Source organism: Sphingobacterium sp. UBA6320 (assembly GCF_002440335.1).
In the GTDB taxonomy this organism is placed as follows: Bacteria; Bacteroidota; Bacteroidia; order Sphingobacteriales; family Sphingobacteriaceae; genus Sphingobacterium.
The window spans coordinates 1-100,659 of the sequence record NZ_DJTA01000029.1; the positions used below are offsets into that span (position 1 = coordinate 1).

Consider the following 100,659-nt stretch of genomic DNA (forward strand, 5'->3'; position numbering starts at 1 on the left):
AACTTTTTGGGGGCACTGCATCAATGAAACAGCCTTTTTTTATTAGTCTTTTAATTTATGTTCTTCGGCATACTCTTTTCGGATTTTCGAATGTTTCTTGCTATATACAAAATAGATAATGACACCAATTAGCATCCAAATACCTAAGCGTTCCCAAGACTCAATCGGTAAAGAAGCCATCATCAGCACACAGACCAATATTCCCAATACTGGAATAAGTGGTACAAATGGAGTTTTAAATGGTCTTTCCAAATTAGGTTCTGTCTTACGCAATACTAAGATTCCTATACAAACTAAAGTAAAGGCAAATAAAGTACCTATACTAACCATATGACCTAGATCGGATACTGGAACAAATCCTGCAAATATACTGACGAAAACCATGAAGATTAAGTTTGTTTTCCATGGGGTTTGTCTTTTGGATAAATCTGAAAATATTTTAGGTAATAAACCATCTTTACTCATGGAGTAAAATACACGGCTTTGTCCTAGCAACATAACTAAGATTACCGAAGTGTAACCTGCAATAATCGTTACGATCAGTGCTGTGTTTAGAAAGGTATATCCTGTTTTAGCAAAAGCTGTAGCAACTGGTTTTGCATCACCTTTAAATTCCGTATAAGGTGCTAAACCTGTCAATACATAAGAAAATAATACATAAAGTAAAGTACAGATAATTAATGATCCGATGATGCCTATCGGCATGCCTTTTTTAGGGTTTTTTGCTTCTTGTGCAGCAGTACTTACGGCATCAAAACCAATAAAAGCAAAAAAGACAACGCCTGCCGCTCTTAGAATTCCACTGAAACCAAAATGCCCAAAGTCATCGCTTCCGAGAAAACTCCAAAAGCCCAATTGACCACTTTTTACCAGTTCTTCACCATGGTTGACAGGAATGAATGGCGTGTGATTTGCTGGGTCTATGAATCCCCATCCTAATACGATGAAAATTAAAACTACAGCTACTTTTAATACAACTAAGATATTGTTTACAAATGAAGATTCTTCTGTACCGCGCATGAGCAGTAACGACAGCAAACAAACAATAATGATAGCAGGAACATTCACAATACCACCTTCCCAAGGTCCATGTAAAAATTGTGTTGGAATTTCAACCCCTAATGTGAGTAAGAGCTGATTGAAGTACTGCGACCAGCTTACTGAGACTGTCGCTGCGGCAAGTGCATATTCCAATACAAGATCCCATCCGATGATCCAAGCCATAAATTCGCCCATTGTTGCATATGAATAGGTATATGCCGATCCAGCAACCGGGATCATAGAGGCAAATTCGGCGTAGCATAATCCTGCAAAACCACAGCCCACAGCTGCGATAATAAAGGAAAGCACGACAGCAGGACCAGCATGATCTGCCGCTGCTATACCTGTTAGTGAGAATAATCCGGCACCAATGATTGCACCTACACCCAAAGCAATAAGACCAGAACTGGATAGTGTACGTTTTAATGTTCCCTGACCGTTAAGTTCTGCTTCTGCAATTAACTTGCTAATCGATTTTTTAAAAAGCATATATTTATTTTATAATTGAGTTGTTTTTTAAACTAATATTGATTGTCTTTTCAAAGTCAAATATAGTTTAATAAATGAAAAAAAGGGAAGTTTTTTTTATTCTCTATATTGATATTGTGATAATTAATGTTTAATACGCTTTCGTAAATTATTTTGCAAACTTGGACTTTTTAGATGTACAAATGGTAAAATTTTTATATTGGACCAAGAGATGTATATTTTAACGTTTACATATGGTGGATAAATTCCTCCACTATGCGGAATGATGGGCTGGTCAATGAACAAAATGTATTTGTTGAGATTGAAACTTATTTATTTGAGTTGGACATAAAAAGTTCATAAATAACAAAAAGCTTTTAACTGGATATGGATATTCCAGTTAAAAGCTTTTGCATTAAGGGTAAAACCAAAGAATTAATTTGGTTTGTTGGTATTGAATTTCTTGTAGGAATCCATCACATAAATTTTGATATCCTCTGCTGAGGCTTGCTCAATGAATTTATAGCTAGGTCTGTATTGCTCTTTAAAAAGAGCTAATTCAGGATCTCTAAGCGGAGTTAGAGACTGGATTAAATCTGTTGTGAATTTGCGATCAATAACTCTTTTATGCTGTTCTTCAACTAAGAGTTTATAGTTTTGACGTGCCTTCTTTGCATCTTTGCCAAATATGCGGGAAGGGGAAAGACGGATTCCTCCACGTTCTTGCCCTACATCCGAATATTTACCAGCGAGTTTTGTTGTCGCTATTTCTGCTTTAAGACGACTATCGGTCATACGTTCAATATATACTTCATTCAGTTCGATCGCATTGTTTAGTCGATTGAGATAAATTCTTTTAACACCATAATCATATACAAAGACTGTATCTTTTTCATAACCAGTTGCTTCAATCGCTAAGTAGTCATTCAATTGAACATCAATCGCAAAATTACCTTCTTGATCTGTCTCTACCGTTGTATTGGTACGTAGATTTTTAATTGAAACTCCACCTATTCTTTGACTGCTTGTGAGTTCCAGCGTAATCCCTTTTACCTTTTCTTGTGCTCGCACTTCAGTAAAAAGACTACTAACACCTAGCATGGTAAATAGGCTTAAACTATGTATAATTGTTATATTCATTTTCAGTGTTTTATTATCAAAAATACATAATTATAAGGAGTAATGTGCTTAAAACGATTTTTTTTAAATAAAAATCTCCTAATTAAATGTATAGAAGATTTTTATTCTTTTATTTAGCTGTCCAGATATTGTTTTCGGGAACATGATCTGGAAAAACATGATCTGGATCCAGTTGGACAGATGTTAAAGGCTCTCGCGAATCAAGCTTGAAATCGAAAGATTTATTTCTTTCCCAAATTTCTACAGGTAATTTTTTGCGGATTTTCTTCCCAGATGCTGTTGTCGCTTCTACTACGACAGGCATTGGTAGTTTTTCTAGATTTTGAATAGTGATGACAGCACCTAGCTTAGGGTCATTTTTAATATACGATACCTGGGTAATGGCTTGATCGACACGCCAATTGTTTAGAAACCATCCGCGCCAAAACCAGTTTAAATTTTCACCTGTACCATTTTCTATGGAGCGGAAAAAATCTTCTGGAGTTGGATGTTTATATGCCCAATCTGAAATGTATTTTTTAAAAGCGAAATCAAAACGCTCTTTGCCGATGATCTCGTTGCGCAGTAATTTTAATCCATAAGCTGGTTTGTAATAAAGTAAAACACCAATATTACGTTCGTCCATGCTTTGTGGTGTATTCATAATCGCTTCCAATCGCGGATCGGTAAATCGAACTGCTTGGCTGTTTGGATCACCCACTTGTTTGAAATATTCGCCATTATTAAAACTTTCTGTTGCGATTTCATTTATGAATGAATTGAAGCCTTCATCCATCCATCCAAACTCTCTTTCATTGCTGGACACAATCATCGGGAACCAATTATGCCCAAATTCATGATTTGTGACGCCCCATAGAGATCCAGCTTTGGCTCTATTACCACAAAAGGATAACGCTGGATATTCCATTCCTCCGACGTTTGATGCTACATTGACCGCTACAGGGTAGGGGTATTCAAACCATTTATTGGAATAATGTTCAATTGCTGCTTTTGTATATTCGGACGATCTTTCCCAGGCATTGTTGCCGTTACTTTCTTCTGGATATGCGGATATAGCAAGTGATTTTTTTCCACTAGCTAAATTAATTTTTACAGCATCTAGTATAAATGATGTAGAAGATGCCCATGCAATATCTTGGGCATTATATAGACTGTACTTCCACGTTAAACTTTTTTTGTTTGGTCTTGAGTTTGCTTGAGCGACTTCTTGTGCAGAACGGATCACGATTGTTTGGTCACTATTTTTCGCGTTTTCGTATCGTTTTAACTGTTCTGACGTAAATACTTCTTGAGGATTGAGTAATTCGCCTCCGAGTACAACGATGTGATTTGCTGGCGCTGTGATTTCGACTTGGTAATTACCAAATTCGCGATAAAATTCTCCTGGTCCGGTATACGGTAGGGTATTCCAACCTCTGATATTGTCATATACACACAATCGTGGAAACCATTGTGCAATAGCAAAAATATTGCCTTTTGCTGTTTTTAATATCCCCGTACGATCGGCACCATATTCTGGAATGGTGTAGGAATACAGTATTTTAAAACCTGCTTTTCCGCCTTTAGCAGCTATTGCTTTTGGAAGTCGAATTTGCATGCGGGTATCTGTAATGATATAATCCACGGGATTACCTGCTTGATCAGTAACTGATGCTACAGTATATCCTCCATCAAAGTTGGTGTTGGCATCGCCGTACCTGCTTTTTGTCAATGGTGTAATAGCAGTCCCTCGACCTTCTTTGGAGAACATATTTTGGTCCAATTGCAGCCAGACATAGTCTAATTGATCGGGACTATTGTTGGTGTAGTTTATTTCGACTTTTCCTGCAATTGTATTTTTTTGATCATCTAATGTTGCCGAGATTTTATAGTCGGCATTATTCTGCCAATAGGCCGGACCTGGTTTTCCACTTGCAGAGCGAAATTCATCACCATTATTCTTGAAAAATAATGGGGCAAATGTTTCCGTATAATTGTAATTATTCTTTTGCTGAGCAACACTTAGACTTGATAAGGATAAGGACAGAATACTTATGGACAATAGGGATAATCTTTTCATACTAAATTGTAGGACTTGTTCTGCCTAAATATAGTATGAAAAGATGTATTGTTAAATTTTTTCGGTCAAATACTGTAATTGTAACGATTATTTTAGAAAGGAACTGTACTCCTTTTCATCGAATCCAACGACAAGTTGTTTACCACCTTCTATTAATGGACGTTTGATCATACTTGTATTTTTTACTAATATCTGATTTGCTGATTTCGCATCTGTAACAGCTGCTTGATCCTCAGTAGTTAATTTTCTCCAAGTTGTTCCTTTTTTATTGACTAAGATTTCCCAACTGATTTCCTTCTCCCATTCCCTTAATTTCTCTTCCGAAATTCCTTCCTTTTTATAATCGTGAAAAGTGTAATTAAGTTTGTTTTCTTCTAACCAATTAAGTGCTTTCTTTACTGTGCTGCAGTTCTTGATGCCGTATACGTGTAACATATTTTACTCTATTTTAACCAAACTTATTGAATTGGATTATATATACAAAATAATTGGGGGCAATAGTGCAATAATAATTACTTCTGATGATACTATGTGAAATGTCTAATAACTGATATAAACAGTATTTAATATTCATTATACCTATATGTTGCTGAAATGAAGATCAATCATAAGTGTTAGTGTAATATGTACACTTTATAAATTATGTAGAACAATATTTTTTTTTTAACTTAGTCCATAAATAACAAAAGCAAATTATAATATGAGCCTAAAAGATTTTAAAGGTGTATTGACGGGAGATCAAGTACAAGAATTGTTCGAATTAGCAAAAACGCATAAATTCGCATTACCTGCAGTTAATGTAACAGGCACTAACTCGATCAATGCTGTAATGGAAACTGCTAAGGCGGTTAACTCACCTGTAATTATTCAGTTGTCGAATGGTGGAGCACAATTTTACGCTGGTAAAACATTAAATAATGATGGTTTAAAAGCATGTATTCTAGGTGCTGTAGCTGCTGCGCAACACGTTCATCTATTGGCAGAGCACTATGGTGTTGCAGTAATTTTGCATACTGACCACGCTGCTAAAAAATTATTACCTTGGATCGACGGTCTATTAGATGCTGGAGAGAAATTTTTTGCGCAACATGGCAAACCATTATTCTCTTCCCATATGTTAGATTTATCTGAAGAGCCTATCGAAGAAAACATCGAAATCTCTGCAAAATACTTAGCACGCATGAAACCACTTGGTATGACTGTAGAAATTGAACTGGGCGTTACAGGTGGTGAAGAAGATGGTGTTGACAACTCAGATGTTGATAGCTCAAAATTATATACGCAACCTGAAGAGGTGGCTTATGCTTACGAAGAATTATCTAAAGTTTCTGATAAATTTACTGTAGCAGCTGCCTTTGGCAATGTACACGGTGTGTATAAACCAGGAAATGTAAAATTACAACCTGTTATTTTACATAATTCACAAGAATATATTCGTGAGAAATTCAATTTAACAGCTGAAAAACCTGTTAATTTTGTTTTCCATGGTGGATCGGGCTCTTCTCCTGAAGAGATTGAAGAAGCAATTTCTTACGGTGCTATCAAAATGAATATCGATACAGATATGCAATGGGCTATGTGGGATGGTGTTCGTGAATACGAAGCTAAAAACCATGATTACTTGCAAGGTCAAATCGGCAATCCTGAAGGTGCTGATTCACCAAATAAGAAATACTATGATCCTCGCGTATGGTTACGTAAAGGTGAAGAGGCTTTCGTAACTCGTTTGAAACAAGCTTTTCAAGAGTTAAATGCGATCGATATCAATAACAAATTGTAATATCGTATACGACTGCTAAAAGCAGTTATTAAAGCGTATGAAGTGTATGTCACTTCATACGCTTTTTTTGTTAACGCTTTGTTTTTATTATTTTTGTTAAAATGTGCTAAATAGTAAGTTAAATTCACAAATGGTGCATATTTTGTATAATGATTATACAAATAGAATATATGGTTATGAAAAAATTAGGATTAGGTGCTATTTTATGTTTTATTGCCCAATTGGGTATTGCTCAGATAAAGCAAAATGTGGGAACGTTTAACTCCGTTGATGTTACGGATAAAATTCAGGTCGAATTAATAAAGGGTACTTCCAATGAGGTCGTGACCGAAGGAACTAATTCTGAAAATATTCAAGTGATCAACAAGAACGGTGCATTGCGTATCAAGATGAATACGCTAAACGCATTACAGGGAAATAATATCAATGTCAAGGTCTATTTTCAATCGTTGAAAAGCTTATCTGCAAAAAAAGGCGCTAAGATTATCAATAGACAGAACAGTCAGATTTCTGCTGATCAATTAAGCGTATCTGCTGCCGAAGGAGGTCTGATCGTTGTCTATGTGGAGACTAAAAAGGTTGATGTCAAGTCAACTTCAGGTTCTACCGTATCTCTAATGGGAAAAAGTATCACACAGGATGTTATTTCTAATTTCGGAGGCAAGTATGAGGGAAAAGATTTAATTACTGATGTGACCAATGTGACTGTTAATGGGGGAGGAAACGCGGTAGTGTATGTTAAAGATTCGATAATCGCTAAAACTCGTGCTGGTGGTATCATCGATGTTTATGGTAAACCTCCACACACATCGGAAAAAAAATTAGCTGGTGGTACTATAAATTACAAATAGGCTGCCGGACAGACCTAAAAAAAGCACTTCGTCTCAGAAGTGCTTTTTTTAGGTCTGTAATATTAGTCTTTTTGATAGTTGATTATTTTATTTTTTGAAATTCCTAATCCTTCTATTCCATACTCGATTTCGTCTCCTTCTACTAAAAATCGTTGTGGTACATGACCTATACCTGTGCCTGATGGTGAACCGGTTGAAATAATATCTCCTGGAAATAAGCCAAAGAAGTCGGATATATAGGAAATCAATTCTTTGACAGGAGTGATGAAATCTTTTGTATTTCCTTCTTGCATGAGTGTACCGTTAAGTTTTAACCAAATGCGTAAATTTCCATCATCTTTGATTTCATCTTTAGTTACAAAATAAGGCCCTAGAGGTGCAAAGGTATTGTATCCTTTTCCTTTGTCCCAAGTGCCACCTCGATGTTTCATAAAATGACGCTCGGTTACATCATTCATCATCACATATCCAGCGATATAATCGGTTGATTCTGTTACTGGTACATGGGTGCCTTTTTTGCCAATTACTACAGCGAGTTCAGTTTCCCAGTCGGTATGGAAAGAATTTTTAGGGATCATAATGTCATCAAACGGCCCGTTTAATGCCGAGATAGCTTTTAAAAATAAAATAGGCTCTTGCTCTTGTACCAGTCCTGTTTCTGCTGCATGATCAGAGTAGTTGAGACCTACACATACGATTTTATTTGGATTGGCAATTGGAGTTCCGATGCGACTATCGGATGGTATTGCTTTAAGATTTGTTTGATTTTTTGAAATAAACGCTTCTAATCGTTCAATTCCTCCTGTGGCAAGAAAATTATTGTCATAATCTTCACCAAAATCAGAGGTATCATAGTGGATATTGTTGATTAAAATTCCTGTTTTTTCTTCATTTAATTTTCCGTATCGAAATAGCTTCATAGCATCTAAATAGTTATTCGGCAAATGTACCCGTATATTCCTATTTTTTCGTTTTGCTATTGTCAAAATGTCGTGATCGTATAAAGCTTGATTGTATCATTGCTTTTACTTCCTGGTATTTTCTTTCGTTTTTAAATTTATTTATAAAAAAAGGTTCCTTTTTTTTAGGAACCTCCATTTTATAAATTACTTTCTTTCTTTTTCTTTTTACGAATTTCGGGCTTAGCCGCTTTTTTCAATTCATATTGCTTTTCAAGATATATGATTATTTCACCTGCTATATCTTTTTTTGTTGCTTTTTCTATGCCCTCTAATCCTGGAGATGAATTTACTTCCAGCACTAATGGGCCTCTGTCTGAAGGCATCATATCAACACCACATACTGTTAAACCCATAGAGGCCGCAGCAGCAATAGCCGTCTCCCGCTCGCTCTTCGTCAGCCTGATAATCTCAGCGGTTCCTCCGCGGTGGATGTTTGATCTGAATTCGCCTTCTTTGGCTGTTCTTTTCATTGCACCGACTACTTTTCCTCCGACTACAAAAGCACGAATATCTGTTCCCTTTGCTTCCTTGATATACTCTTGGATTAATATATTATTTCCCAAGCCGTAAAAAGCTTCGATAACAGAGGATGCAGCTTTTTTAGTCTCTGCTAATACGACTCCAATTCCCTGTGTTCCTTCTAAGAGTTTGATCACCAATGGTGCACCACCAACCATACTGATAAGATCGTCCACATCGGAAGTTGTGCGAGCAAATCCAGTAATGGGAAGTCCTATTCCTGCTCCGGAGAGGATCTGCATACAGCGAAGCTTGTCTCTTGAGCGGGTAATGGCTTGACTTGGATTGGCAGATATAACACCCATAACTTCAAATTGTCTTACAATGGCCGAACCATAGAAAGTTACTGAAGCCCCAATACGGGGGATGATCGCATCAATATCTGAAATATCTTGACCTTTATAATGGATGCTGGGTTTGCCTTGTTGAATTCCTACATAGCATTTGCTATGATCGATGACAACGCATTCATGTCCACGTTTTTCTGCGGCTTCTACTAATCGACGTGTCGAGTATAAGCTTTTAACTGTTGATAATACAGCGATTTTCACTTTGCTATGATTAGAATTATTTAATTGTAATGTTGGTAAATTAACAAATATGTATGAACATTAGTTTTATCCAACGGCTTTTTGAGATAAGTTAGACCTTGAGACGTCCACGATAAATTTTTTAGACAGGAAACTTTTTCCTAATAACATGGGATATCGCATGGACGAGCGGTTTCTAAAAGATAACTTGATTTCGAATGATTGATTGTACAATCTTGCTTTCGTAAGAATATAATAACGTTTTTCTTTTTGACCGAATGAACTTTTGACGATTTTTTCTCTATAAACAGGAAACTTAAATATGCGAAGTTCTCCTGTTTTAAAATTAACGATTATTTGGCAAATAATCCACTTATGATTATCAATTATTTTAACCTCATATGATTCACAATGTAAAACAGAGGAGCCTGCTCCAGTATCCACTTTAGCCTCAATGTTAAAAATACCAAGTTCTGGTAAATCTAATGATTCTTTCCATCCCACAATTAGTTTATCTTTCATGGCTATAGGGTACGATGAGGCTTGTGATTAATCAAGCCTCATGCTATTTTATTATTCGTAAACAAATTCGCCGTAAGGAGATTTTACTGTTACCTGTTTTGTAGCAGATGCTTCTACGCGACCAATAATTTGAGCTGGAATACCAAAAGATTCAGATATTGAAATAATTGCAGATGCGATTTCTTCAGGTACATATAGTTCCATACGATGTCCCATATTGAATACTTTATACATTTCTTTCCAATCGGTGTTTGATTCTTTTTGAATTAGTTCAAAAAGGGGAGGAATCGGGAATAAGTTGTCTTTGATGACATGAACTTCATCAACAAAATGCAAAACTTTTGTTTGTGCACCACCTGAACAATGTACCATACCATCAATCTGTGAGCGATACTGATCTAAAATCTGTTTGATGACTGGAGCGTAGGTGCGAGTTGGTGAAAGTACCAATTTACCTGCAGTAATTTTTTCTCCTGTCTCCACAGTGATGGTGTCAGTTAAATTTTGACTACCTGCAAATACTAGTTCATAAGGAACAGCGGGATCAAAGCTTTCGGCATATTTTTCTGCAATACTTTTATTAAAAACATCATGGCGCGCTGAGGTCAATCCGTTTGAACCCATACCACCATTATATTCTTTTTCGTAAGTAGCCGTACCTGATGATGACAAGCCAACGATTACATTACCTGCTTTTATCTTATGATTTGAAATAATGTCCTCACGTTTCATGCGGCATGTCACGGTACTATCTACGATAATGGTACGTACCAGATCACCTACATCTGCAGTTTCGCCACCGGTTGAATAGATTCCGATGCCCATTTCACGCAATTCAGCTAGAATTTCTTCAGTACCATTGATAATTTCAGCAAGTACTTCTCCCGGAATGACATTTTTATTACGACCAATGGTTGATGATAGTAGGATATTATCAGTAGCACCTACACAAAGTAAATCATCTAAATTCATGATAATCGCATCTTGAGCTATTCCTCGCCATACCGATAGATCACCTGTTTCTTTCCAGTAAACATAGGCCAAGGAAGATTTTGTGCCTGCGCCATCAGCGTGCATAATATTACACCACTGCTCATCACCTCCTAGAATATCAGGGATGATTTTACAAAAAGCTTTTGGATACAATCCTTTATCGATGTTCTTAATAGCATTGTGTACATCCTCTTTACCTGCGGATACACCTCTTTGGTTATATTTTAAATCTGACATGTTGCTGCAAAAATAAGGATTCAATATGAATTTTAAGATTTTATTGTAGGAAATATTTGTTAATCTTTTTTTAATAAAAGTGACCATTCCTGAAGTAATTTTTCCAAAGAGTATCGCGCATTTGCGGGACTGGTACTAGGTAGTGTATAATATTGATAGTGTTCGCTCTTTGTAAAATGCTTTTCATATACATGATGGGCTTTTTGTCCATTGAAAATGATCGTCTCTAATCGCGGGTGCTGTGAAATGAAATGCGGAAGATCATTCGGTATCTCTTCTACAATATCAAGATCCATACTTCCCTTTCTTTTGGCTCGGGCACATACATCCCACAGTCCAATCTGATTTTCTAATAGCAAGTCGAGCTTTTGAGGATAAGAAAGCGGAGCAGTCTTGTTGAAAATGTGCTGCATTAATTTCCAAAACCGATTTTGAGGATGGGCATAATATTGTTGCTCATGAATCGATTTATCTCCAGGCAATGAACCTAATATTAAGATCTGAATTTCTTTATGCTCAATGGGTAAAAAAGATTGTTTAAACATGGGGTATATATGCAATAATAACGAAGATAAAAATTACTTTTTGATATTAAATATTTTTTTTGGAAATGACATCTTTATGGTATATATTTGATATCAAAATAATATCAAATATTAAATTATGGAAAAATTAATTAAACCCTTGTCTGGCTATTTAGCGCTATTAATGGCTATTATTCTTTTTGTATTGGGTATTGTCTGCTTCTTTCAAGCGAATGATTCTGGATGGTATGTAGTGGTGGGGATTTTATGTATTTTAACTGCTTTATTCTTATTAAAGGGTTTAATGATTATTAATCCAAACCATTCCCGTGTTTTGAATTTTTTTGGACGTTACGTGGGTACAGTAAAAGAAAATGGATTATTTTTTGTCAATCCTTTATATTCGACCTTAAATGTTAGTTTACGATCGGATAACTTGCAAGGTCAGACGTTAAAGGTCAATGATAAGATGGGAAATCCTATTGAGATCGGTGCAGTTATTGTTTGGCAGGTAGGGGATACCTACAAAGCAACTTATGATGTCACGAATTACACTTCTTATGTCCGTACGCAAAGTGAGGCAGCGGTGAGGCATCTGGCAGGGAGTTTTCCGTATGATAATTTAGAAATCTATCCCAACAATCAAGCTACAATCACGTTGCGTGAGGGTGGTGATACCGTAAATCATATATTGGAAAAAGAGCTGTTAGACCGATTGGCTCCTGCTGGTATTATCATCAAAGAGGCGCGTATCAGTCATTTGGCTTATGCATCGGAGATTGCTGGGGCGATGTTACAGCGACAACAAGCTACGGCAATTGTTGCTGCACGTGCCAAAATTGTTGAAGGTGCAGTAGGAATGGTGGAGATGGCTTTACAAAGGTTGTCCGAAAAGGATATTGTAGAATTGGATAATGACAAAAAAGCAGCTATGGTGAGCAATCTTATGGTCGTACTGTGTGGTGAAAAGGCAGCCTCTCCAGTATTGAACACAGGGACTTTGTATCAATAGTATAAGTAAGTTAAAAAGTATGGCGGAAAAAAAGAATTTCATGCTCCGGATAGAGAGTGATGTATATAAAGCATTGGAAAAATGGTCTGCCGACGAATTTAGGAGCGTGAATGGGCAAATTGAATATTTATTGCACAAGGCTTTGAAACAGGAGAAGCGCTTGGAGGATAAAAAAAAGAAGACCGATGTCAATAAGTCGATAGAATGAAGATTTTTTAGAATAATTTTTAATCCGGAGTAAGAGTAGTAAATTGATTCTGTTGCAGAGATACAATTGGGCTAGCGTGAAAATAAAGATTTTATTAAATCTTTTTCACGCTAGCTTTTTTTGTATTGGAATAACATAATAAATTCTAAATTTGAAGGATTTTTAGGTAGTAAGATAATGGATATGAATAGTAATATTAGATTGCTTGTTATCAGTACGAGCACCATTCACGGAAGTTCTTTTTTGACTTATATAAAAGACGATTTGGTTGATTTTATTCAAACTGATGAATTGATTTTTGTACCCTACGCAAGACCTTCTGGTATTTCTTATGATGAATACACGGCAAATGTGCAGACAGCTCTGGCAGATAAAGGTATTCGTGTGAGCGGTTTACACACTTATTCGGATCAAAAAGAGGCGATTGGGCAGGCAAAGGCGATTTTTATCGGTGGGGGAAATACTTTTCTTTTGTTGAAGACCTTGTATGAATTAGACCTTGTCAATGATTTGAAGGCAGCAGTCGCCGCAGGATTGCGATATGTTGGTACCTCTGCAGGATCTAATTTAACTGGATTGACAATCGGAACAACTAACGATATGCCCATTGTATATCCGCCTAGTTTTGATGCCTTGCAATTTTTACCTTTCAATCTTAATCCTCATTATCTTGATCCGGATCCCAATTCTACCCATAAAGGTGAAACAAGAGAAACCCGAATACGCGAGTTTCATCAATTTAATACTCAAGCTGTTTTAGGCTTGAGAGAGGGGAGCTGGCTCCATGTTGAAAATGCTCAAATTGAACTTAAGGGTACTTTATCCGCCAGATTGTTTCAACAAGGGAAGGAACCGATTGAGCTCCAGCCTGGCAACCTTCAATTTTGAATATTTCTATCATGATATTTTTCGTTTAGTTTTCAACATCTCGCGGAGACAAAAAAGTAACTATGTATGGGTAAAAAAATAAAAATACATCCCGCAGATCTTGCCGAGGCTCTAAGTACATTGGATCAAGAGGCCCTGTATCAACAATTCAATCAATATGATTTTGAATTAAGACTCGAAATTTTTTCTTTTTTAGAGAAGGATGTTCAATATAGATTGGCGCGATCTCTATCGGAGTCGCAATTATCGGAATTGCTTAATAATCTGAAACCGGATATTAGGAATCAGTTGTTTTCTGAATTACCCGATGATCTGATTAAGTATTTAATCAATCTATTGAATGAACGTGAGAAGCAGTTGGCGCTAAAGTTGATTGGTTATGCCGAAAACAGTATTGCCCGTTTGATGACGCCCATGTACGTACAAGTACGACCTTATTTTACAGTTGAACATGTATTTAAACATATTAAGTTATTTGGTAAGAAAGCTGAAACCTTAAATTTTATTTATGTGGTCGATGAAAATAATGTATTGATTGATGATTTGAAAATTGGCGAACTGCTATTAGCTGATGCGGATACTAAGATTTCAGAATTGATCGATTATAATTTCGTCTCCATAAAAGCGGTGACTCCCATGGAGGAAGCCTTTGAGATTTTTAAAAAATATGATCGCAGTGCACTGCCTATAACGACAGAAAATGGTGTTTTGGTTGGAATTGTCACCTTTGATGATGTGCTGGATCAGATTGAAGATCGAGACACGGAGGATATCCATCGTTTTGGTGGTATGGATGAACTTGACGTTGCCTATACAAAAACCCCTTTGTTAAAGTTAATTCAAAAACGAGCAGGTTGGTTGATTATTCTATTTTTAAGTGAAATGCTTACTGCTTCGGCGATGGCTTATTTTGACGGAGAAATTGAAAAAGCGGTCGTGCTTGCTTTGTTTGTGCCACTGATTATTTCGAGTGGTGGTAATTCAGGGTCGCAGGCGGCTTCCTTAATTATTCGTGCTATGGCCTTGGGAGAGATCAAATTGAAGGATTGGTGGTATGTGATGAAAAGAGAGATTTCCTCTGGACTGATTTTAGGGGGTATACTTGGTCTTATTGGATTTTTGAGAATCTTATTATGGCAAGAATTAGGGATTTATGACTATGGTATCTATTGGGTATATATTGCTTTAAGTGTTTCCTTATCTTTGCTATTTGTTGTTCTTTGGGGTACTTTATCGGGATCTGTTATTCCATTTGTCTTACGAAGATTTGGCTTGGATCCAGCGACTGCTTCTGCACCATTTGTCGCGACTTTGGTTGATGTATCTGGATTGATTATTTACTTTACTGTTGCGGGATTATTTTTAGCTGGTAAATTATTATAACCTTTCTTAACAGAAAATTTTAAAACTGATTGTAATTTTTATTGTTATTTAAGTTGGAGAGCTATTGATTGCTCTTTGACTTAAATGATTTATTATGGCAAAGATTGTTGCAGATCAGTTAGTTGAAATGCTAGTTGAAGCAGGCGTAAAACGTGTATATGCGGTTACAGGAGATAGTCTAAATTTTTTTAATGAAGCAATCCGTAAAGATGGTCGGATCAAATGGATTCATGTCCGTCATGAGGAGGTTGGGGCTTATGCCGCTGCTGCCGAAGCGGAATTAGATGGAATTGCTTGTTGTGCGGGTAGTTGCGGTCCAGGACATGTGCATCTGATCAATGGTATGTACGATGCTCATCGTTCTCATGTTCCCCTCATTGTGATCGCATCGACGATAAACACGCCTGAAATGGGAATGGGCTATTTTCAGGAAACAAATACCATCAAGCTCTTTGATGACTGCAGTTGTTATAATCAATTAATCACTACTGCAGAGCAAGCACCAAGAATCATTCAAACAGCAATACAACATGCTATCGGACAAAAGGGTGTTGCTGTTATTGGTTTACCTGGCGATGTCTCGGAGATGAAAGCTGAAGAATCTATTGTTTCGACTCAATTGTTCCATGTAAACCCCGTCATTAGACCTTCGGATGATGAGCTGGATGTACTAGCAAAAGTTATTAATTCGAGTAAATGTGTAACTGTTTTTTGTGGTATAGGTGCTTCTGGTGCGCATGCTGAGGTGGTCCAATTGTCTCAAAAGATTTTGGCTCCCGTAGGATATTCTTTTAGGGGTAAAATGGGGATTCAACATGATAATCCCTATGAAATAGGAATGACTGGTCTGCTTGGGCAAGCTGCGGCATACCAAAGTATGCATGAGTCAGATTTGATTTTATTGCTAGGAACAGATTTTCCTTATGATAAGTTTATGCCTACTGATAATAAGATTATTCAGATTGATACAGCTGTCGAACGGTTAGGTCGACGCGCAAAATTGGAGATGGGCTTATGTGGTGATATCAAACATACTTTACAAGCCCTTCTACCTTTACTGGAACAAAAAGAAGATGCTAGTTTCCTGGAAGCTCAGCTTAAGATCTACGAAAAAGTAAAGGATAATATGCGCAGTTTTATGGAAGAGAAAGGGGGAGAAGATACCATTCAACCGGAGTATTTGGCTCATTGTATCAATGAATTAGCGACGGATAGTGCCATATTTACCGTAGATACCGGAATGACTTGTGTATGGGGAGCGCGTTTTATCACAGGGACTGGTAAGAGGCAGATGCTCGGTTCTTTTAATCATGGATCTATGGCCAATGCTATGCCAATGGCAATAGGGGCAGCTTTGTCTCATCCAGAGCGACAAGTAATTGCTTTATGTGGCGATGGTGGATTGTCGATGCTGCTTGGAGATTTGGCTACAATCAATCAGTATCAATTGCCGATAAAAATAATCGTCTTTAATAATAGGGCTTTGGGTATGGTAAAATTGGAGATGGAAGTTGCCGGTTTACCTGATAATGAAACTGATATGGTAAATCCAGATTTTGCAGCCATTGCACAGGCGATGGGCTTTAAAGGTATAAATGTTCGCAAGCCTGAAGAGGTTCGAAATGCAGTTGAATTTGCCCTGTCACATCCCGGACCTATTCTTCTTAATGTGTTTACCAATCCCAATGCATTGGCAATGCCCCCAAAAGTTGATTTTGATCAAATGGTAGGTATGGCCAAATCGATGTCTAAATTAATGCTGGGTGGAAAAATGCAGGAAGTAATTGATACCATAAAATCTAATTACAAACATCTTAAAGAGCTATAGCGCATATAATAGACAGTTCATGGCTTATTCATTTAATGATGATCCATGAGCTGTTTTTCTAGCTTTTAGAAGTTCTTTAACTTATCGTATAGACTTGCTCTTCGAGTTCGCAAATGGAGATAAAACCGATGCTTTGGTCCCTTTTGCATTTGAGTGGCGTATATGCCTGTTGAGCCTGAGCAAAAATACGCGATCAGGCACGCTACAGTGAAATAAATACCTGCTTCATATCCGAATAACTCAATACCCATTATTAAACACGCTAACGGTGTGTTGGTTGCTCCGGCAAAGACAGCGATAAAGCCCATTGCTGCCAATAGTCCCAAAGGTAATGGAATGATACTAAAAAGGGCATTGCCAAGGGTAGCACCAATGAAAAACAAGGGCGTTACCTCTCCTCCTTTAAATCCGGCAGCTAGTGTGAAAGTGGTTAATAAGAGCTTGATCAAAAAATCATAAGCATTTAAAGGACTATCAAAAGATGCTAATATCGTTGGGATACCTAAGCCAATATATCGTGTATTTCCTAATAACCAAATGGTGGCCACCAATATTAATCCTCCAATAAAAGGCCGCAGTGGGGGATAGTTTATCTGGTTGAAAATAGCCGTAAAGAGATCGCTGCATCGTGTAAATAGATATGCTGCTAGTCCAAAAACAACACCTGCTGCAATTGTATAGAGCATATACTGACTATTTATTGCAGGTATGCTCTCATGGATCTGATAATGCGTGTGAGCTACATTCCAAAATGAGCAGGCATAGTTGGCTACAAAGGCGACTATGATGCTGGGTATAAATGCTTTTAATCTTGATTTACCTCCAGTAATCACTTCCAATCCAAATATTGCTCCCGCCCAAGGTGTTCCAAAAACAGAAGCAAAACCAGCACTGATACCCATAATGATTAAAATCTTACGATCGTCCTGATTGAGTTTGAAAACTCGGGTACATTGATCAGCGATAGCTCCACCGATTTGTACAGCTGTGCCTTCTCGTCCTGCAGATCCTCCAAAAAGATGCGTTAGAAGTGTGCTAACTAAAACTAGGGGCGCCATCCTTAGCGGGATAGTCTGTTCGCTTTGATAGTATTCTTTAAGTAGGAGGTTGTTTCCTTTACTGGAGAGGCCTCCATAGTAATAATATAATATGCCAATTAGTAAACCGGCTATTGGTAATCCAACGATAATCGCTGGATGAAGTTCGCGATAGTTGGTGACCCAAGATAAACTGGACAGAAAAAATGCCGAAATAGAACCGACTATAATGCCGATGAGCACCGTAATCGACAACCACTTTAAAATGAAAATGATTGTACGCTGAAAGGCAAATTTTGAAAAGATATTTTTTTTTGTCAACATGTCTACTTGATCATAACATACACAATTATAGATCGTGCTTTTTGCACGATCGGAGTAGACGTCATCAGCTTTATCAAGCGGTTCAGGGCAGACATCATGGCCTTATTAAGCCTAAATTAGATAAAACGAATGATTAATGCAACCCAACCTGCTATCATCAGGAGCCCTCCTAGTGGTGTAATAGGGCCTAGGAATTTTAAGTTTTTATTCCAATACTGTGCAAATGATAAGAAGTAAATGCTGACTGAAAAGAGTAATGTCCCCAATGTGATCCCATAGAAGGCAAATCGTTCACTATATAGATCAAATGATAGGTTGAATCCAATGATCAAGAGGGTGATGGCGGCATACATCTGGTAGCGAACACCAACTTCAAATGAGGCTAGTTTTTCTTCGCTAATCAATTTTTTAAAGGCATGTGCCCCAAAAGCGCCAAGCATAATGGCTGTAGAACCTAAAATAGCTGCTGTAATAATGACGATATGATTCATATAATTAAATTTAAGGTTTTATCATGTCAATATGAGGAATTCCATAATCTAAATATTCATCCGATACTTGCTCAAATCCAAAACTACCATAAAATTTTCTAAGGTAAGTCTGTGCCCCAATTTGAATCGCTGTCCTGCCATGCTTTTCATAGCTGTACGCGATCGATCGAGCGATCAGTAATTTGCCATAATTGTTGCCCCTAAAGGTAGGGTTGGTGACAATTCGACCGATTGACGGCTCTGGGTAAGAGAGGCCTGGAGGAACGAGTCTGGAATATACAACAACTTCATCATTGATCTCTGCCCAAAGATGGCTACATTGATAATCTTTATCATCTAATTCGGGATAAAAACATTGTTGCTCGTTGACAAAAACTTCTACTCGTAATTTGATAATGCGATATAATTCTGCTGTAGTTAATTCAGAGAAGGTCTTATGTTTCCAAAATAATTCCATAAAAAAAGAAGAGCTATATTGCTATAGCCCTTTTAATAATTAAGTATATTTAATTAAGCGAGTAAACTTTTTACAAGCTCAGATATTGTGCGTCCATCGGCTTTTCCTGCTAACTGTTGATTAGCGGCACCCATTACTTTACCCATATCTTTTACAGAAGATGCTCCAGTAGTACTGATGATATCTTTGATGATTTTTTCGACTTCTTCTCTGCTCAATTGTTTTGGTAAATAAGCTTCGATTACTTCTTGTTCCTCCACTTCAATAGCGTACAGATCTTCTCTGTTTTGATTTTTATAAATTTCAGCAGATTCTTTTCGTTGTTTAACTAATTTTTGAAGTACTTTTATTTCAGTCTCTTCTGTCAATTCCTCTGTGTGACCTTTTTCTGTTTTAGCTAATAATATTGCTGCTTTTACTGCTCTAAGGCCGCGCAATTTATTCGCATCTTTTGCGATCATTGCCGCTTTAATATCTTGATTTATTTTTTCTTCTAAAGTCATATTTTAATTGATTTTATGATTTTCTATTTACAATCGTTCCAGTTGCTTGGGCAGTTGGCATAATGATCAGGTCATTAATGTTGACATGCTTGGGTCTACTGATAACAAATGCTATGGTTTCGGCAATATCTTTTCCTGTCAATGCCTCGACTCCTGTATACACATTTTTTGCTCGTTCTTTGTCACCTTTAAAACGTACTTCTGAAAATTCAGTTTCTACCATGCCAGGATTAATGCCTGTTACTTTTATATCTTTCGAAAGAAGATCGATACGCATGGCTTGATTAAGGGCATCTACGGCATGCTTACTTGCACAGTAGACATTGCCGTTGGGATAAACTTCTTTGGCAGCAATCGAGCCTATATTGATAATATGTGCTCCTTCTTGATCTTGCAATAATGGAATGACGGTTTTTGTTACATACAATAATCCCTTGACATTGGTATCGATCATCCTGTCCCAATCGCCAATATCACCATCTTGAATAGGATCTAATCCTTGGCTTAACCCTGCATTATTGATGAGTACATTCAAATTTTTCCATTCGGCAGGTAAGCCTTCAATTTTTGATTTCACTTCATCGTAGTTGCGTACATCAAGTTCAAAGATATGAATAGCAATTTGAGGATATTGTGCTGTTAATTTATCTTTGATTTCTTCCAGATTTTGGAAACGACGTGCGCATAGTAGTAAGTTGTAACCTTCTTGCGCTAAAACCTCAGCACATGCTTTTCCGATTCCTGAACTTGCTCCTGTGATGAATACTGTTTTTGACATAGTATTGGTGTTAAAAATAAAACTAAACTGAGATTTTTATTTTGTAGCAATATAAATTGTACATACGCCAAAAGTCTGAGGACGAATTACGGTGTCTGAAAAACCTACTGCTTTAGTGATTTGAGCAAATTTTTCGCCATCAGGAAAACGAGCGACAGATTCTGGGAGATAGGAATAAGCACTTGAGTCTTTCGAAAATATTTTTCCGATCGTGGGTGTTATTCTCTTGAAGTAGAAATTGTATAATTGCTTGATTGGAAATTTTTTAGGATTAGAAAATTCCAAGATTACAGCTTTACCTCCTGGTTTCAATACACGACATATATCGGCCAATCCCTGCTCTAAATTTTCGAAATTTCGAACTCCAAAAGCGACTGTTACCGCGTCAAATGTGTTGTCTTCAAATTGCAGATGCTCAGAATCTCCTAACTGTACTTCAAATTGATTGGAGAGTCCTTTTTGCGTAATCTTTTGTTGCGCAACATCCAACATACCCTGAGAGATATCTACACCAATTATTTTTTTAGGATTTAATATCTTAATGGACTCCAATGCAAAATCTCCCGTTCCCGTAGCAACGTCAAGCATATATTGTGGAGCGATGGTTTTTAAAGCATTAATCGCTTTTTTACGCCAAATTATATCGATACCTAGGGACAAAAAATGGTTTAAAAAATCATAAGTTTTGGAGATGTTGTTAAACATATCTGCAACTTGTTGCTTTTTACCATCTTTCGCGTCTTTGTATGGTTTTAATGATGATGCTTCATTTGTCATAGTAGCAAAGATACAATATTCTGATTGAGCTTTAATATGATCGAAAAGGAAAAAATAAAAATTCAGAATTTTTGAGCTTAGCTTCCAATTTAAACCAAAATCGGAATAATCTTTTTAAAATTTCTTCCAATAAGCTTGTACGAATAATGTGCGAAATAGCTTAACTTTGTTAACAGTGGTCAAAGTTGTTAACAACGTCTTAATGTATTGTAAATTAGATGTTATTTTTTGTTGTTAACATTTTTTTCCACATCAAATGTGGAAAAGTTAGGATGTAAAACGATGTTTATCAAAAGCTTTTAAGGTGATTGTTTTCACAACTATTTTAACTGTGTACAACTCTTAAAAAATCTCTACCTTATTTTTTATACATTTGCTATCCGCTATCAATTTTTTGGCGTACATGCACAAGTTTTTGGATATCACATAAAGATGAGTAACGATAATAATTTTGAAGATAATAATGCTGGAACTGGTAAGAAAACCAATTTCGGAGAGCGTAGGACTAAACTCAACAACTTAGTTAGCGGACTTGGCAAACTGCCGCCTCAAGCTTTGGATTTGGAGGAAGCTGTCCTAGGGGCTTTGATGTTGGAGAAAAATGCGCTAAGTGAGGTCATTGATATTCTTAAACCGGATTCTTTTTATAAAGATTCGCACCAGAAGATTTTCGAAGCTATTTTTAATCTCTTCCAAAAAACTTCGCCTATTGATTTGCTTACTGTGACCGCCGAACTTCGAAAGATGGGAGCTTTGGAAATGGTGGGTGGTGCATATTATATTACACAATTAACAGATCGCGTAGTTTCTGCTGCAAATATTGAATTTCATGCGCGTATTATCTCGCAAAAATATATTCAACGTGAACTGATTAAAGTTTCTACCGAAATTATCAATAGTTCGTATGATGAAACGTCAGATATATTTGATTTATTAGACCATGCAGAGAAGAGTTTATTTGATATTGCTCAAAACAATTTAAGAAGAGATTCTCGTAAAATGGATGATATCATGCGTGAAGCGATCTCTAATTTGGAGTTGTTGCGTGATCGTACAGATGGATTGACTGGTGTGCCTTCTGGATTGACCGCCTTAGATCGTATGACTTCAGGTTGGCAACCATCAGATTTGGTCATTATCGCTGCTCGTCCTGCAATGGGAAAGACGGCCTTTGTATTATCTGTAGCACGTAATGCTGCGGTTGATCATCAAAAACCTGTCGTGGTGTTCTCGCTGGAGATGTCATCTGTGCAATTGGTGAATCGTTTGATCGCTGGTGAAACTGAGATCGAACAAGAAAAATTAAAGAAAGGTAATTTAGCTGATCATGAATGGCAACAATTGCATTCAAGGATTGGACGTTTGACTGAGGCTCCTTTAATCATCGATGATACTCCCGCATTAAATGTGTTTGAATTTAGAGCAAAATGTAGACGTTTGAAAGCGCAACATGATATTCAAATGGTGATCGTCGATTACTTACAACTTATGCATGGTAAGGCTGAGGGTAAAGGTGGTGGTAACCGTGAGCAAGAGATTGGTAGTATTTCAAGGGCGTTGAAATCTGTGGCTAAAGAATTGAATGTTCCGGTATTAGCTTTATCCCAATTGAGCCGTGCTGTAGAGTCTCGTCCGGGAAATTCAAAACGACCGATGCTTTCCGATTTACGTGAATCTGGATCTATTGAGCAGGATGCGGATATGGTATTGTTTTTATATCGTCCAGAATATTATGGTATGACAGAGGATGAGGAAGGCCGATCTACTGCTGGTGTGGGAGAGGTTATTATTGCGAAGCACCGTAATGGTGAGACGGGTATTGTACCGCTCCGCTTTATTGGTAAATACGTGAAGTTTGTGGATTTAGAAGATGAATTTACAGGGATGGGTGCTGCTGATGGATTTAATAATCCGACATCATTCAGTTCGCCAGCAATGAATCCGTCCGCCATGTTTAGTGGTGGTGATACCGGCGGTATGACAGGTGGTATCACGATGCCTTCGCGTATGAACGACATGCCTGATGATGCTCCTTTTTAGTAGTAGCATAGAAAAATAATTTGTCCAAAAGGGCTGTTTTCAATTCAATCTCCGTGCCGTTATAAGCGTACGCTACGATACTCTGTACAATCATTTGATTTTTAATGCAACAAATGAGCTTATTGCCGCAGTCTTCGGTCTTACAACCTTTCGGTTACAAAGGGTTGTAACCGATTCCGAGATTTGCGAAATCTCACGATTACTTTTGTGAAAACAAATTCTAATAAATAATCATCTTGTTGCAGGATATCGGCGATGTTGCTAGACTGCCACAGTCACCATATCCGGGCTGTCAGTCTCATGCGGTGGCTGTACTCTTTTTTTGTGAGTATGCTGGTCCCTGCTCCTGAGCGAGCGGTGGGATATTTTAGAAATCAAAAACCTATATTTTTTCGTTTATAATTCTTACCCTAATTTATATTGTCAATGTATCCTTGGATATATCTTTGACCGAAGACTTGACTATTTTAATGGAATATAAATTGATAAGATAAAAAGTCTCCGTTTTTTAATATTACATCTTCAGTGTGTATTTAAGTTTTTGATTACTTGTGGACATGTTATTGTAAGAACGATGAGGATAAATTAACCTGATGGATATGATGATTCGGTTTTTTGACTCGGACTCTGTGTTTGAATATTACCCGTTCGTTCATGTGGCGAGTTTATGCTCATCTATCGCTTGAGCAGATGGAGCATTTCTTTTAAAATCTTTAAAAAACATTGTTCAAGCTAAATAAAGCCAGTTTTTATTCTTGTTAGCTTGTGAGCTAAGTATAGCTGGTGTCTATGGGTAATTTGAGTCTGATCCAGATGAAATGTAGGTTATAATCTGATCATATACACCGTAAATCCGTGTTGCGTCCGTGTTGAGTCCGTGTTCAGTCCGAGTTTATGGTGTTTTCACCATGATATCACTATTTTTGGTCCATACATATATATATAAGATATATTGAAGTTGCTCCCTACTCGTATCGCAGTATTCTGCAGTAGATGATAGAGAAAAGACCGGATATCTTTACCTTCGCGTAAACCAGATTTTTTATGAAAATTTTTCTGTGATATACTCAGGAGGATCAAAGTACCTTTGTTCAAAGTATATGTGATGATGCTGGGAGCGTGTTGAAGTATATAGGGGTATTACTAAAAAGCTGTCTCATGCGCTGGTCAGAAGCGTAGGAGGCAGCTTTTTCTTATTTCATGTTAATGACTTTATCGACAACATAGACCGTATTTCCTCTCCAAGGCAATACGCCATGATATTCCTTGTAGTGTAAATCGAAAAACTTACCACTATTTGTTTCGAGTTGCTTAAATATAGCTTCATCTTGAATGGAGAATTCAAATTGATTGCTGGCTACACCGCCTGCTTTCATCTGTCCGAAACCCTCTTGTATCAGCTTGCCTTCGTAGGTTTTAAACACATTTCCCTTTTTTACAGCGAAGTTTAAATAGCCTGATTTAACTCCTTCGCCAAAAACGAAAAAGTATTTATAGTATGTAATACTTGCTCCAAGGGTTAAAATGACTAGGATGGCGATCATTATGAATTTTTTGAAACCACCTTTCTTTTGTTGCGTATCTATTGAATTAGTCATATTTGAGTTTAATTTTAGTATAAACTTAGGTAAATTTGTTTGGATGGGCAATATCATGATGTGGATATCTATCCAAAATTAATCTTTTTTCTATTCTTTGTGGTTGCTATTAGAAATGTCTAAACGGCCATTTCTTATTATGCTGGTGGATCGATCTACTTTCCAATTTTTAATACGACTATTTCACCTGTTTTTTAGCTGTAGCGGAGCTTACTCAGAAAAAAATTACAATAACCATAAGTATAAATAGGATGTTTTTTGAGTTTGTTAATGGATTTTAAAATTTCAATAAAGGAGCATCTCTATATATTATTCTATAAATTTGTATAATTAGAAATTGATGATGGAGACAATAACAGATAAAAAGAGAAAAATTATTCATCTGGATATGGATGCTTTTTTTGCTTCTGTCGATCAACGTGATTTTGAAGATTTAAGGGATAAGCCAATCGCTGTCGGTGGATCTCCTGACGGTCGTGGGGTAGTTGCTGCAGCGAGTTATGAGGCTCGAAAATATGGGGTTAAATCTGCCATGTCTTCTATACAGGCGCTCAAATTATGTCCTCATATTATATTTACCAAACCTAGATTTGATGTTTATAAGCAGGTGTCAGATCACATTCGCACTATTTTTAATCGTTATACAGATTTGGTGGAGCCACTATCTTTGGACGAAGCATTTTTGGATGTTTCTGATGATAAACAGCAGATCGGATCAGCTTTGGAAATAGCGAGGCGAATCAAACGAGAAATAAAGTCTGAGCTTAACCTTACTGTATCGGCTGGTGTATCTGTTAATAAGTTTATTGCTAAAATAGCTTCCGATATGAACAAGCCCGATGGGCTGACTTTTATAGGTCCTTCAAAAATATTGTCATTTATGGAGGAGCTTCCTGTTGAAAAGTTTTTTGGTGTTGGAAAGGTGACTGCTAATAAAATGCGCTCGTTGGGAATTTTTAAAGGTATGGATCTTAAGAAGCAGTCCCATGCTGATTTGATTCGTTGGTTTGGAAAATCGGGGGATTTTTTCTATCAGATTGTGAGAGGAATTGACGATCGTGCTGTTGTTCCTAATCGTATTCGTAAATCTATTGGTATTGAAGATACTTTTTCGCATGATATTGAACAATTGGAGGAGCTTAAATCTATTTTACATGATCTGAGCACCCGTCTTTATGGTCGTCTTGAAAAAGGGGACAAACGGGGGAGGACCTTAACGTTGAAAGTGAAATATGCTGACTTCACGGTATTGACTCGAAGCATTTCAATCTTACCAATATTTTCTAATCAAGAAGATATGTATCAAGTTGCACTTGCTTTGCTCCTTAAGTTGGAGCTTGATAAAAAGGTTCGATTGATGGGGATTTCGATTTCAAATTTTCAAGATGAAAAAATCGAACGTTTTGAGGGCTATCAATTATCGCTGTTTGAGGATATGTAAATTTTACTTGTCTATTCAGCTTGTTACAACTTAAATTTCTTGTAAATAGGGTCAATTTCCTATCTTAGTGGTCAAACTTAGATAATCTTCATATTTAAATGAGTAAATTAATTACCGCGCTGAGTCTTACGGCTTTTATTCTGGTATCAGAATCTTCAGTTCAAGCGCAACAAAAACGATTGGATTTTGATCAATCTTGGGGAAATCGAAATTCATTAACACAAAGTATCAATGGCTATCCAGGTTGGGCAAATAATACGGCTTATTTGGAGCGGGATGCGCAGGATGGCAAAGTGTATCAAGTGGATTTAAAAAGCGGTAAACGTGAATTGCATGTTGTGCCGGCTAAATCTTCTGTGAAAGTGTACATTTCAAAAAATGATATTTTTATTCAGGACGGTAATCAAGCTGCAAAGCAATTGACAAGCTCTCCGGATATTGCTGAGCAAAATCCAACCCTTTCACCAGATGGTAAGCTGGTCGCATTTACACGAAAAAGCGATTTGTATGCTATTGATTTAGTGTCGGGGAAAGAAATTCGCTATACGAATGATGGGACTGATGTTATTTATAATGGTTGGTCATCTTGGGTATATTATGAGGAAATATTAGGTAGATCGACCAATTATAAAGCTTTTTGGTGGTCTCCAGACAGTAAAAAATTAGCCTTTATGCGCTTTGACGATACTAAAGTGCCGATGTTTCCAATTTATGTGTCCAAAGGTCAGCATGGGTATCTAGAAGAGACGCGCTATCCGAAAGCTGGTGATCCCAATCCTGAAGTGAAAGTCGGAATTGTGAATGCTACTGGTGGTGAAGTGCTATGGTCTGATTTTAATGAGAAAGATGATCAATATTTTGGTCAACCGTATTGGAGTTTTGATAGTAAAAATATTATGGTCCAATGGATGAATCGTGACCAGAATAATTTGAAATTTTATCAAGTAGATCCTAATTCTGGCGCCAAGAAAGAAATTTACGATGAAAAACAGTCTTCATGGATTAATTTGGATCATGATGAGCGGATTACTTATTTGGAAGATAATAAGCATTATATCTTAAAATCGGATAAAACGGGCTGGGCACATTATTACTTATATACTTTAGGTGGTAAACTATTAAACCCGATTACAGCAGGTGATTGGCAGGTGACTTCATTGGAATATATCGATGAAAAAGCAAAAGTGGTTTATTTTATGGCTCGTAAAGAAAACTCTGCTCGATATGATTTATACCGTGTTGATTTTTCGGGTAAAAACATGAAGCGTTTAACATTTGGTGACTATTCTCATGATGTGAAGATTTCTCCTGATGGACGCTATTTTATTACGAATTACTCGAATGTAAGTACTCCAAACAGGATTGCTTTGGTGGATAATAAAGGTCAGATCGTGAAAGAGCTTGCCGATAGTAAATCTTCTGATTTTAATTCTTATAAATTTGGTGCGACTAAGTACTTCACGATCAAGTCTGATGATGGTCAGTATGATTTACCGGTAGTGGTTACTTATCCGACTGATTTTGATGAGACAAAAGAGTATCCTGTTATTTTTAGTATCTATGGAGGTCCTGATGCAGGTACAGTGAAGGATACATGGAAAGGAACACGAAGCCAATATTGGGCTAATGAAGGTATTATTCAGGTTTCTGCAGATCACCGTGCTTCTGGACAGTTTGGAAAGAAGGGGGTGGCCTTGATGCACCGAAACTTAGGCCATTGGGAAATAATCGATTATTCTACCATTGCAAAGTGGTTTAAAGCAAAGCCTTATGTGGCTAAGCATAAATTTTTAATAACGGGACATAGTTATGGTGGTTATATGACCTGTTTGGCATTAACCAAGGCCGCGGACGTTTTTGATTTTGGTATTGCAGGAGCCCCAGTTACTTCATGGGAGCTGTATGATACGCACTATACTGAAAGATGGATGGATACCCCTCAAGATAATCCTGAAGGTTATAAAAAGGGATCGGTATTGACTTATACCGACAACTACAAAGGTGTTTTACGCATCATGCATGGAGACATGGATGACAATGTTCATTTGCAAAATACGACACAACTGGTAGATGCCTTAACGGATCGTTCGGTACCGTTTGAGTTGATGATCTACCCAGGTAGTCGCCATGGTTTTGAAAGATCAAAAAATGCTTATGATTTTAAAGAACGTGTTCGTTTTTACTATCAATATTTATTGGAAAAACCAGTTCCAAAAGACTTCAAATAGAGCGGTACTGATAAGAAAAGCCTTCTCAAATATTATTTTGAGAAGGCTTTTTTGATTTGGAGTTCTTTATCTTTAAAAAAAGATGAAATATTGATGTGTTAAATTGTTGATAACCAAAAATTATTTCATCTTTGTGTAATTTATTTTTATTTCGATGATTCAGTTTCTCAAGGAGAGCACTTTTGCTGTTAATGAAGTTTTAAGCAAGTCAATTCACATACTTAAGGGGCATTATTTCTCTATAGGAGGATTGCTGTTGTCTATTTTTTTATTGTTTGTCGTTGCGCATGAATTGACATTTTATTTAGAGATGTCAAGTATTCTTATCAAGATTCCTTTAATGTTATTATTTGCTGTTACTTTATTAGGTCTGCAGCTGTTTCTTTTTAAGTATATTTTGAATTTATTGGATCATAAGGAACATGTAGGGGTTGTCAAAACTTGGCCTTCTTGGTCAGAATTATTTATCTTTTTAGGTGGTATCGTGTTGTTTACGTTAGCTTCTTTATTGATTCTTGTCGTTGCCATGATTGTTTGTTTTCCACTTATCTATATGGGGATTGATACTGAGGTCGTTTCTTTTGAGATTGTACCTAATGTCGCTGCGATCTTATCATTCTTTATTTTGCTTCGAATTTCTTTTTTCCCCTTTTTTATCATTGATAAAGGAACTAATGTAACTAAGTCATTGCGTTGGAGCTTGGCGATTACAAAAGGAAATGTTGTTCGTCTATTTTTAATTTTGTTGAGTTTGACTTTTGTAAGTGTACTGAATATTTATTGGGTGTATATGGAGTATTCGATTATGGCGATCATATTTAGTTTGATAAATTCCTTTTTGATTATTCCACTAACATCGGTTGTGTATACTGTTGCGTACCGAGATATGGTTCAGGAATATAAAGGAAGTGAAGATCCTAGTATCTTAAGTAATATATTTTAATAAAAAAAATTGATTTTGAATAAAAAAGGAATAGCTGTTTTAGGTTCAACGGGTAGTATAGGTACACAAACCTTAGATGTGGTGCGGGCTTTTCCTGATCGTTTTGAAGTAGTTGTATTGACTTGTGGTTCTAATGCTCATTTATTAGTGGCGCAGGCGCTTGAATTTCTACCTCAGGCTGTAGTGATTATTGATGAAACACAGTTCGAATTTGTTAAAGCAAAATTAGGTCATACTGCTATCGCTGTTTACTCGGGTGTGCAAGCTTTGGAGGACGTTGTACAGATTGAACAGATCGATGTTGTTTTGAATGCTATTGTTGGTGCGGCAGGTCTAAGACCTACCATTAAAGCAATAGAAAATGGTAAAGATATAGCACTTGCAAATAAAGAGACTTTAGTGGTTGCCGGAGAGCTGGTGATGGGTTTAGCCTTAAAACATCAGGTGAAGATGCTGCCGGTTGATTCGGAGCATTCGGCGATCTTTCAATGCTTGGTGGGAGAGGACGCTAATCCGATTGAAAAGATCTATATCACGGCTTCTGGTGGTCCGTTTCGGGGGAAAGACCGGTCTTTGTTGGCCTCAGTAACTAAGGAGCATGCCTTAAAACATCCAAATTGGGTGATGGGCGCTAAGATCACTATTGATTCGGCTTCTTTAATGAATAAAGGCTTGGAGGTCATAGAAGCAAAATGGCTTTTTGATTTGGAAGTTGATCAGGTTGATGTCATTGTACATCCACAGTCTATTGTGCATTCTCTTGTTCAGTTTCAAGATGGGTCGATAAAAGCGCAGCTCGGGGTACCAGATATGAAATTGCCGATACAATATGCATTGTCTTATCCACTTCGTTTGGAAAATAATTTTGAACGTTTTAACTTTCTGGACTATCCGCAATTGACTTTTGAAAAACCTGATTTACATACCTTCCGAAATTTGGCATTGGCTTATGATTCATTGCGAAAGGGCGGTAATCGTTCTTGTGTGTTAAATGCAGCTAATGAAATCGTCGTGGATGCATTTTTAAAGGATAAGATCAGTTTCTTAGGCATGAGCGATGTGATCGAGACGGTATTGGAAAAAGTAAATTATCTTGCGAGACCAAGTCTAGATGACTATATTGAGTGCGATTATGCTGCGAGGAGAATCGCAGAAGAAATAATCAATTAAGTAAAATTATAGAAGGAGATACATGGGTGTTTTAATTATGGTGGCACAAGTCATTTTAGGCTTGTCAATTTTAATCGTATTGCATGAGTTAGGCCATTTTTTAGCGGCTCGAGCTTTTGGAATCAAAGTAGAGAAGTTTTATTTGTTTTTTGATGCATGGGGTGTCAAATTATTCAAATTCAAATATAAAGACTGTGAGTATGGTATAGGTTGGTTGCCTTTGGGAGGATATGTCAAGATCGCAGGTATGATCGATGAGTCCATGGATACTGAACAATTAAAAGGTGAACCTGAGGAATGGGAATTTCGTTCAAAACCAGCTTGGCAACGCTTGATCGTCATGTTGGGCGGTATTATAGTGAATGTAGTTGTGGGTGTTGTAGTTTTTTGGATGTTGACATTCAAAATGGGAACCACGGATATTAAAAACGATCAACTGGTGAATGGGATTGTTCCGGGGGAAATTGGTAAATCAATCGGCTTACAGGCGGGAGACCGTATCATGGCTATTGATGGTGTTAAAATTGTAAATTATTCGGATTTAATCAGTTCTAAGCTATTAATGGGTGGTGTTGATCTTACGGTTGAGCGTGCAGGTGTTCATACTAAAATTCACGTCCCTGCTGATATTTTAAATACTATTGCTGATAAAAAGGATGAGAAATTTATCGAACCTCGTACGAAAATGACAGCTGTTGCTGGTATTCAACCGGGTTCTGAAGCTGTAAAAATGGGCTTGATTAAAGGTGATAGTATCATCGCAGTTGATCAAACTCCAATTTTGTTTTTTGACCAGTTTAAAGATCAGCTGAATAGTAAAATTGGTAAACCAATTGAATTGAAAATCGTACGTAATGGTCAAGAACAAGCTTTAAAAGGCGTAGTTCCAAAGGATGCCATTTTAGGTTTTAATGTCAATCGTGATCAAACGATTAAAACGTTTACCATTCATTATAGTTTGATGGAATCTTTGCCAATGGGTGCAAAGAAAGCATTTACGGTGATTACCGATAATGCAAAAGGATTTGGTAAAATATTTAAAGGTGAGATTCGTGCTGATAAGGCGCTTTCAGGTCCTGTAGGAATCGCACAGTTATTTGGTACTGAAGTGGATTGGGTGCGTTTTTGGTCACTGGTAGGTATGCTGTCAATGGCTCTGGCATTTATGAATTTATTACCTATTCCAGCTTTAGATGGTGGTCATGTTGTTTTCTTATTAATAGAAATGATACAAGGAAAACCATTAAGTGAGAAATTCTTGGAAAAAGCACAAATGGTTGGATTTTTTATCCTACTCGCTTTGATGGTGTTTATTTTCGGTAATGATATTTTTAAATTATTTAAATAGCATATCATAAACTTAATGAAACAAGGTCTTACTTCATTTGTAAGACCTTGTTTATTTTTTGATATTTGTATTATGGATGGAAAAACAAGAGCAACGATTAAACCAGGTATGTTGGTTAATATTATCTTGAAAAAAGATCAACGTTCTGGAGAGCTTACAGAAGGTATCGTAAAAGATTTATTAACTTCAGCCCCGTATCATCATAGAGGAATTAAAGTCCGTTTGATGGACGGTCAGATCGGTCGTGTGGCTGAGATTATTGAAGATGACTTTTAACGGTATTGTTCTGGTATAAAAGAGGCTTCTATCCACTCAGATAGAAGCCTCTTTTATACCTAATCTCAGCGATTTATTGCTGTCTTCTTTTTATTCTATTCTGCAGCATATGTAAATCGTTGAATTAAATGATCGGGAATATCTTTTTCTGTAGATCAATCTTATAATTGCTTTTTAATGAACTGAAAAAGTCCTGATTGCTCGGATTATTTTGATATACCAGATAAGGAATTTCAATAATCTCTTCCTTGGTTTTGATTCTAAAATATCCAAACAATAATCCTTTTGTATTTTGAATTGACTCGATCTGTTGAACAGCTTGGACATCGCTAAGCAAATTAAAGCGATAGGTCTTCTCTGTAAGAGATTCAATCATAACATCTGCTGTTTGTTTATTGTACCAAATGACCTGACTTGTTGTCTTCTTTAAATGATTTTTAAATAGAAATAAGTAGCCCATCATATAGATTGAGATCGGCAGCAAGAACAGCAGTAGCTTGACTTTGATGATCAATGCAAGCATGATAATTAGTAAGATGGCGCCAATGCCTACATTTTTCATCACTTTTTGAGATGTGTCGGCAATGATGACTTTGGAAGTATCGATTTTTTGATAACCATTTTTGACAATAATAGCTGGACTATTACTTGCAGTAAATGATGCTGACAACTTTTTACTGATGTAGTATAATAAAAATAATATAAGTCCGGCTATTAAAATAATTTTGGTCATGACAGCTATCGGTTAATATTGTTCGTTTTGATTGGGATAATCGACTGATTTGACATCAGCAACATACTGTCCTACAGCTCCAGTTATTTCTTGATAAAGCTGTGCATACTGTCTTAAGAATTTAGGTTTAAACCCATCTGTCAGCCCAAGCATATCATTGACGACTAATACCTGTCCGTCACATTGATTTCCCGCGCCAATACCTATTGTTGGGATGTGCAGCGAAGCACTTACTTCTGCGGCTAATGCAGCAGGTATTTTTTCGAGTACAATTGCAAAGCAACCCGCTTCTTGTAGTGCTAGTGCATCTGCTTTTAGTTTTTCAGCTTCATGTTCTTCTTTAGCGCGAACACCAAAATTTCCAAATTTATTGATTGCTTGTGGAGTTAGTCCCAAATGACCACAGACAGGAATTCCTGCATTTATAATTTTTTTAATGTTGTCAATGATTTCTAGACCGCCTTCTAACTTCAGGGCATGTGCTCCAGATTCTTTCATTACACGTACTGCCGATAAATACGCTTGTTCAACACTACCTTGATATACACCAAATGGAAGATCGACTAAAACCATGGCTCTGTTTGTACCACGTACCACAGATGCTGCATGGTAGATCATGTGATCTAAAGTAATGGGAAGCGTTGTTTCGTAACCCGCAAAAACGTTTGCCGCTGAATCTCCTACTAAAATGATGTCGATTCCGCCTTGGTCTAGTGCCCTAGCCATAGTGAAATCATAACCGGTTAACATGGCAATTTTTTCATTGCGCTGCTTCATCTCCTGTACTTGTACTGTTGTAATACGTTTTACTTCTTTATTTACAGACATTACTGATTTATTTTAATTTAATCAAAATTAGAGAAATTCGTTGAATTAAGGTCATTAATTATTGATATTAAAATGATAGTTTAGTAATTAGGGGACTTAATTGCTTTGATTTTACTATTTTTGTGCCATGAGAGAAAACGAAACTCGCTTATTTAAATTTCCGAAATTTTCCGATCTTATTGTTTTTGAAGATGATAATTTAATTGTTATCAACAAACCACCGTTTATCGCTTCCTTGGACGAACGCGAAGGGGGGGAGATCAATATTTTACGCTTAGCAAAAAAATATTTTGCTGATGCTCAAATTTGTCACCGATTGGACAAGGAAACTTCGGGATTATTACTTATTGCTAAAAATCCAGAGACTTACCGTGCCGTCTCTATTGAATTTGAAAGACGTCGTGTCAATAAAGTATATCATGCCATTATCGCGGGAACACATACGTTTACAGATTTGAAGGTTGAATTACCAATTTTGAATCAAGGAAGTAAAAATGTATCTATAGATCGTGCTAAGGGAAAAGCTGCAACTACAATTTTTAATTCTATTCGTTATTTTAATCATTATACTTTAGTAGAGTGTAAGCCAATCACTGGTCGTATGCATCAAATTCGTATACACTTAGCGACCCAAAAAGCTGCTATTGTTGGTGATGATATGTACCATGGAAAGCCTGTTTATTTATCACAGGTTAAAAAACGAGGATTTTCATTGTCTAAAAATGAAGAGGAGCAACCGATTATGAAACGCTTTGCATTGCATTCGCGATATGTTGATTTTACGATTGATGGAAAGAGGTTTAAATTTGAGGCACCTTATCCAAAAGATTTCGCCACATTGCTTAAGCAATTAGAAAAATTTGATTCCTAAGTATATCATTCATGAATCCAAAAACTAAAAAAATAGTATTCAATTCGATCTTTGTTGTGGTCATTCTTTTATTGCTTTGGCCTACAAGTCGTGCATATTTTCAACAGGGATTGATGCGTATCGGTTTATTTAAGCCTTCTTTGGAAAAACCTAAGGAATCAGATTCGCAAGCTTTTATCGCTACGGATCACAATATTTCTTTTAAGAATGATCAGGAAGAAGTTGTTCAAATGGATGATCTTAGAGGTAAAGTGGTTTTTATCAACTTTTGGGCTACATGGTGCCCGCCTTGTATCGCTGAGATGCCATCTATTGCGACTTTATATGAGCGATTAAAAGATAATAAGGATGTTGTATTCCTTATCGTGGAGATTGAGGGGGAGTCTGAAAAGGCGAATACTTTTATGAAGGGTAAACAATTGAATTTGCCGGTTTACTATCCAAATTCTGCAATTCCAAAAGAATGGTTAGGGGGTTCTATTCCGACCACATTGATCATCAATAAGAACGGTGAAATTGAAACTAAACATGAAGGTTTAGCAGATTATTCTCGTAAAGAAGTATCTGATTTTATAATCGAATTAACAAAAAAATAAGTACAGAATAACAAGTATGACAAGAGCAGAACTTATTCAACAGATCAAAATAAAAAAATCATTTCTTTGCGTTGGTTTAGATACAGATATTACTAAAATACCTGAACATCTTTTAGCAGAAGAGGATCCAATCTACGCGTTTAATAAAGCTATCATTGATGCTACAGCAGATTTATGTGTTGCTTATAAGCCTAATATTGCATTTTACGAGAGCTATGGAATAAAAGGATGGCAATCTTTGCAGAAAACTTGGGCAGCACTTCCTAAAGATTGCCTAAGCATAGCGGATGCGAAGCGAGGTGATATTGGAAATACGTCGAAAATGTATGCGCAAGCGTTTTTTGATGAAAAACAATCGGGTTTGGGGTTTGACTCGATCACTATTGCACCCTACATGGGAAAAGATTCTGTTACTCCATTTTTAGATTTTGATGGAAAATGGGCGATTGTGCTTGCCTTAACATCTAATGAAGGAAGTTTGGATTTTCAGAATTTTCAAAATATTTCGGGATTGCAGTTGTTTGAACAGGTTATTGATAAGGTAAATACATGGGGAACGATTGAGAATCTGATGTATGTCGTTGGGGCAACGCGAGGAGAAGGATTTATTACAATTCGTGAGCATGCGCCTGATCATTTCTTATTGGTTCCTGGTGTTGGCGCGCAAGGGGGATCATTGCAAGATGTATGTCAATATGGAATGAATAAGGATTGTGGACTTTTGGTCAATAGTACCCGCGGTATTATCTATGCTTCAAAGGGTCTTGATTTTGCAGAAAAGGCAAGAGAAGAAGCGCTTAAATTGCAGCAAGAAATGGAATTGGAGTTGATTAAAGCTGGAATTATCAGCTAGTTTGATATAAACTATAAGATTAAAAAGCTTCATATCGAAAGATATGAAGCTTTTTTTGTTAAATATTTTATAATTTGAGAAATAGAGATACTAAAAAATGAGGAAACATTTTACTTTATTTGGGGTTTATATATGGATTAGGTCAAGATGAGAAAAGCATATTTGCTGGCTTATTTCTTTTTTGAAGAAAAATTAAAATATCGATCAGCAGGTCAACTTCATCTTACGACAACAGGAATCTAAGTGAACAAACTTAATTTTACTATTGTAAATTATCTTTAAAGAATATTATAACTGATGAAAGGAATTAATGTACTGCTTTTGATAGGTCTAATGAGCATATGGCATGTTAGTGTTGCGCAGGAGAAAGAAGGTGCTGCTGTGCAGGTAAAACAAGTTGAGGATGTGGCTTTGGAAACAACGGGTTCTTCTCGTGATGACTCGTATCAAGTTGCATGGGATCTTTATAAGGCTGGCAAATATGACGAAGCTTTAAAACGGATCAATAAGCTTATTGATCAAGATCAAACAATCAGTGCTTATTATGAAGTGAAATGCTACATCTTAATTGGATTGAAAAGGAATGCTGATATTATTGCTATAGCTACTACAGGAATAGCATTGGATCCTGAAAATCATACTTTTTATGATATTCGTGGTAATACGTATTATTTTGATTTGAAGCCAGAATTGGCGAGATCGGATTATCAGCGCGTGCTTCAGTTGGAGAAAAATAACGCGCGATATTACAATAACTATTTGAAGCTATTGAATGAGATGCGTAAAGATGATGAACTCATAAATGTATTTACACTTTTTGAAAATAATCTGAAAAATGGGGAAGAGATGGCTGAACCACAATTTGTAGCTGATGTTTATTTTTATGGTGCTTTAGTATTGCAACGGCAAAAAAATAATTTAAGAGCTATTGAACTTCTGGATAAAGCAATTGAAAACTCTCCTAAAGCAGCTATGTATTATAATAATAGAGGTTTGATTTTTCAAGATATGGATAAGCTATTACAAGCAAAGAAAGATTTGGATCGAGCTATTGAGTTGGACATCAATAATCCAGTCTATTATGAGAATAGATATTCTGTTTTATTTGATCTGAAGAAATATCAGGACGCTCAAAATGATTTATTAAAAGTGATTAGTTTGGGTAATTCTGATTTGGATATCTATGCTGGATTGGCATTGACTTACGATGTGCTAAATAATTATGCAAAAGCAGCTGAATATTATGACTTGGTGTTGCAAAAAAGTCCAAAACAAAGAATGATACTGGGTAACTATGCTTATGCTTTATTTGAGCTCAATCAAATTCCAAATTCAATTGAAATGTTTGAACGTGCGCATGCGCTGGACCCTTCTGAAATAGATGTATTAGTTGGATTAGTTGTGTTATATCATCTTGACGGTAAGGATGCTAAATCGGAGGAAGTGATAACAGCGATTAAAATGAAAACTACTTACTCAGCAACGAAAAATTTATTGGATATTCTTGAGAAAGGAGATTACAGATTTACATCGAAATTTAAATCTGTATGGGGGAAACTGTTTTAAATATGAAAGTATCTATCGGCGTATGGTTTTAAGTTGTAAAAGTGTTGAAATTAATTTGATAGAATTCATGAGCTAGTTGATTTTTATTGGAATAAAAGAAATGGATGCTTTTTATAGCAAATTGCGTATTTTGAGTTGATTTAAGTCAAATTTCCATTCTATAAATTCATATCTAATGTGTAACTTTGCGCCATGCCAGAAAAAATTATAATTCTTGACTTTGGTTCGCAATACACGCAATTAATCGCGCGTCGTGTAAGAGAACTTAACGTATATTGTGAAATTCATCCTTTCAACAACTTGCCTGAATTTGATGAGACTGTAAAAGGAGTAATCCTTTCGGGAAGTCCATATTCAGTAAGACAAGAGGATGCTCCTCAAATTGATTTTAATTCAATTCAAGAGCGTTTTCCTTTGCTAGGTGTATGTTATGGTGCACAATATATCGCTCAAAAATCAGGAGGTGAGGTCTTACCTTCGGAGATCCGTGAATACGGGCGTGCAAATTTGCAATTTGTGAATGCTGAGAATGAATTATTAGCAGGTGTACCCGTTCAGTCTCAAGTATGGATGTCACATGGTGATACGATCAAAGAGGTTCCTTCAAATTTTGAAATTATAGCTAGTACGGATAAAGTTCGTGTTGCCGCTTATCATGTTTTAGGAACACGAACTTATGGTATTCAATTTCACCCTGAAGTAACGCATAGCACTGATGGCGTAGTTTTATTAAAAAACTTTGTTGTCGGAATCTGTGGATGTGCTCAAGAGTGGACTCCAGATGCTTTTGCTGAAACTAGTGTTGCTTCTTTGAAAGCTGAATTAGGTGAAGACCATGTAATATTGGCACTGTCAGGTGGGGTTGATTCTACGGTGGCAGCTGTATTGTTACATCAAGCAATTGGAAAAAACCTACACTGTATATTTGTGGATCATGGTTTGTTACGTAAAGGTGAGTTTGAGCAGGTATTGGATTCATACAAAAATATGGGTCTTAATATTAAAGGTATCAACGCGAAAGAATTATTCTTTGGTCGCTTAGCTGGTATTTCTGATCCGGAACAAAAACGTAAAATCATTGGTAATTCTTTTATCGATGTATTTGATGAGGCTGCAAAAGAAATTCAAAAAGAATTACCTGAGGGTGTTGAGGCTAAATGGTTGGGCCAAGGTACTATATATCCAGATATTATTGAATCGGTATCGGTAAAAGGTCCTTCTGCAACTATTAAATCACATCATAATGTGGGTGGTTTGCCTGATTTCATGAAGCTGAAAGTGGTAGAGCCTTTAAAAACCTTATTTAAGGATGAGGTCAGACGTGTTGGTAAAACATTAGGTGTTGATCCTGCAATTTTGGGAAGACATCCATTTCCGGGTCCAGGATTAGCGATACGTATATTAGGTGATATCACAGAAGATCGCGTTCGTATTGTTCAGGAAGCAGATGATATTTTTATCCGTAACTTGAAAGAAGCGGGATGGTATGATAAAGTTTGGCAAGCTGGCACGATTTTTCTTCCTGTTCGTTCTGTAGGTGTTATGGGTGATGAACGTACTTATGAGCATGTGGTTAGTTTACGTGCTGTAGGTTCATTGGATGGCATGACTGCAGATTGGATTCACTTACCTTATGACTTGTTGGCTAAAATTTCAAATGAAATTATCAACCACGTTAAAGGAATTAATAGAGTTGTATATGATATCAGTTCAAAACCACCAGCGACGATTGAGTGGGAATAAAATAGTTCTTGCAGTAGCATTGGCATTAAGTCTTTCAAGCTGTACGACAAAAAAAATAGGCGTACTTCGCTCACCTTCTAGTAAAGGTGAGCAGAGTACTTCATCTAATAATGGTGCAATAACTGCTGCAAAACAGGCAGAAGAAGCCAAAAAACTCGAAGCTACTAAAGCGAGTGAAAGCCTTAAAAGACAAAAATCTATTGCTCTTCTTTTACCTTTTCAATTGAACCGTATCTCTGGTATGCGTCCTACAGCAGAGGATGTCAAAAGATCAGCATTAGCATTGGATTTTTATCAGGGTTTTCAACTTGGCTTAGAGGAATTAGGTGAGCAGGGAAATAAATTTAATTTGCAGGTGGTTGATTCTGAAGATGATAACTATAGAAACTCATCATTAGCAACATCGAATGTTGTTAAAAATGCAAGTTTAATTGTTGGACCTGTTTATCCAAAAGAGATTAAAGCTTTTTCACAATCTTTTAAAAATAAAAGCATCTTACAAATATCTCCTTTAGCGGCAACTTTAGCTTCTGAATTTGGTATCCCAAATTTAGTGTCGTTGACACCTTCTATTCGTGCGCATTCTGAAATCATGGCCAAGTATGTTTCAAAGGAATATGCTTATGGTGATATGGTATTGGTATATAATGTGCAAGATGCGGATAGTAAGCAGTTCTTGGATAATTTTGTTTCAGAGGCTCTTGGTTATAATAAAAGCCTACAGATAAAAGTTGTTACTTCTATAGCAGAGTTAAATGATAACTTAGTGATAGCTGGAACGAATCATATCGTATGTGGTACGACAAATAGAAACCAAATTAGAGCATTACTAGCCAATATGGATGTGCATAGTAGTGAATCGGGCTATGCTTTTAAATTGTACGGTCATCCAAATTGGGCTAAACTTTCTTTTGAAGACTATGCTAATATAGATCGTTATGAATTAACCGTGACGACCTCGACATTGGTTGATGAGGGGGCGGAAAAGACCCGGAAATTTGATCTTAAATATAAGACTAAATTTAAAGTGGCACCATCTGATTTTTCGTATAAAGGATATGATGCGGCTATTTATTTTGGTGGCCTGATTGCTAAATACGGTGACGATTATGTTCAACATGTGGTCAAAGAGACTTATTCTGGAATTAATAATGATTTTAGTTTTGATTATTTTCCGGAATGGGGGTATGTGAATAGAGGAATACGATTTATGGTATATCGTAATAATAATTTTGATAGGAAGTAATAGATGAGTGATTTTAGTGAAAAGAGAGTTCAGCAGCAAATTCGTAATTTTGAAAGAGCACTGGATGGTTATGAGGGGAATGAACCGTTTGCACGTTATCTTACTTCATTTTTCAAAATTAATAAACAAATGGGATCAAAGGACCGTAAGTGGACTTCCCGATTGTGTTACAACTATTTTCGATTAGGGAAAGGTGCGAAGCAGCTTTCTCAGCACAAGAGACTGATAATAGCAGAATATCTTTGTGAGACGGAAAGTCCATTTGTTGCTTTATTTGAACCGGATTGGAATATAGCGCTATCTCTAAATGATAAATTGACATTTTTAAAAGAGCTTCAATTATTACAAGTTGCTGATGTTTTTCCTTTTAAAGATGAGCTATCTAATGCCATAGATCAAGATGATTTTATTCAGAATCAATTTATCCAACCTGATTTATTTATTCGGGTGAAACGTGGTAAAGAAAAGTTTGTAAAAGCTGTTTTTGAATCAGAGGGGATAAGTTATCAATTTATTTCGGACCAGACTATTGCATTGTCAAATGGTACATCATTGCAGCGCTTTAAAGATCTCGATGGTGTAATTGAAGTACAAGATTTATCATCACAGCGTACTCTGAACTTTATGGATGCTTCTCCAAAAGAAAACTGGTGGGATGCTTGTGCTGCCTCGGGTGGTAAGGCTCTGTTGTTTCTTGATGCGCATCCAAAGACTAACTTACTTGTTTCAGATGTTCGTATGAGTATCTTGCGGAACTTGGATGAGCGTTTTGAACGTGCGGGAATACGAGATTATCGAAAGAAAATAGTGGATCTAACAAAAGATACTACTCCGATTTTGGGTGCAGAGCTTTTTGATGGAATTATTTTGGACGCTCCTTGTACGGGTTCTGGTACCTGGGGACGTAGTCCTGAGAATATCACTTATTTTAATGCAAGGAAAATTAATGAATTTGCTTCATTACAAAAGGAAATTGCAAGGAATGTATCTCAGCACCTTAAAGTAGGCAAACCACTTATATATATTACCTGTTCTGTTTTTGGAAAGGAGAATGAAGAGGTTATTGCATACATTCAAAAAGAATTAGGATACGCGCTTGAATCATATCAAGTCTTAAAGGGCTATTATGAAAAGGCGGATAGTATGTTTGTTGCTCGGTTAATCAAGATGTAATTTATTAAGCTATATTATTTAAGGAGCCATTTGTATCTATCAAATGGCTTTTGTTTTTTGAGACATTTTGATAGGTAATAAATGGATAGCTAGTGCTGCTTTTGCCAATCTCCACAACATTGTACTTCAATCGAAAGCGTTTTCAAACTTCTAAATTTGAGGATTAAAATGAGTGAGTTACTATTTTTATAATAGCTGAGATAATAGGTTATACCAGTAGACTGATTGCTGTTTATTGATGATCGCCCACTGGTATAGTTATCATCTTATTCGCATTTGCCAGGAACGACTAATACCGGACATGTTGCTTTTCTAATGACTGCCTCTGAAACGGAACCAGATATAAAATGGTCAAAACCAGTCCGGCCATTAGATCCCATGACGATCAGATCTGCTGACCATTCATGGGAAGTGGCCAGTATTTCTTCTTTTACAGATCCAATTCTATTGAATAGGAAAACCTCACTGGCACCTACAAATTCTTGTCCTAGTTCTTCGAGGTATTTTTGTGCATTTTGCTGTTCTATTTCTGATACCTCAGGTATAATAATAGGCTGTTGTCCTAATAGCGGATCAGCTCCATAGCTTGCTGGTGAAGTGGGAGAGGTGACGGTCACTAATGCAACTGAAGTTTCAAATTTCTTTACCATCTCTTTAGCATATGCAATGGCCTTGTGTGAACAGGGTTCATCGTCCACAGCGACTAATATTCTAGTTATTTTTACGACATTGGTATCCATGGTTGTGATATTAAAGTTTATTTTCGTATTATATATATTAATAACCTGAATATACGCATTTTTGTTTTTATAAATATGGAATTTGGAATATGTAATTTGACAATCGTTCCTCTTCGTGCAGAAGCTGCACATCGAAGCGAAATGGTTTCACAACTATTATTTGGTGAGACTTTTGAAATCATAACAAAATCAAAAGATTGGACCAAAATCAGTACTACAGCTGATGGTTATAACGGTTGGATACAAAATGGTCAGTTTTTGACGGTAGATGATCAAGGTTATCAGCAGTATCAATCTTTAGCAATCATGCGTGTCGGATTTGAGGGAGGCTTTCTTACTCATCGTGATTATGCTATTCAGCTTTTACATGGAACTCATGTGAGAGCATCTTTTGCTTATTTTGATGCGGAAAATATACAAGATTTTGTTGGTCAGGAATTGCGATATGGCGCAGTAGATTTTCAGGATCAGGTCGCACTGCTAGCGAAGCGCTATTGGGATGTGCCTTACCTGTGGGGCGGCCGTTCTAAATTTGGGATCGATTGTTCTGGTTTTTCACAGTTGATCTATCAGTCATTTGGAGTGTCTTTGCCTCGTGATGCATATCAGCAGGTTGAATTGGGGGAAACGGTTGACTTTTTGTCTGAGATTAAGGTTGGTGATTTGGCATTTTTTGATAATGAGGAAGGTCGGATCAATCATGTCGGTATCATGCTGGATTCTGAAACGATCATTCATGCCTCTGCCCGTGTACGTATTGACAGGATGGATCAGGAAGGTATATTTAATCAGGAATTAAATAGATATACCCATAGACTACGAATTGTCAAACGTTATATATAAATAATTAAGGGTCGGTGTAGCTACACCGACCCTTAATTATTGTATAATGAATACGATTAGAATTTGAAAGTCAAACCAAATTTAGCAGTATCAAAGAAGTTGTTGAAACTGTTGATGTTTGCATTGAATTCATTTGAAGATTTTGCGCCGTCAACATCAACTTTTTTGCTGTTGAATGACAATAAGTTTGTTAAACCAAAGTTGATTGCGATGTTTTCTGTTACAAAGTAGTTAACACCTAATCCAGCTCCAGCACCAAATCCTTTTGTTTTAGCGATATCTGTTGTCGTTGTACCATTGTTGATTTCACCACCGAATTGGTTGTAACCAGCTGACAATTGTGCATACGTTTTGAAACGTGGGCTTAAATCTAAGAAGTAGTAACGACCATAAGCTCCAATTCCAAAATTGTTATTTTTAACATAAGTATCCGCAGTTGCTGAATAATCTGTGTTTTTTGAATTACCAATATTGAAATCTAAACCAACTGCAACTTTATCTGATACAAAATAACCAACAGATGGATTGAAATTGAATGTACTTGTTTTTTTCTCTGTCTCTTTGTTATTCGTTGTATTTGCTGATAAATTACCTTCTACAATAAAATCAGTTTTTTTGAAACCAAATTCTTGAGCTTGAGATGCAAAAGTTAAACCAGCAACTGCTGTTAGTGTAAGTAATAATTTTTTCATTTTTTTAAAAGTTTGTTTTTTAAGCATAGCCAAACCTTTTGACTATTTGATTCATAATATCAATATAAATACCAATCGCATTTAAAAATGTCATGAAAATGTATTAAGAAATTATGTGAATCGTAATTTAAACACTATCAGAGTTTTAAAAATTGACATTATGAAAAAATAAATATTATAAAATTTTCACTTTGATACTGATTTAACTTTTTGTGAAATAATGTCAGTTTGTATGCTGACATAAAAAAAGACCATATGTCAGTGCTGACATATGGTCTTAAGTATAGGGTATACGATTTACTATTTAATCGAAATATTCTTTGATCCGCTCAAAGAAAGATTTTTCAGATTTGCCCGGTTGAGGCTTGAAATTTGGAGATTCTTTCAATTTTTCTAAGATTTCTTTCTCATCCGAAGAAACTGCTTTTGGAGTCCAAATATTTACATAAATAAGTTGATCACCTTTATGATAAGAATTGACTTCAGGAATACCTTTTCCTTTAAGTCTTAGGATTTTGCCTGCTTGTGTTCCTGGATCAATTTTAATTTTTGCTTTGCCATCGATAGTGGGAACTTCAACACTTGTTCCTAATGTAGCATCTACAAAATTGATGTAAAGATCATAAATAACATTCAGACCATCTCTTTTCAATGCTTCATGTGGAATTTCTTCAACTAGAATGATTAGATCTCCTGCAATTCCACCCCGAGGTGCAGCATTACCTTTACCACTCATCGACAATTGCATTCCTTCACTTACACCAGCAGGAATGTTTATGGCGATAGTTTCCTCACCTCTTTCTAATCCTTCGCCTCTACATGTTGTACATTTAGCAGTAATCTCTACACCTTCTCCGTTACAAGTAGGACAAGTACTAGTTGTCTGCATTTGACCTAAAATGGTATTGGTGACACGTCTCACTGATCCTGAACCGCCACAAGTATTACAAGTATGAAAAGATGATTTGTCTTTTGCCCCACTGCCGTCGCAAGTATGACAGTTTACCTGTTTATTTACTTTTACTTTTTTTTCTACGCCTTTGGCAATTTCTTCCAGTGTTAACTTTACTTTGATGCGAAGATTTGTACCTCTTGCCACACGGCGACCACCTCTAGCGCTTCCGCCACCGCCACCGAAGAAACTTTCGAAAGGATGACCACCTCCACCAAATATATCTCCAAATTGGCTAAATATGTCGTCCATATTCATGCCACCACCATAACCGCCACCTGAAGCAGAGTTACCAGCATGACCAAATTGGTCATAGCGTTGTTTTTTCTGAGGATTGCTTAAGACATCATATGCTTCAGCAGCCTCTTTAAATTTTTCTTCAGCTTCATGATCACCAGGGTTTTTATCCGGGTGATATTTCACGGCTAGTTTACGATAGGCAGATTTAATTTCTTTTTCATCTGCACCACGAGCTACACCTAATATATCGTAATAATCTCTTTTTGACATCTTTTTTATCTTATTGACCTATAATTACCTTTGCATGACGGATTACTTTATCATTTAAATAGTAACCTTTTTCAATAACATCAATAACTTTATTTTTTAAATCTGGGGTAGGAGCTGGAATTGCTGTAATTGCTTCTTGTAGGTCTGCATCGAATTCTTTACCTAATACATCCATTTCTTTTAAGCCCTGTTGCTCCAAAGTTTGTCTGAATTTATTATTGACGATATCTATACCTGTTTTTATTGATTCAACGTCTGTAGCTGTCTCCATTGCTTTTAAGGCTCTGTCAAAGTCATCTACTGTTGATAATAATTTTGTGATGACATCCTTTCCAGCAGATTGAATCAATTCAACCCGTTCTTTACTTGTACGTTTTCTGTAGTTGTCAAATTCAGCTGATAAACGAATATATTTATCTTTTGATTCTGCTAATTCAGCATTTAATTTCTCCTCAACAGAAAGTTCAATTGTTTCTTCTTGATTTTCTGTCGTATTATCCTCAATAGGATCTTGAATCGTCTCGTTATTATTCTCTTGTTCGCTCATTTCTTCTAAATTCTATGTTGGAAACTAATGTTCTTTCTTTAAAATCTAAATACAGTCAAAGTTGTTGCCAAAATAGAAAAATCCGACAGCTTGTCAGTAACCCAAGAATTGGACTAACAAAATGTCGGACGATAAGGTTTTCTGTCAGTTTTGACAGGCTATATTTCTACTTGATCTACCAGTACTCCATCGGCTGTTTTTATGATACGGGCTGGCATATTACGAATGATTTGGTAATCGTGAGTTGCCATTAAAATAGCCGTTCCTGATGAAGCAATATCACGTAAAAGCAAAACAATTTCTTCTGAAGTGGCAGGGTCTAGATTACCTGTTGGTTCATCGGCCAAAATAATTTCTGGATTGTTGAGTAATGCACGGGCGATAACGATACGTTGCTGCTCACCTCCTGAAAGCTCATGCGGCATTTTCTTTAATTTTGAGCGAAGACCTACTTTTTCTAACACATCAAGCATACGGTGCTCAATTTGTGTTTTATCTTTCCAGCCTGTTGCTCTCAGGGCGAATTCTAAATTTTTCTCTACCGAACGATCTGATAACAAATGAAAGTCTTGAAAAACGATTCCTAATTTACGTCTTAGATAAGGGACATCATTTTCATGCAGTTTTTTAAGATCAAATCCTGCAATTAATCCTTCACCATTTCCAATATATAGATCGCCATAAATAATTTTAAGTAAGCTACTTTTCCCACTCCCTGATTGACCAATGAGGTAAAGGAATTCGCCTTTATTAATATTCAAATTTACATTTGATAATACCAAATGTTTTTGTTGATAGATATCGACGTTTTTTAATGTGATTACTGTATTTCCAGACATTGAACTATAATTCTAATTTTTTTATTTGTCCAAATGGCAAGTCCTTTACCATTTGCATAATATACTCTGACTTATCTCCAAGACCGATTTTGTCTAATGATTTGTCAGGTCGATCTACCCTGAAATATGCTAAAAGAGTGAATGAATCATCTCTTAATTGAACATAATCCGGGATTTTGGCGACTCCTTTTACTTTGATTATATACATCTACTTACAAAGTTAGTACTTTTTATTTCAAATACTCTTCTACGAATATAAGGCTATGCTTATTGGTTTGCAAATAAAAAATCGAGCGTATTGACTCCATCGGCATAATCATCCAACGCCGGGTTTTGACTTGCTCCAAATTTAAAAGAAGGTGTTTTTATTGCTAACGGCATCTCTGATGTCACACATTGTAATCGATCTGCTATAATATCTAAGTATTGGGTTAAATCATTAACATTTTCATACTCATCGAAATAAATGACTGCTAGTGGTGATGCTATTTTATCATCTTTTTTTAATAATAAAAATCCATTATCATAATGTTTGTCTGCATTGATCAGGTAAATGGATTTATTATAATCGTAATTGTTATTGTATTTGAAATGTGTGTTTACTTTTTCAAATGATGCTATTCCTTCGTAAAAGTGACTGATGTCATAGTCTTTAGGAACAAATACTTTAGAAACGGAACGGCAGCCTAGACCAAAATAATCAAATATATCATGACCGAGTGCTTTTAGTTGATCTGGAGACTCGTTGCCCGTTAGTACAGCAACACTGTTTCTGTTTTTTCTTATAATATTTGGTTTTTTTCCAAAATAATGTTCGAAATAGCGTGAAGAATTATCTGAACCTGTGGCAATGACTAAATCAAAATTTGTTAATCGCTCTACTAATTCTACTTTATCTTTGAAGCGTGGCTCTAATTCAATCAATTTTTGTATCACATAGGTGGTCAAATGTGCATCGTCTGATGAAACTTTTATTTTGGCTTTAAATCCTGCTGCTAATACACACAAAATATCATGGAAACCCACTAATGGTATATTTCCAGCTAGCACAAGGCCTACAATTTGATCACTTTCAATATCAGGATAGGGTGCCATCCAGTTTTCAAGTTTTTGAATTTCTAAATTAGCTTTCCAAGAATCAAAGGCCTTAGTAACATGTTCTGCAGTGTACCAGGCATTTTTAAGCTGAGCAGCAGTTATTAATTCTTGTAGTTCTGTATTATCTGTATGGAATAAGTTTGCAAGTTTTGCAAAACCTTCTAATCGTTGTTTCTTTGTCAAAATGTGAAAATTAATAAACATGTATACACAAATTTGTTTTATATTTGTGTTGTCAATACACAATCAGCAAACCAAATTACTATATTTTAAACGTGTAAAATGATCTGATTGTATAAATGACAGTACAAAAATAGTTTTTTATCATAATTTTGAGGTTATAAATGGCGATTAAAATTACAGACGAGTGTATTAACTGTGGTGCTTGCGAACCGGAGTGCCCGAATAATGCAATATATGACGCTGGAGTGAGTTGGAAATTCTCAGATGGAACGGCATTAGATGGAGTTATAGATTTTGGAGATGGAGTTACGTTAGATGCTAACGATTCTCAAGCTGCAGTGTCAGATGAAGTATATTACATTGTTTCAGACAAATGTACAGAGTGTGTTGGTTTTCATGATGAACCACAATGTGCAGCAGTTTGTCCGGTTGACTGTTGTGTCGACGATGAAGAAGTTCGAGAATCACAAGAGGAGTTATTAGCGAAGAAAGCTTGGTTACATGCTGAATAAAAAGTATTGCTTTTAAAATATTATTTCGAAAAAGGTAGAATATTAAAATATTCTACCTTTTTTTATGACCACATGTTTGCATTTAGTTTGAAGTTATGGTAATACTGCCATATTTATATTTGTGAAAGACTAGTATTTTTTTATTTTTGTACTTTACCTTTATAATAGTGTGCCGATGTATAAATCAAAAATGGGGCTAATTACCCTTGTTTCGGTAACAATTGCAGCAATTATTGCGATATGTTACGAATTTAGTTGGGTCAATTTTTCTCCATCATTTTTAATGGCAGTAAGATGGATTGTTGCCACTGTGTTAATAGCGAATGCTTTGGTTCGAAAAAATCTAACGACCTGGATTTTGACTTGTATGATCTTAGGTATTTTCGTGGGTCTGGATTTTCCTAATATTGCTATTTCATTACAACCATTGAGTAAAGGCTTTATCAAGTTGGTCAAGACAATTGTCGGTCCAATTTTATTTGCGACCTTAGTCTATGGTATAGCTGGTCACTCTGATTTGAAACAAGTCGGTCGGATGGCATGGAAATCCATGTTGTATTTTTTCTGCGCAACGACTTGTGCTATTTTTATTGGACTTGGGGCCATCAATTTGACAAAAGCAGGTGTGGGTGTTGATGTCGCGCATATGCCACATGAAGAATTGCCGAAGACTCATATTAGTAATGATGCCGATATTTTAGCTTCATTGCCCGAACATGTACATCCTGTATACAAGTTTACCGCCTTTTTTAGAGATCTTTTCCCTGAGAATATCGTTAAAGCAGTGTATGATAATCAGGTGCTTCAAATCGTAGTCTTTTCTGTTTTATTTGGAATTGGCTTAGCTATGGTCGACGAAAAGAAAAGAAAACCTTTAGTCGATTTTACAGAAAGTTTGTCTGAAACCATGTTTAAATTTACGAATTTGATCATGTATTTTGCACCTATTGGGGTGGGGGCAGCTATGGCTTTTACAGTTGGACATCTTGGTGTGGATATTCTGAAAAACCTATTTATGCTCTTAGCAACGCTATATTTGGCATTAATTGGTTTTATGTGTTTCGTTTTGTTGCCTGTTGCATTATATTTAAAAATTCCAATACTGAAGTTTATCAATGCAATTAAAGAACCTGTCTCCATCGCTTTTGCAACGACAAGTTCTGATGCTGCTTTGCCAAAGGCTATGTCGGCCATGGAAAAATTTGGTGTGCCACGCAAGATTGTATCTTTTGTTATACCAACAGGGTATAGTTTCAATTTAGATGGTACTTCATTGTACCTGTCGTTGGCGGCTATATTTGTTGCGCAGGCGGCTGGAATACACTTGAGTTTTGGAGAACAATTAATGATTGCTTTTACATTGATGATCACGTCCAAAGGAGTTGCTGCTGTACCACGTGCTTCCCTTATTATTTTAATAGCGACGGCTGATCAGTTTGGTTTACCAACATTTGTGATTGCGGCTATTTTGGGAATAGATGAACTGATGGATATGGCTAGAACTTCGGTAAATGTAATTGGTAACTGTTTAGCGACAGTGGTAGTAGCCAAATGGGAAGGAGAGTTCGATGAAGAAGCACCATATCGTGATGATCACGAACAACCTGAATTAGAGCGCTAATAGGATATTTATCATCATAACAAAGGGTCTTACATCATCTTGTAAGACCCTTTGTTATGATAACAGGTCACCATCGACATAATACCATATTCCTTCAGTTTGTTTAAAACGGGATATCTCGTGATGAATTTGAAGATTTAGTTGGGCGTCTAAATAGTGGGCTTCGAACTCTACTGTATTTATATTTGTTCGTACTATTTGGAGCTGCAACCATTTCGATTCCTCTGCCCATTTTTGGATTTCTTTTTTATTTTGAAAACCACGTGTCGCAACATAAAAGCTTTCGTATAAAAAGTTAATATCTTGAACGGCAAAAGCGCTGTATCTTGCACGCATAAGCTGTTCGGCAGTTTGTGCTTGCTTTTGATCAAGATGAATTCTCATGCAGCAATCTTCATATGGCTGCCGATTGCCGCAGTAGCACGTGGTATTTTGTGTTGTCAATGGATGATGGATTTAAATGTCTAACAAAGATAAAAAATGATTCTTTCTATTCGTTTTGATGTGGATAAATTTTTAACCAAATAAAATGCTGAATTTTTTATTATTCTTTACACATTCATGTAAAATTTAATTTTAATTGATTGATGATGAGGCTGTTTTTATATTTTTAACAAATGTTAACATCTTGTCGTTAATCTTCTTTTCAGTACTTGAGTCCTACTTATAAATAAATTGAAAAATATTAAAATAATGGGAGGAGCAGCTATGAAAAAATTAGTTTACTTAACGATATTAGTTGGCGGTTTGTTTTTTGTAAAGCCTGCTGCAGCACAAGTTAATGTTAGTATTAACATTGGAAATCAACCTTCATGGGGACCGGTAGGTTATGATTATGTTCGTTATTACTACATTCCTGAAATTAATGTCTACTACGATGTGATCAACCGACGATATACACATTATCATGGCCGAAGATGGGTCACGAGCAGAAATTTACCTGCGAGATATCGTAACTTTAATTTTTATAATACTTATAAAGTAGTTGTTAATGATCGAGATCCTTGGAGACATCATGATCGTTATAGAAGAGATTATGGACATTATGCAAATCGTAGAAACCAAGTTAGCATAAGGGATTATAGAGGTGACCACGATCGTCCACGTCACAATGCCCGATATGATAATCATCGTGTGGAACGCCGCAATGATCATAGAGGAGATTGGCAAGATCATCGAAAATCCGAAAAAAGAAATGATAAAAAAAACCACGATCGCCGCTCAGATAGGGGCGAAGGGCATGGAAGAAGATAAAGGTTAATTTTTGATGTGTTTATTAGAAAGAGAGGAAATGAAAATTTCCTCTTTTTTGTTATTCAATGAACTAAATAGGATATGCGGTTTCACTTTTGGTTTCAGATAAGACGAAATAGGTTTGTACCGTATTGACATGTGGAAGAACCGCGAGTCTATATCTTAAGAATTCATGATAAGCTTGCATATCTTTAGTGGCTATGCGAAGCATAAAATCATATGACCCCGCCATTTGATAGCATTCCATGACTTCTGGAAATTTTGCTACTTCTTTTTCAAATTCATTCAAAACTTCCGCGGTATGTGCTTTTAAGAATACCTGAGAGAATGAAATCAAACCCATATTAATTTTTTGCCGGTCAAGAATTGCAACAGTCTTTTTGATATAGCCTTGCTGTTTTAATTTTTTAACACGTTCATAGATTGCAGCAATAGATTTGTGTAAACGGAATGCGAGTTCTTTATTACTTAGGGTTGCATCGTGCTGTAATATTCTTAATAATTTGATATCTGTATCATCGAGGTGCATATGTATTTTTTATTGATATTGATGAAATATGAACATCTGTTTTGTATTTTTTATTAAATATATCAATTTTTCAATAAAATTTATCGATGTTATTCATTTGTGTTGAATATTATTTTGTTTTAACTCAATTTTGGTGATAATATGGAGGGTGTGTATGCATGACCTCTTTATGATTAAAAAATAATTGATCATGGTTAACGAATTGATGTTTAGTAAGTGTTTATCTCCAGAACTCGATAGTAGATTTAAACATTTATGGTGTTTAGTTGGCAATACACCAATGTTGGAATTGCAATACACATATAAAGGTAAGGCTGGAAAGATTTATGTGAAATGTGAAAACTATAATTTAACTGGTAGTATTAAAGATCGTATGGCTTTATACATTATGTATAAGGCATATATGAATTGCCAAATAGATCCTAAAGATGTGATTATCGAAGCCACCAGTGGCAATACAGGTATTTCTTTTTCTGCTATTGGTAAAGCTTTGGGACACCAGGTAAAGATCATCATGCCCAATTGGTTGAGTAAAGAGCGTATCGATATTATTAAAAGTATGGGTGCAGATATTCAATTGGTAAGTAAAGAAGAAGGTGGTTTTTTGGGTAGTATCCAGTTGAGTGAGGAATTAGCTAAAAAGGGCGGTGTATTCTTGCCTAGGCAATTTGAAAATCAATTTAATGCCGAAGCGCATGAATTTACTACTGGTCGAGAGATTGGTCTTCAACTTGCCTCAAAGGGTCTTGTTGCAGATGCATTTGTAGCTGGTGTAGGTACAGGTGGGACGGTAATGGGGGTAGGACGCCATCTTCGTAGTCTTAATCCTCACGTCAAGATTCATCCTCTTGAGCCTGCAGAGAGTCCGACCTTGTCAACTGGACACAAAGTTGGTTCGCATCGTATTCAAGGGATTTCAGATGAATTTATTCCTGCTATTGTAAAATTGGATGAGCTTGATGAGGTGATTGCTGCTTCGGACGGAGATTCTATTATTATGGCTCAAAAATTAGCGAAGGAATTGGGATTAGCAGTAGGGATTTCTTCAGGAGCTAATGTGATAGGTGCCATTAAACTGAAAGAAAAACTAGGGAATGATGCCATTGTGGTGACCTTACTTTGTGATGATAATAAAAAATATTTAAGTACTGATCTAGTTAAAGAGCAACCCGTTATTGATGGGTATATCTCTACAGATCTTTCTTTTACGGGATTTCAACCGATTAGTAGATTGACAAAGTCTCTTTTCAATACTGAACCTGTATAGTGTTTGTTTCAGCCTAATGGGATATTGGGCAGTATATTTATGTTAAGTAGAATCTGATACAATGGGAGTACTCCCATTGTTGTCAGGTTTAACCAATTGCAATTTGTCGCTCGACATTATTATTTAATTATTTATGAAAAGTTTAATCGTAAAATTATTGCTGTTAATAGCCTTCTGTCCTATTTTTGCCCAAGCTCAAGAAACTGATACTTTATTGAAAATGGATGAATTGGAATTTGTGGATGGAAGTGTTAGTGAAGCTCAGACGGATACTGTAGTCTCTGATACGACACAGGTTGTTCGCAAGAGTGAGGCCATAATCTCAAATTCGGGGACTAAAGGTGGTGATTCTCTTTTTGGTATATTTTTAGCAGGATTTATTGGTGGATTTGCTGCATTACTTATGCCTTGTATATTTCCAATGTTACCGCTTACGGTCAGCTTTTTTACCAAAGGCAGTCAAAATCGCTCAAAGTCTCTTTTCCGGGCTTTATTTTATGGGATTTCTATTATTGTAATTTATGTGGTTCTTGGCTTGGCAGTGACGATGATCTTTGGTTCTGATGCGCTCAATGCTTTGTCAACGAATGGTATTTTTAATTTCTTTTTCTTTTTGATGCTGATCGCTTTTGGAGCTTCTTTTTTAGGAGCGTTTGAAATTAGTCTTCCAAGTTCTTGGGTGAATAAAATGGATGCAAAATCTGATGAAGGAGGGTGGGCAGGTATATTTTTTATGGCTGCTACCTTGGCTTTGGTGTCATTTTCTTGTACTGGACCCATTATAGGTACTTTGTTGGTGCAGGCTGCTACGAGTGGTGCACTTTTAGGTCCTGCTGTAGGGATGTTTGGTTTTTCGCTAGCTTTGGCTATACCATTCGCATTATTTGCCTTATTTCCAAGTGCTATGAAGGCGATGCCAAAATCTGGTGGTTGGTTGAATAGTGTGAAAGTCGTATTGGGATTCTTAGAATTAGCTTTTGCGCTTAAATTCCTTTCTAATGTTGATTTGGCATACCACTGGAATTGGTTCGACCGTGAAGTTTTCTTGTCATTGTGGATTGTTATATTTGGTTTGATGGGCTTTTATTTACTTGGGAAAATCAAATTTTCTCATGATAGCAACTTGCCTTATTTATCTGTTTTACGTACTTTTTTCGCAATCATCGTTTTATCATTTACAGTTTATATGATTCCTGGATTGTGGGGTGCACCATTGAAATCCATTTCTGCATTTTTACCGCCACAGAGTACACAGGATTTTGACTTGAATCAAGCATCTGGAGGTACGACTCGACAGGTAGCAGATGTGTCTAATCGCAAGTATGCAGATCTATTTCATGCTCCGCTTGGATTAAATGTGTTCTTTGATTATGAAGAGGGGATTGAATATGCTAAAGCTCAAAAGAAAATGGTGATGCTTGACTTTACTGGGCATGCTTGCGTCAATTGTCGTAAAATGGAGGCTAATGTCTGGACAGATCCACAAGTTCTTTCTTTTTTGACGAATAATGTCATTATTATCCAACTTTATGTGGACGATCGTACAGAATTAGCTGTGGAAGATCAACAAAAAACGAGTGCGGGTAAATTATTAAAAACGATAGGAAGTAAATGGAGTTATTTGCAAGCGAGCCAATTTGAATCTAACTCACAACCTTTTTATGTTTTAATGAACTCAACTAATCGTCAGGTTTTGGTGAAGCCTAAAGGAGCTGATTATGATCCTATTACTTATTTAGCTTATTTAAATGAGGGTTTGGAGGTTTTTGTGAAATCAAATTAGCTTTGAATAACTAATCTGATAAAAAATGTTTTTATTCTTGACGAAAAAAGGTTTCATAAAATTGGATTACTGATAAATTTAATCTTACTTTTACATCGTTAAAACCACTACGATTTAAATATTGTTTTGAGTGGTTTATGTGTAGGGTTAACAGTGAATTATAACATGAAAAAAGCATTCAATCTGGGGTTGTTCCTTGGATTATTATCAGTGACATCTTTTGCATTACAATCATGCAATGAAGGTGGAAATAAAAAAACAGGTTCAGTTCCTATTGGTACTGTTGATAGCACAAAAGCAATAGATGAAATAGATACGGATACGGTTGTTAAACAAATTAAAAAAGATTCAATTGAAGTTAAGGATAAAAAGAGTATTCTACATCATGAAGTAGATACGGCTAAATTATTAACGGATTCTGTATCTCCTCGTTATATTTATCTGACGTTTGACGATGGGCCTTTGAATGGTAGTCAATTTATTGATTCGATAGCAACAGCAAAAAATATAAAAATCAATGTATTTCTTATTGGAAAGCATGATCGTATGAGCAAAGGCTTGCATAAATATTATGAACGTTATATGAATAATCCTTTAGTGGATTGCTATAACCATAGTTTTAATCATGCGAACAATAAGTTTACTTATTTTTATAGTAATGCCGAGTCTGCTTATGAAGATTTTGATAAAAATGAGAAGGATTTAAATCTAAAACATAAAATTGTCAGGTTGCCTGGTCGTAATATCTGGTATTTTGCTGATCGCAAACGTATTGATATGCAAAGTGGATCGAGCACTGCAGATTTGCTATACCAAAATGGCTACCGATCGATGGGCTGGGATTGTGAATGGAAAAAGGGTAAACCATCGGGTATGCCGGTAGAGTCTGTAAGTTTTATTTATCGTCAGATTAATAATAGGTTGCGTAATGGTACGTCGTTTTCTAAGAATAATGTTGTTTTATTGATGCATGATGATATGTTTCAAACTAGAAAAGCACAGAAAATGTTAAGTGATTTGATTGATAGTTTGAAATTGCATCCAAATTATGAATTTGCGCATATGCGCGACTATCCTAAACAGAAATAAAAAAGGCTGTTTAATAAAATCCTTTATTTAAAAAAGATCCCCGATACAGCAAAATGTCGGGGATCTTTTTTTATTCTAATTCTGCTTTCTTAAATATTTTGTCAAAATCACGATGGTCTGACCATCAATCTTTCCTTCAATTTGTTCTGTATTATCGAAAACAAGTCGGATATTTTTAACAACGGTACCTAAAGTTGCACGGATTGAAGATCCTTTTACATCTAATGTTTTGGTGAGTACTACTGAATCACCATCAAACAATTGTTGCCCGATACTATCTAGGTGAAATTCTACATAGCCATCATTTTCGTGATCTCCTGTTTGTTTCGCCCATTCTAGGGTGTCATCATCCAGATATAATATATCTAACGCTTCTGAGGCCCAACCTTCATTTTTTAAGCGATTCAACATACGCCAAGCAGCTACTTGTACAGCAGGTACTTCTGACCACATGTTATCGGGTAAGAATTTCCAGTATTCGGCATCTAATTGTGTCGTCTTATTTAATTGATCGGCACATTTTTGGCATAAAACGATGGTATTGTCGGCATTGGCTTGTAAATCGGGAGGTAGTGTGTATAAGACTAAATCTTCAGTTGCTTGACTCAATTCACATTTATTTCCCGCTCTTTCGAATAGTTGATTTTCTAAATTCATCTAATTTTTGGATAAGTTGCAAATGATAAGTTGCAAACATAGTGAATATTTATAATTCTATATCTAAAAACAGCAGATATAACAACTCAAAAAATAAAGGATTGATAATTTGGAATATAATTTGCAATGCAGTAAACGATATAATTTGTATCTTATTTAATATTAACTGAAATTAAACTAAAACTGAATAAACATGAAATGGCAAGGTGGTAGAAAGAGCGACAACTTTGAGGATAGAAGGGGAATGTCTGGTGGTCAAAAACTGACTTTAGGGGGCGTAGGTGGAATAATTGTATTGATTATTGGATTTTTGATGGGGGGAGACCCAGCGCAATTATTACAACAGGCGCAAAATATGACTGGTACAGAGCAAACTGGACAGCCAAGAGAAATTAGTGAAGAGGAAGCAAAATTAACTGATTTTTCAAGAACTGTTTTAGCGAGTACAGAGACTGTTTGGACGACACTTTTTAAGGAGCAGTTGGGTAAAAATTATGAAGCAACCAGTTTGGTGGTTTATGATGGAGGTACGGAAACTGATGGATGCGGTGTAGGAAAAGCATCTTATGGACCATTTTATTGCCCGGGCGATCATAGGATCTATTTAGATTTAACTTTCAATCAAGAATTGAAAACAAAATTTGGTGCTAAAGGTGAGTTTGCTCTAGCCTATGTTATCGCACATGAAGTTGGTCATCATATTCAACAATTAGTTGGTTTACTCCCTAAGACCAATAATATGCGCGGTAAATTGAGTGAAGTTGAAAATAATAAATTATCGGTGATGACCGAGTTGCAGGCTGATTTTTATGCTGGAGTATGGGCGCACCATGTTAATAAACTATCTGATATACAGATTGATTACAATGATATCTTGGACGGTATGGCCGCTGCGGAAGCTGTTGGTGATGATCGATTACAAACTCAGGCTCAAGGTTATGCTGTGCCCGATTCTTTCACACATGGAACTTCAGCACAGCGACGTGCCTGGTTTAAGAAAGGATACGATTCTGGTGATATGACTAGTGGAAATACTTTCGAAGATCCAAGTTTGAAATAACGATATGAAAAAGACCAGAATGTTAAATCTGGTCTTTTTTATTGATTTCGTAAGAAAAGCTTTTTTTATTAATACTCGGCATTATAATGATCTGATGTTCAAATTACTTTTTGTAGATCGTAGATCTAAATCAATCAATTGTTGAAAATGCTATATGCTGATTTGAAATTGCTCTTTATTATTGCACTAGTAAATTACATCCACGGATGTCGCTTTGATCAAATCGACCTAATACTTCAAAAGACCCATCATCGTAAATTTTTCCGAGGTCTTGGGTTGCGATGAAGGAGCAAGAATATCGATTTGCTAAATCAATAACATTGATCGCTCCTGTTTTTTTGTTTGTAGCAAGTGTTAGTGGATCATTTGTTTCTCGAATTAAAATCTTCATCCAATTTGGATGCTTGAATATGCCATTTCCATAGGAATATCCTTGAGACAATAATTCTGTCATTCCATATTCAGAATGTATGCCAGAGACCTGAAAGCTTTTACAAAGTAAATCATGAATTTCTTCTCGAACCATTTCTTTACGTTTGCCTTTCATGCCTCCCGTCTCCATAATGATCAGCTCTGGAAATGATAATTCGTATTTTTCTATGAAATCTAGTAAGGCAAATGTTACTCCGAAAAGTAATGTCTTCGTCCCTTTTGTTTTTAATTGTAAGAGTGTTTGGTATAATTCTTCGTGATTATATAAAAAATAGTTACTTTCTGGCTGTTGGCTATGCTGCATTAAATCATTAATCATATAGATTAATGAAGATCCAGTGCGCTCTAAATAGGAGGGTAGAAGAGCTAAAATGGCTATATTTTCCATTTTGCCATAAAACTGTTCAAAAGCAGTTCTGAAACTTTGCTCATAAACTTTTTTATCAGCAACAAGATGCTTACTGGTAGTCATTCCTGTGGTGCCTGAACTTGTAAATATAATCTCAGGCTGTAGATCGTCGGCAATAATTTCCTGAGTTTTAAAAAGCTCGATTGGCAGAAATGGGATTTTAGTGTAATGATCGATCGTATTTATTTTTATATTGAGGTACTGCACATATTTTTTGTAAATACGGACATGTTCCATTTGAAAATGAAAAGTGTCTAAGCAGATTTTATTAAATTCTGTTTGATTTTGAATAGTAAATACCCGGTCCCAGTTCATACGCTATAAATTTCAGTACAAACTTAGATAAATTTGTTTTATTTACAATCCTAAATGCATGACAGGCCAATCCATGTACCCGTTCATTTTTTTTGATTTTGACTTATGTTTGTAGGAATATGAATAATTTCTACGCTGTTAATATCTGTATTGGATAGTGGCAATGAGGCTTTCAATAAAAATTTAGCGCATAAAAAAGGTTCTTAGCTTGAAAGCCTAAGAACCTTTTTTATGTTTTGATATATATGTGATTATAACATACCGCCATCTACTGGTAATACTTGTCCTGTTACGTATGCAGATAGATCGGATGCAAGAAACAAACATACATTTGCGACATCTTCCGCTTCTCCAGCACGTTTCAGTGGTATACCAGCTTCCCATCCTGCGACTACTTTAGGATCTAATACTTCCGTCATTTCGGTACGGATAAATCCTGGTGCCACCACGTTGGATCTGATGTTGCGTGACCCTAACTCTTTAGCAACTGATTTTGAAAAGCCGATAATACCAGCTTTGGAAGCTGCATAATTTGCTTGACCTGCATTTCCTTGAACTCCTACTACAGAGCTCATATTAATAAAAGAACCTTTACGGTTTTTCATCATGATTTTGGATGCTGCTTTAGTAACATTGAAGACAGATTTTAAATTTACATTGATCACATCATCCCAGTTTTCTTCAGTCATACGCATTAACAACCCGTCTTTTGTAATACCGGCATTGTTGACAACAATATCAATAGTACCAAAATCGGCAACAATGTCACTGATTAATTTTTCAGCTTCATCAAATTTTGATGCATCTGAGCGGTAACCTTTTACAGTAGTTCCAAAAGCTTGAAGTTCTTGCTCTAAAGCTTGACCTTTTTCCACAGATGATAAATATGTGAATGCCACTTTTGCACCGTGTTGTACAAATACTTCAGCAATTTTTCTTCCTATTCCTTTTGAGGCTCCAGTGATTAGAGCAGTTTTTCCTTCAAGTAATTTCATTCTTATGTATTATATGTAATATAAGGTGCTTGCAAAAATGTTAAAACTATCCTACAATCGCAACCTTAATATCAATTTAATTTTGAATTTGCAAAATAATAATCGAAAATTAAGTTGTAATAATACTGTCAACTTGAATGGGGCATGTTAAATAAAAATGGCTAAAACAGTCAGGTTAGGGAATTCTTAATAATAGTATGGTATTTTTGAATAAGTGGTTTTAAAAAGTACAGTTTTTTGACAAAAGGATTGCGTTAATATAAAAATCTATATTAAATTTGCATCAATCACGAAGACATGAGTAAAAAAACAAAAAATACCAAAGAGGTAGACGTCGTTTTAATTGGCGCAGGTATCATGAGCGCAACTCTAGGCACACTTATTAATGAGTTGAGTCCAGATATTAAAATAGAGATTTTAGAGCGCTTGGATGTTGTTGCAGCAGAGAGTTCAGATGCATGGAATAATGCAGGAACTGGTCACTCTGCATTATGTGAGTTGAATTATACCCCACAACAAGCGGATGGTACGGTTTCAATTGATAAAGCAATCAGTATTGCGGAACAATTTGAAGTATCTAAACAATTTTGGACTTACTTGGTTGATCAAGGAGTTATCAAAAAACCGGAAAACTTTATTCGATCTGTTCCGCACATGAGTGCTGTTTTCGGAGAAAAAGATATTGATTTCCTTCATAAGAGATTTGATGCTTTATCCGAGAATAACTTGTTCAAGGGTATGGAATATACGGAGGATAAAGCGGTTTTAAATGAATGGATTCCATTAATGATGAAAGGTCGTCCTGACGATGATAAAATCGCTGCGACGAAAATGATATTAGGCACGGATGTAAATTTTGGCGCGTTGACGCGTGATTTAGTTGAACATTTGGATGCTAAAGAAAATATTACCTTGCATCTTACCCAAGAAGTACGTGACATTGATAGAAATGACAATGGTACATGGGAATTGGAGGTCAAGGATTTAAAAACTGGTGAAAAAAGATCAATCAACGCTAAATTTGTTTTTATAGGTGCTGGTGGACACTCTTTACTATTGCTAGAGAAATCGGGTATTCCTGAATCTAAAGGTTATGGAGGATTTCCTGTTGGTGGTCAGTGGTTACGCTGTGTCAATGAAGATGTCATCAAAGATCATCATGCGAAAGTATATGGTAAAGCCTCTATTGGTGCTCCTCCTATGTCTGTGCCACACCTTGATACACGTTATATAGATGGTAAACAGGCTTTGTTGTTTGGACCATATGCTGGTTTTTCTACTAAATTTTTAAAACAAGGTTCTTATTTTGATTTACCTGCTTCGATCAAGTTATCAAATATTAAACCGATGCTATCTGTAGGACGTGACAATATGGATCTCACAAAATATTTAATATCTGAGGTGATGAAAAGTCCCAAAGATAAATTAGATGCTTTGAAACAGTTTATGCCAACAGCGCAATTAGAGGATTGGAAAATAGAAGTTGCTGGCCAGCGTGTACAAGTGATCAAAAAGGATGCTAAACATGGTGGTGTGCTAGAATTTGGAACGGAGGTTGTCTCTTCTGCAGATGGTTCTATTGCAGCGTTGCTAGGTGCCTCACCAGGTGCCTCTACTTCTGTAGCTATCATGATCAAACTTCTGAAAAGATGTTTTCCAGAACGTGCTAAAGCAGATGAATATCGCAAAAAATTGCGAGAAATGATCCCGTCGCACGGACAATCATTAAATGATGATGCAGAGCTTTGTGTAGCGACTAGAAAGCGCACACATACTGCATTAAAGCTTGAGAATTTTAAAGATTAATTTCTTTTAACCATACTTATGGGGTGCTTGCAGTAAATGTACTGGTACAGGCTGAGATTATACCCAAATAACAAGAATTGCTCAATGCCCTGAGCAATTCTTGTTATATACCTGATCCAGATAATGCTGGCGTAGGGATATTTAATTTCAAAAATCTTGCATTTATAGCTATTTCATAAGTGTGTATTATTTTATCTTACACATATTTTAAATGCAGTTAAATCAAATTTTATACGATTTTTTACAGCAGATCAAAGCGACATCTTTGCCTGAATGGTTAGCCGTTGGCTTTGGTGTTTTACAAGTTTGGTTCGCTAAATCTAATAAATCTATCAATTATCTTTTTGGTATTTGTGGTATATTAATGTCAATTTACGTTCTGTTTTTCGCGAAATTATATGGTGAAATAGCCTTAAATATGTACTACCTACTGATGAGTATCTATGGTTGGATGTATTGGCAACAAAACCGTACAGATCATCATGTCATCACGCGATCATCAAAAAATGATTGGATCGTAGTATCATTGATTTGTATCATTGGTTTTATTGTATTTTATTTCGGATTATTGCATGCTACAGACTCTGATGTTCCTTTGTGGGATGCGCTTGTTTCCTGTACAGCATGGGCGGGAATGTGGCTACTGGCCAAGCGAAAGATCGAGAATTGGATTTTATTAAATATTAGCAATTTTATGGCAATACCATTGCTGTACCATAAAGATCTGTTCTTGTTTGCGGCGTTAACTTTGTTTTTATTTGTCATGGCTTTCTTTGGTTATTTTAACTGGAAAAGAATCCTCAAAAGTGAATTTATATATGATCATGAATCAAACTCAAATTAATCTTATAAAAGACCAGCAACAGCATGCAATTAATTGTAAAGCTATGACTGCAGCACAACTGGATTTAAGTATCTCTGAGAAATGGTTTAAGATATGGGTGCCTAAATGTCTTGGCGGTTTGGAATTTTCTTTGTTAGAAGGAATGCAATTGTTGGAGGAATTGGCTTATTACGATGGTGGTTTAGCTTGGACAATTACTTTGTGCTCGGGAGCTAATTTGTTTGTCGGATTTATCGACCCAAAAATTGGCAAAGAGATCTTTCAGAATTCGCAAGTGTGCCTTGGTGGAAGTGGTCGTGCATCTGGATATGCTGAGCGCGAACAAGGTGGGTATCGGATTAAAGGTCATTGGAAATATGCTACCGGTGCCCCACATCTGACTCATTTTACAGCAAATTGTGTCATCACTGAAAAGGGTATACCGGTATTGGACGAAAATGATCAGCAGCTTATATATTCTTTCTTTTTCGATCGTAATGATGTATTGATTCATTACGATTGGGATACGTTTGGCTTGGAATGTACTGCAAGCCATAGCTTCTCGGTCGAAAATCTTTTTGTGAAAGATTCACGTAGTTTTGTGATTAATGAATCGAAAAGTACGTGGCCTCAGCTTTTGTACCAGTATCCTTTTATTCCGCTTGCCGAATTAACATTACTAGTTAATTTTATCGGTATGTACAAGCGCTTTATTGATCTGGTTGAAAGGTATTTTATTGTGAAATCTCAGGATGAAGTATGGTTAAAGGATAAAGGAAAGCTTTATTTTAAACGATTGGATAAGATACAAGATGATTTTAATAAACGAAGAGATGTTATATATCAATTGGCAGAGCAATCTTGGAGCAATCGAGAAAAAGAAATGGACAATGCTATTATTTATAACAGGATTGCCATTGAAAGTCGGAGCTTCGTTTCCAGTATTAAAGATCATGTGATGCAATTATTTCCACTTTGTGGTATTGAAGCTGCACAGCGAGAAAAGGAGATGAACATCGTATTTAGAAATATTTTTACAGCTTCACAGCACAGTTTATTGCAGGAATAATATCGAAGCGATAAATGATATCGCATCGATATTAGCAATTATTGACTTTCAAGTGCTTTTTTTAAATTTATCAGACGATGATACGAAGGACATTTTTCTAATTCTTTATTCCAACGTTCTAAAGCAGCTATATTGGCTTGTAGAAACTTGGGCATATCGAAGATATGCATATCAACTGTTATCTGTATTTCATCTGGTAATGATGCAGAATCAAAATATTCTTTTAGTTCCTCAATTGTCATAGATCAAAGATAAAATTATAATGTGACAGAAAAAATTTAAGATTATTCTTTGTTCATGTCAAATCATCTATATTTATAAGCTGATGCAAGTTTTACAACAAGATTTGAAGACTTATGAGAATAGAAAAAAGTAGTATTGAAGATTTGGTTGCCCACATGGAATTGTACGATAAAGCGATTGCCTATCAGCATACCTTAGGCAAAGTGAATTGGTTGGGATTTGAAGAGCGGACTGTACTAGAGGAAATTAGAAGGGGACAGCAGTATAAAATTGTGATAGACAAACAAGTTGCTTGTGTTTTTCTACTCGCTGACTCTGATCCAATTATTTGGGAAGAAAAAAATAAAGAACCGGCGATTTATATTCATCGTATTGCTACTAATCCACTTTTTAGAGGTCAAAATTTTGTTGTCAAGATCATTGATTTTGTAAAAATAATAGCTAAACAAAAACAAAAAGAATTTATAAGAATGGATACTACCGCAGGTAATGAACGACTGAACTATTATTATGAGCAATGCGGTTTTAACATAGTAGCTACTATTGCGCTTCAAGGAAATACTGATATGCCTGCGCATTATCGAAATAACTCATTTACACTTTTTGAAATGAGGGTATAATATCATTTTTTATACTCATAATTTATTGTCTGTAAGCAATGCTTATGATCGGTGAAAGGGCCGATTCTATAAATTTTTCTTTTTAATTTACAGTGCTAATTTCTACTCATATATGTTATTGGAAGATAAGCTGTCATTAATCAATAGGTTAGATCGCATAGGGAAAGATAACGTATTTATTTCTTTGGGTATAATTTTTTAAATGCATTGTATACGGCTTGGTGAACAATTGTTGCGTGCAATTCTTGTGGTAAATAGTCAAAACATACATTGATGTTATTGGTTTGTTTCAACATTTTATAAAAGTTGATTGATTCCTTGTACATTTTGACGTCTTCATCTTTATTAGGAACTCCTAAATAGACGTTTAATGGATTGTTGACATGAGCATGTAATGCATCTTTAGATTCATGTAATAACTTTTGTTCTCCCCACCACAGGCTTGGTGCTATAATGATATACTTACTAAACAAATGGGGCTTCTTCACTAGAATTTCAGATGCTAACAGACCTGCTAATGATTCTCCAATAATGGTACGATCTGTATTTGCATGATATTTATTTTCCATGTAGGGCTGTAGTTCTTTTTCCAGAAATGCAATGTATGCTGCTGATTTTCCGTACTGAGAAAAATTTTCTTTCTTAAAACCTTCTTTTTCCAGGAAGTCGAGGTTGGGAACTGCAAAGGTGAAATCTCTTTTTCTATTCGTATTTTCGATCCCAACAATAATTGATTTTGGAAATTGCGCAATCCACGGTTGTGTATAATAACGAACGATCCCAACTAGATGAATAAAATCTTCTTCTACACCACCATCTAATATATAAATAATGGGGTATTTGATCGTGTCGGTAGCACTATAATTTTCTGGTAAATATATATTGATTGTTCTGTTTTCTCCAAGTACTGTAGAATGTATATGATCTATTTGTCCAAGGATAATTGCTTTTTGAGAATACGCGTTATACGACGAGAAAATAATTGCAATGAATACTGATAGATACTTTGTCATTAGATATTTTTTGTGCAGCGGACTGGGGGTACTATGATCTGAGTAAAGATAAGGCTTATCCTGTAAAAACGATCATAAAAAACCATAGATATAGGGAACTATGGCTTCATTGAAGATGCTCAATATAATCATTAAACACTATAAGCATTTGATTGTTATATATATAAGTAATAAGCTAGTTCTTATGGACAATATTAAAAAAAGTTTGGATGCATATCTTGTGCGATACAATAAGTATTATGGCTTTCTAGAAAATCCCCATAAATTTAGTATAGATTGTAATCCACAGCGATTGATTATTAGAAATTTTGCATTGCGACATGATCGACGAGATCTATATGAAGAATATATTCGAAGTTTCTATCCTGAACACGCAGTTAAAGAATTGGGAGAATTTGATTCATGTCTCATGTATCTGAAATTTTTCAATAAAGAAGAGGCTAAAAGCTGGTTTATTTCAAACGATACAAAAATGGTTGAATCGGACATTCGAGCTAGTGAAAGTAATGCCATTTTGAGAATGTTGTTTGTGGAAGATGACATCGATTGCAAAGAATTGCAAATTGATGATAAATCCTATGTCTTAAATCGAGTTACGCCTGAATCTATATTACAGACACGGGATAATTTTTGGGTGGATACTCGTATTTGCTAATGCGTAAAAATTTAATACTTGCATATATGGATTTATGGCTTTTAAAAGTCTTTATAATGGGGGGATTGTCGTGATGTTATACTTATTCTCTATTGTGCTCATTTTAACATAGAAAATAATCTGTAAAGAAAGATATCTTCCATAAATTTGTGTTACACTGAGTTTTTTTATCTAATTTTTATGAGTAACCTAGTCTATTAATAGGTTTTAATTAATGCTTACAACAAGATTGAGCTCACTTATTTTTGGAGCATCAGGATATTTTTAAGTAATGTAAGTCCTGTATCTTATTGGGATCAAAGAAATATTTTTGTAATTTTACATAACCAGTTATGTAATTGGTTATGTAATATAAATTTTTTAAAAATAGTTTTATGAATTTCTTTAATAAGACGGGAAAAATGGCTATGGGAAGTAGATTGCGATTATTGACTAATAAGGTCACCGAAGATGCTGCTCAGATATATGAACTTTATCATGTGGAGTTTCTTCCAAAGTGGTTTCCTGTATTCTTTATTTTGTCTGAAGAAGGAGAAAAAACGATTACTGATCTTGCTTATGAAATTGGACATTCGCAACCTTCTGTTACTAAAATAATCAGAGAAATGGCTCAGGCTGGACTTGTTGAAGATAATTTATCATCACGAGATAAACGTAGAAATGTTGTGGACTTAACTGATAAAGGAAAAAATCTCAGTGAAACAATAAAAATTTCATGTAGCGACGTGGATGCAGCAATCGAAACTGTTATAGGAGAAGCTACTCATAATCTTTGGGAAGCAATTGAAGAGTGGGAGGTGCTTTTGAAACAAAAATCATTGTTAAAAAGAGTAAAAGAACAAAAAAAGATTCGTGAAAGTAAAGCAGTACAAATTGTACCTTATCAAGCTGAACACCAATTAGCTTTTAGATCTCTTAATGAAGAATGGATTTCTACTTATTTTGAGATGGAAGAGGCTGATTACCGAGCTCTGGAGCATCCTCAAGAATACATCTTAGATCAAGGTGGGGCTATTTTAGTCGCTCTTTATCATCATGAACCAGTGGGTGTTTGTGCTCTTATTAAAATGAAGGATAGAGATTATGATTTTGAAATGGCAAAAATGGCTGTATCTCCAAGAGCACAGGGTAAAAATTTAGGATTTTTGCTTGGTCAAGCTGTCGTAAATAAAGCTAAAGAATTAGGTGCTGCAAATATATACTTAGAGAGTAATACCATTCTGAAACCTGCTATCAATTTATATCATAAGCTCGGATTCCAAAAAATTGTAGGACGAGCCACGCCATATAAAAGATGTAATATTCAGATGGTTTTAGAATTGGGTAGGTAAGTATATATTTTCTGTTTCCCTGTTTTTTAGCCTATTTGTTGCTATCGTAACCTTTTTAACAATCGATATGAAGCAAATTTTATAGATAGTACGTTTAGATAAAGGATAACAACCATTATTTCATTATCGTGCAGCTAGGATATTTAAATAATCTCAATGCCTAACTCTTTGTAAACTTTTAATGCATTATGGTTTGGATCTGCTTCAGTAATAATGCTATCAAGAGCAGTGGCTGGTCCAATATAAAATGCCTCAACGGTACTGGTTTTTTCTAGGGTTGATAAAGCAACTGTTTTAACAGCTTGTGTAATCATCAATTTTTTTATTTGTGCATCCTCGTAATCCTTAGCGGTAATACCTATGGTATGGTGAATACTACAAACACCTAAGAAACAGACATCAGCGCGAACATTCTTTATCGTATTCAATGCGTCTATACCTATAGCTGTGAAAGATACTTTATATAATCTTCCCCCTGCAAATATAACTTCCACATTTGGATGGTCTTCTAGAACATTGACTACGGGAAAACTATTTGTTACTACTGTTATTCTTAAATTTTTTGGAAGACTTGCTGCTAACGCCACAACTGAAGTTCCTCCATCAAAAAATACGACATGTCCATCTTTTAAAAAATTTAATGCTTTTAAAGCAATAGCTTGTTTTTGACCTAAGTCATACTTTTCCCGATCTCTATAATGATGTGGAATAGGAGAGTTGGCCAATGCGCCACCTCTTACAGCCTTTAAGAGCCCTTGAGAGTTTAATGTTTTAATATCCCTACGGACAGTGTCTTCAGAAACCTTTAGCAGATCACTGAGATGTTCTAATCGTACTTTATTTTCTTTTGAAAGCTGTTCTAATATGAGTTGTAGGCGCTCCTCTTTTACCATAATCTTTACTTATATATGCAAATATATACAATTATATTTGGCATAATGTTGTATAATATTGCATAATTTAGTATTTTTATTGCAAAAAATAGTAAATATGAAAAAATCAATCGCTATAGATATGGATGGTGTCATTGCTGACATTGAGCCACATCTTATTGAATGGTATAAAAAAGAAACTGGTGTAGCATTAAACCAAGATATGATCAAAGGGTTGGGAGAGGAGGAAGCATTTTCTGATAAAGAAGCGCTACACAAAATCTTAAACACAGAATCATTTTTTAGGACTGCTCCGGTTATGGACGGTGCTATAGAGACGGTCAAATCGCTAATGAAAGAGTATGAAATATTTATTGTTTCTGCTGCTATGGAATTTCCATTATCCTTGTTTGAAAAGAGAGCTTGGTTGCAAGAGCATTTTCCTTTTATAAACTGGAAAAATATTATTTTCTGTGGAGATAAAAGTATAATAGATACGGATTTTATGATTGATGATTATTGCAAGAATCTTGATTTTTGTAAAGGAAAACCGTTAATGTTTACGGCTTATCATAATATTGCTATCGATCATCATGAACGCATTAATCATTGGAATGAAGTTCCTTCATTACTTGAGAATCACATTGCTAAAACTGAAAAAGTGCTATAAAAGCACTTTTTTAAATAATGCGTTCATATTTAGTTGTCTACTTCTGTATGCTGGATGTATATTTATACTGTTTTTTACAGTTTGTAGAATGTAAATAGAAAACCGATAAGAACTATCATTTCTTTGACCATAATGGATCAGATTCCCATAATTAAATCGTACTTAGATTTAATGTTAATGAATCACTGTTACACTGTAAATCTATTTACATCTTTAAAATGGTTACAGCTTCTATTTCAAAATCTAAATTTTGCCAACGTTTATTCTTCAAATGAAAGACTTACTTTATTGAAACCTAAACCCTTTAGCAGCGGTGTAAAAACGTTCAACGCATTTGCTCGGGTTTGTTGCAATATATCTGATTTTTTTACCTCGGTTGCAATCTCCTTTTCCGCATTTTTATAGGCTTCATCTACAAGGTCAGCTTCTCGAAAGAATGCCATTTTGGTGTCGTAAACTCGGGAAGATTTATGATCTATCTTGATGTAGCAAATTTCAGGTAAAGGTAAACGCATAGAAACAGAGTCTCCAAAAACTTCAATATCTTCTTGTTTGACTTTTGTTAAATCGATACATCCAACGGCATCTGCTTTTATGATAAGTAGTACACTTGCGTCGGGTAAGAATGTTGTAATATTTTTATGTTCAACAACATCGCTAAATCTATATTTGACCAATTCAAGCTTGCCCATTGCTTCTATTCGCTCGATCAAAAGTTGATGTGTTGTAACTTTTGTAGTTTTGTTTTCAAACTTAGACCATAGCAACCATCCGAAGACCGCAATAATAGCTAATAAGAATATTACTTTTAAAAATCTTGCCATAACTTAATACAATCAATTTATAGACCAACAATTACTATATATATGTAAAATTTTTATTTCATTACGATTTTATGTGATCTATCATAGCTTAACGTATAGGTATATAATAAGCGACATTGGCTATTTGATGTGTGCATATTGTGCATAGAAAAGGTATAGAAGGCCTATTTGTTTAGTGGATCTAGTATCATCCTATAGTTCGTGTTGTATGATCCTAGGCTAGTCCTTGTGTGGTGCAAGTGTGGTCATATAATCCTTGTTGTATGATCCTAGGGTTGTACTTGGGTAGGGGAGTGTGCTCATATAATTGATCGTGTATGATCCTAGATTAACCTATTGTTATTCTTTATAATAGGGTAGCTACATGGTTGAGGATTTTTGTTTATGTATTTTTTGTACTTGTTTTCAGTAATCCGGTTCTATAAAGATTCAGTGCTTCTTGCATGATATGATTGATCGTAACTAAATCGAAGTCTGCGTTGGGATCAACATGAAAAACTTTCATTTTAGAACGATTTCCCGATTCAAGAGCTGGAATATCTAAATGTCTGCCTTCTACCATCATGATATAGGGAATATCTTTTTTTGAATCTATTGACAGATAACAAAATATTCTATTTTTATAGCAGAAATAGGGCATCCCCCATTTCTGCGTTTCTGTTATAAGCGGATCAAGTCTGAGAATAATTTCTTTTAATGCTAGTAAACAACTTTTTATTGGTTCTTTTTTACTGTGATAGTAATTCTCAACTGTTTCAAACATAATGAATAGTTATATGTATTATTCGCAAATTTCTTTTAATCTTGATAAGGCTTTGGGCCAAGTTTCATCAAAGTAAGATAGGTATTCTTCTGTGGTATCTACTTTAACAGTTACATTTGTTATTCCATTATGTTCTTTAAAATGATAGTTCTCTGTACCTCCTGCCCAGCTTTCGACTGCAGGTCCCTCTGTGATTTCTATATCTCCATCCAATATTCCGTAATGATAAATGGAAACAAATTCATTAGGGATATTTTCTAAAATTTTAGCTACCATACCTTCACGTTTACCATCTTTATTTTGTCCAATGAAGTAAATTTTATCACCTTTATTCCATCCGCCTTCATAATCTGATGTAGGGTTGAATTCGGAAGTCCATAATTTATAGGTTTCTTTATCTAGCATTTTGTGAAATACTACTGAAGCTGGTGCGTGAATGTCGATTTGATATGTTTGGTTTTTCATGATTTATTTTTTTGGAAAATTTCGATCTGCTAATACTTCTTCAATCTGTTTAGTGTGTCTAGCACAGTGAGCGGCGATAAAAAGTAGGTTTTGATAACCATCAACTACGCCTGTTGGGTAGTCACTGATGTGATTGCGAAGGTCATCTATATTTGCATTTTTGATGTATAATAAAACAGGCTCTCTAGCTGCTAGAAAGTCCTTTATTGCTACTTGGCTATTTTTATATTTTCCTGTGGGTTGCAGTTCTTTTGGCGCCTGAAATTTTTGACTTCGATCAGTCATCATGTTTATGAGACCTTGATCAGTTGATTTGACTTCATTTTTCCGGTTAGGCTGTGGCGCTTTTCCCAATTCTTTTTTTGCCATTTCAAATAACAGACTTTCTGAGCGTATGATATGCTCTAGACATTGACCTATTGACCATTTTCCTTCTCCAGGACTAAATTGTAGTTGTGCTTCACTTAATCCTGATATGTCATCTTTTAATGATTTGGTTGTGTATTGAAAATATTGGATTAATGAATCAATATTTCCGTGCTGATTTAAAATGACAGAAGGGGCGTTTTGTTCAATTATTCGCGTAACGTTATTTATTACAGCAATTTTATTAGCAGCTTTGGCCATGATACAGGGAAGAGTTATACTGACACCTAGTGAAAGCATAAATTTTATTAGTATTTTCATTTTTTTTTAATTGGTGAAGTGTGCAAATTCCATTGTTATCTATTATATTTTTTTAGATCCTGACGGTAAACCGTTTATAATTGTTTCTATTTCAAATAATTAATTTTAACAATTATAGCTTTATTTTGTTTAGCACTGCTTGCCATAAGACAAGAAATAAAAATACGCTTATTGAATAGTAAAAGTGAAGATTTAAATCAGCGAAAAGATTAAAATAATACTGCTCCATCTTAAATATAAAGAAGTATGTGCTGAATTTGTTTAAGGATGACTCTGTATTGTATGATCTTCTAATTATATGTATTATTGTAGCTAGGATAATCCTTATTTTTTATTTGATGAGAATAGGTGCAATCTTAATCTTTGATGAGAGCGCATCCATATTTCGCAGGTAAGTCTACACATCTGATGTGGATTCAATTAATTTTTTATACGAAATTATTCGAATTCTACGATCACTCCTATGAGAATAGAGTTCAAGGTCATCTTTTCTTGAAACGTAGATTATTAAAATTGATATAATGATCTGGAAACCTGAATGAAAAAGTAAGCCGTGAGAGGGGGATAGATTAGGGTAATTCTCAAATTAATAACGTAGATCGATAATTTAAATGCTAAAAAAGATTGTGGCATTCCTATTTAAATGGCGCAATAATAATTTATTAAAATAAATGAAAATAAAAAGCTTAGTTACTTTGAAAGATTTTAGAATTGTCAAATCATGGTTAAATAGTACATATAAAACCATTAAGTTTGGTCGTATTTGTACAGAGTCTCTACCAAAACGACAAACAGTACTTAATTTAAATAAAACTATAAATTGGCGTAGTCTCGGTCATAGTTTTATTTTTCTCTTTCTTTCGCATGCGACATTGGCGCAAAAAAAACCAGTAGAATATGTTAATCCATTTATTGGAACCACAAACTATGGTACTACAAATCCTGGGGCTCAGGTTCCGCAGGGCTTAATGAATGTTTCTCCCTTTAATGTGATGGGATCATCTTTGAATAAATTTAATAAGGATGCACAATGGTGGTCAACTCCTTATGAGTATCATAATAAATTTTTCACTGGATTTTCTCATGTTAACCTAAGTGGTGTGGGGTGTCCAGATATGGGAAGTCTTTTGTTGATGCCTACTACAGGGGATCTTCAGGTAGATTATAAAAATTACGGAAGCACTTACAAGGATGAGCATGCTTCGCCAGGATACTATTCTAATTATTTGGAAAAGTATGGTGTTAAAACTGAAGCAACTGCTTCACTTAGAACAGGAATTTCAAGATTTACATTTCCTAAAGGCAAAAGCCATATTTTATTAAATTTAGGAGAAGGGCTTACTAATGAAACGGGGGCTACTATGCGATTTGTAAATGATCATGAGATCGAAGGATCAAAGTTGTTGGGATCGTTTTGCTATGTAAATAATCAGGCTGTATATCCTATTTATTTTGTTATGCGTTTAAGTAAGAAACCAATTCAGAAAGGATATTGGAAATTTCAGCGATCAGGTGATGCTTGGGAAAATGAATGGAATAAAGATGCGGGAAAATATAAACTTTTTACATCGTATCAAAATGAACTTTCGGGTGATGATATTGGGGCATTTTTGAGCTTTGAAACAATAGAAAATGAACAAATTGAAGTTCAGCTAGGGGTTTCTTTTGTTAGTATAGCGAATGCAAGAGAAAATCTGGAGCAGGAGCAACCTAGTGGAGGATTTGATCAGATCAAGACAGCGGCTGCTAAAAAATGGAATGAAGATCTATCTAAAATAGAAGTGGAAGGTGGTACAGATGATCAGAAAACTGTTTTTTATACAGCATTGTATCATGCGCTCATTCATCCTAATATTTTACAAGATTTCAATGGTCAATATCCAGCGATGGAGAGTAGAGAAACGCTCCATACAAATGGTAATCGATACACTGTTTTTTCACTTTGGGATACTTATAGAAATGTTCAACCCTTGATGAGTTTACTGTTTCCAGATCGTCAAACTGAAATGATAAAATCGATGATTGATATTTACAAGGAGAGTGGATGGATGCCTAAGTGGGAATTATATGGCCGAGAGTCCTATACGATGGATGGCGATCCTGCTATTCCTGTTATTGTTGATGCTTGGATGAAAGGTATTCGGGATTACGATTATCAAGCAGCTTATGATGCTTTTTATAAATCTGCCACATGCGTGGATAGTACAAATAAAATAAGACCTGACAATGCTGATTATGTCAAGTATGGATATGTACCTCTCCGTGCAGCATTTGATAATTCTGTTTCTCACTCGATAGAATATTATCTTGCAGACTGGAATCTTTCGCAGTTTGCGGCGTCATTAGGTAAGAAGGAAGATGCAAAATTATTTGCGGAGCGTGCGAAAGGTTATCAGCATTATTATTCTAAAGATTACGGAACATTCAGACCTATACTTCCAGATGGAACTTTTTTAACTCCTTTTGATCCTTTACAAGGCGCTAATTTTGAGCCCAATCCAGGTTTTCATGAGGGAAATGCATGGAATTATACTTTCGCTATTCCGCATGATATTCCTGGCTTAGTGAAATTAATGGGCGGTAAGCGTAATTTTGTTGAAAAACTTCAGGCTACTTTTGATAAAGGCTATTTTGATGTGACCAATGAACCTGATATGCTGTACCCACATATCTTTTCTGAAATAGAGGGTGAAGAATGGCGTACTCAAAAATTAGTAACGGAAATATTAAATACTCATTTTAAAAATACAGCAGCGGGTATACCTGGAAATGATGATACCGGTACGATGTCTACTTGGGCTTCTATGAATATGATGGGGATTTATCCCCTTTGTCCAGGAAGACCTGAATATACGGTAGTGACACCAGTGTTTGATAAAGTAACCATTCATTTGGATGCTAAGTATCATCATGGAAAGGATAAATTAATTATTAGACGTGAGCGTCAAGGAGTGGAAGGCTATATTAAAAACATTGCTATAGATGGAAAAAAATCAAAAGGATTTAAAGTCTCTCATCATGATCTTGTAAATAGTAATGAGATCGTGATTACTACAGGTAGTCGTTAATTGTAAACGTACTGATCATGATTAACAGCCTAGCTATACTTTTGAAAAGGAGTTTTAAATTTGGGTAGAAAATGTTAAACATGATCTTAATAATCCTGTAGTGAAAAATGATGAACTATTATAGTAGATTGATTATGAGCACTAATATGTTAATGATTGTAATCAATTTACTAAAATGTAGGAGCATCTGCATAATCTCTCACAGGGGGTAAATACATCGATTTATAAATTAAATGTCATTTTTAAATCTAATTGTAATATAAATTATTACAATATAAATAATCTGATTACATTTGTTGACGATATGAATAACACACGATTTTCAACGGCATTACATATATTGACTTTATTGGCCGATAGTGGGGATAATTGGGTAAATTCGGATTGGATTGCAGGAAGTATTAATATTAATGCGGCGATGGTCAGAAAAGAATTGAGTACGCTGCAAGATGCTGGCTTTGTCGTAGGACGTAAGGGCAAAGTAGGTGGGTCAATGTTAAATAAGCCTAGCGAAGATATATCACTAGCCGATATTTATGTCGCGGTGAAGAATTCGGAAATATTAGGTAAAAAGAATTTAAGTCCTAATCCCAATTGTCCAGTTGGTAAAAGGATTAATGGGGAGTTGGAGAAGTTGTATGCTGAAACAGACCAACTGGTTATTCGTTCATTAAGAGACATGTCATTAGAAAATTTTGCGAAAAAATTTCGTTGATTTTTTTTGACTTTAAATGTAACAAATTTTATTACAATATAAAGATTTATGAAAATAGGAATTACAGGAGCGACCGGACATCTAGGACGTCTAGTGGTAAAACAATTAAAAGAAAAAGTAGCAGCTGATCATATAGTTGCTTTGGTACGCAACACTCAAAAGGCAGCTGAGTTAGGAGTTGAATCGCGTATATTTGATTATGATAAACCTGAGACTTTGAGCGGATCATTGCAAGGTATTGATCATTTATTGTTAATATCTGGTAATGAAATAGGGCAGCGGAAAACTCAACATGAAAATGTGATCCGTGCAGCTCAAGAAGCAGGAGTGAAGTGGATTGTATATACTAGTCTTTTACATGCTGATACATCTTCCTTGAGCTTAGCAGAAGAACATTTACTTACAGAGAAAGCTCTTCAATCATCTGGTATACCTTATACTATTCTACGCAATGGATGGTATACGGAAAATTATACGGCATCAGTTCCAGCTGCCATTACCCACGGAGTTTTAATTGGTAGTGCGGGTGAGGGGCAAATTTCATCAGCTGCCCGAGCAGATTATGCTGAAGCAGCTGCAGTTGTTTTAACAAGTTCTAATGAGCAAGGTAAAGTATATGAATTAGTAGGTGACGAGGCATATACACTTGCAGATTTAGCTGCTGAAATATCTAAACAAACAGGTAAAACGATTCCATATCAAAATTTAAGTGAGGCTGAGTACACCGCTGCACTAATAGGTGCTGGTTTGCCAGAAGGTTTAGCGGCGGCTTTTGCAAGTTTTGATGTTGGTGCATCAAAAGGAGATTTGTACGATAATAATAAACAATTGTCATCTTTAATTGGTCGTCCTACTACGACATTGGCAGCAGCAGTGAGGGAAGCTTTGGCAGTATAATACGAATATTATAGTTTTAATTTAATACATCACTTCTATCTGTATGATGGAGGTGATGTGTTTTTTTTATAGAGATGTTTAACTCATTTTTTTTATATTTATTCTGAATATGTAATGATTAGCCATTAGCAAATGATTTTATAATTATGAAAAAAGTAACTGGATTAGGAGGGGTGTTCTTCAAATGTGACGATCCGGAGGAGATAAATAATTGGTATGCCAAAAATCTTGGAATAGTTACTAGCGAGTATGGTGCTAATTTTGAATGGAGAGATGTTGATGATACCTCTAAAAAGGGCAATACCACTTGGTGTACTTCTCCTAAAGAGTCTGAATATTTTAATCCTTCTACTAAGCCATTTATGATTAATTATCGGGTGGATAATCTCGTCGCTTTGGTTGAGGAATTAAAAAAAGAAGATGTGACTATGGTCGATGAAATTTCAGAATTTGAATATGGTAAATTTGTACATATATTAGATCCTGAAGGTAATGTAATTGAACTTTGGGAACCAAAGGGAAATTTTGAATAAGATTTAACTTAGTCATTGATCTTTATAGCAGTCATAGAAATAATAAGGTAGCAATAAATCTAAAGTCGGTAAGGGTATATCATAAAATGGCTAAATTAATGAAAATCAAGAGCACACAGGATGAACGTATCGCTAAAATGCTTTTCGCATCCGTTTATCCACATTATGTCGCAAAAGTTGTAAAGAAAGGCCGAACTAAAGAAGAGTTACATCGGGTGATTCAATGGCTAACTGGATTTGATGATGTGACGTTGCAGCATCAAATTGATGAGAAAGTGACTTTTGAAATCTTCTTCGATCAGGCGAATCTTAATTCGAACGCAACGTTGATTACTGGTGTCATTTGTGGCTATCGTGTTGAAGAAATCGAAAACCAGCTAACACGGAAGGTGAGGTATTTAGATAAAATCGTAGATGAATTAGCAAAAGGAAAAAAGATAGAAAAAATTATGCGTCGTTCAGAATAAATGTTTGTATATTAGTATATGAGACTGTATAGTAATTGCTCATAAATTGATCGAAGCTAACTCAATAAATAATAAATGGAGCCGTTTACATTATTGTAATCGGCTTTTTTATGGTAATATATTAAATACTAGTCCTATTTAGGAGCAGGAAACTGTGCTGTAGTTGTTTGACAGTATTTGTTTTATTAATTTTACATGAATAAAGAATTTTAGATCAAAAGATCAGGATTTAAAAAACGAAATTCAACACGTCTTCTTTTACACGAAACCGCATAATATTTGATACTCCATGTTAAAAAGTACATACATAATAATTATAATCTTTTTCTTATCGTTTACCAGCTATGCTCAAAATATGGATGGTTTGCAACAGCATATCAATCAAATTATAACTGGTAAAAATGCCTTAGTTGGTGTTGCTATCAGTGGCATAAGCCAAAATGATACTGTAGGTGTACAGGCAAGTCAGCGTCTGCCAATGCAAAGCGTATTTAAATTTCCATTAGCAATTGTGATGTTAACAGAGATTGACAAAGGTAATTTTACTTTGGATCAAAAAATTGAAATTACAAAACGTGATCTTACTCCAGAGATCTGGAGTCCTATTCGAGATAAGTATCCTGATGGAGTAACCCTCACATTGAGAGAAATTCTCGAATATACGATTACATTAAGCGATAACATTGGTTGTGATGTCATGTTAAAGCTTCTTGGTGGCCCACAGAAAGTAGAGCAATATTTTGCGAAGCAAGGTTTTAAGAATATCTCTATTAAGATTAATGAAAAAACGATGCAAAGTAATTGGGATAAACAGTTTTTGAATTGGTGCACTCCTCAAGAAATGAACAACATTTTGAAGACATTTTATGTCAATAAAAACAATTTATTGTCCATGTCCATGTATGATTTTCTATGGAGTACGATGAAGTCCACTAACACAGGTCTTAATCAAATAAAAGGACAACTTCCGGCAGGAACTGTGGTCGCACATAAAACGGGCTCGTCGGGTAGAAATAAAGATACAGATGTTACTGCAGCATTAAATGATGTAGGAATTGTTTCTCTTCCAAATGGCGAATACTTTGTCATTAGTATATTTGTGACAAATTCCAAAGAGAGTAAGGAAACGAATGAGCGGATGATTTCAGACATCGCTAAAGTGACTTGGGATTATTTTACAGGAATTAACAATCGTAACTAGTTATGTATTTTTTTATGCGCTGATAAATATACCGTTTTATTTTTTGATCAGATTCCATTCGAATTGCTTTTGATATCAAAAGCAATTCGAATGGAAATTATTAAACTCTTTTTTAAAGTAATACTTCTTGATCTGTTGTTCTATTTTGCAGCAATTCATCTATACTTTTAAGTGTTCTTTGTGAGATTTGTTCTAAAGCCTCTTTTGTAAAAAAAGCCTGATGTGCAGTTAGCAAAACATTGGGAAAACTCATTAATAACTGAATAGTATCATCGTCTATGATTGTCGCGGACAAATCTTTGAAAAAAAGTTTTTCTTCTTGTTCATAAACGTCAATGCCAAGAAGTCCAATTTGTCTGTTTTTTAAGGCTTGTATAGCATCGGTAGTATTGATCAAGTTGCCTCTGCTGGTGTTAATAATGGTGACACCACTTTTCATCTTATCAATCGATTCTTTGTTAATTAAGTAATGATTGTCAACAGTTAGTGGGCAATGCAACGATATGATATCTGATTGGGTAAAAAGGGTCTCTAAATCGACATATTTCACCTTAAGATCACTGAGCGATTGATCTGGATATAGGTCATAAGCAATCACTTCGGCGCCAAAACCCAAAGCAATTTTTGCAAAAGCTTTTCCGATCTTACCTGTTCCAATCACACCAATTTTTTTCTGATATAAATTGAATCCTAATAATCCGTTTAGTGAAAAATTTTGTTCTCGTACACGATTGTATGCTTTATGAGTTTTACGATTCAAAGTCAGTAACATAGCCATGGCATGTTCAGCAACGGCTTCGGGTGAATACGCCGGTACACGACAAATGTAAATACCAAATTCTTTGGCAGCATCCATGTCAACGTTGTTAAAACCCGCACACCGTAAGGCAATTATTTTTATACCTTTTTGGGCAAGCACTTCTATAACTTCCCTATTTAATTGATCATTGACAAAAACACAAACAGCATCTTCTTTTTCTATCGCATTTACGATATGAGGTCCTAAATGTGTTTCGTAAAAATTGAGTTCGAAACCATATTTTTCATTTTCTTTTTCAAAAAATTGTTTATCATAAGGCTTGGTGGAGAAAAAAGCTATTTTCATACTAATTGTTTTACTAGTAAACTTAGGTAAAGTTACTTACAATAGCAATTTGATTACGCCTTATTAAAAATCAATTTATTAAAGTAAATCGTTTAATCATCATTCTTATTTTTAAAAAATTTGCTCTAGTAATTTATTGTATGATCGTTGTTGTGCTAATCAATAAAAATTAAGTTGTATCTATTTATAATGTATGATTATAATTGTTTTATAGTGTAAATTTTGATTGAAATCTTGTAGTAGCTAGGTTTAATGGTTTGCTATTTTAGTTTATTATTAAATTATACTTATATGAAATAGAATTTAATAAAAACTCAGGGGATAAATTAGCATATTCGACCCAGTATGGTTTAGATTTACTCTCTAATATATTATGATTGTGAATAACTAGTATTAATTGTTATATTAGTTTCGACACTAATCCATGTTATGTCTAACCAAACCTTAATTTCTACTGCTGAATTTGAGCACATTTATGAAAAATGGAATAAAAAAGTTTATCAATACGCATTGAATAAAACTTCTTCTACTTATATAGCTGAAGAAACGGTACAGCGTGTCTTTATTAAACTTTGGAATAACCTTTTTCATAAACATATATCTGTGGACATAGAAGCCCAATTATTCTGTATCGCCCGTACGACTCTTTTTGATATTGTAAAGGAGGAAAGAAAAAGACAGGTTTCGTTGGATTTGAAAATTAAAGCAGATGCCGTTCCGACACCGTCAGATTTATATCTCTTAAAAGAGATTCAATTACGCTATGAAGAGATTGTAGGACGGATGCCAGAATCGCGCCGAAAAGTCTTTATGATGAGCAGATTTGATCATTTAAGCTATAAGGAAATAGCCGAGCGACTTTCAATAACTCCTAAAACTGTGGAGAATCACATAGCTTTAGCATTGAAAGCATTAAAAAAAATATTCTTATTATTTATATTTTATTTAAAATATTTTTGGGGGTAAGGTCAAGTATTGCAGTATTCTTATTATATGAAGATTACTACTGAACTAATTGACCGATATCTAAAAAACCAGTGTTCTACTGAAGAAGCTGAGTTTTTGGAAAATTATATACAGCAAGCAGGGGTACTTGACGAGCTTTCGCCCCAAGAGGAATGGAGTCTCGTGCCAGAAAATCTAGATTACCATAATCAAGATAAAATCAAAGAAAAAGTATTTGCCTTTATAAATCAAAAAAATAAGCGCTCCTATCAGAAGAAAGTACGTCGAGTTGTTTCGGCAGCTGCTGCAGTATTGATCGGTATAATTGGGTATTACTTTCCTTTTAATACTTCGAAGGTAGGACCAACTTCACAAATTACGAAAGTTAAAGTTCTTGATGATCAAATTAAAGAGATCAGCAATTTATACTACATTAATTCTGGAAATGAAATTATGCATTTAACGGCTAGTGATGGTTCGGTCATAAGTCTTTATCCGCATTCAGAAATTAAATACGCCGAAGATTTCAGCACACTAAAAGAAAGAGCATTGTACTTAAAAGGCAAGGCGAAATTCCATGTTGCGAAAGATGTGCATAAACCTTTTCATGTACATTCAACTGGTGTAATAACTACAGCTTTAGGTACCATATTTACCGTTGATGAATTGGAATCTACTCAAACGCAAATTAAATTGTTTGAAGGAAAGATTGAGGTGAAGGCTGAGGATACTAATAGGGGAAAAACATTGGTACGCACTTTTTTTCCTAACGAGGAAATTACTTTAGATCATCGCGATCTGATCGTTCTTGAAGAGATAAAATCACAGACGGTAGGTACAGATCGAGGTGGACATTTTCTTCAAAATACGCATACTATCCAGTTTAAAAATATTTCTTTAGAAGATGTTTTGGCACTTCTGGTCCAAAATTACGATATAGATTTTCAGTACGATAAAGCAAAAATTGCGAATAAATTCTATAGTGGAACCTTCTCCAATAAGAACCAGGTGTATGAAGATATTATAAAAGAAATCAACTATCTACACCATACCGATATAAACTATACCAATCCAAATAAATAAACAATCAAATTAAAAACGAATTATGAATAACTTTTTATCCAAAAAGCATCAATTCCAAACGATGCTGCTACTGCGATTTAGAAGTCCGCAAACGAATTGGCCTCTTCGACTGGGAATGTTAGGGCTAGTGAGTATGAGTTATCATGTGGGATTAGCGCAGTCAACAGCTTCTGTCAATGGGGTTGTACGGGATGCGAGTAACAATCAGATTAGTGGAGCAACAGTGAGTATTGAAAACCCAAAAACAAAGTACAAACAGATCAATACGACAAATGCAGCAGGAACTTTCTCATTTGATCGTATCCCCGAAGGACAAGACTACGAGATTAAAGTCAGTTTTGTTGGTTTCAAAACCAAAATCCTTAGTAACTATAATATTGACTCAAAAGATAAAGTCGCTATTACCGTTGCCTTGGAACAAGAACAAGAGAGTCTAGAGGAAGTTGTCGTTGTAGGATATGGAAAACAAAAGAGGGCTAATATCACCGGTTCTGTGGCTTCAGTCAATGCAGAACAGTTAAAGAATATTTCGCCTTCTAATCTGTCCAATGCTCTTGCTGGACGTGCCGCAGGAATCAATGTGACTAATACCTCAGGAATGGCAGGGGCTTCATCAAGTTTACGCATTCGTGGTAGCTTTGCCGAACCTTTGTATGTTATTGATGGGATTGTTCGTGACAAGGCTGCGTTCGATGCCTTAGAAGCAAACGAAGTGGATCAGATGAGTTTCTTGAAAGATGCAGCTACTGCTGCGGTATATGGTACGCGAGCTGGAAACGGAGTTGTGGTGGTGACTACTAAAAAAGGATCTGCGCAAGAACCTGTTTTCAATGTACAAAGTAACTATAGTTTTGGAGCACCAACTCAGACGCTTTTAGCTGATATTACTACAGCTGCTGATGAGCTGACTTATCAAAATCGTATTTCACAATTTTTGTGGGAAAATGGAAGTAAGACCTCGCCGTGGGTCGCTCCAAATGGACAAATAGAGTTTGATTATTTTAAAGATAAGGATTACAGTGTCAACGATGTGATATGGAGAAATCCATTCAGTCATAGACAATCAATTTCTGTGTCTGGTGGAGGAGATCGCATCACCTATTATAATTTGGTGAGCTATAGAAAAGAGAATGGATCTTATAAATCTTTGGATCATGAGAAGTTTAATTTGAGAAGTAATGTTAGTGCTAAGATCACGGATGATTTTACGATTGATGTTAATATTTCTGCTAATCAAATCAATTCAAAGCGTTTTTATTGGCCTTTTAGTACCTCATCTGATGATGATGATTTTGATGTTTCAGATTTTTATCGTGTAACATTTAACTGGCCTAAGATGTATCCGTTTTATCTCAATGCTGATGGGTCACCAAGTGATTCACCAACAGATTATCCTGTGCAAACACCTATGGGAAGTTGGCAAGCATGGAATGTGATTGACCAAGTTGTTGGTAACCGCTACATAGATCGTAAAGTCCGCCAAGTCAATCCGATTATGACGTTAAATTATAAGTTGGATAAACTTGTACAGGGCTTATCTACGAAAGTTGTCGGTAGTTATCTTGCAGAAGATTATATGCGCAAACGATTTATGACTTTTCAGAAGAACTATACTTTTACATCCTTGAATCCGGACGGTAACCGATTTATCCCAGCACCGCCATCTGAAGATAAAGTGAATATTTTTACATTTAGTCAGGCACAGCCTTTTATGGATTATGCTCCACAACGGGAATGGGAATATCAGGTCAACTGGTTTTTGAATTATAACCGTAAATTTAATAAACATGGTATCGATGCATTATTGGTGTATGAACAATTTAAGGCTGGTGGTACATACGTGAATTCACGTGCAGAAAATCCGATTGTAAGTATCGATCAGATGTTTATTTATCCGACAGATCGTAATTTTAGATCTACAGATGCTTATGAATCTATTAATTCAAGAAGGGGCTTCATTGGACGTGCAAACTATAATTATTCGGATAAATATATTGCCGAATTTTCATTTCGATATGATGGTTCTCCTTTATTCCCAGGTGACAAACGGTGGGGTTTTTTTCCTTCGATGTCAGCCGCTTGGCGCATATCGGAGGAGCAGTTTTTTTCCAATGTTAGAAACACCATGAGTGATTTAAAATTACGCGCATCTTATGGTACTACAGGTAATGATTTGAATGTGAATGCGCAAAGGATCGGACAATTTTTGTATCAAGAAAAATATCGGCCTTCAGGAGGATATATGTTTGGAGATCGTTACTATAATGGTGTTGCTTACGGAGCTACACCAACGCAAAACCTAACATGGACGACATCTAAAAGTGTCAATATCGGTTTAGATTTTGGTTTTATCAACAATAAATTAACGGGTTCAGTTGATGTATTTAGTCGAAAAGAAACAGATATATTAGGTCCACGATCTTTAAAAGTACCGGATAATTATGGACGGGCCTTAGCTCCTGAAAATTATGCCGCGAGAAGCTACAAAGGGGGCGAGTTTTCCGTCAATTGGAATGACCGTATTGGTGAAGTGTCCTATGGAGTGACAGCTAATATGGGATATGCAAAAGATCGATGGGATATTTTTGATGAAGAACCAGCTTTTGCGGTTGGTGGGACACGTAATTTTGAATCTCGAGTTGGTAGACCCGAAAATAGAATCATAGGGTTTGAAGCTATAGATCTTATCAGAACGCAACAACAATTGGATGCGTTGAAAAGCAGTGGTTTTAAAACCTACGGACGTGATCCTTATCTTGGGATGATCTTATATAAAGATATTCGTGGCGCTAATTATTCGGATATGCCAGATGGAAAAATTGATGATAATGATTTGACCTTACTTTCTGAAAATAATACTCCTCGTATTAATTATGGCTTAGGACTAAATGCAAACTGGAAAGGCGTCACTATTTCAGCTTTACTACAAGGAGTATTGGCCTATGATCGTGTTATTAGTAATCAAGAAGGGGGCGGAATCCGTCAGCATGGAGGTACTTTTCGTCCATATTACCCAATCTGGGCTGGAGATGTATGGACAGCAGATAATCCAAATGCTGAATATCCAAGAGTGGTAGGATCTAATTGGCAAGAATCGGGCACTGGGGCATCTAGTTTTTGGATTCGCAATGGTGCTTATTTACGTTTAAGAGATTTAAATGTTTCATACAGTTTACCGCAGTCTCTTACAAAAGCAATGAAAATCAATCATGTTAATCTTTTCTTTAATGGAACAAATTTATTTGTGTTTTCGCCTATGACAGAATTTCATGATCCAGAGCAGAAAATGTATGATTCCTATCCTGTAATGAAAACTTTCACATTAGGATTGGATATTAAATTTTAAGAAAACTCATCATGAAATCCTCGCTGCAATGTCTTTAAATACGAAAGAGTATCTGCTTTTACTTCGGTAGATTTCATGTACAAAAAATCATAAAACAATACCATTAATTATAAACTGATGAAAAAAATATTTTATCCCATTTTAGCGCTTTTATTGACATCATCATCCTGTAAAGATGTGTTGGATATTGAAGATCTAAATTCACTTGATGAAAGTAAGGTTTGGAATGATCCAAACCTCGTGAATGCTTATATAACCAATCTTTATCCCTTATTTGGTAATTGGAGCGCTGGAGCTGATGCAAATTCCGATCAATTAATCGGAATTGCCTTTCCATTAGATGCAGTTACAGTTAATAATGCAGCGTATAAAGTTTGGGACTACACGACCATACGTAAAATTAATACTGCAATCCAAAAAGTAAACGAAAGTACAGGACTGAGTAAAGATGTGAAAAATTCAGTCCTTAGCCAGGCCTTATTTATGCGTGCTTATATGTACTTCAATATGGTGAGAAACCACGGAGGAGTGCCTTATATTACTGTTCCTCAAGATTTAGAAACCGATGAATTACAAGTACCTCGAAATACCACAAAAGAGTGCTTTGATTTTATCGTGAAAGATCTTGATCAAGCGATTTCTTTATTGCCTCCTGTAATTGCTAAAAATTCAGTAGACTATGGTAGGATTGATGGAAACTTTGCTATGGCATTTAAAGCCAAAGTCTTATTATACAAAGCATCACCTCAATTTAACCCATCCAACCCATATAATAATGCTTTCTGGGCAGAAGCAAACATAGCTAATAAGGCTGCTTATGATAAGTTAAAAGCTGATGGGTATAATTTGACCGCTGACTATTCCAATATTGCATTGCAGGAGAAGGGGGCTGAAGTCGTATTTGCAGTCATCAATGCTTACCCTAATAAAGTCGCAAGTTGGGATAATGGTGTTCGTCCGGGATCTGAAAGTAGAGGATCCGCGAGTGCTGTTCCATCTTGGGATTTTGTTAAATCGTTTCCAATGAAAGATGGCAAATCTTTTTCAGACCCGACCGGAAAGTACTATAAGACCAGTGAGCAGTTTTTGCAGTCTTATTGGGAAAATAGAGATCCACGATTTGAAAAATCGATTGTATGGAATGGTAAAGTATATGAGGTTTCGGGAAAGACAGGAAAGAGACAATATACCTCAGTTGGTATAGCTGCTGATCTGGATAATTTTGGTGTGAATCCTAAAGCAAAGACACCATCAGAAAATCTGAATCGATATAGTGGCTTTTTTATTCTTAAAAACTCTAAGTTGTCTCTTAAACAAACGGAAGTGGAAACACAGTATGATGTCGATTTTGTATTGATGCGTTTTGCAGAAGTTATGATGAATTATGCGGAAACGGCAAATGAAACTGGTGATTTCAATACGGCATTAAATCTTTTAAAACAAATTCGTATGCGTGCTGGTATTGAAGCTGGGGACGATGGTAACTATGGTATTACAGCAACTGACCGTTCGCAAATGCGTGATGCAATTTTAGCTGAACGTAATATCGAATTCTGTTTTGAGGGACATCGTTTCTGGGATTTGAGACGAGCTCGCAAATTAAACATGCTGAACAACACGACTAAATATGGAGTAGAAGCAATTGCTATCACCAACGATGGCACAGATATGGATTTGGATGAGGCTGCTCTGCTTGCAAAGAGTTATCAACTCAGGGAAAATCAATTTAAGTACAGTATACTTCAAGTGCCGAATACAGGAAATAAAGTGAATTTGGTTCCTGATACCTACTATTTCTTTCCGATAGCACAATCTGTCATTGATAAAAATTCAAATATTAAACAAAATAAGGACTGGGGGGGAACATTCAATCCAACTCTGGAATAGCACAGGTGATGAATGTGGTATAGGTTAAAATATACTGTTTTAAGATGTCAAATATTTAGATAAGCACTTCTTCTGTATGCTAAACAAGTTCAATTACTGAACCATCTTGCGTAGTCTCGATCTTCTGGTCGGGACTACTTTCTTTATAGTTCTCAATAAACTCAGCGTAATTTTTTAAGAAAGTTTATATGAAGAGAAGTGATTTTCTGTGAATTGATACCTGTTGAACCATTTTTGATGATGTATTATGTTTTTGTTAATTTTTGAGTTCTCATTTGTTTTATGAAATAAATTGAGGTATCAAATTGTCTATGATAGATAAAAATGAAGTATAGATTTGGCCTTATCTTTTTTTGGCACGTTAAATGTCATTACTATAGAATGATTAAAATGAAAAAGATGTATTTTATATTAGCACTTTCAACTGCTATGCTCAGTACTTCATGCTATATGTCAAGGACATCCGGTCATAGTGGTAAAGTTCCTCCTGGCCAAGCTAAAAAAGCAGCAGGAACAAAATCTGCTAAGCATTTTGCTCCGGGGCAGCAATATAAAAAGTAATTTAAAATTATCTTGTTGAAATAGATTTTCTTTTTGTATCAAGATAATGATGCCTTATCCGAAAAATATCGTCCACAAAATAAATTTATGTAAATCATTTCTAAATCAATCAGAGTGGTAGGGTGAACTAAAAAAAATAATTTATATCTTCTGAATTTAATAATAGCGTTGATGCGCTGGATCTTATAATACAAAATGAGCTGTGTTGTATTAGACGTGTGGAGGATGCGATAAGATACAAAAAATGCGCAGTTTTTGGCTGCGCATCTAAAAATACTGTTAATACTATTAACCTAAATAAGATTTTAAAATCTTGCTACGAGATGTATGACGTAAGCGTTGTAAAGCTTTATCTTTAATCTGGCGGACACGTTCACGAGTCAGGTTGAATTTTTCACCTATTTCCTCTAAAGATAATTGGTGATTAGATCCGAGACCAAAAAATAAAACGATTATTTCTCTTTCTCTTTCTGTCAAAGTAGATAATGAACGTCTGATTTCCTCCGATAAAGACTCATCGATAAGAGAACTATCAGTATCTGGGTCATGATTCTCTAATACATCTAATAGGGTATTTTCTTCCCCTTGCACGAATGGTGCGTCCATAGAGACATGTCTTCCCGAATTACTTAAAGTATCCGAAACTTTATCGACTGTTGTTTCAAGAATATCAGCTAACTCTTCTGGTGAAGGTTCGCGTTCATATTCTTGTTCTAATTTAGAGAATGCTTTACTAATTTTACTTAATGAACCCACTTGGTTCAATGGTAAACGCACAATACGAGATTGCTCCGCAATAGCTTGAAGAATTGATTGACGAATCCACCATACCGCATAAGAGATAAATTTAAAACCTTTAGTCTCGTCAAAACGTTTAGCTGCTTTTATTAAGCCCAAGTTACCTTCATTGATTAAATCACCTAAGGTTAATCCTTGATTCTGATATTGTTTTGCTACAGATACGACGAAACGTAAGTTGGTTTTAGTCAATTTCTCCAAGGCAACTTGGTCACCTTCGCGAATACGTTGTGCTAATTCAACTTCTTCTTCTGCTGTTATTAAGTCTACTTTACCAATTTCGTGTAAGTATTTGTCTAACGACTGTGACTCACGATTGGTAATTGATTGTGTAATTTTGAGCTGTCTCATTAATTATATTAATACCTTTCTTCTCTGAAATGTTTGCAAAAATACAAAATAAAAACGAATTATTTTAATATTTATTGCTGATACATGATTATATCATGCTGATTATGAGGAATTTTATTTCAATATTTATGCAGCAAAAATTATTCCAAAAAGAGATAAGTCAGTCATAATAATGTTTAAACTTTTAAATTGATTTGTAATCGGTTGGTAATGAATGTGCTTTGTTTTTGTAAAGGAATTGCTACTCATCTAGGAGCATGACAAGCTTAAATTTTCAAAATAAATGATACATTTGAGCATAGAGAAAATTAAATTTTTCAGAACCAAAACATTTTTATGATTCACATGTTTTTCAATAAAACATATAATTTTGATTATGCCAATTATTATACATTTAGACAAAGTAATGCGAGATCGCAAAATGTCACTGAATGAGCTAAGTGCTAAGGTAGGAATCACGCTGTCAAACCTATCCATCATTAAAAATCAAAAAGCCAAAGCATTGCGTTTGGATACTCTGGCCTCGATCTGTGAAGCACTTGCATGTCAGCCCGCTGATTTAATGGAGTTTATACCGGAAAAATCCGATGACCACAAAAATGAGGATGTAGTCGTTTAGAACCGGTAACCTCTTAAGAAGTCTATAATTTCCATTTTCTTTTTACCTTCTATCTGCAATTGGATGACATGGATGTAACCATTATTACCTGCAAATTTAAGGTAGGATTTACCGTCGGTCTTATAATCTCCAGGAGTAATATCTGGAGTTGAATATTCTTTTGTTCCTACATAGAGCTTTAATACTTTATTGTCTAAGCTTGTATAGGCGGCTGGATATGGACTCAATCCACGTATGAGGTTATAGATGGTGTCAATATCTTGATTCCAGTCGATTTGACAGTTTTCTTTGAATATTTTAGGCGCATGTTTCAATTCACTCTCTGGAATTAGTGTACTTTGTGCTTTTGGTGTCAGCGTATTCGTTTTTAGTCCGGCCAAAGTTTTTAAAAGTAATTGCGCACCTACATGCATCAGTTTATCGTGTAAAATTCCAGCATTGTCATCAGGGGCAATAGCAACTTCCTCCGATAATAGAATCTTTCCGGTGTCTATTTCATGTTGTAAAAGAAATGTTGATACACCACTCACGTGCTCACCGTTGATGATAGCGTGGTTTATGGGTGCTGCGCCTCGATATTGTGGTAATAATGATGCATGTACGTTAATGGTGCCATATGGAGGCATATTCCATACGGCTTCGGGCAGCATGCGAAAAGCAACGACGACTTGTAAATCTGCTTGATAAATTCTCAATTCTTCCAAAAAATCAGGATCTCTAAGTTTAACGGGTTGCAATACTGGTATACCATGAGCCTCTGCATATATCTTAACTGCCGATTGATGAAGTTTTTGTCCTCGGCCCGCCGGTTTGTCAGGTGCTGTGACTACTGCTACAATATTTTCTCCGGATTGTACGAGAGCATCTAATGAAGCGACGGCAAAGTCTGGTGTTCCCATGAATATGATGCGCATATCGATAATGTTTTCTTATTTTAGTACTGAGATGATGGAAACAGCAGTAATAAAGTAGGCTGGTTCACATTTTTTTTTAACTTTGCGAAGTTACATAAATAATTTAAAAGCTTGAATTTTCCATACTTTTTAGCCAAGAGAATCACTTTTTTAGGAAAAAGAACTTTTTCTAAATTAATCGTGCGCATTACCATAGGGGCAATAGCCTTGGCAATCGCGGCGATCATTCTTTCTGTGGGTGTATTGCGGGGATTCAAATCAGAAATTACGGGCAAGCAACGTGGTTTCTTTGGAGATATTATCGTTCTTCGTTATGATCTCAACAATTCTTATGAAAATTCACCGATTGCTTTAGATTCGTTGCAATTAGATTCCGTTAGAAATCATGAAAATGTGGTTGGTATCAGTTCTTTTGCTACTAAACCAGGAATTATCAATGTCAACGATGAGGTCGAGGGAGTTTTGCTAAAAGGAGTAGATGCGGGCTATGATCAACGTTATTTAAAAAATATACTAGTTGAAGGAGATACGTTAAATTTTAATAAGAATGAAGGTGCTGGAGAACAGATTTTGATTTCTAAATATTTAGCGAACAGACTGATGCTTAAGGTCGGCGATGATTTTATCATGTACTTTGTGCAACAGCCTATTCGGAAACGTAAATTTGAAATCAAAGGTATTTATAACTCGGGTTCTGAAGAGTTGGATAAGGTGTATGTCATCGGTTCTCTTAATTTGATTAGGAGACTCAATAATTTGGATAGTACAGCTGTTGGGGGATATGAAGTACGCATTCATGACTTCTCTAAATTGCAACAAACAACGAATGAAATTGATGATATTGTACCTGTAGATATGCATGCTGTAAGTATTCGTGATCAAGTACCTGATATCTTTCAATGGTTAGATTTGCTTGATATGAATACCACAATAATCTTTATACTGGTGACTTTAGTAGCGATCATCAATATGGTTTCAGCTTTACTGATCACCATTTTGGAACGTACTTCGATGATTGGAATTCTAAAGGCGTTGGGCTTTCATAATACTGGTGTACGACGAGTGTTTATGTACAATGCGCTATATTTGATTGGTGTAGGGCTATTGTTAGGTAATTTTATCGGATTAGGTCTATATTTCTTCCAAGATTATACCCATTTTTTCAAATTGGATGAACAGACTTATTACATCTCTTATGTGGCGGTTAAACTATACTGGACCGATATTGTGCTGATCAATATTTCATTGGTCGTGATTGGTATGTTAGCGTTGTTTATTCCTTCTCTATTGATTACTAAAATCAGTCCTATTCGCGCGATTTCTTTTAAATAATTGATTGCTTTAATTGTAGTTCCGGAATAAATATTTTACTTTTAGAGGTTTTGTAGGGGGATTTCTATATGAAATACTTTTGCACATGTATACTTGAATTAGCTTATATATTTATGAATAGAAACGTATTAGATCACTTATCGCATGCTTTTGAAGCACCTTTAAAAAGTCCAGTACTCATTTTCGCGCTTGTCTTATTTATTATTTTATTGTCTCCTATTTTATTACGTTCCATTAAAGTCCCTGGTATTATAGGTTTGATTATCTCTGGAGTGGTCATTGGTCCACACGGATTGAACTGGTTGGAGAAAAATTCGGCAGTAGATCTGTTTTCGACAATCGGTTTGCTCTATATTATGTTTATTGCTGGCTTGGAACTGGATATGAATGAATTTAAAAAAACAAAGCATAAAAGTTTATGGTTTGGTTTTTTTACTTTTATTATTCCCATAGCCATCGGTTTTCCAGTATGTTATTATTTTCTGGATTATGGTATTTTGGCTAGTATATTGATTTCAAGTATGTTTGCTACACATACATTGGTGTCATATCCTATTGTCAATAGTTATGGTATTTCGAAAAATGAAGCTGTAGCTATTACTATTGGTGGTACCATATTGACTGATACCGCAGTATTGATTATTCTGGCTGTGATCACAGGTGCTTCCCAAGGTAATATCGGTCAAGAGTTTTGGGTTACCTTAGGTGTATCGTTTGCTATCTTCCTTTTTATCATGTTTGGTGTTATCCCTCGTATTGCCAAATGGTTTTTCGAACGTATTGAAAGTGAAAAAACTTCTCACTATATTTTTATTTTATCTATTGTATTTTTCGCGGCTTTTTTGTCCGAGATAGCGGGGCTTGAACCTATTATAGGAGCATTCGTTGCTGGCTTGGCATTGAATAAGTTGATTCCCCATTCTTCGGCACTGATGAATCGGATTGAGTTTATTGGAAATGCGATTTTCATTCCTTTTTTCTTGATTAGTGTGGGGATGATTGTTGATGTAAGCGTTTTATTGCGGGGTCCAGAAGCTTTAATTATAGCTGCTACATTGACATTAGTTGCTATATTAGGTAAATGGGGTGCGGCATGGATCACACAATTAGTCTTTAAATATTCAGCAGGACAACGTAACGTTATCTTTGGGTTGAGTAGTTCACATGCGGCGGCAACTTTGGCTGTGATAATGGTCGGTTATAAAAATGAGATCATTGATGAAAATGTTTTGAACGGTACGATCTTATTGATTTTAGTGACGTGTATAGTAGCAAGTATTGTGACGGAGGGAGCATCTAAAAAAATTGTAATGGATGGTGATCAAGATGAGAGCCATATCAATATTGTAAAAGAACATGACGAGCATATTTTGATTCCATTGGCAAATATGGAGAATATGCAGCCGCTTTTGGACTTTGCTACTTTGATGCGTAGTAAAAAGTCACATTATCCGATCAGTATTGTTTCTGTTGTAAAGGATAATGAGCAGGCGGAGAAAAATATGGCAATTGCTCGTAAAAACTTGGATAATATTGTTAAATATGCTTCAGGAAGTGAGACTGAAGTCAATATTGCAACAACCATTGATTTCAATATCCCAAGTGGTATCAGTCGAACCGCAAAAGATGTGATGGCTGATTGTATCTTGTTGGGATGGCCGAGCGCAAGCAATTTTGTGGATAAAATCGTTGGCGAGAAGTCTGAAAGCATTTTAAATCGTACTTCTGCTAATGTCATGATGTGTCGATTTAAAAAGCCATTTATTACCCATAATAAGATTATTGTATTTGTACCGCCTTTGGCGCAGTCTGAATTTGGTTTTGAGTATTGGGTTGAGAAGGTGCTTAAATTAGGACAGGAGCTTACTATTTCGGTCACTTTTGTGTGTGATGAGCGTACAGAAATCGCTACTAAAGCATTTCTAGATGAAATCAAAAATTCAGTTCCAGTCAATTATAAGATGTATGATGATTGGGATCATATACAGGGACTAGCATCATTTAGAGAGGATAACGCACTTCTATTTTACGTGTCTTCACGTTACGGGGAAGTGTCATATCGAGATTCTTTGGATGGTTTGGCAAAGAAATTGGAAAGTATCCATGAAAATGTGGTATTAGTATTTCCTAGTCGAGTAGACAATCAACATATTGATGAATATGAAGATGTACAAGCGGCGCCGATTTTTAGAAAAATCAGTAAGGAAATTGGGAACATGTTCAATAAAGATAAATAAACTGAACTATGGCGAGTAAAATAACAAAGTCTTTGCATGGATCGTTGCACGTGCCCGATCAACCGATTATTCCTTTTATTATTGGAGATGGAATAGGTCCGGATATTTGGCATGCTTCTATGCGTGTATTCAATCGTGCTGTGGAGGTGGCTTACGGTGGTAAAAGAAAGATCGATTGGAAAGAGGTATTGGCTGGTGAAAAAGCTTTTGATATGACTGGAGAGTGGTTGCCACAAGAAACGCTGGATATATTGAAGGAATATTTGATCGGTATTAAGGGGCCTTTGACAACACCTATTGGCGGAGGCATCCGTTCTTTAAATGTGGCTTTACGTAAAGAACTTGATTTATTTGTTTGTCAGCGACCGACTAAGTGGTATGAAGGTGTGCCTTCACCAGTGAAACATCCCGAATATGTGAATATGGTCATATTTCGTGAAAATACAGAAGATATCTATGCTGGAATCGAATTTGCCGCTGGTTCATCAGATGCAGCTAAACTTCAAGATTTCTTACATGATGAACTTCATGTTGATTATAATTTTTCTACAGGTACGGGTGTGGGAATTAAGTTGGTTTCGGAATTAGGATCTAAAAGATTGATCCGTGCAGCTATTGAGCACGCCCTAGAACACAAGCTTCCTTCGGTTACTTTGGTACATAAAGGTAATATTATGAAATTTACAGAGGGAGCATTTAAGAACTGGGGTTATGAACTCGCTGAGACAGAATTTGCATATCAGACCTATACTTGGGGTCAGTGGGAACGTACCAAAATAGAAAAAGGTGATGCCGCTGCTAATGCTGAGCAGCAAGAAGCTATGGCAGCCGGTAAATTATTGATTAAAGATGTAATTGCCGATAATTTCTTGCAACAGATTTTATTGAATCCACGTGATTACTCGGTGATCGCCACTTTAAATCTCAATGGAGATTATATATCTGATGCTTTAGCGGCTATAGTAGGTGGTATCGGTATAGCTCCTGGAGCAAATATCAATTATAATACAGGTCATGCTGTTTTTGAGGCTACACATGGAACTGCGCCCCGTTTTGCGAATACGGATACCATGAATCCCTCATCTGTTATTTTGAGCGGTGTGATGATGTTAGAATATATGGGATGGCAGGAAGCTGCTGATATGATTGTTAAAGCATTGAGCGAGACCATAAAAGATAAAACTGTAACTATAGATTTCTACAATTTAATGGAGAATGCTACACTTGTTAAAACGAGTTCGTTTGCTGATCATATTATTGAAAAGTTGTAAAAACTGTTTTAAATACCAGAGATAAAGTTGACCTTTGACTATTGTTCAAAGGTCAATTTTTTTATATGCAATTTTCAGATTTACCCCCCTTTATTAAGGTTTCGGCTGTATTTACACCAGAAGAGATACAGCAACTGCTGACCGTGAACCAGCTACCTGAGGATGATGAGATTGATGCGATAAGAGATGAACCGGAAATTTTTGATCTGCTTAATGCTTTTATTGGTGATGATTCGAGTCGTCAAATACATCTCCAACTTTATGCTCAAGATTTATTAAAAAAAAATAAAGTAGATCAAGCTTGGAAAGTAATCTTATTATAGGTTATACATAATATCATTTTTAACAAATTTAAAGCAGTTTTATGTTATCTTTTTATCATTTGGGCATTAGTTTTTTCTAAATTTCATTAATATTGATTTTTTATTGAAATTTAAATAAGAAATCTTGTACCTTTGATCTTCGGAAAGCAAACGTTTGCTTAATCGAAACATAGAAAAGCTATACAAAAACAAACTATATATCGATGAAACATAATTTTGGAGCAGGTCCTTGCATTCTGCCAAAGGAAGTTTTTCAAGAAGCTTCACAAGCTGTAATTGATTTTAATAATACAGGTTTATCCATCTTAGAGATTTCGCATCGTTCCAAAGAATTTGAGGCGGTATTGGATGAAACTACTAAATTGGTTCGCGAATTGTTAAATGTACCGCAAGGATATTCCATTTTGTTCTTACAAGGAGGGGCGAGTTTGCAATTTGCTATGGTAGCGATGAACTTATTGCCAGAAGGTGGTAAAGCTGCTTATTTGGATACTGGAGTTTGGGCTTCTAAAGCGATTAAAGAGGCTAAGAAGATCGGAGCTGTAGAGGTCGTTGCGTCATCGAGCGATAAGAACTACACTTATATACCAAAACAGTTTACTGTTCCTGCAGATGCGTCTTACTTTCATTATACATCGAATAACACAATTTATGGTACTGAAGTGTTTGATGTACCAGTTTCAAATGCACCCATAGTGGTTGATATGTCTTCAGATATTTTGAGTCGTGAGATTAATGTTTCTGATTTTGATTTAATTTATGCTGGTGCACAGAAAAATATGGGACCTGCAGGTGCTACTTTAGTAGTTGTAAAAGATGAGATTTTAGGTAAAACGGGTCGAGTTATTCCATCAATATTGGATTATTCTGCACATATAGCTGCAGATTCTATGTACAATACTCCACCTGTATTTTCTATCTTCGTCTCGTTGCTCAACTTACGTTGGTTGAAAGCTAAGGGGGGGGTAGCAGTTATTGAGCAAGAGAATATCATCAAAGCACGTACTTTGTATGATGAAATTGATCGCAATCCATTCTTCAGAGGAACTGCTGCATTGGAAGATCGTTCTCGTATGAATGTTACCTTTATCATGGATTCTGCAGAGTTAGAAGCAGAGTTTTTGGCTTTGGCAAAAGAGCGTGAGTTGATTGGTATCAAAGGGCATCGTTCAGTTGGTGGTTTTAGAGCTTCTATTTACAATGCACTAACGATCAGTAGTATCAATGCATTGGTAGATGCGATGAAGGAGTTTGAAGAATTGAAAAATAAAATCTAATTTATATCATGAGAATATTAGCAAATGATGGTATTGATCCAGCAGGTAAATTACTTTTGGAGAATGCCGGATTTGAAGTAGATACAAATCATATACCGCAGGAAGAATTAGCGGAAAAATTACAGGCATACGACGCTATTACAGTGCGTAGTGCAACGAAAGTAAGACAAGCACTAATTGATGTTTGTCCAAATTTAAAAGTGATTGGACGTGGTGGTGTTGGTATGGATAATATCGATGTTGAATATGCGCGTTCGAGAGGAATAGCAGTATTAAACACGCCTGCGGCTTCTTCATTATCTGTGGCGGAATTGGTATTTGCTCATCTACTAAATGGTGTACGTTTTCTTTACGATTCCAACCGTCAGATGCCCATAGTAGGCGAGAGTAAATTTGGTGCTTTAAAAAAAGCATATGCTGGTGGAACTGAACTTAGGGGTAAAACTTTAGGTGTTGTTGGTTTCGGTCGTATCGGTCGTGAGACTGCAAAAATTGGATTAGGTCTGGGAATGGACGTTGTGTACTACGATCTTGCCGATGGTCCTAAAACATTAACGTTGTCTTTAACACAGGGATTTGAAGTCGAGCTGCCTGTAGATCAGATAGCAATGGAGGATTTATTAAAAACATCTGATTTTATTACGCTACATGTTCCATTCTTAGATAAACCGGCAATTGGTCAAGCTGAATTTGCGCTATTAAAAGATCAGGTCGGTTTAGTGAATGCTGCTCGAGGTGGTGTGATTGATGAACTTGCTTTGATTGAAGCGTTAGATTCAGGTAAAGTTGCATTTGCTGGTTTGGATGTGTTTGACAATGAGCCTACTCCGCGAATAGAAATTTTAAAACATCCAAAAATTTCGTTGACGCCCCATATTGGAGCGGCTACAAATGAGGCACAAGAACGTATAGGTGTTGAATTGGCACAGTTGATTATCGAGAATCTTAAGAAGTAATCTTCCGCATAATAATTGATGCGGCACAAAAACTTTATGTATTTGTGCCGCTTTTTTTTGCAAAAAAACTAAGTAATTGCCTATATTCACGGCAAAATTTAAATATAATGTAATTCAGTATGAAAATTTTAAAATTTGGTGGTACATCTGTCGGTAGTGCAGAACGCATCAAAGGGTTATTAGATATCGTAAACCCTTCTGAGCGTCAGGTTGTGGTGTTGTCAGCTGTGTCTGGGACAACAAATGCTTTAGTAGAAATTGGTCAAGCATATCTTGCAGGTGATAAAGACTTGGCAAAGGATTTAATAAAGAAGCATAAAGACAAGTACGAAGACCTTATTAAGGAATTGTTCAAAACTGAAGCGGGATATAAAAATGGTAAAAGCCTGATTGATTCTCATTTTAATTTTATTGAAAGCTTTGCTAATGAAATTTTTACTCCTGTGGAAGATAAAATCATCTTGGCGCAGGGAGAATTGATGTCTACTGCTTTATTTCATTTTTATTTGACAGAAATCAATGTTCCGTCTATTTTATTGCCGGCATTAGATTTTATAAAGATTGATGAAGACAATGAGCCCGTTGTAGATTTTATTACAGAAAGGTTGACACCTTTACTTGCTAAAGTACCAGAAAATACGTTATTCATTACTCAGGGATTTATTTGTCGTAATTCTTTTGGGGAAGTGGATAATTTACGACGTGGCGGTTCAGATTATACTGCCTCTTTAATTGGTGCAGCTATCGGTGCTGAGGAGGTTCAAATCTGGACTGATATTGACGGTATGCATAATAATGATCCTCGTATTGTTAAAAATACAAGTCCTATCGCACATTTGAGTTTTGATGAAGCAGCAGAGTTAGCTTATTTTGGAGCTAAAATTTTACATCCACAATCTGTTTTTCCGGCTCAGAAGTATAATGTTCCAGTTCGCTTGTTAAATACGATGGATCCACAGGCAACCGGCACTCTTATTAGCAAAGAAGGTGGTCAAAAAGGGAGTATCCGTGCTATTGCTGCTAAAGATGGTATTACTGCCATTCATATCCATTCCTCTCGTATGCTATTAGCGTACGGATTCTTACGTCGTGTTTTCGAGATATTTGAGCGTTATAAAACACCAATTGATATGATTACAACTTCTGAAGTGGCTGTTTCGGTTACTATTGATGATACAAAAAATCTGCAAGATATTATCAAAGAGGTCGAGGATTTTGGAACAGTTTCAGTTGATGAGCATCAAACGATCGTATGTGTAGTAGGTGATTTTGACTTGAATACGCATGGATATGCTGCGCGTGTTTTAGATGCGGTAAAACACTTACCTGTACGTATGATTTCATATGGCGGTTCTGACTATAATGTTTCTGTTTTATTGGATACAAATCATAAAGTCGAGGCATTACGTTCATTACATAACCGTTTATTTTAATTGAAATAGCCTAAATGAAAAATGAAAATATAAAAAATCAGTTCATAGGAAAAGAAACTCCTTTTTATTATTATGATCTGAACGTATTGGAAGATACGTTGGATGCAGCATATGAGGCATCCAGTAAACGTGGATTTCATGTACATTTTGCGTTGAAATCAAATTTTAATAGTAGATTACTTGAAATGATCCAAAGCAAGGGCTTTGGTGCCGATTGCGTAAGTGGTAATGAGGTGCAACAAGCCATTGATGCAGGGTTTAATGCAAAGATGATCACTTTTGCTGGAGTAGGAAAGTCTGACAAAGAGATAAATTTAGCATTAGAGCACGATATTTTTGCTTTCAATGTAGAGTCTATTCAGGAGTTAGAAGTTATCAATGATTTAGCTGAAGTAAAGGGACGTAAAGCGAAGGTAGCTTTGCGAATCAATCCCAATGTCGATGCACATACTCATCATTATATCACTACAGGTTTGGATGAAAATAAATTTGGTGTAACAAATGCTGAATTAGAAAGAGCAGCTGCTGTAATACGGAAATGTGAAAATATTGAACTCATTGGACTTCATTTTCATATTGGTTCTCAAATAACGGATATGAATGTATTTAAGAGCTTGTGTGTAAAGGTAAATGAGTGGAAGAACTGGTTTGAGGAACGTGGTGTAGCTATCAAAGTATTGAACGTAGGGGGAGGGCTTGGAGTAGATTATCATCATCCAGATACCAATGCTATACCTGATTTTGAAACGTATTTTGATATTTTTGATAAGTTTTTGGAAAGAACTGCGCAACAAGAAGTTCACTTTGAGCTGGGGCGAGCTTTGGTAGCACAATGTGGTTCTTTAATTAGTAAAGTACTTTATGTGAAGAATGGTGTAAAGAAGAATTTCTTGATTTTGGATGCTGGAATGACCGAATTAATGCGCCCGGCCTTGTACCAAGCTTTTCATAAAATCGAAAAATTGGATGCTGCTACTTCGAAGAAATTTGTCAACTATGATGTTGTTGGGCCGATCTGTGAAAGCTCAGATTGCTTTGGGAAAGAGGTGACTTTGCCAGAGTCAAAAAGAGGAGATTTGATTGCGATACGTACTGCTGGTGCCTATGGTGAAGTTATGGCTTCGCGTTACAATCTTAGAGAAGAGATCCGTTATGTCTATAGCGACGAATTAGTGTAAACTATCCTATAAAAATAAAAAGGCTTAAA

The 100,659-nt window shown here is 35.7% G+C and carries 96 protein-coding genes and 1 riboswitch; of the genes, 56 read left to right on the forward strand and 40 right to left on the reverse strand.

Going from position 1 to position 100,659, the window contains the following annotated elements; all coding sequences use genetic code 11:
* Positions 1-42 precede the first annotated feature (42 nt).
* The 4 genes from B3P23_RS18360 to B3P23_RS18375 all read right to left on the reverse strand — a co-directional run bounded on the left by B3P23_RS18360 (position 43) and on the right by B3P23_RS18375 (position 5,143).
* Positions 43-1,530 (reverse strand): amino acid permease, encoded by a 1,488-nt coding sequence (locus B3P23_RS18360; protein WP_248754226.1) that lies wholly within the window; start codon positions 1,528-1,530, stop codon positions 43-45.
* 414 nt (positions 1,531-1,944) lie between these two features.
* Positions 1,945-2,649 carry a hypothetical protein gene (locus tag B3P23_RS18365; protein ID WP_293928639.1) on the reverse strand — a complete coding sequence of 235 codons (705 nt, stop codon included), beginning with the start codon at positions 2,647-2,649 and terminating at the stop codon, positions 1,945-1,947.
* 109 nt (positions 2,650-2,758) lie between these two features.
* Entirely contained in the window at positions 2,759-4,708 is a 1,950-nt protein-coding gene (locus B3P23_RS18370; protein WP_293928641.1) for a M1 family metallopeptidase, read from the reverse strand.
* An 87-nt stretch (positions 4,709-4,795) separates the two neighbouring features.
* Positions 4,796-5,143 (reverse strand): ArsC family reductase, encoded by a 348-nt coding sequence (locus tag B3P23_RS18375; RefSeq protein ID WP_094773614.1) that lies wholly within the window; start codon positions 5,141-5,143, stop codon positions 4,796-4,798.
* Positions 5,144-5,408: 265 nt separating this feature from the next.
* Between B3P23_RS18375 and fbaA the strand changes: the two genes are divergently transcribed.
* Together fbaA and B3P23_RS18385 are read left to right on the forward strand one after the other, a co-directional pair.
* Positions 5,409-6,488, forward strand: a complete 1,080-nt coding sequence (gene fbaA / locus B3P23_RS18380) for a class II fructose-bisphosphate aldolase (protein WP_094773615.1) — start codon at positions 5,409-5,411, stop codon at positions 6,486-6,488.
* Between the two features lie 176 nt (positions 6,489-6,664).
* Positions 6,665-7,339 (forward strand): head GIN domain-containing protein, encoded by a 675-nt coding sequence (locus tag B3P23_RS18385; protein WP_293928644.1) that lies wholly within the window; start codon positions 6,665-6,667, stop codon positions 7,337-7,339.
* Positions 7,340-7,401: 62 nt separating this feature from the next.
* Here the strand turns inward: B3P23_RS18385 and B3P23_RS18390 are convergent, their stop codons facing one another.
* The 5 genes from B3P23_RS18390 to B3P23_RS18410 all read right to left on the reverse strand — a co-directional run bounded on the left by B3P23_RS18390 (position 7,402) and on the right by B3P23_RS18410 (position 11,647).
* On the reverse strand, positions 7,402-8,259 hold the full coding sequence (locus B3P23_RS18390) for a fumarylacetoacetate hydrolase family protein (RefSeq protein ID WP_293928645.1): 858 nt from the start codon (positions 8,257-8,259) through the stop codon (positions 7,402-7,404).
* A 179-nt stretch (positions 8,260-8,438) separates the two neighbouring features.
* Positions 8,439-9,371: a 30S ribosomal protein S6--L-glutamate ligase gene (gene rimK / locus B3P23_RS18395; protein WP_045756123.1), complete on the reverse strand. Its 933-nt coding sequence runs from the start codon at positions 9,369-9,371 to the stop codon at positions 8,439-8,441.
* A gap of 66 nt (positions 9,372-9,437) precedes the next feature.
* Entirely contained in the window at positions 9,438-9,872 is a 435-nt protein-coding gene (locus B3P23_RS18400) for an ATP-dependent zinc protease (RefSeq protein WP_045756124.1), read from the reverse strand.
* 51 nt (positions 9,873-9,923) lie between these two features.
* Entirely contained in the window at positions 9,924-11,102 is a 1,179-nt protein-coding gene (locus tag B3P23_RS18405) for an AIR synthase related protein (protein WP_293928646.1), read from the reverse strand.
* A gap of 59 nt (positions 11,103-11,161) precedes the next feature.
* Complete coding sequence (locus B3P23_RS18410) at positions 11,162-11,647, reverse strand: DNA-deoxyinosine glycosylase (RefSeq protein ID WP_293928647.1); 486 nt, start codon at positions 11,645-11,647, stop codon at positions 11,162-11,164.
* 118 nt (positions 11,648-11,765) lie between these two features.
* Between B3P23_RS18410 and B3P23_RS18415 the strand changes: the two genes are divergently transcribed.
* From B3P23_RS18415 to B3P23_RS18435, 5 genes are all read left to right on the forward strand, one after another.
* Positions 11,766-12,638, forward strand: coding sequence for an SPFH domain-containing protein (locus tag B3P23_RS18415; RefSeq protein WP_293928648.1), 873 nt, complete (start codon positions 11,766-11,768; stop codon positions 12,636-12,638).
* 19 nt (positions 12,639-12,657) lie between these two features.
* Positions 12,658-12,846, forward strand: a complete 189-nt coding sequence (locus B3P23_RS18420) for an Arc family DNA binding domain-containing protein (protein ID WP_108157420.1) — start codon at positions 12,658-12,660, stop codon at positions 12,844-12,846.
* Between the two features lie 183 nt (positions 12,847-13,029).
* Positions 13,030-13,734 (forward strand): dipeptidase PepE, encoded by a 705-nt coding sequence (gene pepE, locus B3P23_RS18425; RefSeq protein WP_293928649.1) that lies wholly within the window; start codon positions 13,030-13,032, stop codon positions 13,732-13,734.
* A gap of 66 nt (positions 13,735-13,800) precedes the next feature.
* On the forward strand, positions 13,801-15,117 hold the full coding sequence (gene mgtE / locus B3P23_RS18430; RefSeq protein ID WP_248754219.1) for a magnesium transporter: 1,317 nt from the start codon (positions 13,801-13,803) through the stop codon (positions 15,115-15,117).
* Positions 15,118-15,211: 94 nt separating this feature from the next.
* A complete protein-coding gene (locus B3P23_RS18435) occupies positions 15,212-16,945 on the forward strand; it encodes a thiamine pyrophosphate-dependent enzyme (RefSeq protein WP_045752840.1) in 1,734 nt (577 codons plus the stop codon).
* A 65-nt stretch (positions 16,946-17,010) separates the two neighbouring features.
* Here B3P23_RS18435 and B3P23_RS18440 read toward each other — a convergent pair whose 3' ends face one another.
* The 6 genes from B3P23_RS18440 to ubiE all read right to left on the reverse strand — a co-directional run bounded on the left by B3P23_RS18440 (position 17,011) and on the right by ubiE (position 21,312).
* The gene (locus tag B3P23_RS18440) at positions 17,011-18,306 is read right to left on the reverse strand and encodes a voltage-gated chloride channel family protein (protein WP_293928650.1); all 1,296 of its coding nucleotides are present in this window, start codon (positions 18,304-18,306) and stop codon (positions 17,011-17,013) included.
* 48 nt (positions 18,307-18,354) lie between these two features.
* Positions 18,355-18,417: riboswitch (Fluoride riboswitch) on the reverse strand.
* Between the two features lie 5 nt (positions 18,418-18,422).
* Positions 18,423-18,797: a DUF423 domain-containing protein gene (locus B3P23_RS18445; RefSeq protein WP_293928651.1), complete on the reverse strand. Its 375-nt coding sequence runs from the start codon at positions 18,795-18,797 to the stop codon at positions 18,423-18,425.
* A gap of 10 nt (positions 18,798-18,807) precedes the next feature.
* On the reverse strand, positions 18,808-19,254 hold the full coding sequence (locus tag B3P23_RS18450; protein WP_293928652.1) for a GNAT family N-acetyltransferase: 447 nt from the start codon (positions 19,252-19,254) through the stop codon (positions 18,808-18,810).
* 53 nt (positions 19,255-19,307) lie between these two features.
* A complete protein-coding gene (locus tag B3P23_RS18455; protein WP_045752836.1) occupies positions 19,308-19,757 on the reverse strand; it encodes a GatB/YqeY domain-containing protein in 450 nt (149 codons plus the stop codon).
* 13 nt (positions 19,758-19,770) lie between these two features.
* On the reverse strand, positions 19,771-20,535 hold the full coding sequence (locus B3P23_RS18460; protein WP_045752835.1) for an SDR family NAD(P)-dependent oxidoreductase: 765 nt from the start codon (positions 20,533-20,535) through the stop codon (positions 19,771-19,773).
* A 36-nt stretch (positions 20,536-20,571) separates the two neighbouring features.
* Positions 20,572-21,312 carry a bifunctional demethylmenaquinone methyltransferase/2-methoxy-6-polyprenyl-1,4-benzoquinol methylase UbiE gene (ubiE, locus tag B3P23_RS18465; protein ID WP_045752834.1) on the reverse strand — a complete coding sequence of 247 codons (741 nt, stop codon included), beginning with the start codon at positions 21,310-21,312 and terminating at the stop codon, positions 20,572-20,574.
* A gap of 432 nt (positions 21,313-21,744) precedes the next feature.
* Here ubiE and dnaB point away from each other — a divergent pair, with 432 nt between their 5' ends.
* Entirely contained in the window at positions 21,745-23,352 is a 1,608-nt protein-coding gene (gene dnaB / locus B3P23_RS18470; RefSeq protein WP_045752833.1) for a replicative DNA helicase, read from the forward strand.
* Between the two features lie 1,193 nt (positions 23,353-24,545).
* Here dnaB and B3P23_RS18475 read toward each other — a convergent pair.
* Positions 24,546-24,950 (reverse strand): hypothetical protein, encoded by a 405-nt coding sequence (locus tag B3P23_RS18475; protein ID WP_094773645.1) that lies wholly within the window; start codon positions 24,948-24,950, stop codon positions 24,546-24,548.
* Positions 24,951-25,290: 340 nt separating this feature from the next.
* Here B3P23_RS18475 and dinB point away from each other — a divergent pair, with 340 nt between their 5' ends.
* The 6 genes from dinB (at position 25,291) to B3P23_RS18505 (ending at position 32,356) form a co-directional block, all read left to right on the forward strand.
* Positions 25,291-26,391, forward strand: coding sequence for a DNA polymerase IV (gene dinB / locus B3P23_RS18480; protein ID WP_414713158.1), 1,101 nt, complete (start codon positions 25,291-25,293; stop codon positions 26,389-26,391).
* Positions 26,392-26,489: 98 nt separating this feature from the next.
* Positions 26,490-28,619, forward strand: a complete 2,130-nt coding sequence (locus tag B3P23_RS18485; RefSeq protein WP_045752831.1) for a S9 family peptidase — start codon at positions 26,490-26,492, stop codon at positions 28,617-28,619.
* A gap of 154 nt (positions 28,620-28,773) precedes the next feature.
* Positions 28,774-29,562, forward strand: coding sequence for a beta-carotene 15,15'-monooxygenase (locus tag B3P23_RS18490; RefSeq protein ID WP_248754212.1), 789 nt, complete (start codon positions 28,774-28,776; stop codon positions 29,560-29,562).
* Between the two features lie 15 nt (positions 29,563-29,577).
* The gene (locus B3P23_RS18495; RefSeq protein ID WP_248754211.1) at positions 29,578-30,732 is read left to right on the forward strand and encodes a 1-deoxy-D-xylulose-5-phosphate reductoisomerase; all 1,155 of its coding nucleotides are present in this window, start codon (positions 29,578-29,580) and stop codon (positions 30,730-30,732) included.
* A gap of 22 nt (positions 30,733-30,754) precedes the next feature.
* A complete protein-coding gene (gene rseP / locus B3P23_RS18500; protein ID WP_045752829.1) occupies positions 30,755-32,080 on the forward strand; it encodes an RIP metalloprotease RseP in 1,326 nt (441 codons plus the stop codon).
* 72 nt (positions 32,081-32,152) lie between these two features.
* Positions 32,153-32,356 carry a YwbE family protein gene (locus B3P23_RS18505; protein WP_038697238.1) on the forward strand — a complete coding sequence of 68 codons (204 nt, stop codon included), beginning with the start codon at positions 32,153-32,155 and terminating at the stop codon, positions 32,354-32,356.
* Between the two features lie 124 nt (positions 32,357-32,480).
* Here B3P23_RS18505 and B3P23_RS18510 read toward each other — a convergent pair whose 3' ends face one another.
* On the reverse strand, positions 32,481-33,089 hold the full coding sequence (locus tag B3P23_RS18510; RefSeq protein WP_045752828.1) for a hypothetical protein: 609 nt from the start codon (positions 33,087-33,089) through the stop codon (positions 32,481-32,483).
* A 12-nt stretch (positions 33,090-33,101) separates the two neighbouring features.
* Positions 33,102-33,917, reverse strand: coding sequence for a 3-methyl-2-oxobutanoate hydroxymethyltransferase (gene panB, locus B3P23_RS18515; protein WP_045752827.1), 816 nt, complete (start codon positions 33,915-33,917; stop codon positions 33,102-33,104).
* Between the two features lie 127 nt (positions 33,918-34,044).
* Here panB and B3P23_RS18520 point away from each other — a divergent pair, with 127 nt between their 5' ends.
* The 7 genes from B3P23_RS18520 to B3P23_RS18550 all read left to right on the forward strand — a co-directional run bounded on the left by B3P23_RS18520 (position 34,045) and on the right by B3P23_RS18550 (position 41,965).
* On the forward strand, positions 34,045-34,788 hold the full coding sequence (locus B3P23_RS18520; protein ID WP_293928653.1) for an RluA family pseudouridine synthase: 744 nt from the start codon (positions 34,045-34,047) through the stop codon (positions 34,786-34,788).
* 11 nt (positions 34,789-34,799) lie between these two features.
* On the forward strand, positions 34,800-35,384 hold the full coding sequence (locus B3P23_RS18525) for a TlpA family protein disulfide reductase (RefSeq protein WP_293928654.1): 585 nt from the start codon (positions 34,800-34,802) through the stop codon (positions 35,382-35,384).
* Between the two features lie 16 nt (positions 35,385-35,400).
* Complete coding sequence (gene pyrF / locus B3P23_RS18530; protein WP_045752824.1) at positions 35,401-36,237, forward strand: orotidine-5'-phosphate decarboxylase; 837 nt, start codon at positions 35,401-35,403, stop codon at positions 36,235-36,237.
* A gap of 297 nt (positions 36,238-36,534) precedes the next feature.
* On the forward strand, positions 36,535-37,803 hold the full coding sequence (locus B3P23_RS18535) for a tetratricopeptide repeat protein (protein ID WP_293928655.1): 1,269 nt from the start codon (positions 36,535-36,537) through the stop codon (positions 37,801-37,803).
* Between the two features lie 192 nt (positions 37,804-37,995).
* Complete coding sequence (guaA, locus tag B3P23_RS18540; protein ID WP_045752822.1) at positions 37,996-39,546, forward strand: glutamine-hydrolyzing GMP synthase; 1,551 nt, start codon at positions 37,996-37,998, stop codon at positions 39,544-39,546.
* A complete protein-coding gene (locus B3P23_RS18545; RefSeq protein ID WP_248754207.1) occupies positions 39,503-40,792 on the forward strand; it encodes an ABC transporter substrate-binding protein in 1,290 nt (429 codons plus the stop codon). Before guaA ends, B3P23_RS18545 begins: the two co-directional genes overlap by 44 nt.
* Positions 40,793-40,795: 3 nt before the next feature.
* Positions 40,796-41,965 carry an RsmB/NOP family class I SAM-dependent RNA methyltransferase gene (locus tag B3P23_RS18550; RefSeq protein ID WP_293928656.1) on the forward strand — a complete coding sequence of 390 codons (1,170 nt, stop codon included), beginning with the start codon at positions 40,796-40,798 and terminating at the stop codon, positions 41,963-41,965.
* A 266-nt stretch (positions 41,966-42,231) separates the two neighbouring features.
* Here B3P23_RS18550 and B3P23_RS18555 read toward each other — a convergent pair whose 3' ends face one another.
* On the reverse strand, positions 42,232-42,705 hold the full coding sequence (locus tag B3P23_RS18555; protein WP_045752819.1) for a universal stress protein: 474 nt from the start codon (positions 42,703-42,705) through the stop codon (positions 42,232-42,234).
* Positions 42,706-42,780: 75 nt separating this feature from the next.
* On the opposite strand from B3P23_RS18555, the gene B3P23_RS18560 reads away from it, so the two are divergent.
* Entirely contained in the window at positions 42,781-43,548 is a 768-nt protein-coding gene (locus B3P23_RS18560; RefSeq protein WP_045755294.1) for a C40 family peptidase, read from the forward strand.
* A gap of 56 nt (positions 43,549-43,604) precedes the next feature.
* Here the strand turns inward: B3P23_RS18560 and B3P23_RS18565 are convergent, their stop codons facing one another.
* From B3P23_RS18565 to B3P23_RS18590, 6 genes are all read right to left on the reverse strand, one after another.
* Complete coding sequence (locus B3P23_RS18565; RefSeq protein ID WP_045755293.1) at positions 43,605-44,240, reverse strand: outer membrane beta-barrel protein; 636 nt, start codon at positions 44,238-44,240, stop codon at positions 43,605-43,607.
* Positions 44,241-44,544: 304 nt separating this feature from the next.
* A complete protein-coding gene (dnaJ, locus tag B3P23_RS18570; RefSeq protein ID WP_094773625.1) occupies positions 44,545-45,702 on the reverse strand; it encodes a molecular chaperone DnaJ in 1,158 nt (385 codons plus the stop codon).
* A gap of 10 nt (positions 45,703-45,712) precedes the next feature.
* On the reverse strand, positions 45,713-46,249 hold the full coding sequence (locus tag B3P23_RS18575) for a nucleotide exchange factor GrpE (protein ID WP_045752694.1): 537 nt from the start codon (positions 46,247-46,249) through the stop codon (positions 45,713-45,715).
* Positions 46,250-46,407: 158 nt separating this feature from the next.
* Complete coding sequence (locus B3P23_RS18580) at positions 46,408-47,088, reverse strand: cell division ATP-binding protein FtsE (RefSeq protein WP_045752693.1); 681 nt, start codon at positions 47,086-47,088, stop codon at positions 46,408-46,410.
* A 4-nt stretch (positions 47,089-47,092) separates the two neighbouring features.
* On the reverse strand, positions 47,093-47,296 hold the full coding sequence (locus tag B3P23_RS18585) for a hypothetical protein (RefSeq protein WP_045752692.1): 204 nt from the start codon (positions 47,294-47,296) through the stop codon (positions 47,093-47,095).
* A gap of 59 nt (positions 47,297-47,355) precedes the next feature.
* A complete protein-coding gene (locus tag B3P23_RS18590) occupies positions 47,356-48,369 on the reverse strand; it encodes an acyl-CoA reductase (protein ID WP_293928659.1) in 1,014 nt (337 codons plus the stop codon).
* Between the two features lie 161 nt (positions 48,370-48,530).
* On the opposite strand from B3P23_RS18590, the gene B3P23_RS18595 reads away from it, so the two are divergent.
* Together B3P23_RS18595 and B3P23_RS18600 are read left to right on the forward strand one after the other, a co-directional pair.
* The gene (locus B3P23_RS18595; protein WP_045752691.1) at positions 48,531-48,881 is read left to right on the forward strand and encodes a 4Fe-4S dicluster domain-containing protein; all 351 of its coding nucleotides are present in this window, start codon (positions 48,531-48,533) and stop codon (positions 48,879-48,881) included.
* A gap of 175 nt (positions 48,882-49,056) precedes the next feature.
* Positions 49,057-50,502: a dicarboxylate/amino acid:cation symporter gene (locus B3P23_RS18600; RefSeq protein ID WP_045752690.1), complete on the forward strand. Its 1,446-nt coding sequence runs from the start codon at positions 49,057-49,059 to the stop codon at positions 50,500-50,502.
* A gap of 54 nt (positions 50,503-50,556) precedes the next feature.
* Here B3P23_RS18600 and B3P23_RS18605 read toward each other — a convergent pair whose 3' ends face one another.
* Positions 50,557-50,886, reverse strand: coding sequence for a YchJ family protein (locus B3P23_RS18605; protein ID WP_248754205.1), 330 nt, complete (start codon positions 50,884-50,886; stop codon positions 50,557-50,559).
* Positions 50,887-51,210: 324 nt separating this feature from the next.
* Here B3P23_RS18605 and B3P23_RS18610 point away from each other — a divergent pair, with 324 nt between their 5' ends.
* Complete coding sequence (locus B3P23_RS18610) at positions 51,211-51,756, forward strand: hypothetical protein (protein WP_248754204.1); 546 nt, start codon at positions 51,211-51,213, stop codon at positions 51,754-51,756.
* A 70-nt stretch (positions 51,757-51,826) separates the two neighbouring features.
* Here B3P23_RS18610 and B3P23_RS18615 read toward each other — a convergent pair whose 3' ends face one another.
* The gene (locus tag B3P23_RS18615; RefSeq protein WP_045752688.1) at positions 51,827-52,285 is read right to left on the reverse strand and encodes an Lrp/AsnC family transcriptional regulator; all 459 of its coding nucleotides are present in this window, start codon (positions 52,283-52,285) and stop codon (positions 51,827-51,829) included.
* Positions 52,286-52,475: 190 nt separating this feature from the next.
* On the opposite strand from B3P23_RS18615, the gene B3P23_RS18620 reads away from it, so the two are divergent.
* The 3 genes from B3P23_RS18620 (at position 52,476) to B3P23_RS18630 (ending at position 56,424) form a co-directional block, all read left to right on the forward strand.
* Positions 52,476-53,552 carry a PLP-dependent cysteine synthase family protein gene (locus tag B3P23_RS18620; protein WP_293928664.1) on the forward strand — a complete coding sequence of 359 codons (1,077 nt, stop codon included), beginning with the start codon at positions 52,476-52,478 and terminating at the stop codon, positions 53,550-53,552.
* 133 nt (positions 53,553-53,685) lie between these two features.
* Entirely contained in the window at positions 53,686-55,335 is a 1,650-nt protein-coding gene (locus tag B3P23_RS18625; RefSeq protein ID WP_293928666.1) for a protein-disulfide reductase DsbD family protein, read from the forward strand.
* Positions 55,336-55,500: 165 nt separating this feature from the next.
* Positions 55,501-56,424, forward strand: a complete 924-nt coding sequence (locus tag B3P23_RS18630; RefSeq protein WP_293928668.1) for a polysaccharide deacetylase family protein — start codon at positions 55,501-55,503, stop codon at positions 56,422-56,424.
* 75 nt (positions 56,425-56,499) lie between these two features.
* On the opposite strand, the gene B3P23_RS18635 is transcribed toward B3P23_RS18630, so the two are convergent.
* Positions 56,500-57,081, reverse strand: a complete 582-nt coding sequence (locus tag B3P23_RS18635; RefSeq protein WP_045752684.1) for a PhnA domain-containing protein — start codon at positions 57,079-57,081, stop codon at positions 56,500-56,502.
* A gap of 193 nt (positions 57,082-57,274) precedes the next feature.
* Here B3P23_RS18635 and ypfJ point away from each other — a divergent pair, with 193 nt between their 5' ends.
* Complete coding sequence (gene ypfJ / locus B3P23_RS18640; protein WP_045752683.1) at positions 57,275-58,141, forward strand: KPN_02809 family neutral zinc metallopeptidase; 867 nt, start codon at positions 57,275-57,277, stop codon at positions 58,139-58,141.
* A 178-nt stretch (positions 58,142-58,319) separates the two neighbouring features.
* Here the strand turns inward: ypfJ and B3P23_RS18645 are convergent, their stop codons facing one another.
* Positions 58,320-59,297 carry an acyl transferase gene (locus B3P23_RS18645; protein WP_094773629.1) on the reverse strand — a complete coding sequence of 326 codons (978 nt, stop codon included), beginning with the start codon at positions 59,295-59,297 and terminating at the stop codon, positions 58,320-58,322.
* Between the two features lie 251 nt (positions 59,298-59,548).
* Positions 59,549-60,292 carry a 3-oxoacyl-[acyl-carrier-protein] reductase gene (gene fabG / locus B3P23_RS18650; RefSeq protein ID WP_045752681.1) on the reverse strand — a complete coding sequence of 248 codons (744 nt, stop codon included), beginning with the start codon at positions 60,290-60,292 and terminating at the stop codon, positions 59,549-59,551.
* 297 nt (positions 60,293-60,589) lie between these two features.
* On the opposite strand from fabG, the gene B3P23_RS18655 reads away from it, so the two are divergent.
* The 3 genes from B3P23_RS18655 (at position 60,590) to B3P23_RS18665 (ending at position 63,990) form a co-directional block, all read left to right on the forward strand.
* The gene (locus B3P23_RS18655) at positions 60,590-62,098 is read left to right on the forward strand and encodes a malate:quinone oxidoreductase (RefSeq protein ID WP_293928672.1); all 1,509 of its coding nucleotides are present in this window, start codon (positions 60,590-60,592) and stop codon (positions 62,096-62,098) included.
* Between the two features lie 211 nt (positions 62,099-62,309).
* Positions 62,310-62,942 (forward strand): nicotinamide riboside transporter PnuC, encoded by a 633-nt coding sequence (pnuC, locus tag B3P23_RS18660; protein ID WP_293928674.1) that lies wholly within the window; start codon positions 62,310-62,312, stop codon positions 62,940-62,942.
* Positions 62,923-63,990 (forward strand): acyl-CoA dehydrogenase, encoded by a 1,068-nt coding sequence (locus tag B3P23_RS18665; RefSeq protein ID WP_281047356.1) that lies wholly within the window; start codon positions 62,923-62,925, stop codon positions 63,988-63,990. The genes pnuC and B3P23_RS18665 overlap by 20 nt, the downstream gene beginning before the upstream one ends.
* A gap of 38 nt (positions 63,991-64,028) precedes the next feature.
* On the opposite strand, the gene B3P23_RS18670 is transcribed toward B3P23_RS18665, so the two are convergent.
* Positions 64,029-64,232: a DUF6965 family protein gene (locus B3P23_RS18670; protein WP_248754196.1), complete on the reverse strand. Its 204-nt coding sequence runs from the start codon at positions 64,230-64,232 to the stop codon at positions 64,029-64,031.
* Between the two features lie 114 nt (positions 64,233-64,346).
* Between B3P23_RS18670 and B3P23_RS18675 the strand changes: the two genes are divergently transcribed.
* Positions 64,347-64,853: a GNAT family N-acetyltransferase gene (locus B3P23_RS18675; RefSeq protein ID WP_293928678.1), complete on the forward strand. Its 507-nt coding sequence runs from the start codon at positions 64,347-64,349 to the stop codon at positions 64,851-64,853.
* A gap of 176 nt (positions 64,854-65,029) precedes the next feature.
* Here the strand turns inward: B3P23_RS18675 and B3P23_RS18680 are convergent, their stop codons facing one another.
* Positions 65,030-65,866, reverse strand: a complete 837-nt coding sequence (locus B3P23_RS18680) for an alpha/beta hydrolase (protein WP_293928680.1) — start codon at positions 65,864-65,866, stop codon at positions 65,030-65,032.
* A 184-nt stretch (positions 65,867-66,050) separates the two neighbouring features.
* Here B3P23_RS18680 and B3P23_RS18685 point away from each other — a divergent pair, with 184 nt between their 5' ends.
* Together B3P23_RS18685 and B3P23_RS18690 are read left to right on the forward strand one after the other, a co-directional pair.
* Positions 66,051-66,521, forward strand: a complete 471-nt coding sequence (locus B3P23_RS18685; RefSeq protein ID WP_293928682.1) for a hypothetical protein — start codon at positions 66,051-66,053, stop codon at positions 66,519-66,521.
* A 374-nt stretch (positions 66,522-66,895) separates the two neighbouring features.
* The gene (locus tag B3P23_RS18690) at positions 66,896-67,852 is read left to right on the forward strand and encodes a bifunctional helix-turn-helix transcriptional regulator/GNAT family N-acetyltransferase (protein ID WP_293928684.1); all 957 of its coding nucleotides are present in this window, start codon (positions 66,896-66,898) and stop codon (positions 67,850-67,852) included.
* A 143-nt stretch (positions 67,853-67,995) separates the two neighbouring features.
* Here B3P23_RS18690 and B3P23_RS18695 read toward each other — a convergent pair whose 3' ends face one another.
* On the reverse strand, positions 67,996-68,745 hold the full coding sequence (locus tag B3P23_RS18695; protein WP_094771674.1) for a DeoR/GlpR family DNA-binding transcription regulator: 750 nt from the start codon (positions 68,743-68,745) through the stop codon (positions 67,996-67,998).
* Between the two features lie 97 nt (positions 68,746-68,842).
* On the opposite strand from B3P23_RS18695, the gene B3P23_RS18700 reads away from it, so the two are divergent.
* Positions 68,843-69,394, forward strand: coding sequence for a 5' nucleotidase, NT5C type (locus B3P23_RS18700; protein WP_045754088.1), 552 nt, complete (start codon positions 68,843-68,845; stop codon positions 69,392-69,394).
* Between the two features lie 260 nt (positions 69,395-69,654).
* Here the strand turns inward: B3P23_RS18700 and B3P23_RS18705 are convergent, their stop codons facing one another.
* The 4 genes from B3P23_RS18705 to B3P23_RS18720 form a co-directional block, all read right to left on the reverse strand.
* On the reverse strand, positions 69,655-70,218 hold the full coding sequence (locus B3P23_RS18705; RefSeq protein WP_045754089.1) for a DUF4230 domain-containing protein: 564 nt from the start codon (positions 70,216-70,218) through the stop codon (positions 69,655-69,657).
* 382 nt (positions 70,219-70,600) lie between these two features.
* Positions 70,601-70,981 (reverse strand): DUF1801 domain-containing protein, encoded by a 381-nt coding sequence (locus B3P23_RS18710; RefSeq protein ID WP_293928688.1) that lies wholly within the window; start codon positions 70,979-70,981, stop codon positions 70,601-70,603.
* Positions 70,982-70,999: 18 nt separating this feature from the next.
* Positions 71,000-71,446: an SRPBCC domain-containing protein gene (locus tag B3P23_RS18715; RefSeq protein WP_045754091.1), complete on the reverse strand. Its 447-nt coding sequence runs from the start codon at positions 71,444-71,446 to the stop codon at positions 71,000-71,002.
* A 3-nt stretch (positions 71,447-71,449) separates the two neighbouring features.
* Positions 71,450-72,133, reverse strand: coding sequence for a DinB family protein (locus tag B3P23_RS18720; protein ID WP_293928690.1), 684 nt, complete (start codon positions 72,131-72,133; stop codon positions 71,450-71,452).
* A gap of 671 nt (positions 72,134-72,804) precedes the next feature.
* Between B3P23_RS18720 and B3P23_RS18725 the strand changes: the two genes are divergently transcribed.
* From B3P23_RS18725 to bla, 6 genes are all read left to right on the forward strand, one after another.
* The gene (locus B3P23_RS18725; RefSeq protein ID WP_293928692.1) at positions 72,805-75,201 is read left to right on the forward strand and encodes a GH92 family glycosyl hydrolase; all 2,397 of its coding nucleotides are present in this window, start codon (positions 72,805-72,807) and stop codon (positions 75,199-75,201) included.
* Between the two features lie 304 nt (positions 75,202-75,505).
* Positions 75,506-75,916, forward strand: coding sequence for an Rrf2 family transcriptional regulator (locus B3P23_RS18730; RefSeq protein ID WP_293928694.1), 411 nt, complete (start codon positions 75,506-75,508; stop codon positions 75,914-75,916).
* A gap of 48 nt (positions 75,917-75,964) precedes the next feature.
* Entirely contained in the window at positions 75,965-76,813 is an 849-nt protein-coding gene (locus B3P23_RS18735) for an SDR family oxidoreductase (RefSeq protein WP_293928696.1), read from the forward strand.
* A gap of 146 nt (positions 76,814-76,959) precedes the next feature.
* On the forward strand, positions 76,960-77,346 hold the full coding sequence (locus tag B3P23_RS18740; RefSeq protein WP_293928698.1) for a VOC family protein: 387 nt from the start codon (positions 76,960-76,962) through the stop codon (positions 77,344-77,346).
* A gap of 86 nt (positions 77,347-77,432) precedes the next feature.
* Positions 77,433-77,813 (forward strand): DUF2200 domain-containing protein, encoded by a 381-nt coding sequence (locus B3P23_RS18745; protein WP_293928700.1) that lies wholly within the window; start codon positions 77,433-77,435, stop codon positions 77,811-77,813.
* Between the two features lie 289 nt (positions 77,814-78,102).
* Complete coding sequence (bla, locus tag B3P23_RS18750) at positions 78,103-79,014, forward strand: class A beta-lactamase, subclass A2 (protein ID WP_414713159.1); 912 nt, start codon at positions 78,103-78,105, stop codon at positions 79,012-79,014.
* A gap of 112 nt (positions 79,015-79,126) precedes the next feature.
* Here bla and B3P23_RS18755 read toward each other — a convergent pair whose 3' ends face one another.
* Positions 79,127-80,119 (reverse strand): 2-hydroxyacid dehydrogenase, encoded by a 993-nt coding sequence (locus B3P23_RS18755; protein WP_293928704.1) that lies wholly within the window; start codon positions 80,117-80,119, stop codon positions 79,127-79,129.
* Between the two features lie 429 nt (positions 80,120-80,548).
* Between B3P23_RS18755 and B3P23_RS18760 the strand changes: the two genes are divergently transcribed.
* The 5 genes from B3P23_RS18760 (at position 80,549) to B3P23_RS18780 (ending at position 87,941) form a co-directional block, all read left to right on the forward strand.
* Complete coding sequence (locus B3P23_RS18760; RefSeq protein ID WP_293928706.1) at positions 80,549-81,085, forward strand: sigma-70 family RNA polymerase sigma factor; 537 nt, start codon at positions 80,549-80,551, stop codon at positions 81,083-81,085.
* A gap of 27 nt (positions 81,086-81,112) precedes the next feature.
* Positions 81,113-82,147, forward strand: a complete 1,035-nt coding sequence (locus B3P23_RS18765; protein WP_094771669.1) for a FecR family protein — start codon at positions 81,113-81,115, stop codon at positions 82,145-82,147.
* 22 nt (positions 82,148-82,169) lie between these two features.
* Complete coding sequence (locus B3P23_RS18770) at positions 82,170-85,493, forward strand: SusC/RagA family TonB-linked outer membrane protein (RefSeq protein WP_293928709.1); 3,324 nt, start codon at positions 82,170-82,172, stop codon at positions 85,491-85,493.
* 117 nt (positions 85,494-85,610) lie between these two features.
* Positions 85,611-87,380, forward strand: coding sequence for a RagB/SusD family nutrient uptake outer membrane protein (locus B3P23_RS18775; RefSeq protein ID WP_045754101.1), 1,770 nt, complete (start codon positions 85,611-85,613; stop codon positions 87,378-87,380).
* Between the two features lie 390 nt (positions 87,381-87,770).
* Positions 87,771-87,941 (forward strand): quinol oxidase subunit 4, encoded by a 171-nt coding sequence (locus B3P23_RS18780; RefSeq protein ID WP_293928713.1) that lies wholly within the window; start codon positions 87,771-87,773, stop codon positions 87,939-87,941.
* A 288-nt stretch (positions 87,942-88,229) separates the two neighbouring features.
* Here B3P23_RS18780 and B3P23_RS18785 read toward each other — a convergent pair whose 3' ends face one another.
* Positions 88,230-89,090 (reverse strand): sigma-70 family RNA polymerase sigma factor, encoded by an 861-nt coding sequence (locus B3P23_RS18785; protein ID WP_021189489.1) that lies wholly within the window; start codon positions 89,088-89,090, stop codon positions 88,230-88,232.
* Positions 89,091-89,466: 376 nt separating this feature from the next.
* Here B3P23_RS18785 and B3P23_RS18790 point away from each other — a divergent pair, with 376 nt between their 5' ends.
* Complete coding sequence (locus B3P23_RS18790) at positions 89,467-89,709, forward strand: helix-turn-helix domain-containing protein (protein ID WP_045754102.1); 243 nt, start codon at positions 89,467-89,469, stop codon at positions 89,707-89,709.
* On the opposite strand, the gene fmt is transcribed toward B3P23_RS18790, so the two are convergent.
* Positions 89,706-90,623 (reverse strand): methionyl-tRNA formyltransferase, encoded by a 918-nt coding sequence (gene fmt / locus B3P23_RS18795; RefSeq protein ID WP_094771665.1) that lies wholly within the window; start codon positions 90,621-90,623, stop codon positions 89,706-89,708. The two genes, B3P23_RS18790 and fmt, sit on opposite strands and share 4 nt — an antisense overlap.
* Before the next feature lie 111 nt (positions 90,624-90,734).
* Here fmt and B3P23_RS18800 point away from each other — a divergent pair, with 111 nt between their 5' ends.
* From B3P23_RS18800 to lysA, 8 genes are all read left to right on the forward strand, one after another.
* Complete coding sequence (locus B3P23_RS18800) at positions 90,735-91,955, forward strand: ABC transporter permease (protein WP_094771664.1); 1,221 nt, start codon at positions 90,735-90,737, stop codon at positions 91,953-91,955.
* A 113-nt stretch (positions 91,956-92,068) separates the two neighbouring features.
* Positions 92,069-94,192 carry a cation:proton antiporter gene (locus B3P23_RS18805; RefSeq protein WP_248754176.1) on the forward strand — a complete coding sequence of 708 codons (2,124 nt, stop codon included), beginning with the start codon at positions 92,069-92,071 and terminating at the stop codon, positions 94,190-94,192.
* 8 nt (positions 94,193-94,200) lie between these two features.
* Positions 94,201-95,463, forward strand: coding sequence for an NADP-dependent isocitrate dehydrogenase (gene icd, locus B3P23_RS18810; RefSeq protein WP_293928718.1), 1,263 nt, complete (start codon positions 94,201-94,203; stop codon positions 95,461-95,463).
* Positions 95,464-95,528: 65 nt separating this feature from the next.
* On the forward strand, positions 95,529-95,786 hold the full coding sequence (locus tag B3P23_RS18815; protein WP_248754175.1) for a hypothetical protein: 258 nt from the start codon (positions 95,529-95,531) through the stop codon (positions 95,784-95,786).
* Between the two features lie 203 nt (positions 95,787-95,989).
* Positions 95,990-97,063 carry a 3-phosphoserine/phosphohydroxythreonine transaminase gene (gene serC / locus B3P23_RS18820; RefSeq protein WP_094771660.1) on the forward strand — a complete coding sequence of 358 codons (1,074 nt, stop codon included), beginning with the start codon at positions 95,990-95,992 and terminating at the stop codon, positions 97,061-97,063.
* 8 nt (positions 97,064-97,071) lie between these two features.
* Positions 97,072-98,019, forward strand: a complete 948-nt coding sequence (locus tag B3P23_RS18825; protein WP_045755785.1) for a D-2-hydroxyacid dehydrogenase — start codon at positions 97,072-97,074, stop codon at positions 98,017-98,019.
* Positions 98,020-98,138: 119 nt separating this feature from the next.
* Entirely contained in the window at positions 98,139-99,452 is a 1,314-nt protein-coding gene (locus B3P23_RS18830) for an aspartate kinase (RefSeq protein ID WP_293928723.1), read from the forward strand.
* Between the two features lie 14 nt (positions 99,453-99,466).
* On the forward strand, positions 99,467-100,630 hold the full coding sequence (lysA, locus tag B3P23_RS18835) for a diaminopimelate decarboxylase (RefSeq protein ID WP_293928725.1): 1,164 nt from the start codon (positions 99,467-99,469) through the stop codon (positions 100,628-100,630).
* Positions 100,631-100,659: the final 29 nt, after the last annotated feature.

Bases quoted from the DNA above. Each gene is read 5' to 3' on its own strand.
- B3P23_RS18825 (WP_045755785.1), top strand. From the start codon at position 97,072: ATGAGAATATTAGCAAATGATGGTATTGATCCAGCAGGTAAATTACTT.
- B3P23_RS18370 (WP_293928641.1), bottom strand. From the start codon at position 4,708: ATGAAAAGATTATCCCTATTGTCCATAAGTATTCTGTCCTTATCCTTA.
- B3P23_RS18365 (WP_293928639.1), bottom strand. From the start codon at position 2,649: ATGAATATAACAATTATACATAGTTTAAGCCTATTTACCATGCTAGGT.
- B3P23_RS18665 (WP_281047356.1), top strand. From the start codon at position 62,923: ATGAATCAAACTCAAATTAATCTTATAAAAGACCAGCAACAGCATGCA.
- B3P23_RS18620 (WP_293928664.1), top strand. From the start codon at position 52,476: ATGGTTAACGAATTGATGTTTAGTAAGTGTTTATCTCCAGAACTCGAT.
- B3P23_RS18420 (WP_108157420.1), top strand. From the start codon at position 12,658: ATGGCGGAAAAAAAGAATTTCATGCTCCGGATAGAGAGTGATGTATAT.
- pepE (WP_293928649.1), top strand. From the start codon at position 13,030: ATGAATAGTAATATTAGATTGCTTGTTATCAGTACGAGCACCATTCAC.
- B3P23_RS18575 (WP_045752694.1), bottom strand. From the start codon at position 46,249: ATGAGCGAACAAGAGAATAATAACGAGACGATTCAAGATCCTATTGAG.
- B3P23_RS18360 (WP_248754226.1), bottom strand. From the start codon at position 1,530: ATGCTTTTTAAAAAATCGATTAGCAAGTTAATTGCAGAAGCAGAACTT.
- B3P23_RS18375 (WP_094773614.1), bottom strand. From the start codon at position 5,143: ATGTTACACGTATACGGCATCAAGAACTGCAGCACAGTAAAGAAAGCA.
- B3P23_RS18520 (WP_293928653.1), top strand. From the start codon at position 34,045: ATGAGAGAAAACGAAACTCGCTTATTTAAATTTCCGAAATTTTCCGAT.
- B3P23_RS18740 (WP_293928698.1), top strand. From the start codon at position 76,960: ATGAAAAAAGTAACTGGATTAGGAGGGGTGTTCTTCAAATGTGACGAT.
- B3P23_RS18805 (WP_248754176.1), top strand. From the start codon at position 92,069: ATGAATAGAAACGTATTAGATCACTTATCGCATGCTTTTGAAGCACCT.
- B3P23_RS18615 (WP_045752688.1), bottom strand. From the start codon at position 52,285: ATGCACCTCGATGATACAGATATCAAATTATTAAGAATATTACAGCAC.
- B3P23_RS18680 (WP_293928680.1), bottom strand. From the start codon at position 65,866: ATGACAAAGTATCTATCAGTATTCATTGCAATTATTTTCTCGTCGTAT.
- pnuC (WP_293928674.1), top strand. From the start codon at position 62,310: ATGCAGTTAAATCAAATTTTATACGATTTTTTACAGCAGATCAAAGCG.
- ypfJ (WP_045752683.1), top strand. From the start codon at position 57,275: ATGAAATGGCAAGGTGGTAGAAAGAGCGACAACTTTGAGGATAGAAGG.
- B3P23_RS18715 (WP_045754091.1), bottom strand. From the start codon at position 71,446: ATGAAAAACCAAACATATCAAATCGACATTCACGCACCAGCTTCAGTA.
- B3P23_RS18695 (WP_094771674.1), bottom strand. From the start codon at position 68,745: ATGGTAAAAGAGGAGCGCCTACAACTCATATTAGAACAGCTTTCAAAA.
- B3P23_RS18405 (WP_293928646.1), bottom strand. From the start codon at position 11,102: ATGTCAGATTTAAAATATAACCAAAGAGGTGTATCCGCAGGTAAAGAG.
- B3P23_RS18415 (WP_293928648.1), top strand. From the start codon at position 11,766: ATGGAAAAATTAATTAAACCCTTGTCTGGCTATTTAGCGCTATTAATG.
- B3P23_RS18625 (WP_293928666.1), top strand. From the start codon at position 53,686: ATGAAAAGTTTAATCGTAAAATTATTGCTGTTAATAGCCTTCTGTCCT.
- B3P23_RS18595 (WP_045752691.1), top strand. From the start codon at position 48,531: ATGGCGATTAAAATTACAGACGAGTGTATTAACTGTGGTGCTTGCGAA.
- guaA (WP_045752822.1), top strand. From the start codon at position 37,996: ATGCCAGAAAAAATTATAATTCTTGACTTTGGTTCGCAATACACGCAA.
- B3P23_RS18450 (WP_293928652.1), bottom strand. From the start codon at position 19,254: ATGGAATTATTTTGGAAACATAAGACCTTCTCTGAATTAACTACAGCA.
- B3P23_RS18735 (WP_293928696.1), top strand. From the start codon at position 75,965: ATGAAAATAGGAATTACAGGAGCGACCGGACATCTAGGACGTCTAGTG.
- B3P23_RS18555 (WP_045752819.1), bottom strand. From the start codon at position 42,705: ATGGATACCAATGTCGTAAAAATAACTAGAATATTAGTCGCTGTGGAC.
- B3P23_RS18580 (WP_045752693.1), bottom strand. From the start codon at position 47,088: ATGTCTGGAAATACAGTAATCACATTAAAAAACGTCGATATCTATCAA.
- B3P23_RS18550 (WP_293928656.1), top strand. From the start codon at position 40,796: ATGAGTGATTTTAGTGAAAAGAGAGTTCAGCAGCAAATTCGTAATTTT.
- B3P23_RS18600 (WP_045752690.1), top strand. From the start codon at position 49,057: ATGTATAAATCAAAAATGGGGCTAATTACCCTTGTTTCGGTAACAATT.
- B3P23_RS18785 (WP_021189489.1), bottom strand. From the start codon at position 89,090: ATGAGACAGCTCAAAATTACACAATCAATTACCAATCGTGAGTCACAG.
- B3P23_RS18675 (WP_293928678.1), top strand. From the start codon at position 64,347: ATGAGAATAGAAAAAAGTAGTATTGAAGATTTGGTTGCCCACATGGAA.
- B3P23_RS18685 (WP_293928682.1), top strand. From the start codon at position 66,051: ATGGACAATATTAAAAAAAGTTTGGATGCATATCTTGTGCGATACAAT.
- B3P23_RS18385 (WP_293928644.1), top strand. From the start codon at position 6,665: ATGAAAAAATTAGGATTAGGTGCTATTTTATGTTTTATTGCCCAATTG.
- B3P23_RS18725 (WP_293928692.1), top strand. From the start codon at position 72,805: ATGAAAATAAAAAGCTTAGTTACTTTGAAAGATTTTAGAATTGTCAAA.
- fbaA (WP_094773615.1), top strand. From the start codon at position 5,409: ATGAGCCTAAAAGATTTTAAAGGTGTATTGACGGGAGATCAAGTACAA.
- B3P23_RS18445 (WP_293928651.1), bottom strand. From the start codon at position 18,797: ATGAATCATATCGTCATTATTACAGCAGCTATTTTAGGTTCTACAGCC.
- B3P23_RS18510 (WP_045752828.1), bottom strand. From the start codon at position 33,089: ATGACCAAAATTATTTTAATAGCCGGACTTATATTATTTTTATTATAC.
- B3P23_RS18730 (WP_293928694.1), top strand. From the start codon at position 75,506: ATGAATAACACACGATTTTCAACGGCATTACATATATTGACTTTATTG.
- B3P23_RS18815 (WP_248754175.1), top strand. From the start codon at position 95,529: ATGCAATTTTCAGATTTACCCCCCTTTATTAAGGTTTCGGCTGTATTT.
- B3P23_RS18535 (WP_293928655.1), top strand. From the start codon at position 36,535: ATGAAAGGAATTAATGTACTGCTTTTGATAGGTCTAATGAGCATATGG.
- ubiE (WP_045752834.1), bottom strand. From the start codon at position 21,312: ATGACAAATGAAGCATCATCATTAAAACCATACAAAGACGCGAAAGAT.
- B3P23_RS18460 (WP_045752835.1), bottom strand. From the start codon at position 20,535: ATGTCAAAAACAGTATTCATCACAGGAGCAAGTTCAGGAATCGGAAAA.
- B3P23_RS18545 (WP_248754207.1), top strand. From the start codon at position 39,503: ATGATATCAGTTCAAAACCACCAGCGACGATTGAGTGGGAATAAAATA.
- dnaB (WP_045752833.1), top strand. From the start codon at position 21,745: ATGAGTAACGATAATAATTTTGAAGATAATAATGCTGGAACTGGTAAG.
- B3P23_RS18560 (WP_045755294.1), top strand. From the start codon at position 42,781: ATGGAATTTGGAATATGTAATTTGACAATCGTTCCTCTTCGTGCAGAA.
- B3P23_RS18455 (WP_045752836.1), bottom strand. From the start codon at position 19,757: ATGACTTTAGAAGAAAAAATAAATCAAGATATTAAAGCGGCAATGATC.
- B3P23_RS18790 (WP_045754102.1), top strand. From the start codon at position 89,467: ATGCCAATTATTATACATTTAGACAAAGTAATGCGAGATCGCAAAATG.
- pyrF (WP_045752824.1), top strand. From the start codon at position 35,401: ATGACAAGAGCAGAACTTATTCAACAGATCAAAATAAAAAAATCATTT.
- B3P23_RS18775 (WP_045754101.1), top strand. From the start codon at position 85,611: ATGAAAAAAATATTTTATCCCATTTTAGCGCTTTTATTGACATCATCA.
- B3P23_RS18525 (WP_293928654.1), top strand. From the start codon at position 34,800: ATGAATCCAAAAACTAAAAAAATAGTATTCAATTCGATCTTTGTTGTG.
- B3P23_RS18630 (WP_293928668.1), top strand. From the start codon at position 55,501: ATGAAAAAAGCATTCAATCTGGGGTTGTTCCTTGGATTATTATCAGTG.
- dinB (WP_414713158.1), top strand. From the start codon at position 25,291: ATGATGGAGACAATAACAGATAAAAAGAGAAAAATTATTCATCTGGAT.
- B3P23_RS18760 (WP_293928706.1), top strand. From the start codon at position 80,549: ATGTCTAACCAAACCTTAATTTCTACTGCTGAATTTGAGCACATTTAT.
- B3P23_RS18710 (WP_293928688.1), bottom strand. From the start codon at position 70,981: ATGTTTGAAACAGTTGAGAATTACTATCACAGTAAAAAAGAACCAATA.
- rseP (WP_045752829.1), top strand. From the start codon at position 30,755: ATGGGTGTTTTAATTATGGTGGCACAAGTCATTTTAGGCTTGTCAATT.
- B3P23_RS18770 (WP_293928709.1), top strand. From the start codon at position 82,170: ATGAATAACTTTTTATCCAAAAAGCATCAATTCCAAACGATGCTGCTA.
- B3P23_RS18690 (WP_293928684.1), top strand. From the start codon at position 66,896: ATGAATTTCTTTAATAAGACGGGAAAAATGGCTATGGGAAGTAGATTG.
- B3P23_RS18705 (WP_045754089.1), bottom strand. From the start codon at position 70,218: ATGGCAAGATTTTTAAAAGTAATATTCTTATTAGCTATTATTGCGGTC.
- B3P23_RS18410 (WP_293928647.1), bottom strand. From the start codon at position 11,647: ATGTTTAAACAATCTTTTTTACCCATTGAGCATAAAGAAATTCAGATC.
- bla (WP_414713159.1), top strand. From the start codon at position 78,103: ATGTTAAAAAGTACATACATAATAATTATAATCTTTTTCTTATCGTTT.
- B3P23_RS18475 (WP_094773645.1), bottom strand. From the start codon at position 24,950: ATGACTAATTCAATAGATACGCAACAAAAGAAAGGTGGTTTCAAAAAA.
- B3P23_RS18505 (WP_038697238.1), top strand. From the start codon at position 32,153: ATGGATGGAAAAACAAGAGCAACGATTAAACCAGGTATGTTGGTTAAT.
- serC (WP_094771660.1), top strand. From the start codon at position 95,990: ATGAAACATAATTTTGGAGCAGGTCCTTGCATTCTGCCAAAGGAAGTT.
- B3P23_RS18605 (WP_248754205.1), bottom strand. From the start codon at position 50,886: ATGAGAATTCATCTTGATCAAAAGCAAGCACAAACTGCCGAACAGCTT.
- B3P23_RS18755 (WP_293928704.1), bottom strand. From the start codon at position 80,119: ATGAAAATAGCTTTTTTCTCCACCAAGCCTTATGATAAACAATTTTTT.
- B3P23_RS18635 (WP_045752684.1), bottom strand. From the start codon at position 57,081: ATGAATTTAGAAAATCAACTATTCGAAAGAGCGGGAAATAAATGTGAA.
- B3P23_RS18700 (WP_045754088.1), top strand. From the start codon at position 68,843: ATGAAAAAATCAATCGCTATAGATATGGATGGTGTCATTGCTGACATT.
- fmt (WP_094771665.1), bottom strand. From the start codon at position 90,623: ATGCGCATCATATTCATGGGAACACCAGACTTTGCCGTCGCTTCATTA.
- B3P23_RS18610 (WP_248754204.1), top strand. From the start codon at position 51,211: ATGAAAAAATTAGTTTACTTAACGATATTAGTTGGCGGTTTGTTTTTT.
- B3P23_RS18720 (WP_293928690.1), bottom strand. From the start codon at position 72,133: ATGAAAATACTAATAAAATTTATGCTTTCACTAGGTGTCAGTATAACT.
- B3P23_RS18435 (WP_045752840.1), top strand. From the start codon at position 15,212: ATGGCAAAGATTGTTGCAGATCAGTTAGTTGAAATGCTAGTTGAAGCA.
- B3P23_RS18400 (WP_045756124.1), bottom strand. From the start codon at position 9,872: ATGAAAGATAAACTAATTGTGGGATGGAAAGAATCATTAGATTTACCA.
- mgtE (WP_248754219.1), top strand. From the start codon at position 13,801: ATGGGTAAAAAAATAAAAATACATCCCGCAGATCTTGCCGAGGCTCTA.
- B3P23_RS18440 (WP_293928650.1), bottom strand. From the start codon at position 18,306: ATGTTGACAAAAAAAAATATCTTTTCAAAATTTGCCTTTCAGCGTACA.
- icd (WP_293928718.1), top strand. From the start codon at position 94,201: ATGGCGAGTAAAATAACAAAGTCTTTGCATGGATCGTTGCACGTGCCC.
- B3P23_RS18565 (WP_045755293.1), bottom strand. From the start codon at position 44,240: ATGAAAAAATTATTACTTACACTAACAGCAGTTGCTGGTTTAACTTTT.
- B3P23_RS18490 (WP_248754212.1), top strand. From the start codon at position 28,774: ATGATTCAGTTTCTCAAGGAGAGCACTTTTGCTGTTAATGAAGTTTTA.
- fabG (WP_045752681.1), bottom strand. From the start codon at position 60,292: ATGAAATTACTTGAAGGAAAAACTGCTCTAATCACTGGAGCCTCAAAA.
- B3P23_RS18655 (WP_293928672.1), top strand. From the start codon at position 60,590: ATGAGTAAAAAAACAAAAAATACCAAAGAGGTAGACGTCGTTTTAATT.
- B3P23_RS18745 (WP_293928700.1), top strand. From the start codon at position 77,433: ATGGCTAAATTAATGAAAATCAAGAGCACACAGGATGAACGTATCGCT.
- dnaJ (WP_094773625.1), bottom strand. From the start codon at position 45,702: ATGTCAAAAAGAGATTATTACGATATATTAGGTGTAGCTCGTGGTGCA.
- B3P23_RS18645 (WP_094773629.1), bottom strand. From the start codon at position 59,297: ATGAACTGGGACCGGGTATTTACTATTCAAAATCAAACAGAATTTAAT.
- B3P23_RS18670 (WP_248754196.1), bottom strand. From the start codon at position 64,232: ATGACAATTGAGGAACTAAAAGAATATTTTGATTCTGCATCATTACCA.
- B3P23_RS18485 (WP_045752831.1), top strand. From the start codon at position 26,490: ATGAGTAAATTAATTACCGCGCTGAGTCTTACGGCTTTTATTCTGGTA.
- B3P23_RS18765 (WP_094771669.1), top strand. From the start codon at position 81,113: ATGAAGATTACTACTGAACTAATTGACCGATATCTAAAAAACCAGTGT.
- B3P23_RS18390 (WP_293928645.1), bottom strand. From the start codon at position 8,259: ATGAAGCTATTTCGATACGGAAAATTAAATGAAGAAAAAACAGGAATT.
- panB (WP_045752827.1), bottom strand. From the start codon at position 33,917: ATGTCTGTAAATAAAGAAGTAAAACGTATTACAACAGTACAAGTACAG.
- B3P23_RS18585 (WP_045752692.1), bottom strand. From the start codon at position 47,296: ATGTATATAATCAAAGTAAAAGGAGTCGCCAAAATCCCGGATTATGTT.
- lysA (WP_293928725.1), top strand. From the start codon at position 99,467: ATGAAAAATGAAAATATAAAAAATCAGTTCATAGGAAAAGAAACTCCT.
- B3P23_RS18780 (WP_293928713.1), top strand. From the start codon at position 87,771: ATGAAAAAGATGTATTTTATATTAGCACTTTCAACTGCTATGCTCAGT.
- B3P23_RS18830 (WP_293928723.1), top strand. From the start codon at position 98,139: ATGAAAATTTTAAAATTTGGTGGTACATCTGTCGGTAGTGCAGAACGC.